Origin of the sequence: Mesorhizobium sp. M0088 (assembly GCF_040322895.1) — a bacterium.
Classification (GTDB): Bacteria; Pseudomonadota; Alphaproteobacteria; order Rhizobiales; family Rhizobiaceae; genus Mesorhizobium.
In genome coordinates this window covers 1-115,343 of sequence record NZ_JAMYUI010000022.1, presented here as the reverse complement: position 1 = coordinate 115,343, position 115,343 = coordinate 1, and the positions used below count along the sequence as shown (strand labels likewise).

Here is a 115,343-nt window from a genome sequence, read left to right as displayed (position 1 = left end):
CCGACGATTGGCTCAATCCCCTCCTGGCGGGCCACTAATCCTTCCCTATCCAAACAGCCAGCGAGCCGCCATGTCGAGCAAGGTTATCAAGTTCAAGCAGCACGACATCACCGATTGTGGAGCTGCCAGTCTTGCTTCTGTCGCAGCCTTCTATGGTCACAAGCTGCCATTGTCGCGCATCCGCCAGTATGCCTCGACCGACCGCTCCGGCACTACCGTACTGGGCCTCACGGAAGCGGCCCGGAAGCTGGGCTTTGTCGCCAAGGGAGTGAAGGGTGGCTTCGACAGCCTGTACAAGATCCCCAAGCCCGCTATCGCGCACGTCGTCGTCAAGGGGGTCCTTCACCACTTCGTCGTCATCCAGGCGATCGACGCGAGGTGGGTCACCGTCATGGACCCAGCCTATGGCGAAATCCGCAAGCTGTCGCACGAGGAATTCAAGACGCAATGGACTGGCGTCCTGGTGCTCCTGGTTCCGGCAGCCACCTTCAAGCGCCGCGACGAGACCATTACGCCGCTTGCCCGGTTCGCGCGTCTGCTTGCGCCACAAAGGGCGGTGATGGCCCAGGCTCTCGCCGGGGCGCTCGTGACGACGGTCCTCGGGCTCTCGACGGCAATCTACGTCCAGAAGATCGTCGATCATGTGATCACAGCGGGCAACCGCAACCTGCTCAACCTGATGAGCCTCGTCATGCTGGTGATCCTGGTGGCGCAGATCCTGATCAATCTCCTCGGGAACCGGCTTATCCTGCAAACGGGGCAGAAGATCGATGTCTACTTGATCCTCGGCTACTACAAGCACATTCTAAACCTGCCCCAGAAGTTCTTCGACAGCATGCGCATGGGCGAAGTCATCGCCCGCATGAACGACGCGGTGAAGATCAGGAGCTTCCTGAACGACGTCTCGATCACCATATTCGTTGACGTGCTAATGATTCTATTTTCGTTCGGGCTGATGTGCATCTACTCGTGGAAGATCGCCTTGGTCGTGGCGGTCTCCATTCCACTGTATCTCTTGGTCTATTGGACCATCAACCGGCTGAATAGGAAGCACCAGCGCGCGATTATGGAGGATGCCGCAAACCTGGAGGCGGAGCTGGTGGAATCCCTCGGAGCTGTCTCCACAATCAAGACCTCCGGCGTGGAGAGTTTCGCCAACTTCAAGATGGAGATCCGTTTCATCAAGATGCTGCACTCCGTCTACAGTTCCGGTCTCATCTCGATCTTCGGGGATAATGCCTCGACTTTCCTCTCGACCCTATTCACCATCGTGCTGATGTGGTTCGGAACGACGCTTGCCCTGGATCAAACCGTCACGCCCGGCGAGTTACTGTCCTGTTATACGTTACTCGGCTATGTCATCCGGCCGGTCGCCAATCTGATCCAGACTAATCGGATCGTTCAGGATGGCTTCATCGCAGCGGATCGCCTGTTTGAGATCTTCGACCTGGAGCAGGAGACAAGCGGCGGCGGCATCGATGCCACAAAGTCCGACCTTGGTGATATTCGCCTGGAGAAAGTCACGTTCCGCCATGGTTCGCAGCCGGAGCTTTTCCACGATCTCAGCGTCACCTTCCGCCGGGGCGAGATGACGGCCTTGGTGGGGGAAAGCGGCTCGGGCAAGAGCACCCTTGCGGCGTTGCTGCAGAATGTCTACCCGCTTGAGGGAGGACGCATCCGGATTGGTCCCTTTTCCCTCCAGGATCTCTCAACAGTGTCCGTGCGCAAGGCTATCGCTGCTGTGCCGCAATCGGTCGATGTGTTCTCGGGCTCGGTGATCGGGAACATCGCCCTTGGCGAGTTCGAGCCGGACATCGAGAAGATCCTGCACATCTGCGATCAAATAGGGCTGCGAGAGCTGATCGAGCGCTGGCCCGGCGGTCTCCAGACCTATTTGGGCGAGAATAGTGTACGCCTCTCCGGCGGCGAGAAGCAGCAGCTTGCGTTGGCTCGGGCTCTGTACCGGGATCCGGAGATCCTGATCCTCGACGAAGCGACCTCCTCTCTCGACTCGATAGCCGAGGGGTTTGTCCTGCGTATCATTGAAGATCTTCGTCGGGCCGGTAAGACCATAATCGTCATCGCTCATCGACTCAGCACCATTCGTAGGGCCGACAAGATCGTGGTCTTCGACAAGGGACAGCTTATTGAGGAGGGGAGGCATGCTGATCTGCTGGCAACTGAAGGTGCTTACGCACGCTTGTGGCGGGCGCAAACCGGATCCAGCTAACCACGACGGTGCCGTAGCGCATCGATCACCGCCAGGTCCGGTCATCGAGACCTAGGAGCGTGGCCTGCAGCATCACGTATGAGCTGACGCGGATCGCATCGTCGCACTCGGTGAATAGCGTCTCGCCTGCCCTGCATAATCGCAACATTCCTCCGCATCGTCTGTAATGCGGCTTGAGCTCGGGGTCATTCTCGTCAGATTGCCAAGTGCCCAAATACTCACCATCCCGAGTGACGACAGAACATTACCGAGCAAGTTAATCTTCCAGCGAAGCATTGAACGACGTGTCCCTTTTTGCATGTAGCGAGCATTGATAGCGTCGAGGCGTTGCGTCGGCGGGTCTCGCTCGAAAAGGTTGTGGCCAAGAAGCTACGCATCGCGATCGAAGAGCGGCGGCCGAACGTGTCCGTGCGCGAGCTCTACATGACAGTTCCTTTCACTAGCCGCCGGGTTCGCTGTTCACCGGCTGGCATCCGATGGCAAGCGTTCCAACGCGGCGGCGATCTGGCGCTTCGCTGCTGAGGGCAGAGGCAGGATTGGACGCGGTCGGCACGGCAAATGTCGAGCAATTCGGCAAGTGCATAGACGACGCGAAGGCTCGAGAACTCCTTGAAGAGGCTCCAGAGCGGCGCAAGCGTGGCATCGATACGTCGCGCTTCGGCCGCATCGCCCTGTTGCGCCGCTGTGACGATCGTCATGCAGACCTCGGGCAGGATGCCCGCGAGGACGCTGTGCCATGTGTCGGCGCCGGCGATCATGGCCGCGGCGGCGTTCCAGTCGCCGCTGTAGCCGATCGAGAACCCTTCCGGCACAGTGCGCCTCTGGTCGGCCAGATGGCTCTTGATCGCATCGCCCTTGTCTGTCGGATTCTTGATAATGACAATCGCACCCACCTTTGCCAGGCGGCTGATGAGTGCTGGGGTTGGAAATGCGTCGTTCCTGGATTGTCGTAGACGACGATCGGCAGGCCGCTCTCGCACGCCACCGTCGAGAAATGTTCGAACACTTCGTCCTCAGTGAGCGGGGTGTAGAAGGCGGCCGCAAGCAGCCCCGCGGCAGCTCCCTTGACGTCCCGCGCGAACCTCACTGCTTCATCGGTGCGCAGCGCGCCCACACCCACCACAACCGGCATTCGCCCGGCGATTTCGTCCATGGTCTCGGCGAGCGTCCGTCGCCGTTGTGGATCGCACAGGTCGACCGCGACGACCTTGATGCCGAAGCGGGGGACCGCCTGTTCGACCATGGCTAGCCCGTCTTATGCACGACGATGTGGCTTTGAGGCTGGCGGATGTAGCTTAAGCGATTGATTGCCTAGGATTCGGTTGCTTAGGCCAACCCTTCCACCGCATCTCGCGAGCCACACCCGCCATGACCGAGGATACGTTGCTGCCGCTGTCTTTTCCAGCCGTCGGACGCAAGAAGGTCACAGCTGCGTTTGACGGCGGACGCATCACCTCGGATGGCGGCGTCATGCTTTTGGCCGCGGCCGAGCGACGCCTGCAACTGGCCGACAGGCTGGCCGCTGCGATCCACGATCCGCGCGATCCAGCGCGCGTGACGCACGCTAGGGCCGACATCCTGCGTGCCCGGATCTTTGCCGTCGCCTGCGGCTACGAGGATGCCAACGATCTCGACCGGCTGCGCACCGATCCGGCCTTCAAGCTCGCCTGCGGGCGGCTGCCCGACAGCGGGATTGATCTGTGCTCGCAGCCGACCTGTTCGCGGCTGGAGAGCCTGCCCGACCTCAGGACCGTCATCCGGCTCGGCTGGGTGCTGGTCGATCTGTGGCTGTCGAGCTATGCCGCGCCGCCGAAAAGCGTCACGCTCGACATCGATGATACGCTGGATGTCGTTCACGGCCGTCAGCAGCTCTCGCTCTTCAACGCCCACTACGACGAGCGTTGCTTCCTGCCGATCCACATCTACGACGCCGCGACAGGACGCCCGGTCGCGATGATCCTGCGTCCTGGCAAGACCCCGACGGGCAAGGAGAGCCGCGGCCATCTGCGCCGTCTCGTGCGCCGCATCCGCGCGCGCTGGCCGGCCACCCGCATCCTGATCCGGCGACAGCCATTACGGCCGGGCGCAAGTCATGGCCTGGTGCGAGAACAATGCGATCGACTACCTCTTCGGCCTACCCGGCAACAAGGTTCTGCAGCGGCTCGTCGACGAGAGCGCCGACGACATCCGAACCCGCCGCGCGCTCGAGCGCAAGTCTGTGCTGCGCGGCGATGCCGAGACCCGCTACAAGGCGAAGTCCTGGAAGGCCGAACGCCGCACCTGCGCTCGCATCGAGGCAACCACCCTCGGCCTCGACATCCGCTTCGTCGTCACCAATCTCGACAAAGGCTCCGCCGAGCACATCTACGACGTGATCTACTGCGCCCGCGGCCAGGCCGAAAACCTGATCAAGATGCACAAGAGCCAACTCGCCTCCGACCGCACCTCCTGCCGCTCACCGATTGCCAATCAGTTCCGTCTTGTCCTGCACACCGCCGCATACTGGTTAATGCTCACCCTGCGCGAGGCGGTGCCCACGACCCATCATCTGCGCAACGCCGAGTTCGCTACGCTGCGGCTCAGGCTGCTCAAGCTCGGCGCCCGCGTCATCGAAACCGTCTCGCGCATCATATCCGCCTGGCCTTCGCCGCCGCCTGTCCCGAGGCAAGTCTGTTCCGGGCGATCGCCAGCAATCTGCTACCGGCAGGACCATGACCGCCGGGGCAGCGGGCCCCGCCGAACCACACAGCTTCCACCCTCCAGCGCGTTCACAAGTCCAGACACAGCCGCGGTGAAAAAGACGCCGAGCCGCCACCTGTCCGCCGCTCAGCGGCAAACGAACCCAGATCCGTCATGAATAAGACGGGCTAGAGGCGCAAAGGCGGGCGACAGTCCGCTTCGAGACGGCGCCCGGTCATCAGATGCAGATCGACTTCGGCGATACCCGTGTTTGGATCGGCGGCGAGCGGGTGCGGATCCATGTGTTTGTCGGGACGCTTGGCTATTCGCGCCGGGTGCATATCCGGGCCTCGCAGAGGCAGCGCCAGGCCGACTGGTTCGAAGGGATGGAGGGCGCATTCCTGCGGTTCGGGGGCGTTCCGGGCCTGATCGATAATGCGGAGGCTCTTGTCGAGCACCATGACGCGGTGACGCGCCAGGTGAGGTTTACGCGCAGCTGCATGCCTCCGCCCGGTACTGGGGCTCCAGCCTGGGGCCTGTGCTCCCTATCAAGCACGTACGAAAGGGAAGGACGAACGCGGAGTGGGCCACGACAAGAAGATCGCGATCGCCGGGCGGCGGTTCGAGAGCTGGGCGGCGTTCGAGGCGCATCTGGACCGATGGACGCGCGAGGTCGCCGATCAGCGCGAACACGGCACGACCGGTGTCGCGCCGGTGGAACGCTTTGCCGATGAAGCTCGCACGCTTCGCCCCCTGGCTGGGCGTGCCCCGTTCGGTCAGTTGCGGGACCTGGTCCGCAAGGTTCAGGCCGACTGCGCGATCGATCTCGACACCAACAGCTACTCGGTCCCTTGGCGCCTGATCGGCGAGAGCGTCCAGGTCGTGGTGCTGGCAGGCCGGGTGATCATCCGTCATGCCGGCCAAGTGGTGGCCGACCAATACAGTAGCAGCTGCCGCTATTGCCGGGACGAAAAGGATTGCAGCTCTCGGCGTCGACATTAAGCCTAATGAACCTCTTCCGGAGAACCTGATCGACTTGATTGCCACCCCTAACGAGCAACGCATGTACGATCTACATTTACTCAAGCGGCGGGACCTCTTTGTTTTGAAGGAGGCTGCGTATAAGGCGTATTTTCCACAGTACAATCAGTTCCTTGAATTCCAGGACGTGGAAATTGATATCTCTGCGCGATTAGGGCACGTGTCGAAAGCAAATTGCACGTTTTCGCTCGAGTTACTTATTCAATGTAATTGGGCTAGCCTATTCGCGGTCGGCATAGTGAGCGACGCTGTCGGGATAATCGAGCCGGTGCACCAGCGTCGCTCGAACGAATGGATGCATCGCGCGGCCGACATTGTTCACCGACTACACCTCTCCAGAATCGAGCGGGCGCCGAAGAGCGGGTTGGGGTGATCTGCCACGGGTAATTTCCCCATCTGAGATTAGAGTCCGGGCCTTCTTGCTCTGATGCGTCCGTCTTTTCCTTTGTGTTCCTCTGCTTCGGTGCGGCGATAAGGCAAGCTTACCGGACACGACTGTGCTGCGACAGGTGCGGCGGATTGCTGCCATTTGGGTTGTAATAAGCGCCGCAATGAATCATTATGCCGACGATGATTCTGCGTCCGAAATAGCCCCTACCTCGTCACGTCACGCAGTCCGGCGCCGCCCCGTCCGCTCCGACTGTCACCGTACCGAGATGGCTGGGCAAGGCGGTCGAGGCGGCGGAAACCGTTGAGGATGCTGCCCCTGGCCACCGGCGCGGCCATCGCCATGCTGGATGCGGTTGTGCGCCGCGACGAAAAATTGGCCGGCGCCTGGCGGCAGCGCCTCGCGCTCGCCGCCGCCGCGGTGACGGCGCGGCAGACGGGGCGCACCGAGAATGAAGCGGCGCTGCGCGATTCCTTGCTCCTCGCCCGCCCCGGCGATTTTTTGTCCGTTGGCCCGGCTACGCGGTGGCAAGGCCGCGACCGTCCAGGCCTCAGACGCAGGTGGCACAGCATCGTCGACGACGATGAATGCCTCGTGCCGATCGGCAAGTTCGACCAGGCTCTCCATCGGCGCGCCAGCGCGTGGTCGCATCCTCGATAGGACTGACGTCGCGACCGGCAAGCTTCGGCTGTGTGAATGATCGCACCATTCATTGCTACTGTTCCTTGGGGCGGGCAGAAATCACAGTTTGCTGAATGGTCTGAATCTCGCGCCTCATCCACCTCAGGAGCTTCGGAATCCGCTCTTGCGGCATCTGTGCAATTGTCGCCTTGATAGCCAAGGCCCCAACGACATCCCTGCCAGGCGGTCGAATGGGCAACGCTAGCGATGAAATTCCAGTTACGAGATGGCCCTGATCTAGAGCATACCCTACCTTACGGATGCCCGGCAGTTGGTGCCGGATCTCCTCTGCACTTCGGCCGTTGAAACCGTGGTAGAGGTGAGCGTCGGCGCTTATGATTCCATTGGCTTCTTCAGGGGGCAGAAAAGCCAGAATTGCAAGGCTTGCCGAACCGACGCCCAGCGGCACCCGACTACACGCGTAACGGGCCACGCTGTCTATGGGGTAGGCTCCCTCTTGCCTGTCTAAGCACACACTATGGAAGCCGCTTCTCGCCACCAGAGAGACAGAATTCCCCGTTTTGGCTGCCAGTCGCAATAGCGCGGGACGGCAGCAACGACGTAGGCTCGTGCTTTCAACGGCCTTGGCTCCGAGCGTGTGCAATAACAAACCCAAGCGGTAGCGCCTCGTTGAGGGATCCCTCTCAAGTAGTAAATGCCGCTCAAGCGCGCTCACGATCCGATGCGTTGTTGACATGGTGAGGCCGAAAGCTTTCGCCATTTCGTGCACACGCGCCCCTTCCTCCCCCACCTCGGCAAGATATTTTAGAAGAGCCACAGAGCGGTCGAGAAGCTGTGCGCCCTTTACTTCCTCGGTTTCACTCTTATCGATTTGCCTTTTCATGACGGCGCCCGCGCCCCCTCAAGGTTGTAAAACCGGTCGACTGCCAGGGCGCTCAGTGGAAAAAACGGTGTTCCAAGTTCTGCCGGAGGCCGGCTGCGTTTTTGTGCAATCAGGCGAGACGCTTGCGGTGGCAGACAACTTATAAGCGCCCGGAGGGCTCAGACCGAACCAAACAGCTGTACATTGGCAGGCCAGACCTCGATTAAGGTAGTCACGCGGCGCGAGTGCCGTCTATGATTGAAGGTGGTTGCAATATTGCGAGTATTTAGCTGCCAACTCATCTGCGCGTTGTTCGCACTCATCCAGCGCCATTGCTTCGCAATCATAGCCGAGCAGCTCACGTAAGATTCCTGCCGATTCTCCCGTGAAGCGCACGGTACCGTCGCTTTCGACCGCCTCGATCCCATCGTACTTCTGGCATTGCGAATTAATCTCCACCGCATCGTCCAAGGACAAGCCTTGAGGCAGTTCGATCGAAATGCCAGTTGGAGCAATCCTAACTGGATAGCCTCCCACGAGACCAAGTGGCCCCGGCGCGTGAACAACGCGTTCCAACTGATCGGCAAACGCGCGTAGAATCGCTATCGCTGACGAAGCGGTGACGGATTGCCCCGCAAGACCTTTCACTCGGCGAAACCGTCCGGCTACGTTCGCGAAAATTTCATTGTGCCCCAGTTCCTGTGGCCTAACTTTCTGGCCGTTCCGATATATGGTCAAGTGATAGGGCGCTCCGTTCGTGGAGCCGGTGCTCGGCATACGATAACTCACATAATGTTGGGCAAAAAACTGCACATCCACCGCTTTCAGTTCGCAACCCAGAAGATGTGCTGCTGCCAACCTGATGCCCGGCACGGCATTTGCGATATTACCGATCCCAATTGTCGGGGAGAGACCCTCGGCCGCAAGCGCGGCATTCGTGACGTCAGGGTAGGATGCGTTGACGACGATGCTCTCCACACCAGCGTCCCTCACAGCCCTCATGAGGCGTCGTACGAGCATTAGATGCATGGGCGTCCATACGCCGCCGCGTGCTCTATCGATCTGCTGATAGGCATCGGCCGGCAATTGCGTTATCCGCCACCAGGAATGCAAAGTCGTGGCATTAAAAATTATATCAGGACGGAGAACCGCTAGGCGCTCTGCTGTAGCCTCTGTATTCATCAAATCCAGCGGAACTACCTCGATGGCCGGAGAGAGCCCGAGGTTTACGGCAGTGTACTTTGCGAGGTTGACCCTCAAGGAGGCCCGCTGCAGATCTCGCGCTCCAACGTGCAGATCGTAGGGTCTGCCGCTTTGGCTGAGAAAATCAAGAACGGCCCCGCCAAGTACGCCGTGCCCAACAATCAGGATCTTTACGCGGCCATTCAATGCAGCTCTCCAGGTTCGTTGCCGAAGAAGTTTGTAACGCGGAGTTAGCAAGGACGGAATGAGAGTTTCGTGAATTTTATGTTAAGCTCCTGACACAATCATAATATACTTGTTACAATCATATAATACTGTCACACTATGCGGGAGGCTATTGCTGTGTTTCTATCTGTCTATACCAAGCCTGCAGCTGATACGTCGCTTACGTGTGGCAGGAGGTATGGAGTGCGGCTGAGCTTTTCGATGAAACGGTTTACATGCCGCCCGGCGAATTTGCGGTGCTTCGAAAGGAGGGCCGAGGACAGGTGGAGAGCAAGACATGTTGACCTCGGTACGACCTGCCGATGTTGTACTCGAAATCGATCTCAGCGCGATTCAGGTGAACTTTCAGACCATATCGGCCCTCGTTGGGCCGCAGGTAAGGGTAGCCGCTGTCGTCAAAAGCGACGCCTACGGGCTTGGCTTGGTTAAGATTGCAGGCGCGCTCATTGACGCCGGATGTGATCTGCTCTTCGTCGGCAATCTGCACGAAGCGCTGCTTCTGAGGTCTTCCCATATTGGCGCGGCAGTTGCGGTTTTTTGCGATGAGTTTGCGAGGTATGGCGGACACTATCGATCGAACGGTCTTATACCAGTTGTGAATAATTGTGTCGAACTGGATGCCATTAGCGGCGCACGGGAGCCGCAAACATACTTTCTCAACGTGGAGACTGGGCTCTCTCGCTTTGGCCTCTCTTTCGATGACGTCCGGCGCAAGTATCTTTGTGGTTTCTTCAAGCGGCATCCGCCTTCGGCCGTACTCAGCCACCTGGCATGCAGCGAACGCGCTAGGGACGCAAGGAATTTGCTCCAAAGGAACCGTTTTCGGGCGACGTCAGATCTGCTTAAACCGACACTTCGCAGCCTCGCTGCTTCTGCCGGTGTGTGGCTAGGGGAACGCTATCACTTCGATATGGTACGGGTGGGCTCGGCACTGTACGGACTTAACAATGCCGGCATCGGGCCAAATCCTTTAAAGCCCGTTGCCAGCCTTATGGCAAAAACACTCGAGGTGCAGAATGTAGCAAGGGGTGAGGTAGTTGGCTACGCTGCGACTTTTCGCACGGCCCGAGCCAGCCGCATCGCGATCGTCGCGATCGGCTACAAGCATGGCCTTCCATGGGCCTGCGCCAACAAGATATCCGTCCGGTTTGCTGGATATTCTGCTCCTTTGATCGGAAGGGTGTCCATGGAATACATAACAATTGACGTAACGGATGTTCCTGAGTCGCTTTGTGGTCCGGGTACGAATGTGGAACTGCTGGGCGACGATTTCACCGTCGATGACCTTGCCGCGACCGCCGGCGTTCATCCACAAGAAGTGCTCACGCGGCTTGGTGCCGGTTGCGCAAGGCGGTATCTGGATGGTTCTTCTGCACCCGCAGGGTTCCCGGGCAATTTGACTAATGCAGGCCATGGCCAAGATCCGCGCGCCAACCTGCCTAGAGCGAAGAGGCCCGACTGCCTTGCTTCAAGATAGTTATAGGAAAGGACTTTTCTTTGTCACGATCTCTGCAGTCGCGTGGAGCACCGCACGGCTGTTCGTTAGGGCTCTACCACTTAACGCCTGGACAATTTTGTTTTGGCGCAGTCTGTTTGCGGCGGCTTTCCTCGCAATTCATCTCTTTGTAGATGGGCCAAGACATAGTCTCCGCCCAACAGGGCGAGGGATGGTTGTTGCAGCCTCGTTGGCAATCGCACTGCTGGCGTTCATCCCCGCGTGTCAGTTAACCTCGATTGCCAACGTAGCAGCCCTCTATGGGACGACACCGGTCTTCACGGCTATCCTGGGGTGGCTTTGGCTGGGCGAGAAAATTCGTCCTGCGACCCTGTTGGCAATAGTAACAATGGCTGCGGGTACCTGCGTGCTCGTCTGGGGAACAGATCTAGACTCCGACTTTGTTGGCAGCGCTCTCGCCGTCGCCATGACCTTCATGACCGCGTTTGTTGCTGTGTGTATCCGCCGGCACCGCGAAGAATCGCTTCTGGGTTCTATCTGCGCGGCTAACGTCTTCGTCTCACTGGTCAGCCTGTGCTTCGCTGCGCCGCTATTACCAAGTCTGAGACAGCTGGTTTATCTTGCGCTTTTTGGCCTGGTGCAAGTGGGATTGGCTTTTGTGTTCTATTCGGCTGGCGCTCGTCGCGTTCCAGCTTCGCAAGCCTCCTTGATTGGGGCGCTAGAAACGCCGTTCGCTCCACTTTGGGTGTGGCTCGCATTCGGCGAAATACCCTCCTTGTCGACCCTCGTTGGGGGTGGGATCATCACCGCATCAACAGTCGGGTACCTTCTAGCGATGGCCGGACTCGCGGCGCGCCCGTAACGCTGACGTTTGACCGTCCCAAGAGTTGCAGGAAGGCGTGAAAAGGAGCTGAGGTCAATGAATAATTTGCAAGCGCCAATCATGATTGAAGGCATTGCGGCGATCATAGAAAGGTATCGTGCTGTCGTTCTGGATCTATGGGGCGTCTTGCACGACGGAGAAGTTGCCTTTCCACACGCGATCACGGCCCTGAATGCTTTGCGAAACAAGCAGCTTGATATCTGCCTCCTATCGAACTCTCCCCGTCGTGCCTACCAAGTTGCTAAACACATAGAGTCGATGGGAATAGGACCGCCTCAATATAACTATATTGTCACATCTGGAGAGCTGGTTTACAAGGCGCTAGAAGATGCCTCAGACGACTGGCATAGAGCACTCGCAGCTCGCTACTTCCACATTGGACCACCTGAGCTGGCGGGCTTGCTCCGGGGGTTAGATCGGTTCGAGGTCTTTTCACCTCGGGACGCCGATTTCATTTTAACCACCGGGGCGAGTACTCAGCCGCCAAAAGAAGTTGCGGCTCTACTGAAGGAATGTGCTTTGCGCAAACTTCCCATGGTCTGCGCGAATCCCGATCTGGTCGTTTTAGTTGGCGATCAACTTGTTGTTTGTGCGGGGGCGCTCGCCGAGCAATACGAAGCGTTGGGAGGGGAGGTTCTCTACCATGGAAAGCCGTATTCATCGGCTTACCGACGCGCACTCGACCTTCTCGGCTACGAAAGACATGAAGTGCTCGCAGTGGGTGATTCGCTACGGACTGACGTTGCGGGTGGTCGGAACGAGGGCATAGACGTGCTCTTCATCACCAGTGGCATTCATAGAGACGCCGCTGGTGACTTCTCAGCAGGCAAATTGCCCAGTGCGCAGTTCTTTGCCGGAGAACCAGTCGTTCCCACTTTCGCTGCTTCCCTCTTTAGGTGGTAGGAGAGGAAGGTGACGAGAACCACCACCCTTGGCAAGGTAACTGATTTCCAGGATGATTTCGATGTGAGAATCTGAGCCGACGGATTTTGACAGCCACGGTGCGCGCGTCGATATAGAGTTTTCACGACGCCGCCCGGATCAGTTCCCCATCGGCTGAATACCTGGGCCACGGTTCTCAAGCGTCTGCGCAGCAGGTTGATGGATGGCTGGCGAGAGCAATTCGAGGGTCGCCGCAGGCGAGCGAAGGGGCCTCCTCGACAGTCCTCATCGATGACCCCGGGTCGCATCCCGAAAGCCACTGGGGCAAGTCTATCGGGGTGGATGCCTATGTGCATGAGGCCCAGAGGTACGGTTCGATGTTTCGTTTTATAAGAACTGCTCCCAGTCCGGGCGCGTTGGATATTTCGAAGTAACCAGAACTGATAGACGGCGGACTCTCGAGAACCTCAACATATCCGTCATCCGCCTTAAAAGCAGGATAATGCTCATGGATCATAAAATTCGTGATATTGGCTTCAATCTGGAGCGTTGCATTTTCGATTAGACTGCTTCCGCACACATGTGGAGCTACACGCATATTGTAGGCTTCTGCCATCGCGCAAATTTTCTTCGTCTCCATCAGGCCTCCCGCTGTCCCGATATCAGGCTGGATAATCCCGCAGGCTTGCAACTCGAAGATCTTACGGAACCCGAACTTCGTATAGACACGTTCTCCAACAGCAATCGGTAAACGAATTTGTTCCGAAATTACTTTCAGCGCCCCGTTATCGAATGGATCGCAGGGCTCTTCGACAAAGCAAATGTCGAGCTCACCGATTTTTCGGCAAAACCGAATCGTCTCATCGGTAGTCAATCCCCCACTGAGATCGATCATGAGTTCAATTTCGGGCCCGGCCGCATCACGGACAGCCTTGACCCGGCGGTATGCAAGCTCAATTGCTTCGGCTGACATCGATCGTCGTGTGACGTGTTGTAGAGCCGAGCCGACCCGCTGTGCCAATGGGTAGAATTTGAGCGCCCCATATCCCTCCTTCAGAGGGCGTTCTACCGCACGGGCAAATTCGTCCGGCGTATCAGCCGCACCGTACCAACCGTTCGCATAGGCCCGCACACGGTCCCGAATTTTTCCGCCGACAAGCTCATAAACAGGGACCCCGAGACATTTGCCTTTGATGTCCCAAAGAGCCTGCTCTATCGCGCTGATGCCGGCAAAGATGATCGGGCCACCATTCTTTGCCCAGAACGAATGATCATACATTGTAGACCACAGCTCTTCGATCCGAGAGGGGTCTTTGCCGATTAAGAATCGTTCCGAGAGATCCTTGATCATCCCTGCCGCTGCGGTCCCACCGACGCCATAGGCTATTCCTGCCTCGCCGGCCCCCGTTATGCCTTCGTCCGTCGAGATTTCAACCAAGACAGGATGCAGGCGGCCAGATCTGAGCAAATAAATATTGACAGCGGTAATTTTCATAGTCGCCTCGCAATCCGATGTTGTTACCTTACAGGCTGATCCGCTGATACTCGGTCGCTGAAGGGATTCCTCGAGCCAGGAACAAGGTCCGGTTCCAGCACTGCATGACGACCGAAAAGGCCGTCTGCGTCGGCTCACGCAACGAGGTCCGCTTGCAGACCGAGTCAGGTGCATTGGTCCGATCCCGCAGAATATCCATAACATCGCAGGCGTCCGTACAGCCCGCTTCTCGTGTCTTCAGAACCTCGAGGCGCTTCTGGCTCGACGGATATTGCTTGGCCAAAAGCTCAGAATCTTCGTCAGCGCGAATTTGGTCATTCAAGGCATGATTGGTGTGGGCAAAGAATGAACCCGATCTGAACACTGACACGCCATGTCTCGCGGAAACCTCTATCGAGGCGATTTGCTTTGACGCATCGCCGAAAAGATATGCCCGACCAGCCATATGCGGCAGCGAATTTGCCGCTTCGATTGCTGTATTCACGTCCGGGCAGCCAAGAAAAACGCGGCGAACGATTTGGCTCGGAATTCCGTCGCAACGTGACTTTAAGACAAGGTCATTGTTGACGAAACCAAAGCCCGCTCGGTTGAACCCTACCCAACCGAGACCACCTACGGCTGCCACGGTGGCGAATTCAAAGCCACTTGGGCCGACATGAATGAAAAGAGCCTGTTCCGCATCGCTCCCTGGCGGCCCGTCCCAGTTCTGTGCAATCAGCGCTCCGTCACGCGTTTGCACCGCCAGACCACTGCAGCCGGTCGCCGCAGGCGACGCAAGAAGTTCAAATGAGCTGCGCAGGACGATACCCAACACCTCGCGGCCAGCACCGTCCGCGATTCCGCGCAACTCGGCTCCAACATGAGGAGCCATCACATCGACCGTCGCCAGAACAGCGCTGGCGCGCTTATGTGCCTGGGCCAAATCCGCGACTGACAAGGATGCTAAACGACGGCCCAAGGCCTGACCGATTAGATCAGCGAACTGACTGCCATGCTGAAAACCACGCTCGTATGGAGATCCCGACAAGACCATAATTGGAATAGGTAGCGCGGACGCCATCGCAATCGCGGCCCTTGTCAAAAGGAAAATTGTGATCCCCTCTTAGACCTACAAATTTTCTTGTCAAGAAAATTCACGCCTCGCCTGCAACTTGGGCTAGTGCGCTGATCTCCTTGACCAGACCACTACGCCAGGCGCCCTCCTTTTCCATTTCTTCAAAAACCTGGCGGGACTTCGCGCGCCACGCCTTTACCCCGACATAACACAAAACCGCTCCGTCCTCCTCCAATAGGGCGGGCAAAAGATCACGCGTGTGGCCAAGCAAATTCGAACAAAATTCCGCAGCCTCGACGGCAGCTTGTTCCAGCCCGGTTTGAATGTGCGGAGCGAGAATTTGATAACGCTGTAGGTTCATTGCAAATGTCAGGTCGAGCGGCCGGTAGTCCAATGCTGTCATGAACCGAGCAAATCGCGTGAAACGCATGCTCACAACATGACTGAGATTGGTAATCATCGCTGCAAATTTGCCGTCCTGGAACGCGTTCACCACCTCATTCCACGGAACAACTACAGGTCGGCCCCCCATAATCTCGAGATAGCGGAACATCGTATCGTTTTCGGGGCACCTTATGGGCAAGTCTCTTAGGTCATCCGGAGACAAGATAGGGGTACGCGATAACAAAACTAGGGAAGGACCCCGCTTCCACTTCAATCTCGGATTTAGAAGTTCGACCGAATTGCTTCGGAGGGCTTGCCTGACTTCTCGATCAAACAAGGCGCTTTCCGAAAACCGCTCCAGATGCTTTTCATCGTCGAAGCAAAACGGAAGTGATGCTAGTTTAACCGGATCTGAATAGTGCTGAAAAAACCCCAGGCTTTCGACGAAAATGTCAATAATTCCATTGACGAGGGCTCGCACTTGAGTTTCAGCGGGACCAAGTTGCCCCCCGGGAAATACCGAAATCGCAAGATCGTATCCTGTTTTTTGGCTGACTAGGGACGAGAACATCTCGATAGCTCTGCCCTCAGGATCCCAGGACGGCACCAGAGTGCCCAAACAACGCGGCATTTCAGAATCCGACTGAAGGAAATATTGCGCTGGCCGATCCAATTCCAGGCCGAAACGCACCAAAGCTGCGATCGACGCCGGGGCCTTTCCCGTTTCAAGCTTCGATAGCTGCGACACAGACATGGCGACCTTTCCAGCGAGGGCTTCGAGACTAAGGCTCTTGGCCTTGCGGGCCTCGCGCAGCCGCTTTCCAACCAAGCCATTGATCTGTTTTTCCACTTCGGATCTCGCGTCCATTACCGCTCCTGCGCGCTTACTTCGATCGCGGCCGCTACACTGCACCTAAAGCTTGTGAGGAAAGCAGGGGAAATCTCTGGGCCGCTTTGCTCACCCTATCACGCCTCTATCGGAAAAAACAGACGGCGGCGTATACGCAAGAATTTTCTTGACAAGAAAATGAAGTCATGTGTCCATAGGAGGCATCAAGGCCCGTGATCGGCATAGCGCCATAATTAGAGAGAAGATAAAGCCGTGGCTGGACGGAATATGGCGTTTTCGCCTCAAGAATATCGAGAAAGGCTGGCAAAGGTCCAAAACGCCATTCAACAGCACGGGATGGTTGGCTTGCTTGTTCATTCGCCGCATAATATCTGCTATCTTACCGGCTATCACACCTCGGGCTTTTTCGCTTACCAGGTCCTCTTGGTCCCCGCCGACGGCGAGCCGCTGTTATTGGTCCGTGAACTGGAACGGACCAATGCTGACGAGTATTCATGGCTGGCTCTCGACCGGCAGGCTGTTTATCTCGACAACGAAGATCCGGCTTCCGTGACGGGTCGGTGGCTGGCTGAACTCGGGTGGACGGCGGCCAGCGACCCAATCGGTGTCGAAAAGACCTGCTTCAATTTGGCAGTAAAAGACTACGAGGAGCTTTGCCATGCTGCGAGGCCGAATAAAGTAGTCGACGGGTCAGGTATCGTCGGTCGCGTGCGGCTCATTAAATCGTCACAGGAGATCGCTTATTCGCGTCGAGCTGCCGAAATAACCGACATTGCGATGCGTACAGGACTTGAGGCTCTCGCCGTCGGAAAAAAAGAACTCGAAATCGCAGCGGCGATCCAGGAACAACAGATCCTAGGCGGTTCCGAGTACACAAGCCTGCCGAATTACCTCTCATCTGGTTATAGAATGAGGATCGGTCATGCCACGCCGACTGAGAAGGTGATCGAGGCCGGCGACGTCCTCAAATTCGAGCTTACCAGTTGTGTGAAGCGTTACAGTGCAGCCATGATGCGCACTGCGGTGATGGGGGCGCCGACTGCCGAAGTCGCTCAGGTCGCCGATCTCCTGATAAACTGCCAAGACCGTGCCTTCAGCATCATGAAGCCAGGCGCAATTGCCGGAGAAGTTGACGCGGCCGTACGCCAACCGGTCTTAGAGGCAGGACTTCGGAAGACCTATTATCCACGAGTTGGCTATTCCTTGGGCATCGGCTTCCCCCCCGTTTCCGGCGAGTGGGAAATCTGCGACTTCATGGCAGGCGATACTTGGCTGCTCCAGGCCGGGATGATCTTTCACATGCTCGTCAATGCCAACGGCATTTCCTTCAGCGAGACTATTCTGGTCACGGCAACGGGTTCGGAACGCCTGACATCCCTACCGCGGGAGCTCTACATTGCCCAATAATCCCACCTCGTCGGCCAGCGCCTTTTCCGGCCCGAATTCGGATCTTGGGAAAGGCGAGGCTGCCGGGCTGCTGATCACGAACATTGCGGAACTAACACCCCTTGATGAATTTGGGCCGCGTCCTCAGAGAGGTGGCCTGAAACACCTAAAGTCGATCAGAAACGCTGCAATCCATGTCGTTCAGGGGCGGATAAGGGATTTTGGGCCTGCGGAACGAGTGACGGCCGGATTGCCGAAGGGAGCAGCGCCTAGAGTTCTTGATGCGTTCGGAGGTGCGGTGATACCTGGCTTCGTCGACTGCCATACCCACCTGCTCTATAGCGGCTCGCGTGCCGACGAGTACCCAATGCGGGTGGCGGGCGCTAGTTATAGTGAAATTAGTTCCAGCGGCGGCGGCGTCACCCGCACAATTCGCGAAAGCAGCGACGCAACCTCAAGCGAACTGAAGCAGGCGTTGACGGCGAGGCTGGAGAAGGCGTTGCTGAATGGGACAACGACTGCGGAAATCAAAACCGGTTACTGGGTCGGTCCAGAAGGAGAATGCGCGGCGCTGGATATCATAGCCGAAGTCTCCGCTTCTCAGCCAGTCGATCTCGTTCAAACGTTTCATGTCGCGTTGGGCACGCCGGCACGATTTGGAGGAGCTGGGGAATATGTCAGATATGTCATAGACCACGTTCTACCGTCAGTTGCCTCCCATGCACGCTTTTGCGACGTCGTTTGCGATGTCGGGGCTTTCTCGCACGATGAGGCGCGGCAAATATTGCAAGCAGCGGGCCGGCGCGGTTTAAACTTCAAGATTCACGCCGATGAATTTTCCACCGCCGGCGGTGCCGAACTCGCAGCTGAGCTTGGCGCTGTTTCAGCCGATCATTTATGCTTCCTGGGAAAAGATACTGTCCTAATCCTGGCCAAGGCACAAACGGTTGCCGTCTTGCTTCCGGCGACGTGCCACTATCTGCTTGCTCCCAGGTTTGCGGACGCCCGCCAACTCATCGACGGCGGAGTACCGATTGCCCTTGGAACAGATCATGGGCCAGGCAGTCCGACGCTTTCTATGCCGTTCGTCATGGGCTTGGCATGTTCCTGGTTGCGAATGGACCCCGCTGAGGCGTTGGTTGCGGCGACTTGGAACGCCGCTTGCGCCATCGGATGCGCCTCAACTGCGGGCCAAATAGCGGTCGGGCGCCCAGCGGACCTGGTGGTCCTTGAGGCGCCGACCTATCGAGATCTGCCATATCTGATCGACCAAAACCTTGTCCGATACACGCTTAAGGACGGCGCTGTCTTCGGCAAGCACATAAATTAACAATTTCAACAAAGGGGAAAGAAGCCATGAAGTACATTCCATGGAAATTGGCTATTCGGTTAGCCGTTGCAGCACTGTCATTGACCCCCGCGTATGCTCAACAGAAGTTGACCATCTCAGCATCTGGCGGCTCCTATGATGCCTGCGTGAAACAGGTCTACTCCGACTCCTTCGAGAAGGAGACCAGCATCAAGGTCGTGGTCGGAAGCCCCGCCTATGATACGGGTGTTTGGCGGGCTCAGCAGGAATCGGGAAAAGTCGAATGGGACGTGGCGACATCGGATCCGGGCCAGTTGCAGCAGTTGGTCGAGAACGGTTGGGTGCTTCCGCTTCATCCAAAACTGTTGGAAAGCAAAGGGGGGCTCGTCGACTTTCCCGGCATGGTGGCCACGAAAGATAACAAAGTTTATGCGCTTCCATCCGAAATTTTCGGCATCGTCGTCACCTATAATTCCGATGCCTTCCCCGGCGAGAAACCTCGCACATGGTCAGACGTGTTCGACGTCAAGAAGTTTCCCGGCAAGCGCCTGTTCTCCAATTCCGTCGTCGATTTTGGCGTGCTCGAGATCGCCCTGCTGGCCGATGGCGTTGAGCCTTCAAAACTTTATCCCCTCGACGTGGAACGCGCGTTGAAGAAGCTCGATACAATCAAGAGTGATATTGCCTGGTACGATTTTGGCACACAGCAGATCGCATTGCTTCAGCAAAAGGAGGCAGTTATCGGCGCGGGCTGGGATGGACGCGTAAAGGCGCTGCAGAAAGACGGGGTCCACGTCGACTTCTCACCTGATCAGGCGATCGTCAAGCCGGATTTGTGGGTGCTGCCAAAAGGCGGGAACGCCGAAGCGGGAACGCGCTTTCTCGCCCATATCCACGACCCCCAACGCCAGTCGGACTTCGCCAAATGTATTGGATATGCGCCTGCGCTGAAGGGTGCCTACTCCCTGTTGGGCACCGGTCAGAAGTTCACGATCGACCCTCAGGATCTAAGCAAAGTCGTACCATGGGGCGCCAATTATTGGGCCGAACATGCGCGTGACGTCACGACCCGTTTCAACGAATGGCTCACCCAATAAGGGTGAGCCAGCGTGGCTCTTGGACCATTCAGGATGGACAACGTTCCCGTCGATGCCGCTATCTCTGTCAGAGGTATTGCTAAGCGTTTTGGAGAGAAGGAGGTCCTCCGCGGGATCGACTTGGAGATTCCAAACGGTGCTTATGTAACGCTTCTCGGCCCGAGCGGGTCCGGCAAGACCACACTACTTAGGATTGTCGCCGGCTTCAGCGTCGCCGATGCCGGGACGATCAAGATTTCCGGAACGGATGTCACTCGACGTCCGGCCCGGGAGCGGGAACTCGGCATGGTATTTCAGAACTATGCCTTGTTCCCCCATCTGACCGCTCGAGAAAACATCGAGTACCCGTTGCGTGTTCGAAAGCTAGCCAAGAAGGAACGCCGGGAGCTGGCTGACCAATATCTGGAGCGCGTCCAGCTGACCGGATGCGCAAACAACTATCCGGGGACACTGTCGGGAGGTCAGCAGCAGCGCGTTGCACTTGCTCGGGGGCTCGTCTGCCGGCCAAAAGTCCTCCTCCTGGATGAGCCGCTAAGTGCGCTGGACAAGCACCTTAGAAGCGACATGCGAGAGTTTCTTAGGCAATTGCAGCGGGACGTCGGGATAACGTTTATTCACGTCACCCACGACCAGAGCGAAGCGCTCGCGCTATCAACGATGGTAGTGATCATGAAGGACGGCCAGTTAGAGCAGGTTGGCAGGCCAGAGGAACTTTACCTCAATCCTAAAACGAGCTTCGTCGCCGGCTTCATCGGGGACAGCAATCTCGTGGCCGCACGAATTCGAGATGCAAACGCCCACTCTACCCTGGTGGAGCTTTCGGACGGTCAACAATGCTTGTTGCCGAAACGTGAACTGGCTGTGCCAAGCGAATGTCATGATGTCCAAATTGTGCTCCGCCCTGAGGACGCTGTCTTCGGTCAAGGGCCCGCGACACCTTCTGTTATGACGAATGGAGTGATCATCAAGACGACTTTTATGGGCACTCATCATGAAGTTGTAATGGAGACAAATCTCGGCAAGTTGACCGCCTATTCAAGGGCGGATTTTCCAGCCGGCGGACAAGCGACTGCAATGTGGCCGCTGGACAGGGTCGCGGTGGTCTCGCCATGACTGCTCAGCCATCCTCATCTTATCGGCTAGCAAATTTCGTGGCTATCGGACCCGGCCTCTTGTGTGTGCTTTGCTTGTTCGCTGTGCCGCTCGGCGTACTGGCGCTCCGCAGCATAACGGATCCTCACTTGGGATTTGGAAACTACGACACTTTGGTAACGTCACCGACTTATCTTCGGGTGGCATGGCGCACAATTTGGATTTCTGTCGCAGCAGCAATGATTTGCGCTATCGCTGGAACCCCAGTCGCATACAGCCTCGCGCACTCGGATCGAAGATCGCTCAATACGCTAATGCTGGCCGTCCTGGTTCTGTCCTTTCTAACCAGCTCGCTGATCCGCACCTTCGCCTGGATGGTGATCTTTGGCGCCCAAGGACCTCTTTCGAGAATACTCGATATCTTCGGCTGGGGAGCATCTGGCCTTTTGGGTTCATCGACCGCCGTAATTGTCGGGATGGTGCATTTTTTGTTGCCGGTTTACATCCTGACGGCGTTTTCTGGCCTCAGAAAGGTCCCCTACCATCTTGTCGCCGCAGCGGAGGGCCTCGGCGCAAGTCGTATTTTCGCTCTAGCGACTGTTTATCTTCCGTTGGCGATGCCCTCGATTATTAACGCCGGTTGCGTTGTCTTCATCATCGGTATCGGCTTTTTTATTACTCCCGCACTGCTTGGGGGGCCGAGGCAGACCATGCTGGCCCAATTGATAGCGCGTAGTGTCACGCAGTTCGGCGACTTTGGTTTTGCCGCGGCGGGCGGCGTCATTCTTCTGGCGATCACATTGGGCTGCTTGTGGATCGTCAGGATACTAGCACGAGGCGGCGCGCCAAAATGATACTTTCATCGACCTCCGAACCTCGCTCACATCGTATCCGTATCGGAATTGCCGGTGCAGGACTTTGGGCCGAGCGGGCGCACGTGCCCTCGTTCTCCCGACTGCCGGAGATGGACATTGTGGCTGTGGCGGACCCCGATCAGAACCGTGCAGCTTCGCTGGCCGACAGGGTGTCAGGCTGCAAGGTGTACCGAGACGCCCATACAATGCTATCAGCCGGACTAGACGCGATTATCATCGCGACGCCCGAGGACACGCATTACGCGGTTGCAAGGGCCGCCATCGAAAGCGGTGTGCATGTTCTGTGCGAGAAACCTCTGGCCAGGACCGTTGATGAGGCGCGCGAACTCTCCGAGTTGGCCGCCAGATCGAACGTCATCACAAGGATAGGGTTCGTCTTAAGGTATAGCCCGGCTATGAGGCAGCTCAAGCGGCTCGTGGACAGCGGCTACACTGGGAAGATCCACAGCTTCGTGTTCTCCAACAACTTCCCTCAGTTCTTTTTTCCTAATGAGCCGTTCCATTGGGTGATGGACGCCGCACGCACGGGCGGCGGCGCCTTCATGGAGTACGGATGCCATGGTTTGGACCTTGCCAGATGGCTTGTCGGAGAGATCGATGAGATATGCGCCAGCGCCGTTACGTTGGTCACGGAGCGAGCCGACCCGGTGAGCGGAGCCATGCGAACCATCACTGTGGACGATGTTTGCTCTTGGCTCGGCCGCTTCGAAAATGGTGCGGAAGGACAATTCCACGTCAGTTGGAGCTCATTGCCTGGCTTCGGCTTTCAAGTTGCCGTCAGCGGCGAAAAGGGCACTCTCGGCTGGCGAATGACCAAATCTTGGCCGTTCGCGGAGCTGCTTGGCTGCCGCGATCCCGACGGAGAATTTCAACCGATCAGCATTGATGAAGCCTTTACGGAAGGTAGCGACGGAGCAGCTACCTGGAGGGACTGTTTCGCCGCGGGGCAGGCGCGCCGTTTCCGCGACGAAATAGCTAGTGGCAGGATCCCCGAAGGCCCGGACTTTGCAGACGGATTGGCAAACCAGTTCGCTCTCGATGCGATCAGCCGCTCGCTGAACGATCGTTGTTGGATATCGGTAGAGCGTCGTTGAGCCATGACCTTTGTTGTTGAAAACGTCGCGGACTACGTCAATCGCTTCTCCATTTCCGACGCTTCCAATTGTACACGAACCAAAATTGCGGAACTCGTCACCGACCTGGTCGCGGCGGCGGCGGCCGGGTTTGCAACCGATCCTGCGAAGGCTGCGCGGACACTCGCGGCCAACGTTTTTCAGAGCGGAGGGGCAGGGGTCTGGTTTTCCCCAGATCGATTGTCATCGTGTGCAGCCGCGTTTTGCAATAGCGCCGCTGCCAGTGCCTTGGACGTCGATGATGGTCATCGGGAAGCGATCGGCCACCCAGGTGCTGCCGTGATCCCCGCGGTTCTCGCCGAGGGAGAAGTGATTGGTGCGAGCGAGAGCGACCTGCTCGGTGCAATCGCAGTTGGATATGAGATGGGTATCCGTATCGCGGCAGCGCAAACCGATCGGATCAAACGGCGCGATTACGCAACAGGCCGCTGGTCGTCCATCGCGGTAGCCGCAAGTGTAGGACATTTAAGGCGTCTTGAGCGCGGCCCTCTTGCACAAGCCTTAGCGATCGCAGCGACGCATCGTGCATGCCAGATCCCCAGTGGGACCAGCAAAAAGCTTGGCCAAATAAAGGAAGGCATCCCTTGGAGCATACTAGGTGGGTATTTCGCCGTGGGTTTGGCGCAACAAGGCGTAACTGCGTCTCTTGACATATTTGACATTGCATCATTGTTCGACGGCGCTCTAATTACCGAGAGCCTCGGGAGCACGTTTAAGATCGATGCGACCTATACGAAACCATATTGTTGCTGCCGGTGGATACATTCTTCGATCGACGCGCTTTTGATGCTCATGCAGAACCATGGCGTCGGTGCCGATGCCATTGAGGCGGTTGTTGTTGACACCATCGGCCCCGCCGCTCGGCTTAACAACAAGACGTCTCCGGCTTCTCATTTCGAAGCGCAGTTCAGCGTACCTTACTGTCTGGCTGTTGCGGCGATTGAGGGTTCACAAGCCTTGCTAACCCCAGACATGGGCGACCTCACCGATACTACTCGGATCGATTTGGCCAGAAAGGTGACGGTTAGGGCCGACCCTGATATGGACGCAAGTTTCCCCGCACAGACCGGGTCGAGAGTCCGTCTCGTAAGCCAGCTTGGATCGTTTGAAGGCCGTGTCGATTTTCCCAAAGGCGACGCGAGCAACCCGATGACCTCCGACGAAATCGGGCAGAAATTCAGGACCTTGGTTCGGTATGGGCTGGAACCGGCCAAAGCGGAGCGGACCATCATCGCTGCTGAGGCAACAGGCTCTAGCAAGATGTCGAACATCTTGGACGCGATCGGCTACAGGAGAGCGGTATGATGGATGCTCCCGAAAAAAGTGGCAAAGGCGGGGTGTTCTCGGTTGTCTGGATGTGCGTCGTCCTACTTTTCCTCATCTTGCCGCTCCCGATCGTTGGCATCATGTCCCTGTCTTCGGGAAAGTTCCTTTCCTTCCCGCCTCAGAGCATGTCACTTTACTGGTACCGAGAGACGCTTGGCGACCCAATCTGGATCGAGGCGGCAATCAATTCCCTGGAAGTGGCTCTGATGGCTATTGCTTTGGCGCTGCCCTGTGCAGTTAGCTTGGCGGTTGCGACCTATCCGCTATCCGGCAAGGTCAAGCGTATCGTCAGCTTTCTTGCGTTGGGGCCGCTGATCATCCCAGTCATCGTATTTGCCATTGCTCTGTTTTTCGTTTTCGCGAAATTGGGCTTGATCGGCACCAAGCTGGGAATCGCGCTAGGCCACGCCATCTTGATCATGCCGTTTACTTATATGACAGTCTCGACGGCTCTCGAATATTTTGACGATGGCCTGATCGAAGCGGCGGAAACACTCGGTGCAACGCGGCTTTATGCATGGCGGACGATTCTCTTGCCCTTCATATTCCCCGCCGTGCTCATGGGCGCGACGTTGTCTTTCATGGCTTCATTCGACGAGGCGGTCGTCGCGATCTTTATCGGACAAGGCTCAACGCTGACGTTGCCGAGCTTGATATGGCGGTCGCTTAACGTTGAGCTGACACCGGCCGTCGCTGCTGTTGCGAGCATGGTCACATTAACCGGCTTCGTACTGCAGGGGCTCGCAGTCCTCTGCCTCCGATCGTATTTCAATAAGCAGGCTCTTAAGTCTCGATAGCTGGGTTCTCGTGCAAGATTGTTAGGTTAGCTGGCAATCGAAATATCATGTGGGTTGATAAGGAGTTCGATTTCAGCGATCTCGCGTCGCAGAACATGAACGAAGTCGGTAATCCTGCTCCTCCGCAGCCTTGCGCTCGTCATGTTAATGGCGAGCGCACCTGCCACATCTCCGCTTTCGAGTACGATTGGTACAGCTATCGCTGAAATTCCCTCGACAAGGTGACCGTCATCGACGGCAAAGCCGCGCCTGCGAATCTCTGGAAGCTCTTGCCTGATCACGTTCGCCGTCAATCCATTGTAGCGCTCGAATTGTGGTGCGTTGGTTTCTAAAATGACCTCGGCTTGTTTTGGGGGCAGCATGGCCAAGATCGCCTGGCTAGCGGGTCCAACCCCAAGGGGTATCTGGCCACCGACCTGTCCCGTGAGGCTGTCGATCCGGTAGCCACCGTCCTGTCGGTCGACGCAGACGGTGTTGAAGCCGTTGCGAGCCATAAGAAAGACTGTATCACCCGTTTCGGCCGCAATACGCATCAAAGCAGGATGACAAACCCGCCGCATACCCGTGGTGTCCGCGGCTTTGGCTCCGAGGGCAAACAAGGCCAGCCCTAGCCTGTACCGCTTTGTTGTCTCGTCGCGCTCGATGTAGCGATGCCGCTCAAGGCCGGTGATGATACGATGTGCCGTCGACATATTTAGGCCGAAGGCTTCGGCGATCTCGGAAACCCGCGCACCGCCACGGCCGAGCTCTCCAAGATGATTCAAGATGGCGATGGACCGATCGAGCAATTGCGTTCCGGTCGCCTTCTCCTCGCTTTCAGTCGTCGTCTTCACGTGCACCTCGATCAACCAGCCGGCGGATCAAAACGATCCACAAAGTCGTCGCCCCATTATCACGACCGCTCTCAACGAGGCTAGCTACTACACGGGACTACCGGCTCTTTGCCTCGAGTGCAGGCTCGTCTATCGACGAAAGGCGCGGAATTGGTCGCTGCAAAGTCTCAATCAGCCTGCCAAGCTCGCCCTGTCGAAGATCCCGGAATGCTGCGAGAAAGATTTCCAGATGCTGTTCTTCCAGCCTGGGCTCTGCCACGTTTCGAAATTTGTTCTCCAAAGTAGCCCAGCCCATCGGGTTTGTGGGCTCACCCATTGGGGCGAGGACCTCCTTAGACAACCGCTCGTTCTTCGTCCTTATTACCACGCGTGCTGGAACAGACTGCGGGAATGCCGCGTCAAAATCGGGATCAACCCGCAACTGAATTCGCCTCGCAAGTGCGATCGTACCGGAATCAGCTAAGTCCCTGTTCGTGATCTGCACGAGCGCTTCCGCTCCTTTTGTGAGCGCCGTGGCCACACAAAATGGCACGCTATATTGTGCTGACTCCGTTGTGCGTGGCGCGACTTCGTTATTGAGACGAAGTGCCCATGAAAACGTTTCTATTTCTATCACCTGTATTTCGGTGTCATCCAGCCCATGTTCGGCCTTAAGAGCCAAGACGGCATCAATCGCAGAATGCGCCCAACGGCAACAACCGTAAGGCTTGAAATAAATGCCGCTGATTGCCCACTCGGTTCCAAGCCCATCGAGGAGGCGACCGCGGTCGAAGACCCTTTCGTTATCCAGCAGGTCGTCCGGCCCGGTAAAGCCCTGGGCCGCGAGTTCGACGGCAACGAGGGCTGTAGCGGTTGCCCATGGGATACCCTCTTTCACGTGGTTGCCCATCACCTTCGAGTATGCGATCGCGGAAAGGTTCGGCGCAGTCGAGCCCGCTATAGCAATGGCTTGCTCGATTGCGCGGGGCTCAAGACCGCGCAACCACGCTGCCGCCGCGGCAGCCCCGTAGCCAACCCATGGGCCTGAAACGAGTGTCGTCAGGGTCGCGAAATCCCGCGAGGCAGCCACGCGGACGGCGATTTCATAGCCGAGCGCGATCGCGGGTAATATCCGGTGCGTCGGACATTTGCATTCCGCTGCTGTAGCCATAACAGCGGGAATGATCGATGCCCCGGGATGTCCAGCCGCCGCTCGATGACCATCATCGAGATCAAGGCTCGACGCACTCGTTGAATTAACAAAGGCCGCGCCGGCCGCACTGGTGCGGTGCTTGGTGAACCAAATTGGGGCATTTCCATGCTGCCATATCATGAAGGCCGCATTTCGTGCTGCGACCGTTGCATCTTCATTGACGCCGGCAAGCGCAGCTGTCGCCAAATCCAGAACTGCCGCCTTCGCTTGTTCCACAGCGGGACCATCGATGTCGCGTACTTCGGCAAGGAAATCTGCAAAGTGTCGGGCAATGGTCATGGAGGGGTTGCCACCTATTAACGGGATTGAAGGCTCTTCAATGATTTTTATCATTATATGAAAAGAAGCGCTTGTAAATCCCATAATATGGGAGTATGGATTATGTCGGATGTCAAGTTGGCGGGCTGAGACCAATGGCAGATCGCACTTTAAGTCAGGCGGAAAGGCTCCTGGCAGCCGTTGCTGTCTCTGGACAGCATCCGGCCGTCATTGATGAAGTTGAGACACCCGGACGGCTAGTTTATCCCAAGTCGTGGAACCGGGATCAGGCCGATTGCTCGTCGGCGACGAGCAGCGGCTCAGGCGGCCTTCACGGATCGCGAGGTCAAGACGGCACCCTCCCGCCGATTGCGCCCCGTTCCGCGAAGGCCGCCACTTTCGACACTCTATTTCGGCACTTTAAATGCACATACATGGGATGAGCACATGACCGGCAGCCGGCAAGCGTTTACAACCGAAGAATTCAAGACGCGCGTGGCGCAGGTGCAGTCAGAAATGTCGGTGCGGGGCATCGATGTTCTTTTGCTGCACGCACCGGAGAATATCTATTACCTCACGGGACACCAGACATCAGGTTATTTCGCCTATCAGACCGTCGTGCTCGCTCGGGCCGGTGACCCGCAACTGCTGTTGCGCTTTCTGGAAAAGGGCAATGTCGACGAATATTCGTGGCTCCCGGACGCCTCCACCTGGAAGGAGGGCGACGACCTCATCCAAAAAACGCTCGCCCTGGTGCGCGGTTTCGGCACCGCCGGCAAACGCATCGGACTGGAGAAAAGGTCCTGGTTTTTGACGTCTGCAATCGCAGATGCGCTGACCAATGGACTTAGCGATGCCACGATTGTGGATGCTAGTTTGCTTGTCGATCGCGTTCGCGTGATCAAATCACCCGCCGAGGTGGGCTACATCCGACGTGCAGCACAGATTGCCGAAATCGAGCAGCAGGTCGCGTTTGCGACGATTTGCGATGGAGCCACGGAGGCCCAGGTTGCTGCAGCGGTTTTCGCGGCCGGCGTCAACGCCGGATGCGAGTATACCGGCCTACCGCATCATATCATGTCCGGATACCGCTATAACGTCTGCCATGCGAACTGGAGCCCGAAGATCATTCAGCGTGGTGAATTGGTGCTTTTCGAGCTCTACGGTTGTCTCGAACGCTATCATGCAACACAGATGCGCACGGTGGCCATCGGTCACGCGTCGGATGAGGTAAGGCGGGCCGCTGACGTTGTTGTATCCGCTCAGGATGCCGGCATTGCTGCTATGAAGCCCGGAGCATCGGCCCGCGAAGTCGATGCGTTGGTGCGGCAACCAATCCGCAAGATCCGGCCGGAATATTACAACCGTAGCGGCTACTCGACCGGCATTGGCTTCCCGCCTAAGACCGCCGAATGGGAAGCACTCGACTTCAACGAACAAGAAGATTGGGAACTGAAGGAGGGCATGGCCTTCCACATGCTCGCGCTGGCCTGTGGGTTCGGCATCAGCGAGACGGTGGTCGTGACCAGCAACGGAGTTGAGCGCCTCACAGGCTCGAACAGGCGCGAACTCCTGATCAAGTGATCAGGAAAGCAGGCGAGCCATAGCAATGGGAGACTGGGACATGTCAAACAATAACATCTTCGACCGGCCACTCCGCCGGCGCACCTTTCTCGCCGGATCGGCGATCGCGGCAGCAGCCACAGCTCTGCAAGCACCATGGATCGGCAAGGCGTCGGCCCAGCAGTTCTCCGGCAAAGAGATCCGCGTACTGACTTGGTCGGACGCGACTGGTCAGGCAGCTGTCAAGAACATCCTTAAGACCTTCGAGGCGAAAACCGGTGCCAAGGTGATTGCCGATCTCACCGGAACAACCTCGGATATGATTGCGAAGATCAAAGCATCGGCATCTAAGCCGCAATATGATGTAGTGATCCTTTCCGGCTTCGGTGCCAGTTCGCTTGCGGATGCCGGCTTGCTTGAGAAGCCGGATACCAGCGCAGTTCCCAACCTGGCACGCGTGCTGCCTGACTACCAGACGGGTGCCAAGGGTTATGGGATTGGATACTTCCTGTGGAGTGACGGCCTCGTCTACAACACAAAGACTTATCCGTCGGCGCCCAAATCCTATGACGTCCTGTGGGACGCGGCGAACGAAGGCAAGATCTTTCTGCCGCCTGCGGACAATCTCTACGCGCTCGAACTGATAATCGTCGCGGCAAAGGCAGCGGGGGGCGACATCCACAACCCGGATGGTGGGTTCGAGATTTTGAAGAAGCTCAAAGGCAAGAGTCTTACCATCACATCGAATGCGAACCAAATCGGTGACCTGTTCCGCTCCCAGGCCCTGAACGCGGGCGGCGTTTATTCACCCCTTGAACTCTCCCCCTTCATCTCCAAGCCCGAATTCAACGTGAGCGGTACCTACAGTCTCGCCGAAGGATTTTTCGTGGACTTGCAGTACATGGTTGTGCCGAAGGGACACCCGGGCGATACGGCGATTATCGCCGCGCTCATCAACCACGCACTTGATGCCGAGGTTCAAGGTAAGATGGCAGAGGCGGTCTGGTACGGCCCGATCAATCAGGATGCCGTGCTGTCGGAAGGTGCAAAAAAGAGCCCCTTCATTCCCTCCCCTGATGTCATCCAGCAGCATGTCAACAAGGTCGATGCCGCCTATCTCGCAAGTGTGCGCGACGACTGGATCCAGCGCTACACCGACGCAGTGATGTAAGATCACGTTCGGTGTTGGGCCGGTCACTCGGCCCAACACCGGCCCGCATCATCTTTCAAAAACGCTACCTTCTGAGGTGACATGGAACAGAATCCTGTCCTTGAGATCCGCAACCTTTCACGCACCTTCGCTCACGGTGCTGTGAGGGCTGTCGACCACATCGATCTGGACGTGCAACCGGGGGAGATCATGTCAATCCTCGGTCCCTCCGGCTGCGGTAAGACGACGATCATGCGCATCATTGCCGGATTGGATTCGCCGACTTCCGGAGAGGTTCGCATTCTCGGCAAAGACGTTGCGGGAAAGCCGCCGCACAAGCGCAATGTCGGTTTGGTTTTCCAGTCGTTGGCTATCTTTCCTCACATGAGCGTCAAACAAAATGTCGCCTTTGGCCTGCGCATGCAGGGTCTGGCCAACAACCTGATCGAAACCAAAGTCGCCAAAGCGTTGGAACTCGTACAGCTTTCACCCGCAAAGTTTGCGGAACGACGACCAAGCGAGCTGAGCGGAGGACAGCTTCAGCGGGTGGCCTTGGCGCGGACATTGGTGACTGAACCAGCGCTGGTCCTTTTCGACGAGCCTATGGCGGCACTCGACCGACGCCTTCGCGACTATATGGCCGTCGAACTTAGGGCGATCCAAAAGCACCTCGGCATTGCCGCCGTCTACGTCACGCATGATCAGGAAACGGCTTCTATGATGTCGGACCGCGTCATCATCATGAATGCTGGCAAGATTTTGCAAGCCGGGGCTCCAGAGGAGATCTACGAGGCACCGAATTCTAGGTTCGTTTCCGATTTTCTCGGCGACACCAACACCCTTCGGACCGCGCGCGTACTCGACCATGCGAACGGGACGTCGTTGGTGCAGACCGATGCCGGGCTCGCAATCCGTGTCGCAAATTGCACCGACATAGGTGAAGGAGCGTTTGTCATTTTTCGGCCCGAGCAGACAATTGTTCATTCCACTGACCCCGGCGGCGCTTTTGAGGTCAAGGTGGTGTCGTCGCAGTTTCGCAGCGGTCTCCACCGCTGGCAGATTGAGCTGCCCGGCGGCAATAAGCTTATCGCGCAGTCGACCGAAAACAGACTTGCCTCATCTGGCGGCGATACCGCTTGGGTTACGATCGACCCGGGCAAAGCGAGAATCGTTAGCCAATGACCGCGATCGAGCACCCCATCGCTCCGCTTCCGTCGGTGGAAAAAGACGCGGCGATCCGCAACCCGCCGACCAGGCTTCTTCTTCTTCCGGCTGGCACGCTGATCGGTCTCCTGTTGGTCTGCGCCCTGGTCATCCTGCGCATGAGCGTCGGAGAACGGAATGCCGAGTGGACAGGGTGGAGCCTCAAGGCCTACACACAATTGGCAAGCGCCAGAAACATCGGCATCATAGTAGACACAATCTGGATGGCACTGCTGAGTGCTCTGATAACGACGCTCGTAGCCTTCCCCATCGCGCTTTTCCTGACACGGACGACATCAGCATTCGCCCGACGACTGGTGCTGGTTGCAATCCTGTTGCCGATGATCATCAGCCTGCTCGTGCAAAGCTTCGGCTGGATGGCTATTCTCGGGCCGAATGGGCTCCTCAACCAAGCAATTTCAGCAGCAACCGGAATCGAACGGCCTTTCTCGCTGCTCTTCAACCGCACGGGTGTTCTTCTCGGACTTGTTCAGACGAGCATCCCGCTTGCCGTATTGCCCGCCGCTGCCGCGCTGCGCTCGATTCCTTTATCGCTCGAAGAAGCAGCAAATGTTCTTGGAGCAAACCGGATCAGAACCTATCGCCACATAATTCTGCCGCTGGCATGGCCGGGCATGGCCGCGGGCGCCATTCTTGTCTTCGGGTTCAATACGGGTGCGTTTGTCGTGCCGTTGCTGCTTGGCGGGCTTAAGGTGACGACGATTGCGGTCGTAGTCCGCGATCAGATGGGCTCGCTTTCCAACTGGCCGCTCGGAGCAGCGCTATCGGTCTTGCTGATCCTGTTGGCGCTCGCCGTGCAGTCGCTCAACCGCCTCATCGTGCGCACCAACGTGGAGATCAAGGGATGAGCATGCCGACCGCAACTGGGCGCTTCGGAATCGAGTGGCAGCTCGTCAAAGGCATCACGTGCATGCTGCTGGCGCTGATGCTTGCACCAATCTGCATGGTCCTGGTGATTTCGTTTACCAGCGGCGAGACGCTGCAGTTTCCGCCGCCGGCGCTTTCACTGCGTTGGTATCAGGAGGTCTGGACAATGCTGGTCGGTCCGGACGCCGGGATCGGGAGATTGCGGGAGTCACTGCTTGTCAGCCTGGAAATCGCGGCCCTAACCTCGTTGGTGTGTGTGCTTGCTGGTGTCCCGGCTTCCTATGCGCTGGTGCGATATCGTTTCGCGGGCAAGACACTTATCGAAGAGTTGATCGGTCTGCCGGTGGTATTTCCAGCAGTGGTGCTCGGAATTGCGTTGCTGGTTCTGGTAAGTGCCTCCGGTCTCGATTTTGGCATCTTTCAGATCGTAGTCGCTCATTCGATCATCGGGCTGCCGTTCCTCATGCGCAACTGCATGGCCGCGATGCGGGGCATCGATCCTATGTTGGAGGAGGCTGCGAGGACGCTTGGTGCTTCCCCGCCTAAGGTCGTTTGGGAGATCGTCTTGCCGCTTGCCAGCGGCGGTATCGCCTCCGGCGCCATCCTCGTCTTCATCTTGTCTTTCAACGAATTCACGCTGAGCTATTTTCTCTACTCCGTCGATGTCTTCCCGCTCTCCATCTGGCTGTTCCAACAGGCAAACACATCGTTTAGCCCGGCGGTGTTTGCCGTGTCGTCGCTCATCGTCGTCGTCAACGTGGCGGCAGTCTTGGTCGTTGACGCGGTGATCGGAAGTCGCGGATCGGCTGCCTAGCAGCACACCAGAGGATTTGTTCAATGACATTTGACCCGTTCTGGTCAATCGAGCAACTGTCGGGTCACTTCGCCCGGCGGGAACTGTCGTCCGTGGAAGCTGTGACCGAGCTCGTCAGGCGCATAGCGGCATTGGATGGCCGGCTGCACGCCTTTTGTCAGGTCGATGAGGACGGCGCGCTGGCACGCGCCCGGGCTACGGACGAAGCACGAGCAAGAGGAACTTCCACGTCCCCTCTGCTTGGAGTGCCGCTAGCCGTAAAGGACATCTTTGATCAGGCCGGCCATGGCACGCACGCCGGTTCAAACGCTCTCAATGACAGGCTGCCAACTCGCTCGGCAAATGCCGTCGAAAAGCTCGAATCCGCAGGCATGGTGGCCATCGGCCGCACCAACATGGTTGAGTTCGCTTATGGCGGATGGGGAACAAACCCAGTTCAGGGCGCGCCCTGCAATCCCTGGGGCTTGGCCAATCACGTCGTTGCCGGGGGGTCAAGCAGCGGCTCGGCAGTAGCGGTCGCTGGTGGATTCGCACCAGCCGCTTTGGGTACCGATACTGGCGGCTCAATCCGCACGCCTGCCGCCTGGTGTGGAATCGTCGGCCTCAAGACTTCCGTCGGGCTAGTCGGGCGCGGCGGCGTCGTGCCGCTATGCCCGACACATGACAGCGTCGGGCCGATGACCCGCACCGTCCGAGACGCCGCGCTTCTGTTGGAAGCTATGGCGGGGTCAGATCCTCGCGATGTCGCCACGTGGCACGTTCCTTCCGTGCGTTCTCTTGCCACGATCGAGGACGGCGTGAAGGGCCTGCGGATCGGAATGCTCCCCGAACAGGATTTGGCAGGCGTCGAGCCCGACATCCGGATGCTGTATGATCGCGCCATCGCCGATCTGACGGCTCTTGGCGCCCAATTCCACAAAATCGCTCTGCCATTGTCCATCAGCGATTATCTCGGCCGTGGCGGCGAAATCATGAGCGTCGAGAGCTATGCCCTTCTCAGCGCTTATGTCGACGATCCGGACAACCCGGTGGATCCGGTCATTGCAGAACGAATCAGCCGCGGCCGCGACATCAGCGGACCAGCTTACTACCGCCTTCTCGAAACCCGCCGCCTGGCGCAGATCGGCTTTCAGGAAGCGGCAGCAGGATTTGACGCGTTCGTCGCGCCTGGCTCGCATCGAAGTCCAGTACCACTTGCCGAGGTAGACGAAAGCCTGCCCCCCAATCATTTTGGAAGACTGGTGAACTACCTCGATCTCGCCAGCCTGGTGGTTCCGGTCGGATCTACATCAAATGGCCTGCCAGCTGGCCTGCAGATTGTTGTCAGAAAATTTGACGATGCCTTGGCACTTCGCATCGGCCGCACGTTGGAACGTGCGCGCGGTAGCCTGTTTGTGCCACCGCCGGGGCTGCAGGCCCAATGAAGTACACGGCTGAGTTCCACAACCCGGCGAACCCTCCGCATTTACCTATGCCAATGCCGAGCCCAACGGATTGCGAGGGCTTTTGAAAACACTGCAGTGGCTTGGGGCCCCACCGGATAAGAACCGAAGCGATAGACTGGCAGAGCGAGAACATGAAGAAGCTGATCAACAGTCCTGAGAAATATGTGGATGAAGCGCTGGCGGGGATGAGCTTGGCGCACCAGGGTGCCTACAGGATTTCGGGCAGCAACGGCCGTGTCGTTGAACGGGCTAAGAAAAAGGCCGGAGGCAAAGTTGGAGTTGTGTCCGGCGGTGGGTTCGGGCACTTGCCGTTGTTTGCCGGATATGTCGGAGAAGGACTGCTGGATGCCTGCGCTGTCGGGCATGTGTTCGCCGGCCCGTCGTACGACGATATATCCGAGTGCCTGAACGCGGCTGACTGCGGCGGGGGCGTACTGTCAGTCATTGCCAATTATGGCGGCGACACCATGGTGTTTGCCATGGTCAATGACATGTTGACCGCTGAGGGCAAGGACTGCGCCACCGTAATTGTGGCCGATGACGTTGCAAGTGCAGACAAGGATCGAGCAGAGACGCGCCGTGGTGTGGCTGGAATCATATTCGCATTCAAAGTTGCTGGAGCCGCGGCGGAAAGGGGACTTAGTCTACCTGAGGTGAAAGCGGTGACTGAAAAGGCCGTGGCTGGTTGCCGGTCCATAGGAGTAGCGCTATCGGCCTGCACAGTACCGCAGGCGGGCCAACCGACATTTGAGCTTGAAGAATATGCCATTGAAATGGGTATGGGCATTCATGGTGAGAAAGGATTGTGGCGCGGGGCGCTTAAACCCGCTGACGAAATTGCCGCAGAGATGGTCGAGCGACTGTTGGACGATCTCAAACCCGTAGCGGGGACCAAAGTAGCGGTACTAGTCAACAGTTTTGGCGCCACACCGCTGGAAGAACTTTATATTGTGTACCGCAAAGTGGCCCAGCTGCTTGAGGCGGCGGGTCTGAGAATCGCCTACTCACTTGCTGGTGAATACGTGACTTCAATGGAAATGGCGGGCGCCTCGGTGAGCGTTATGCAGGTCGACGATGAACTGCTCGGTTTGTTGAATGCTCCTGCCCAATGTCCCTTGTGGAGAGCGTGATGGCGACCATCTTCACGGGATCGGATGTCGGCGCCGCGATGCGGCGCGTCGCACTAGCGCTCGTCGAGAGCAAAGATCGGTTTAACAAGCTTGATGCTGCGGGTGGTGACGGTGACATGGGCACTACCTTGGCGACAGTTTCACAGGCGTTGCTTGCCGATGAGACCATTTATCCGGATGACGTCGGCGAGAGCCTAATGCGGATTGCAAAAACAATTGCGCGGACCTCAGGCTCAAGCCTGAGTGCCGTAGTAATGACGGGACTGATCAAGCTGGGAAAGACTTGGTCGGCAAAAGACGAGGTTGCCTGGATCGAGATGGCGCCCGCGTTGTCAAATGCCGTTGAGACTATGCAGGCCCGGTCAAAGGCCAGACTCGGCGACAAGACGGTGCTGGACGGAATAGCTCGGGTCGCACGGAGCATCGAGGGGATCTCTACTGCAGAAGTGATGAGAGCCACAGCGCAACAAGCGACCGCTGATGCGCTGGCGGAGTTTCGCAGTTGCCCGGCAATCATGGGGAGGCTGCGGCTGGAGCCATCCAAGGGGGTAGGAGCCGACGATCCGGGCATGGTTGCACTGCATGTTGCCGTATCGGCCATGGCAGGGTCGCTATCTGATCGAGCAGTGGGCGGATCCAACAAATGACCGATCCGAGCATCATCTCTCACCAAACAAATCAGACGCCCAAGGCCATACCCGCGAGAGCAGATGTCGTTGTTGTTGGCGCCGGCATCATCGGAACAGCCACCGCGCTGTTTCTTGCACGGCGCGGGCTGTCCGTCGTCGTGTGTGAAAAAGGTCATGTCGCATGCGAACAATCCAGCCGCAATTGGGGGTGGGTGCGCAAGATGGGGCGCGATCCAGCCGAGATACCCATGGCTATCGCCAGCGCAAAGCTATGGGCTGGAATGAACGCGCTTACAGGCATCGAGACAGGATACCGCGAAACCGGCATCTACTATTTGTGCAAAGACCAGAAGGACATCCAAAAGTATGAAGAATGGCTAGCATTCGCCAAGCAGCATGATCTCGATTCCTCCCTACTTAGGCAAAGTGGTTTGAAAGAGCGTTTCCCAACGCTCAAGGGTCATTGGGAAGGTGCGCTGTTTACCAAAAGCGATGGACGCGCCGAACCTTCCATGGCGACGCAAGCCATTGCGGCTTCATTACGCACACGCGGCGGGCAGATCATTGAAGATTGTGCTGTGCGTTGCATTGAAACAGCGGCGGGCTCGGTCCATTCCGTCGTAACGGAGCATGGGGAAATTCGCTGCAAGTCCGTCGTCCTGGCGACCGGCGCATGGACGAGATTATTCTGCAGCAACTTGGGCATCGATTTCCCCCAATTGAAAGTCATCGGATCGGTCATGCGCACGCAGCGGGTAGACGGACCTCCTGAGTGTGCGGTCGCCGGTCGGGACTTCGCTTTTCGCAAGCGCCTTGACGGTGGCTATACGATAGCTCAGAAAAACGCGAACATCGCGCAAATCGTTCCGGATAGCTTCCGTTTGTTCTTCCAGTTCCTTCCTGCCTTTCGGTCGGAAGGAAATGAAATACGGCTTCGCTTCAGCAGTCAGTTCTTTAGGGAAATGAACACCCCGAAGAGGTGGCGATCGGATGAGGTCACCCCCTTCGAAACAACCCGGGTTCTCAACCCAAAGCCTTCGGAGAAAATCCTTAGCGAGGGGCTGAGCAACCTAAGGAAAGTTTTCCCTGAGTTTGCCAACGTCAAACTCGAAGAGAGCTGGGGATGCGCTATCGATGTCACGCCGGATGCGGTGCCCGTCATCGACACGGTCGACGATATTTCGGGCTTGGTAATCGCCAGCGGGTTCTCGGGTCATGGATTTGGGATCGGACCGGGGGCAGCCCATCTAGTTGCTGATATGGTCACGGCCCAAAAGCCGATCGTCCCTTTAGAACCTTTCAAGCTGGCTCGGTTGAGGAAGTTAGCGGTGAGCAGCATGGAGAAAGCCAGAGGGTAAGGATTTCTGCTAGGCTCAGTCCTTTCCATCTCAGATACCGATCTACGATTTTTCCTAGATGCTCGGGGGCAGTGCCGAAGATCATGGTGGTCATACGCGTCACACGTGCCGGATTCAGCCGATGGTAAACAAAGTTTGCCTCGGCAAGGTCGGGTGCGGTCTCGGAGCAAGCGCTTCGCTGCTCATGGAGATTTTCCGCGTCATCGATACCGTGCTGGTCGATCAGCCTCAGCAATGACGGTTGCGGCCGAACTTATTCTGCGGCCCGCGGAACGGAGTGCCTGATGACGTCACCTCCACCCCTTCCCGGGATCGTGATCGAGCCGATCGTGCGTTGCGCTCTACTTGAGGATCTGGGCAAAGCCGGTGACCTTACCAGCGATGCGATTATACCCTTTGACTGCAAGGCCACCTTTGCGTTCAGAGCACGGCAGTCTGGCGTTGTTGCCGGTCTTGATCTGGTAGCCTACGCTTTCATGCTTGTTGATCCGTCGATCGACATAAATTTTGGACGTCTGGACGGCAGCAGGATCGCGGCGGGTGAGACTATTGCAAGGGTGAGTGGACCGGCGCGTGGAATGCTTGCGGCCGAGCGTACAGCGCTCAATTTTCTCTGCCATCTCAGCGGCATTGCGACGGCAACGGCCGAGATCGTCGAGGCGGTGCGCGGTCAGAAAGCACGGATCGTCTGCACGCGAAAGACGACGCTTACGCACAGCGCGCCAATCCTCGACATCGGCATGGACGTGCCTATCGAAGCATGCATCCAGAAGCATCTGAACTGAATAGAGCGCGCTCCATATAGGAGCAATCTGCGGAAGTGGGGACGTACGATGATCGACAAGGGATTGAGATCCGACCGGGCCAAGGCGCTTGCCTTCATCAGCGCAATGCTCAGCGAACTGAATCAGATCGCGGGGTCTCACAGGCTGCAGTTCCTAGGATACCTTCTGGAGATGGCGTATATCGAGTCGTACGACATGGTCCGCAAAGAGCGCTCCCACCATCAAAGCAAGGCCATAGATCAGGGATAGCCCTGCTGAACTGAGCGCTGCGGCAGCTTCAAATCTGACCTCGGCACTTATATTTCCGCAAAAAAGACGCGCAGTGCTCCAGCGCGTTCACGGGCGGTTGGACTGGAATATCTGACAGCGCGGCAGGATCACGATTTGCCCTCCAGTGCGCGAGCAACGGCATGGATTCGATCTCTTGTTTCGAGAAATGGTCGGACTGTTTCGCACAACTGACATCAGTTTCGGTTGAGTGGATTCGAGTGGGTCTAGTGGCCCCTCACTGAGGCCCTATGCGAAACCATAGGCCAGCGGATAATCCAAAAAGTCGTGTGACACGCCAATTGCATCGAGGAGGATTCGCGTTGCCCTTGTACAAGCCAATGCTTCGCCACCTGAAATCGCGCGAGCTGTTCGGAGCCATTGACCGGGTGCCGGCTCTTGGCATGCCAGTAAGCGAGCGGACCTTCGAGGTATCAAACCCTTCGACCGGCGAGGTGCTCGGGGAACTGCCCGACATGGGTGTTGAGGAGACGCGCGCGGCGATCGACAAAGCTCATGTGGCGCAACCTGAATGGGTCGCACTGACCGCGCGCGAGCGCAGCGACATCCTCTGGCGTTGGCACCAACTGATCGTCGACCAACCGACGATCTTGCAGCGATCCTCACTGCGGAGATGGGCAAGCCCCTAGCCGAAGCGAAGTCTGAGGTGGCGCATGCGGCCGCATATCTGCAATGGTACGCCGAAGAGGCTAATCGCATCTATGGTGAGACGATCTCGCCGCCCTCTACAGACCGTCGCATGCTGGTGATCAAACAGCCGATCGGCGTCGTTGGAACGATCACGCCCTGGAACTTCCCCGCCTCAATGGTTGCGCGCAAGATCTCGCCGGCTCTCGCCGCCGGCTGCACCATCGTGCTCAAACCTGCTGAACAGACGCCCCTCGTGGCAGGTGCAATGTTTGCTCTGGCCCATCTTGCCGGCTTTCCCGAAGGCGTCGTCAACCTCATCTACGCCTCCGAAGGCAATACGGTCGGCCGCGAACTCTGCTCCAACCCCAAGGTCCGCAAGATCAGTTTCACCGGTTCGACCGAGGTCGGCCGATTGCTCATGCGCCAGTGCTCGGACCAGATAAAGAAAGTCGGTCTAGAGTTGGGTGGCAATGCGCCTTTCATTGTCTTTGATGATGCCGACGTCGATGCTGCCGTCGACGGTGCGATCCAGGCCAAGTTTCGCAATGCCGGCCAGACCTGCGTTTCCGCCAACCGGCTTTACGTCCAGTCGGGCGTTCATGACGAATTCGTCGCCAAATTCGTGGAGCGTGTCCGTGAGCTTCAGGTCGGCGACGGCTTCGATCCAGGTGTCGCCATCGGTCCGCTGATCGACGGGCATGCACTGGCCAAGATCGAACTTCACATTGCCGATGCCTTGGCCAAAGGTGGCGCGATCCGATGTGGCGGCGGCCGGATCGGCAGCGATGGCAACTTTTTCCAGCCGACGATCCTCAGCAACGTCGCAAGGGAAATGATCGTGGCGCAAGAAGAGACCTTTGGACCCTTGGCGCCGATTATCCGCTTCGAGGATGCTGATCAGGCCGTCCGTGAGGCCAACGATACGATATACGGCCTCGCCGCCTACTTCTATGCTTCCAACCTGAAGCGTGTCTGGCGTGTGGCCGAGGCGCTGGAATATGGCATGGTGGGGATCAACACAGGACGCATGTCCTCAGAAGCCGCGCCTTTTGGTGGGATAAAACAGTCCGGCATCGGGCGGGAAGGTTCCCGCCACGGCCTCGAAGACTATCTTGAAATGAAGTACCTCTGCATGGGCGGCATCTGAGGTGGCGGGCGGCGATTGCCGCGATGAAGGCCAGCGGACGGCCGGACGCCACGAAATGGACCCGCAGTTTTCAGATTCGCGGAACAATCCACACCGAGTCTGCCTCATAAAGGGCCCCGGTTTTCCGCCTATTTTTTGGTGGTCGAACGTGGTCAATTGCCTTCGTCACTGTGGCGGAACGCGGCGCGATAGCCGGTTAGCAACAAGCTTTGGGCGTCATTTCTCTCTGGCGGAATAGACCTGTTCCGACAAAAGCCTGACCTTTGCCGGTCTTCTACGAGCCAGCGTTCGCGCCAAAAGTTCAAAGCCGCGTCCGTAACATTCAACAATGAAAGCTAGCCTTATCAGGTCGAGCAGAAAGTCGTCTATCGCATGCGTGAGCGCAACAGACCATTGTTCGAATCGAAGTAGCAAGGCGCGCGCCTCTTCGATCGCGGCCCGGCAATCGTCTGCGCCTATCAGTGAATCGATCCTGTCGAAGATCTGCAAGCGTCCTCACTCTCCCTAAGCCACACGCAGCGCATCGAACGCCGCTGATGAATAAGTCTTCAACAAAGAACAGGGTCGCGTTTCGCGAAAAGGCATCGCTCCGCAAAGTGCGCGTTGATTAAACCTGGTGCGTTAAGCGACAAGTGAATCCGACCTTGACAAGGCATCTTCGAAGGCGAGTGAGCCGGCCCACGCCCGCGTGCCGCGACCCTCAATGCCGAGGAAACTGTGCTGCACTCGTCGGAGGCAACCAGTTCCTATCTATTCTTCCCGCCGCCACGGTTCAGCCTAGATTACATGCGAAACGACAATAACGGAAAGCAAAGGTTCGCAAAATGAGTAGGGTGGCTGGATCAAACGAAGATTTGGCTGCACCAACGACCTTTGGGCCACTTCTGCAGCCGACCTTTCGTTCGATCTGGCTCGCGACGCAGGTTTCAAGCCTCGGCTGGTTGATGCAGACTGTCGCCATCAGCTGGCTGATGGCAACGATCTCGACTTCCGATCTGATGGTTGCGCTGGTGCAGGCTTCATCGAACCTGCCCGCTTTCGTCCTGTCCGTTTTTGCCGGAGCGCTCGCCGATAATTTCAGCCGGCGCCGGGTCATGTTCGCCGGTCGGTGCCTTATGGTGATTGCGTCCGCGATGCTGACCGCGTCCGTGGCGCTGGGCTTTGTCAGTCCGTGGATGATCCTCGGCTTCAGCTTCTTGATCGCAAGCGGCGGTGCTCTCAATGATCCGGCCTGGCAAGCGTCGGTTGGCGATATCGTGGATCGACGCGATGTTCCCGCTGCCGTCACCCTGCTTTCTGTTGGCTTCAACACCGTCCGGACTGTGGGTCCGGCGCTCGGCGGCATTGTGGTTGCCTCATTTGGCCTTATGGCGGCATTCGCCGTAACCACGCTCACCTATTTCGTACCCTTGGCTACCATTTGGCGCTGCAAGTGGAAGGTTCGTTCCTCCCCTCTTCCCCGCGAGTCGATGAGGACGGCAATTTATGACGGGCTGCGCTTCACGGCGATGTCATCGGAGATTAAGGCAGCGATCGCGCGCGGAACCCTCTTTGGCCTGGCGAGCATTGCCATACTCGCGCTGCTGCCGGTGGTTGTCCGCGACCAGCTGGGAGGAGGCCCGCTTGCCTATGGCGCGCTCATGGCCGGCTTCGGGACCGGTGCCGTTTTCGCCGGCCTCTCCAACAGCCTGTTCAGACGGAGCTTGTCGCAAGAAAGGCTGATGAGGCTCTCCTGCGTCGCCTGCGCGGCGTGTTCTCTCTCCCTGGCACTGACATCTTCGATTGCCGTGGCGGCAATTGCACTCGCCTTGGGCGGCGCGGGCTGGGTGACCGCCTGGTCCGGGGTTGGTGTGAGCGTGCAGCTGGCGAGCCCGCGCTGGGTCGTGGGGCGCACCATCTCGATCTACTATGCTTTGATAGACGGCGGCATCGCGCTCGGCAGCTGGGTGTGGGGCACGGTGGCCGAAAACCATTCGCTGGCTCTGGCGCTGGAGGGTTCCGCTGCCTCCCTGATGTTCGTCGCTGCAGCCGGCGTTCTGTTTCCTCTTCGCGAGCGCCGCGACTCAGAGCCCGATCCTCTGGAGGAATTCGATGCCCCGGCTGTCGCTCTCAATCTGAAGCCGAGAAGCGGCCCGATCGTGGTCAAGGTCGAATATCTGATTGCCGAGAGAAATCTCGAGGCTTTCCTCGACCTCATGCGGCAGCGGCGTCATGTACACAGCCGGGTCGGTGCTCGGAACTGGACGCTCCAGCGGAACTTGCAGAAGCCTATGCATTGGACGGAAACGTTCCGCACGCCGACCTGGACGGACTACCTTCGCCTCAATCATCGTCTGACGGAAGTGGACAAGGAACTGGACGAGCGTGTCTTTCAGCTGCACGCGGCCGAGACCCCACCTCAAATGACCCTTTCCATCGGGCGGCCGACAAGCTCGGCCCGCAAGCCCGAGCACTCAGCTTTTCGCCATCCCCGTCATTGAAGCCCGGCCGGCACAGAAAACGCGATTCTTGTCTATCGCGCTCAAACTGGTGCGGGAGACGGACAATCCACCAAAATTCGATGATGGGTGGCAGGGAAGAACCCCAGGCTGAGAGTGCGACCGATCGGTCCCCACGGTGAAGCGGAGCCTGGGGCTACAGCGGCACGCGACTATTGCCGCGAGTCACCTTTTGAATTTAAAGTCTTCCTCAGTCCGCCTCGCTGATCCGGGCCAACGCTATCTTGAGGTTGGCATTTTGTCCCGCCAGCTCGCTGAGACGATCACGTTCGGCGGCGACCACATCCGGACTGGCGTTGGCAACGATGCACCCGCGCGGAGCGTGCTGTTGCTGGAAGCAGGAAGGCATGATCGGCCAAAGCCGGGAGAGGTGCTGCCGGCAGTAGCGAATGGTCTGCTGCGTCAGCTTGGTGTCTGGACGCCGTTCGCCGAGGCCGGCTTCGTTGAAAACCGTGCGCTTGTTTCGGTGTGGGCCAATGAAGTTCCCAGCGAGCGGCACGGCATGTTTTCCGCTCAAGGTGCCGGCTGGCAGCTCGACCGGACGCGATTCGACCGGCTGATGGTGCAGGCGGCCAAGGCGGCAGGTGTGGACACGCGGTTTGGCTCGGCGGTGGGTTCGGCAGTGCGCGACGATCAAGGCTGGCTGCTCAAGCTGGCCGATGAAGCTATCGTTGCCCGCGCCGTGGTTTGGGCGACCGGTCCAGTTGGAGGCTGGCGCGATGTTTCGGCGCCAAGCTCGCCATGCACGGACATCTTGCCGCCTACACACGCTTTTTCGACCGCGCACCGGGCGATTGCAGCATGGTCGTCGAGGCGCGTCCCGAAGGCTGGTGGTACAGCGCCGACTTGCGCGTGCCTCACCGATCCGGATCTGGGCAGCGAACTGCGCAAAGCCGGACATTGGTACCGCGCTTTAGCCGCAACGCAGTCCGTCGCGCCGCTCGTGCCGCCCAACGCAATCGAGACCGCCAGCATGATCAAGGCGGCGGGAACCGCAACGATCGATCCCGCCGCCGGTGACCGCTGGGTCGCGGCGGGCGACTGCCTGTTCTGTGCCGATCCACTGTCATCACGCGGGATCGTGCATGCACTCCGCTCAGGGATCCTGGCGGCCTACGCGGCATCGGACATGCTGGACGGGCGTGGCGATTCGCCTGCGCCCGCTATGCAAAATCGCCACACGCGGCTTTGCCGATTAGCTCCCGGCGCTGGCTGCCCACTATGCAGCCGCCGCGCGACGGGACACGCCTTTCTCGCAGCGGCGGCGCAGCCATGTCTTCCACGCGTCTAGCATCGAAGGAGGGAGGTCAGAGGTGGTCTCGGGACGGGGTGCTCGGCATTTATGAAGCGACCGAGCGCCAGCGAGTGGTCGTCGGCGGGCTCGATGGCGGCATCAGGTCAGGGAACTCGGCCTCCATGATCATCTCCGATTTAATTCAAGTTTTTCTGTACATATTGACGATTGCACTACCTTCACCTCGTAGACGGCAATGCGGGCGGGTAGAGAGGGTTCTATGATATGACAAGCGATTTTCCGCCGCCCGAGTGCATTTAGATCGAGCGTATGACTACCTTTGTGGGGATGACCCGATGAGTCAAAGGGGCCGCGAAGCCTTGGACCTGCTAATTGAGGCGGTTGCCGTCGAAGAGTTCAAGCAGCCACGCCAAAGCGCTGAGGTGCTAAGGTTTCCGATCGGGCGCCGCTGCTGAGGTAATCTCCACGGCCGCCATGTAGCCTCGCGGGTGAGGCGCTCACGGCAGGGACTCGCCGCCCCGCGAGGGCCGGGAACGAACGCATTGGCAAACGGAAAGCCCACTTGCCAGACCAGCGCCCGGCCGGCGTGGCAAGTAGGCCGGCGGTTCCAAGCGGAGACATTGATGCCGGACTATGTCGTGCTTTGCATCGCATTAAGCTGCTGCGGGATATACGTAACGCCATCCCTAAACACATCGAATGCGGCAGCGACAGCGCGAATCCCAAAGCGATGCTCCCGCCGTACGCGGACAAAGCCGTTTTCGAAGTCCACTATCCCGTCCTTGGCCAGCATGGCCAAGCGCTCAGCCGAATCGCGAAGACGGATCGGATCAGATCCGTGGGCGACACAGATTGCCGGCACGTCAGCCTCGAAATCGCACATTAATCGCTCGATAATTGCGGCTCGCACGCGGTCGTCGTCTGTGAGGCGATGGCCCTTCGATGTAGCCAGTCGGCCAGCTGCGATGTGCTGGATGTAGGAATCCCGTGTAACTTCGTTTTGAACGTATCCCTGGCCGATGCGGCCGATAGCCGACGCGCCGAAACCGATCAGGGTTCTGCAGGTATCGGCCGAGTAGCCCAACGAGTTACGTCGCAGGCGACCTGTTTCCTGTGCCAGCGCGAGCTCGTCGTCCGGCAAGGCGAAATGGTCGAGCCCGATCTGTCGGTAGCCGGCGGCAATCAGCGTCACGGCGACAGCCGCATACTGTTCAGCGCGGGCAGCGCTGTCGGGAAGAAATTCCGCCTCGATGAGGCGCTGATTCTTTACTTGGGATGGGATGTGCGAGTAGCCGAACAAGGCAAGCCGGTCGGGGCGCATGGCGACCGCCGCCCTCACCGTTTCGACGCACGACTCCACCGTTTGACGCGGCAGGCCGTAGATGAGGTCGAAGTTGATGCGGCTTACTCTATGCCGGCGCAGCACTTCCACGGCAGCCGACGTCTGGGCCTCGCTCTGGATTCGGTTGATCGCTTTTTGAACAATGGGATCGAAGCTCTGTACGCCCAGGCTCGCGCGGTTCACGCCGGCCGCTCCCAAGCCTTCCGCCATCTCGGGCGTGAGCGTGCGTGGATCGATCTCGATGGCGACCGTAGCTGTTTTCGAGATGGCGAAGCGGCATCGCAGGAACTCCATCAGAGCGAGGAACTCGGCTGGTCCGATGAGAGACGGCGTTCCGCCGCCGAAATGTATGTCGCTCACGGGCAACGTCTTCGGCACTCGCTCCGAAACCAGACGGATCTCGTCACGCAGCGCCGCCAGATAGTTGAGGATGGGCGCATCACGGCGGGTGATGTTGGTTGGGAAGCCGCAATACCAGCAGGCTGATCGGCAGAACGGAACGTGCAGATAGAGTGACACCGGATCATCAGCCGGCAGGTTCCTGAGCCATTCCTCATAAGCCTCGGCGCCGACCGCCCCAGAGAACTCCGACACAGCCGGATAGATAGTGTACCAAGGCAGCCGGGCCTCTCGAAATTTCGTGGTCTGCAACGGTTACCGTCCCATGCTGATAACATCCAACCTTACCGCTGCGCTCGCCTGCGTCTTTGCGCTATGTCAGTCCGTTCCGCTTTGGGCTCGAAATTTTTAGCAATGGGCGCCGTTCAGTCTTGGCTGGACAGTGATGGTCTGAGCGCACTCGGTCAGCGACTGACGATGGTGTCCCCGCCGAAACCCTCACGCGCACCGTTTTGTTCGACGTCCCTTCCCTTCATCTGCGCGTGGGAGACTCTTCTGAGCGCAGATGCCGCATCCGATGAGACAATACGGTGTTGGGTCCAGACTTTGCACGCCAGCTAGCGCCGCCCATAATGATCTCTGCCGTCTCGATGAGCTCGTTGTGTGAATTGCTGGCAAGAAGCATTAGCTGTGCCGCGCCGCTTTCAGCACGAAAACCTGCTCGACGTGACCGTCAGGTCCGCCGCAATGCCAAGGCTGGCGCCTACCGACTCAGTGGTGCAAGGCTGCGGCGCGTGGTTATCGACCATCAGCTCGCCAAAGTGACGGCGTCGTACCGAGCGGTGGCCGCCGCATGATGCCTCAACGGCGGGGGTCACAGCAAACAATGCCGTCGCCATTAAGCCAAACTGTCGCCAAGCGAACAGACGAACCGTTTGCCGCTCGTGCTTGGGTGGATCCGCAAGGCAAAAAGAACAGAAGCGAACCAAGGTCCGCCCGCACATTTGAGCTTCAAGCCGCAGCTGGGTCGTCAGGGTGGCACGTCATTTGCAGTAGCACCCTTTGTGAGGCCCGCCGCGGAGTGAAAAGGGTGATTGTACAAAAATGTTGTATGATCGTCTGGAGTGATAACTACTCAATAAATGTGACAGCAAGTCTCAACCACATTCTAAATTCTCCTAAGGCGGCAGATGCAGCAACATTCCTAGGTTAAGATTGACTCGCTATCAATCGTTTGCTTAGCAAAAATCATTTATCGGTCTCGATTCCTTTTACTATTTAGACGGAGATCAACAATGACCATTGGGAGCCTCCTCCTCGGCTCAACTGCGGCACTGATCGCCGCTTCCGACGCTCGCGCCGTGATCATCGTCCCCGAGCCTGATCCCACTGAGTACCTCAAGATCTGCGACGTCTACGGCTCCAGCTACGTCTATATTTCAGGCACCGAGACCTGCCTGCGCATCGGCGGCTATTTTAGCTACTACGTGGGCTTGGGCGATGTCGGATTGTTTTACCACGCAAGAACCTCAGATGTGAGGACTGGTGAGGATCAGGGTACATGGCAAAACAACACGCGCTTCACACTGAAAGCTTGGACCGGCCAGGAGACCGAACTCGGCACGTTGAAGACCTACACCGAAACCCGCGTGAATTTCGGTAACCGCCACACTTCGGTTTCGGACAGTTCTCGGTCCTATGCCTTCAACGGAGACAGCATCTTGACTTCCGCCTGGATTCAGCTTGGTGGCCTCCGAGTTGGTAAGGACTGGTCGGCCTTCGACATGTTTATTGGCGGCGCGGGTGACGTACTCAACCAGACGCCGGTTCCGTACGGCGCTTTGGATACCAATGTGGTCCAGTACTACTTCGACGCCGCGAACGGCTTTTCCGCCGTGGTTTCGCTCGAAGAAGGCTCAGGCGTGGTCGGCACAATCGACAACTACGCTCCGCACATAGTCGGCGGCTTGAAATACACACATGGCTGGGGAGCGATCACCGGCGTTGCTGGTTATGATAGCAACTACGAATCGGTAGCCGCCAAGGTCCGTGTCGACATCAATGTCACCAACGAACTGTTGCTGTTCGGAATGTTCGGCTACGGTTCCAATGGCAAGCTCAACGACGAGTCCATGAACGCGATCGACGCTCATGGTCGCGGCTTCTATAAGATTTGGGGCGGGAACTGGGCTTTTTGGGCTGGCGCCGCTTACGACGTCAACGAGACAACTTCGTTCAACCTTCAGCTCTCGGGTGATCAGCTCAAGAACTATGGTGTCGCTGCGAACGTCGCCTACGCGCTTCTTCCAGATTTCACAGTTACGGCTGAACTCGACTACGACCGCTACGGAGGCTCCGCCGTCGGAAAGGTGAAAGCTTCCGAAGTGAACTGGGCCAATGCCAACAAGAAGAGCAGTGTCGGCGGTATCCTGCGTTTCGAACGCTCATTCTAATGCGATGAAGCGTTGAGCTCCGAGGTCCAGTTGATGCGCGGACATTTCCTCTACATTCCGTTGATTGTGGATGCCCGGCTCGGACGGCCGTCGTACGCGGCGACCGTCATGGAGCTCAGGTTTGACGCCGTGCTCCTGAACATGGCGGTCCCGAGGGCGGCCGATCCGGTCGGCATGGCGCGTGCGTTCGGCAAAGCGGTCGATGCCGGTCGTGAAGCTTTCAACTCGGGAATGCTCGAACCGCGCTACCCACCGACATCGGCAGGGCTGTCTTCTCATGAAGTCGTCGACGTGCCGGCTGGATTGACCGGCTGGTGCCGCTCGGCGTGAGTCTGGTGCAGCTCCGGATAAAGGATATGGACGAGAAAGGACTGCAGACGGAAATCCGCCGCGCGAACGACGCCTGCGCGGTCCATGGTTGCCAAGTGAGCGTCAACGACTATTGGCGCACGGCAATCGAGGAAGGCTGCGACTCGCCCATCTTGGTCAAAAGGATTTGGCTGCCGCCGATGCTGACGATGAAATACGCCGGATTGAAGCTCGGCCTTTCGATCTTACGATCACACCGAACTGCGCCAGTGGCCGAGCCGGAGTATGTGGCGCTCGGCCCAGTCTATCCAACTAGCCTCAAGAAGATGAATGGGCATCGCAAGGGCTCGAGCGGATCAGCGAGTGGAAGCACCAGGTCGCGCCGATCCCATTGGTCTCCATCGGCGGCCTCAACCTGACCGGCTCGAAGGCGTTTTTCGAGGCTGGCGCCGAAAGCGCAGCCGTGGTCACCGACCTTGCGCTGAACGACGCCCCAGAAGCGCGCACGCGAGAATGGATCGAAAGACAGAACAATAGCGCTGGGGAGAGAACCGCATCTGCTCGTTGTTGTAGGGTCTGATTCCCGCGGTGGGGCTGGAATTGCCCGCGAGATCGAGACGATCGCTTGCCTTGACGTGCGCACCTGCCTTGCTGTCAGCGCGCTGACGGTGCAAACCCAGGAAGACGCCTTGGAAATCCAAGTTACGCAACCCGGTCTGGTGACGGGTCAAATGCGCGTTGCGCTTCAAGCTAACAGAGTGGCCGGCACCAAGGTTGGCATGCTCGCAACGGCTGAGATCATCGTCGCTGCGGTTGCCGCTGTGCTGCGCGAATATCGGGCGCATATCGACAGTCCAGATCCGGTGCTGGCTTCCACGTCAGGCCGAGCGCTTCTTGAAGCAAGCGCCATTCCGCATCATGAAGTAGCATCTGATGCCGCTTTGCCGTGTCGACACCCAATGTCATTGAACTGGCGCTTCTTGCCGGCTCAGAGCTAGCGGCCAATGAGGTCGGCGCCCTTCAAGAAGGACCACAAGCTACCCCGTCTGCTGGACTACTCCTCCACCATTCGAGACACGGATGGTTCCTATCCAGACAATTGATTTTATCAATCTGCGACAATACCGCATAGCGGCGCCGGCGGAATGATCATCCGTAGCAAGACGAGCTGCTTTCGGCGGCCTGCCGGACGCGCACCGCGACCGAGTACAAGCCGGCTCGTCTGCAGCCATGTTCGGATCGGCCGCATCGGTGCGCCGAATGAGATTGCCGGCGGAACGCTCTATTCGTGCAGCTGTGACGGCAGTCATCTCACCGGGGCCATCCTGCCGATGGATGGCCGGCAGTCGGTGCAGCATGGGCTGACACTGTTCACGGAATGAAGCCGCTCGCGCTTCGGACGGTTGAAATGGAGGACATTAGCTTGGAACCGATCAGTCTCGACGAGCTTCTGGCCAGCGTCGGCAAGGAAGTCGGCGTGTCGCCGTGGCGGGTGGTCTCGCAGCGGATGATCGACCAGTTCGCCGAGTCCACCGATGACCACCAGTTCATCCACTGCGATCCGGAGCGCGCCAAGCGCGAGACGCCGTTCGGCGGCACCATCGCACATGGCTTCCTGTCGCTTTCGCTTTTGTCGGCGATGACTTTCGAGACCATGCGGCCGCTCGAAAACTGCAAGATGGGTGTCAACTATGGCTTCGAATCGCTGCGCTTCCTGGCGCCGGTGAAAACCGGATCGCGCATCCGCACCCGTTTCGTACTGGCCGACATCAAGGTCAGGCCGTCGGGCTGGGTGCAGACGGCGCTGGGCGTGACGATTGAGATCGAGGGCTCGAAAAAGCCGGCGCTGACCGCGCGCTGGTTGACGCTGACGCTGATCAAACGCCAGCCGGAGGCGGCCTGAATTGCTCAACGAGCGTCAGCAGAGACGATCTTCACGTGCCGGGGCGATGTAGGCGACCAGTGCGCACCGATCGGCAACGCGGCCACGGGGGTCGGCTAGATAGAGTGGCAGGAATGCCTAATCGGGGCTCCGTCTCGGAAGGGGCGTCGATGTATCGGAAGCGCTTCGGCTTTCGGCGCTGCATTCCTTGTTCACGAAGTCCATGGAGAATTCCCGACCACGGGGTCGAAAGATCGGCTTGTGATCGGAGTGGGCAGATCCTCCCCGACTGAATCTGCCAATAGGGTGTTATCGAGTTAACCGGGTCGAACTTGAGGTCGCGGGTGTCGCTGATCGGCTGCTCGTCGAGCTCGAGAGCTGCCAGCTAAAGGCAGAACACGCCGATGCCAAGAGCTCCGCAGTTGATGTGGACGCCCAGAGCTGGGAGTACAGACCGACGAGTTCCCGGCGGGCGAACTTGCCATTGGTAGCGCGCCAGACCAGTCGCGAGAAAGCCTCGATGAGAAGGCCCCGAGCCGCGCGCGGCATCGACTATAGTGGCGTTTGGCGAGAGGCCTTCGAAGACGAGATCGAGTGTAAGATGGACGAGCTCGACACGCATATCGCGCAGTCCCTGCGATCGCGCCTTGTCCGCGGCGCTCGTGCGTGCGAACTGTTGGTAGATCGAGCTGACTAGATGAACCGGGATGGCATTAAAGCGGAACTGGAAGAGACGCCCCTGGCCGAACTAAGCAAGATCAATCCAGCCATCGCTAAAGGTAGGCGAACACGAGACGTTCGGACTCCGTGCCGCTGAAATCCTCAAACTGAATCGGCCGGACCGTTGGAGCTATCATCACCCGCTTGGCTTCCAGAGCTACGGAGCGGGTTGATTATCTGAACGTCCTCGAAGTCCTTTTCATTGTCGGTCACTACGACACACTCGTTGGCTTCAGCTATAGCGGCAATGATTGTGTCTAGGGCGCTCCGCGAACGGCCTCTGGCTTTGCCGTTGGCCATCAGCCGCGCCCACACGAGGCCGGCTTTCTCGTCGAACGATAGCACGCGGCCAGCGAACAGCGCTTGCGGGCCTTCGGAGCCCTCGAACCAAGTTTCAAGGCTGCTGCGCTTTTTCCCCTTCGGCTTCTCTAGGATGCCTCGGCGAATTTCGGCGACAGTAAGCGAAGCAATGAAGAGGTCTTCGTCCTTCTGCGCGCCCATCCAGGCCAGCAACGAGCCCGAAGGCTCCGGCTTTATGACGTTGCTGATGATATTGGTATGAAGAAGGTAGCGCGTCACAGGTCGATCTTGCGCCCCTCTTCGCGCGGCCGGCTGAGGTCGAGACTGGAGCCAACCAGAGGCGAGCGACGCAACGCGGCGAGAATGCTGCCCGCTTTCGGTGGCTCACCCGCCACAGCTTGCTGTATGGTCCGACGAAGCTGTCGGGCATCCGGCCCGCTCTCCGTTAATTTTCGGGCGAGAGTTCGCAGTAGATCGCGGTCTGCGTCGAACGCCAGGATCTCGAACCGCGCGATGCCGCGCTCAGCCAGGCGAGAGCGATAATTCTCGATGGCTCTCTTCTGTGCAGTGTTGCCCATCGCGTGCCTCCGTTCTCTATCCGGATATATAGCCATGGCTTCTTCGGAGCACAAGGTGCCCCGTCATCGGCCAGCACTGGCTCCTGCGCGACGCGCGTTATTGATCACAAAGAATTTCCATCTTGTCGAAGCACTGTGACTTCGCATCATTGTCGCGAAATGGAGTATTTCGCGTCAGGACAGGAACGCGATCAAAGCGCGACCGAAACGTGCAACAGCCGAAAAGCTTCGTGTGGTCGCCGGCGCGGCCCGCGAATCGGCTGTGCCTGCGTTGCCGAAGCCCGATCGACGCTTCGTCAATCTGGTCCTTGCTGGCGCGACAGGCCGCACGGGATTTCGTTCAAGCCGAAACGGATAGCCAAACGCGAGACCGCGTCCCGGAGTAAGGGGCCGCCTCATGAAGGTCGCGCTTGGCGCTCGCTAGTCAACTGGCAAACACCGAGACGCCTCGATCGAGGATCAGTTGCGGCTCTGCTGCTTGCGTGCTGAAAAGCAAGGCTGGACAGTCGTCGACAGCAATACCCACCGCGCGATCTGGGGCGCGTCGCTGTTGCGTCCCGGCCTTCAGGAGCTGATCAGCGATGCGATGGAGGGCAAACTCCTGATCGTGCTCGCAGAGGCGATGGATCGCCTGACGATGACCGCTGCAAACCGGGAGCAGGCCAGGCTGGGCAAACGTTGCAACAGATCCTTCAAGGAAAATCATAGACTCTTAGCAACTCCGGCTTGCTGTGAATGGTAGGCTTATTGCAACGTCCAAACCGTGGCCCCGCTTGTCTTCGACTCGCCGAACTGCCTGCAATTTCGGCTAAAGGCAAGAAGAGCGCCCATTTGTTTGTTCGACACAGGATATCGACGGTCGTCACGGCCACCGAGATTTGTCCGGTCGTTGGACAACCTTCGAAATCTGCAGCTTCTGTGGAGAACGCGAAATGAGAAATTCGGCAGGACTTGGTCCTGAGCCATGATGACACTGGTTAGTCGCCTACGCATGGCAGCGCATCCAGACCGCCTTCGAATCCTGGGCCTTTGTGCGCATGCGGACCTAACTGTCTGCGAGCTAGCGGAGATTCTGGGCGTGTGTCGAGAGCGGGTTGCGCGACACGTCCGGCTGCTCGCCAGAGCCGACTTTCTTTGCTGCAACGAACAGCCTCCGTGGCGCTCGTACCATCTCAACGCAGGATCCAACGACGGCGGGCTGGTTCAATTATTGGTCGATCTCCTGCCCCATCGCGACGGCTATCATAAACAGGACCTGCAGCGGCTCGAAGCGGTACGAGACACGCGGCCGAAGGGGACCGCGTGCTTGATCGTGAAATAGGTCAATCCAATTGGAGCGCGAAGCTACCATGGACAACTCCGCAGACGGTGCGATCGCACAGCCCGACACCCACGGGCGGTCTTCCTTGGCCGCGGTTGATTGCCGCGTTCACGAGCTGCTTCTGAGACAGGAGCGGCAGGAGCGGACGACCCTCAAGCTCATCGCCTCAGAGAACTTTGCGTCCTCGGCCGTGCTGGAAGCGAACGGCTCGATTTTCACGAACAAGTACGCCGAGGGGTACCCCGGTGCGCGCTACTACGCTGGAAACGAGATCGTTGATGAGCTTGAGAATCTAGCCATTGAGCGCCTGAAATCACTATTTGGCAGCGAGCATGCCAACGTCCAGCCTTATTCCGGCTCGCCGGCCAACCAGGCTGTCTATCGTGCGCTTTTGAGTCCCGGTGACAAAGTCATGGGCTTGCCCCTTCCGGAAGGGGGCCATCTGACTCATGGTTGGGCCATCAACTTTTCCGGTACTGACTATCAACGCGTGCCCTATGGGTTGGATGAAACGACACAGCAGATTGACTATGACCGCTTGCGCGAGACAGCCAAGCGGGAACGGCCGCGGCTCATTTGGGTCGGCGGAACTGCTTACCCGCGTGTCTTTGACTACGCGGCAATGGCAGAAATTGCCCTGGAAGCGAACTCCTATCTCGTAGCCGACATTGCGCACATCAGCGGCCTGATTGCCGCGGGAGCGCACCCGAATCCCGTGGGCCATTGCGACGTGGTCAGCAGCACGTCCCACAAGTCGATCCGCGGTCCCCGCGGTGGCTTCATTTTGTCAAGGAACGAAGATCGCTATCAGGCCCTGTATCATACAAAGAGCAAATACAATCTCGCCAGACGAATAGACCGGGCGGTCTTCCCTCACCTGCAAGGCGGGCCTCACATGAATGCCATCGCTGCGCTAGCGGTTGCCTTGCACGAAGCCGCGAACCCGTCCTTCCGAAGCTACGGCCAACAGACGGTCAAGAACGCCAAGGCTCTGGCACATGCACTGCTTGAGCGAGGTCATGACCTGGTGACCGGGGGGACGGACAATCACATGCTGATCCTTGATCTTCGCAATCGGCCACTATCGGGCAAGGCCTATGCCGAGCGACTAGCAAAGGCAGGAATCATCACAAACTTTAATATGGTGCCTGGCGACCCGCGGGATCCGGCGGTCACAAGCGGAATTCGCCTGGGGGCACCAGCAGTGACGTCAATGGGCATGCGCGATGTGGAAATGGAGCAAATTGCTGGCTTCATTGACTCCGTCCTCCAGCGGCCAGACGACGAAGATCTCCATGCCTGCGTGCGAAGAGACGTTGCCGACTTGTGCGCTGCGTTCGAGGTCCCGGGCATCTCCGACAAGTAAGGTGGGCCAAGCAAAATGCCCATACCACATCCAACACCCGAAGCGAGGTATTCATGGCTAGGCAGTTCGTGTTCTCTTCCGAATCGGTTGGCGCGGGGCACCCGGATAAGTTGGCCGACAACATCTCGGATGCCATCCTCGACGCCATCCTCCGCACAGATCCCAAGGCGCGCGTCGCCTGTGAAGCGTTGGTAAAATCAGGGATAGTCGTTCTGGCTGGCGAGATTACCAGCGATGTCCAGGTGGATTACAGCCAAGTTGCGCGCGATACGATTCTCGACATTGGGTACGACGACGAGGCCGTCGGCTTCGACGGCCGGCGTTGCTCCGTCGTCCATGCCCTCACCGAGCAGTCGCCCGACATCAGCCAAGGCGTTGACGAGGGAAGAGGGCAAGACCTCCAGCAGGGAGCGGGAGATCAGGGCCTCATGTTCGGCTACGCATGCCGCGAAACCGATACCCTGATGCCTTTGCCGATCCAGCTCGCTCATCGCTTGACGAAACGGCAGGCGTATGTCCGGAAGGCACAGCTTGGCTGGTTGCGTCCTGACATGAAATCCCAAGTCTCAGTGCGCTATGAGGGGTTGCGCCCGGTCGCCCTGGATACCATCGTCGTGTCGACGCAACATGACGAGCAGGTCTCGCAAGAGACTGTCCGCGAGGGCGTCATTGAGGAAATCATAAAGCCTGTCCTGCCGACCCACCTGGAGACGGAAGGCATCAGAATTCTGGTCAACCCGACGGGGCGGTTCGTAGTCGGCGGGCCGCGCGGCGACTGCGGTCTCACTGGACGCAAGATCATCGTCGATTCCTATGGCGGGATGGGTCGTCATGGCGGCGGCGCCTTCTCGGGCAAGGACCCGTCCAAGGTTGACCGCTCGGCTGCCTATGCGGCCCGCTATGTCGCAAAGAACATCGTCGCCAGCGGACTTGCGGACGTGTGCGAGGTGCAGCTTGCTTACGCAATCGGCGTGGCCAGTCCGGTTTCCGTCATGGTCAACACGTTCGGGACAGCCAGGGTTGAGGAAAGCAGGATCGAGCGCCTCATTCTTGAGTTGTTCGATCTCAGACCGAAAGGCATTATCAAGATGCTTGATCTCTTGCGCCCTATATACCGCAATACAGCCACCTATGGCCATTTCGGCCGTGAAGAGCCTGATTTCACCTGGGAGAAGACAGACAGGGCGGACGAATTGCGTCGCGAGGCAGGACTAGCCGCCCCGTGAAGCCGCCGGCGAGCGAATTGGCAAGCGGAAAGCCCAAGCGGAGACATTGATGCCGGATTATGACGTGCTTTGCATCGGCAATGCCATTGTCGACATTATCGCCCAGTGCGACGACGCTTTTCTGGTGACCAACGGCATCATCAAGGGTGCCATGAACCTCATCGATACCAAGCGCGCCGAGCTGCTCTACAGCCACATGGGGCCGGCGATCGAGGCCTCCGGTGGCAGCGCCGGCAACACGGCGGCCGGCGTCGCCAGCTTCGGCGGCCGCGCCGCCTTCTTCGGCAAGGTGTCCAACGATGCGCTGGGCGAAATCTATGCGCACGACATCCATGCGCAGGGCGTTGCCTTCGACACCAGGCCGCTCGAGGGCGAGCCGCCGACGGCGCGCTCGATGATCTTCGTCACCCCGGACGGCGAGCGCTCGATGAACACCTATCTCGGCGCCTGCGTCGAGCTTGGGCCGGAGGATGTCGAGGCCGACAAGGCGTCTGGCGCCAAGGTCACCTATTTCGAGGGCTATCTGTGGGACCCGCCGCGCGCCAAGGAGGCGATCCGGCAGACGGCGAAGCTCGCGGACGAGGCCGGGCGCGAAGTCTCGATGACACTGTCGGATTCGTTTTGCGTTGACCGCTACCGCGACGAGTTCCTCGATCTGATGCGCTCGGGCACGGTCGACATCGTCTTTGCCAACAGCGACGAGATCAAGTCGCTCTACCAGACCTCGTCCTTCGACGAAGCGGTGGCGCAGATCCGCAAGGACTGCAAGATCGCCGCCGTCACACGCTCGGAAAAAGGCTCGGTTATCGTGCGCGGCGACGAGACCGTGGTCATCCATGCGACCGCCATCAAGGAGCTGGTCGACACGACGGGCGCGGGCGATCTCTATGCCGCCGGTTTCCTGCATGGCTACACGCAGGGCCGCGACCTCAAGACCTGCGGCGACCTTGGCTCGCTGGCGGCCGGCCTGGTGATCCAGCAGATCGGCCCAAGGCCAAGGCAGAATTTGCGCCGCGAGGCGGAACGGGCTGGGTTGCTGTAGATGCGCGGGCAACTAACCAGCCGCCCTACTGACGCGATCATCGCAGTGGCGGAACTGTGTCAAAGCTCGCTGATAGCGACAGCCATTCGCTTCGGAGAACTGACCGATTCTGCTGCCGTGAAGCTCGCTGGAAGAGCGGTGCAAGGCGGGCTTGCCTTGACGGCATTCACCGTCATCGAGATCGCCACCGGCATTCTCCAGAAGCTCAGCTTGGGGAAGGCCAGTAAGGTTCCTGAGGTAACGGAGAACTCGCGGCGTCCGTCGGAGCACTTGACTTGCGACGTCCCACGATGCCGAATGCGGGCTGACTGGTTCGCCATTGGTATGGGACCAGCGGAATTGCCAGCAGGGCTTCATCTTCGTCAATCTCGACGAGGCGCCGGATGTGGAGCCCGGCATTCGCGGATGTCAGGAAGTGCTCGCCTGGCTGGTATTCACATCGCGGTCTGGGTTCCACGATTTTGGGATCGTCGAGGGCAACGAGGAAGGGATTCAAAAACGGGCCCTGACGAGCGGAAAGGGACTATCCCGCCCTCTCCGATCTCCGTGTCAAAACTCTTCGGCAGACGCAGGATCGCATCACAGGGCCCGGCAGCCTTGGCGGCAGCGACATAGTTTCAGTTCATTTCAACAGGTGCTGGCATCTACTGGGTGTATCTCTTATCCGAACAATCCAACAATTACCGCAAGCACGGTCCGCTCGATCGGGTCGACAGCTATTTTCGCGATAAGCCGGTTCTTGAGGGCGCCGAAGCCGAAACGCGACAATCGGTCGCCATTTGCTCTGACGCTCGTCAGATTCTCGTCAGCAGGGGGTGTGCCAATCTGGGAATGCCAGTTGCTCCATCATGGGGAATATTCAACGGAGGCATGAAATGGACGCATTGAACAACGCCAACTCGCCGCGCCGGAACCTCACATGGCAAACTGGGGCTGTTCACGAACTAATCGCTTTTGAACAACCCCTGAGAGACTTGCCACAGGAGCGAGAACAACAAGCCGAAGTTGGCCCGTCCCGTCCTGTTGTCTCAGCCGCAGACCAGCGCTTCAACACGGCGGCCCAGCAGCCACATAGGAGTCTTATCGCAATTTCCAACCGCGGTGCGACTGTCAATTCTGATCAGCCCAAGACAGGCGGGCTTTCGGCGGCCCTGGAGTGCGTCGTGGAGCGTTCCGGCGCGGTCTGGGTAGGTTTTTCCGAGCATCTGGGCGACGGGGATAAGCAACAGGTGCCCCTCGTGCAGCGTGGCAAAGGTCAAATCGGGTGGCTCGATGGGCCGGCAGCGGACTATTCTCGGTACCATCAAGGTTTTGCAAATTCAATATTGTGGCCGGCGCTCCACTCGCTGCCGGACCGGATCTCAGGCTCGGAAGAGGATTATAAAAGTTATCGCGACGTCAATGCCTTCATGGCGCGCGCGGTGTCCGAATTGGGAGATAACGCAGTCTACTGGGTTCATGACTACCATTTCCTGCCGCTCGGCGCTGATTTGCACAGACTCGGCATTGACCGGCCGATCGGCCATTTCCTGCATACGCCATGGCCCGAGTCTGACATGATGGAGCGCGTGCCCAATTCTGGCGAGCTAATGAAATGTATGCTCGAGTATGATCTGCTCGGTTTCCAGACCGACCGTGATGTGAGCAATTTCCTCGCCTGTGTCCAATCTCATTTGGGGCTGGAGAGCAAGAACGGGGTCGTTTTCTCGGACCATGGCCAGACGCAATGCCAAAATTTTCCTATAGGTATCGATCCGAAGCAATTCGAACAGTGTGCCGCAGATTCGCTTGAGGCGCAGAAAGCCTACATTTCGCAGTTGAAACTTGGCGGAGCAAAGCTAGTTATCGGCGTCGATCGGCTCGACTACACCAAGGGCATCGACAATCGGATTAAAGCTTTCGATCTGCTGGCAGTCGAGCCGCAACGTGTCTCGCTCTTGCAAATCGCAACTCCCTCACGTGGCGACATCCAAGCGTACAGCGAATATCGGCGCGACGTCGAAAGACTCGTCAATCAAGTCAACAACCGGCATGGCACGGACGAGTGGATGCCGATTATCTATGAGAACAGGTCGTTCACCCAAGCTGAGATAGCGGGTCTTTACAGAGCCGCGCGTGTTTGCGTTGTGACGCCGTTGCGCGATGGCATGAATCTTGTGGCGAAAGAATACATTGCTGCACAAGATCCGAGCGACCCTGGCGTTCTGGTGTTATCGAAGTTTGCCGGCGCGGCCGAAGACTTCGGCGAGGACGCCCTGCTGGTAAATCCGAGGCTCTCCGACGAGATAGCTACCGCGATCTCAAGAGCGGCCAGCATGCCGCGCGAAGAACGCATCCAACGCTGGCGGAGGATGATGGACAAACTTGAAGCGTATACGATCCACCATTGGTCAGCGGACTTCGTTCGGCAACTGGACAGCAGCCGGGTTACGGTCCCTGCGGATCACTTCCACTATGTTGGCTTGGGCTGGATCAGCGAGGCCCAAATGCCTTCGTATCGGACCGAGCCAGAATTGCACACCGCGCTGACGCGTGCACTGGATAAAAACTGGGTCCTGCCGATCGTATGATGCAGAATATGAAGCACGCGAGCTTTGCCTGCATTTGCGCATCCCTCAATGCCGAGCGCTTGGAGAGAGAGATACTTATCCTGACCGCCTGAATGCGGCTTAAGCGGCTTATCGGGACCACAGTCGGGCTTTGCATCAGACCCTTGAGCCAGGCTCCGTCAGTGTGGTCTCTTGCCGCCGAGCGGAGTCATCACGATTGCCTAGTCACCCGTGATGACGACTGGCGTGCCAATTCCCCTCGGACCACGGTTTGGCTCTCTCCGAGAAAACCGCTTCTACCACGCACGCACGGCTTGCGGCCGCATCGTTAAACATCGCCACCAATGCGATCTTCTGCATTCTAATGACGTTGTCACGCGCTTGAAGTCTTGTCCGAAATCCTTCATCGGCGACCTGCGAGGGATGTCGCAGCCCGACAGGGATCCATTAGTTGGACAATGGTGGCAGCGGAGCAGCGCCGCCAATGGGCGACTGAATATTTCAGAATGTTAGACAAGTGTAAAAGCGAAATCACATAACGACATAAACATTTCGTTATGCGTCATTGACAAAAGAGCGGACTGCTGTGATTGTCTGCGTGTCGTGGTTCTCGCGTGCGGCGCTGCCGCAGCGGAGCTAAGAGGGAAGCCGGTGCAATGCCGGCGCTGCCCCCGCAACTGTTAGCGGCGAGCCAACCCCACTCATGTCACTGAGGCGAATACCCTCAGGAAGACGGGTAGAGGCTATGACCCCGCGAGCCAGGAGACCTGCCACGGCGATTTACGTCCACGGGCGGGGTGTCTCGGTGGCCGCTGCAAGCCGGCGTTCGTGCCGGTCTGCTAGCGCCTTCCTTGTCATCGGCGCCCCAACCATCGGGGTATGACATGACTGACTCTCAGGAAATTCCTGTAGCAACGCTCGGCGTGCCGCGCTTCGGTCGTCGGCGAGAACTGAAATTCGCGCTTGAAAGCTACTGGTCCGGAACATCGTCCGCTGGCGACCTTCTCACGACGTCGAAGGCGCTCCGTGCCGCTAGCTGGGAAGAGCAGCGCGATCGCGGCGTGTCGAAAATCCCGTCGAACGACTTCTCGCTTTACGACCATGTGCTCGACACCGCAGCCATGGTCGGGGCCGTTCCATCCCGTTACGGCTGGAATAGCGGCGAGGTCCCACTTGACATCTACTTCGCAATGGCGCGCGGCAACCAGGGTCAGACGGAGGATTGTGGACACGCTGGTCACCAGGAGGAGGCTCATGGACCTGGTGTAACCGCGATGGAAATGACCAAGTGGTTTGACACCAACTACCACTACATTGTGCCGGAACTCGATGATGATCAGACGTTCGCCCTCTCGTCATCGAAGCCGGTCGATTACTTCCTCGAGGCTAAAGCTCTCGGCATTCACACACGCCCAGTCATCCTTGGACCCATCACCTTCCTCAAGCTGGCGAAATCGCCTGCCGAGGGGTTCGGTCCCATCGCGCTCCTACCGCGGCTGCTGCCCGTTTACGAGCAAGTCCTGCAGAAGCTGAAGCTGTCGGGAGCCGACTGGGTGCAGATCGATGAGCCAGCGCTTGTCCTCGATCTGAACCCGAACGAACGAGCTGCGTTCGAATTCGCCTATGGCCAGCTGTCGAAAGCCGCGCCCGAGCTGAAGATCATGCTGGCTACGTATTTCGGGTCGCTGGGGGACAATCTCGAAACCGCGGTTTCTCTGCCCCTGGCCGGGCTGCATATTGATCTCGTGCGCGCTCCCGAGCAGCTGGAAACGGTGGGTCGGCTCGCTCCGAAGGATCTGGTGCTCTCGCTTGGCTTGATCGATGGCCGCAACGTCTGGCGTGCGAACCTGCCCGCCATTCTCGACCGCATCAAACCGATCGTCGCCGGCTGGCCCTTGGACCGCGTCGAGATCGCGCCTTCTTGCTCGATGCTGCATGTGCCGATTGATCTGCGCATGGAGACGGAACTCGACGCCGACATCAGGTCGTGGCTCGCCTTCGCGGCCCAGAAGACCGACGAGCTGGTCTTGCTGGCCCGGGCCCTGTCCCAAGGCAGGGATGCGGTGGCAGGCGCGTTGAAAGCGTCTGCCGAGGCTGCCGCCACGCGCGTGACATCCACGAGGATCCATGACCCGCTTGTTCAGGGGCGGATCGCTAGCATTGAGGACAGCGCGAAGCGACGAGAGAGCGCTTTTGGCGAGCGCTCCAGAGTCCAAGCCGGCTCACTCGGGCTGCCGCCGTTCCCGACGACGACCATCGGGTCCTTCCCGCAGACGCCGCAGGTACGCAAGGCGCGGGCCGCTCATGCGAAGGGCCAGCTGAGCTATGTCGACTATGAGACGTTCCTGAAGAAGGAGATCGAGGCTGCAATTCGCTGGCAGGAAGAGATCGGGCTGGACGTGCTGGTGCACGGTGAGTTCGAGCGAAACGACATGGTACAGCATTTCGGCGAGCAGTTGTCCGGCTTCGCGCTCACCCAGCATGCCTGGGTACAAAGCTATGGGTCGCGCTACGTGCGTCCCCCCATCATTTTCGGCGACGTATCGAGGCGCAATCCGATGACAGTGCGCTGGTGGCAATTCGCCCAGTCGCTTACGGAAAAGCCCGTGAAGGGAATGCTCACAGGCCCAGTCACCATTCTCAACTGGTCTTTTGTTCGCGACGACGTACCCCGCTCCGAAGCCTGCCGCCAGATCGCGCTCGCCATCCGCGACGAAGTGACGGATCTCGAAAGGTCCGGCGCAAGGATGGTCCAGATCGATGAGGCCGCGTTTCGCGAAGGATTGCCACTGCGCCAATCTGACTGGAAAGTCTATCTCGACTGGGCTGTCGAATGCTTCCGGATCGCTTCAACGGGTGTAAAGGACGCGACTCAAATTCATACCCACATGTGCTATTCGGAGTTCAACGAGATCATTCCCGCGATCGCTGAAATGGATGCGGATGTCATTTCGATTGAGACGTCGCGCTCGAAGATGGAGCTGTTGGACGCCTTCACGAGCTCCAAATATCCGAACGAAATCGGTCCCGGCGTTTATGATATTCACTCACCACGCGTCCCGGAAGTCGGCGAGATTTCGGACTTAGTCATGCTTGCCCGCGAGCGACTGTCCGACGGACAACTGTGGATAAACCCGGACTGTGGCCTCAAAACACGCAAATGGGAGGAGGTCCGCCCTGCCCTCATGAACATGGTCGCTGCAGCGCGCGCGCTCCGGCAGAAAGTGCAGGCGTGAGGCTTCTCTTCCTCACCGTGTGGGGAGTTGCCGGCCGGCGGATGTCGGCCGGGAATATGCCAACCCGATCACACTCTTGAAAATAAGCCACACGGCGAAAATGTGCAATTTTCCTTCGGCACGTGTCCTCATCCCGCAGAAATATAAATGTGACACCACGCTATAGTATTGGTCCTTGGGAACATACAGGCCCCGCGCCTCGAACAAATCGTACACACGTCGTTTCTCAAAGTAGACTGCTTGGCATGTTCGCTCAGGCGGCGACAATATATGATGCTGCGCGTCTGTCCGCTTCCCCAGTTGATTTGCGCAGACTACGGGCGAGGTTGCAGGTTTCGGGTATTGCTAGCGTGTCCCGCCAATTCGGAGATGGACGTGGCAATTCGTGTGGCCCAAGTAAAAGCCGCAATCATTTTCGATTGCGACGTCCGCAGCCAGTTGGCCCTTATTTTCCTAAGATCTGCGTTACAGGCCGGGGCGTTGTCGCCGTTTCGGAGGGTAAGATGGGATAGGTGACCTCGGGTGCCTCTCCGGTCAGCGAGTTGAGGAAGGCAACAAGCAGATCAACTTCTTCGTCCGCCAGTACTACGCCAAGCTGGGTGGTCCCCATAATAGCGACGGCCTGTTTCAGATCCCAAACCTTGCCCGAATGAAAGTATGGCGCGGTGAGTGCAACGTTGCGCAGCGGCGCCACGCGGAAAACATAGTAGTCATCGGCTGCATTGGTGACCGCGAATCGGCCCTTGTCTTTGTCCGGCAGGACCTCGGCGCTGGGCTGTTCCACGAGGCCAAAGGGGAAATAGGCTTGCCCACCAACGTTGATGCCGGCATGGCAGGACGAGCAGCCTTTGTCCATGAAAAGCGCCAGGCCCTGTTTCTGTTCGGAAGTCATGGCAAGCTCATCACCATTCAGGAAGCTGTCGAACGGGGCCGGTGTGACCAATGTCGCCTCGAAGGCTTCGATCGCCTTGGCGAAGTTGTCGAAGGTGACCCGATCGGCTTCAGCCGGAAAAGCTGCATCGAACCACTCGACATATTGCGGCATGGACTTGAGCGTGGCGATGACTTGGTCCGGTGTATTGGCCATTTCGATGCCAGCTTGGACCGGTCCCTTCGCCTGAGCCTTCAGGTCTGCGGCACGACCATCCCAGAACTGAGCGATGTTGAAGACAGCGTTCAGTACAGTCGGCGCGTTGCGCTGTCCCTTCTGCCAACCATGGCCGATCGAGGTTTCGTGATTGTCGTCGCCGCCCGTGGCCAGGTTGTGGCACGAGTTGCACGACAAAACGCCTGACGCCGAGACGCGTGGATCGAAGAACAGTGCCTTGCCGAGAGCGATCTTTTCCGGGGTGTTCGGGTTGTTGGCTACTGTCGGCGTGGTGGATGGCAAAGCCCTGAAGGTGGCCAATGCCGTATCTCTGAGGTCGGTGGGGATCGAATCCGCAGCAAAGGCGGTGGGTGCCAGCAAGGTGACAGCCATCGTTCTGAATAGGATTTTCATAAATGGTCTTCCTGCGTCGTGCACGCAGCCACTATGCGATCTGCGGCTCATGAACGCCCTGAGCTAGATCAGTTGAGGGAGAGGATCGGGGTCTGGCACCTGTTTTCGCGGCTGAGCTGGGACCCTCTTGGAAGTGATCGCTCTTCTCGATTGGACTTCAGGGAGGAGGAGTATCCCTGCTCGACAACCGTTTGTATGCATCAAAGCACGCCCTGGCGGCGGCTTCGTAGATTCGGTCACTGCGATCTTCCCGCCATCGTTGAGAAAGTCGAGAGCACCCGCAAGACTGGCAATCTCTTGCACGATGTGCGCTGCACGCCTTGCGAAAAGTGAGCTTTTGAAACCTCAGGGTTCATTCGTTCCTCCGGACCTGCTGATTGCGTGAATCGACCTTATCGACACCCGCCGACTGCACATTGTGATGTCACCAGCGATGGCGGTTTCAATACCTAAGCAGCGACGGTCTATGCGACAGTATGGATGTCCTATCGGAATAGCCGGTCCGCCTTGTCGATCGTCACACCGGCATATAGTTCCGCTTCTACGAACATCCCGCGAGGAAAGACATGGCCAATACGCGCAGTATCGCCAATCTAGCCCTTGTGCCGGCGCGGCGCTTGAGCAGGTCCACCGGCTGTAACTGCCTCACACCTCGATCCACAGATCCTAGGCGATGACCACCTTGTCGTCATCATTTGACGGGCGCAGGGCATTGGCCCATAAGCGAGCCACCGCAAACTGTGCGGTTGCCAATGCGTAATGATGTGAATTGGAATGATCTTCGGTTCGCGAAACACGCACGTCCGACGCAGCTTGCGTTGACAGAGGCGGTTTTACGCGCAATAGCACTTCCGCCGGCCTATTTTTGTGGAGTTCAATTGTGGTTCGGCCAAGGGCGCTGGGCGCCGGACCGGCCCCGTGTAAACCTTATCAAAGAGAGAGAGACCCTGCATGGAAGAATTCTTACCGCGCATCGCCACTGGTGCCGGCATCGGCCCGGCTCTCGCAGAGAAGGGCGTTGGGTTAATGCTGGGTTTCCTGCAAAGCCACGCGGCCGACGGTCCCGTTGCGCGCATGATCGAGGCCATTCCGGGAGCTTCGGAATTAGTAGCGAAGTATCATGGCGACGACCCAGAGGGTGGCGGCCTTATGGGGCTCGGCCAGCAATTGATGAGTGAGGGTCTCAGCATGGCAAAGATCGCCGGCCTCGCCAACGAGACGATCGCCTGCGCCAAGGAACATGCCGGCGACGAACTCGTGGACGAGGTCCTCAATTCCGTTCCTGGCCTTCCCCAGTTCGTCTGATCAGCGGCAGCCGGGGGCGCATGACCTCGTGCGCCCGTGCCGGCCCGTCTGCGCAGCAGGCATTCTCCGCCGAGCGTTCCGTACCGATCTCGCCAGACCACCGACCGCCGGGCACGCGAAGCGAGCGTTGGAGTACTTCATTCGTCTATTCCAAAATCGACCTCAGGCGAATCGATGTGTATAATTTCCGGCGGTAAGGGTTTATCCTGAACGCTTTCGATGAAGCTCGCGAGATAAGCAAACGTATTGTATTTCTCAAGGACCAACCGCTTCGCCTCTCTTATTGCGCCGCGACGTTCCTTCCAGAGGTCCGAGTCGATGATTTCTTGAATTTTTGGGATTACGTTCTTGTCCTCTGGGTCAATCAGAACCATAGAGTCCGAAGGGAAGAACCTCGTGATTGCCGGGCTGCCGTAATAGATCGGCATTGTTTCAGCAACGAAGCAGTCCATAAGCTTCTCTGTAAAATAGTAATCAGCACGAGTATTCTCGAACGCTATACTGTAACGGTAAGGTGCGAGTGCGTTCCATTTATCTCCAATCAGCCGAAAACCTCGGCCGAACAGGTCAAAATCGAGCTCCTTTCTCAGCCGTTCCAGAAACGCCAGCCGATATCGATGTCCTTTAAGCAGGGCGATGTCACTGGTAATCCATGAGAGCCGAAGCGGCTTATCCACGACTTCGCTGACCAGAAGTTGGTCATATGTCTTGTTTACAGACCAAGACCGAGTGATAGGTGGAGACAAAACGAATCGGCGCGCTGCATTCTGCCGAGCAGCCAGCTCTGCGTCACACGTCAGGACGATAGTATTTTTCCCCTGCCCTTCATGAAACGCGCGATGAGCTTTCGTCGGCGGTTCGCCGATTGCAAAAATTGTCCTGTTTGGGCTCGCCTCGATATCAACAGGGAGCCCAAAAAGAGAAGCAGAGTTAAAGACGATATGCCAATCGGGCACGAAGGATGTCGTGCGAACAAAAGCGACATTGTTCCAGATTCCACTGCCCTTTGGAGTGAGATGGTGGATTGCATCATCCAAAACGCCCCAAGAATCTAGACATGTAGCAACAATGGGCGCCGGGCGTTCCGTCAACAATTTGGCCGACAAAGAAGTTTCACTCCCTTCACTCGTGAAGGTATTCAATCGCCATTCCGGATTGCGGTAACATTGGCCAGCATAAACCTTCCGGGACCCGCTGTCGAGGCGATTGTCGCTTTGCACTTGACTAGGTTCTTCCTCGCTTTGTGTGGTGATCAGGCCGGCTGAGTGGCAGCATGCGTGCCCTAATGAGTTCGCAGCCCGCTCTGCCCAATGGTACGTTTAATCGTCTTCAGGCGGTTGATCAGCCCTTCCGCCTGGCCGTTGCTCCACGGTAGTTCAATGGCATCGCGAACGGCGTCAGCGTCACGGCGTAGGACCCGACCGAAACGCGTGATGGCGACGGACCCGGAGTTGACGCCACATCGATCGAAGTGTCGAGCTTGCCCAATTCACAGGCCCCGCAAAATGCCGCGGAAGCGCATGGCAAGCCTGCGCATAGTGGCAAACTCATGTGATCCCTGCTTCAGGACATCGACCTTTGTGGCCTGGTTGATCATCGGCACATCCCGAGGCTTCGTGCAGAGGGCCGGGGCGACTACCGGCGAGATCACACGGCCAGTCGCGGGATTCCGTATCGGGACAGCGTCGCTGGCTGGTTGATGCGCATGATTGAAGCAGGCGACGCACTGTCCTTGCCGGCCTCTCGGTGCGGCGCCAACTTGCGAGAAGCCGCTCCAGATTCGAGAAGCTGCCTGTGTCGCCGCGCTGTTCGATATCGTGGAACAGGTGTCGTCCGCAGCGATTGCCGTCTCTCGAGTACCGGCTAAGAAACGCCCCGAAATACATTGATGTCCTTTGTTACCAGCGGCGGTTCCCAGCCCCTCGGAAGAGTGGCTCACCGGGCGATGAACTTACATTTGGCCATGGCCAATGAACGTCCATCGTCCCTGACGCCACCAGCAAGCGATCACGATCCCTGATTTCACAGTCAAAAGAAGTAATACCGAGACAAAAAAACCGCGCTTAGGCTCAAGACTACTAGCAAGTTCGACGCAAAGTTACAGCCGGGACGCGCCACGCACCTCGGCAGGGTCGCAACAACGAGTGGCTCAGCGTCACGACGGGAAATATGGCGCATCGATGTCGCTTCTGGACGAGCATTGGCAATAACGCTGTCGAGCATTGTTGCTTTCAGCGGCAACCGGCCCTATGAAGCGACGCTTCGCTGACTATGTTTCACCGCCTGGAGAGTTTCATGACAGAAGAAGCCGGAAAAAACGTCGACACCCTCATTGAGCTTGCCGCCGATGTCGTGTCGGCCTATGTCTCCAACAATCCGATCCCGGTGGGGGATCTCCCTGCCCTCATCGGCCAAGTGCATGCGGCTCTGAGAGCGACGGCCGGAGGTGTCTCTGCGCAAGAGCCGGTTGCCCTTACGCCTGCAGTCCCGATCAGGAAATCGGTGACACCGGACTACATCATCTCCCTTGAGGACGGGAAGAAATTCAAATCGCTAAAGCGCCATCTGTCGACCCACTATGGGCTGACGCCGGATGGATATCGGGCCAAATGGGGCCTGCCGGCGGATTATCCCATGGTCGCGCCGAACTACGCCGCGGCGCGCTCGACATTGGCCAAGACGATGGGGCTCGGCCGCAAACCGAAGGCGCCGGAAGCGCCGGAGCCTGCGCCGACGAAGCGAACCCGCAAGAAGGTCGCGGCTTGATTTCGGCAATCGAGATTCGTTCTGGAGCGTTTCAGCCATCGGCTTAATCTGCGCGGTCATATAAAAAGGCGGGGCCAACCCCGCCTTCCTTTCAAACAACTTTGTTTCATGAGGAATTCGCGACGCCTGCAGCAATCTGCTGCCCTCAGTTTTTGCTCGGTCCCATCGAGCGGCCGTGAGGACCTACGTGCCTACTCTTGCCAGGACGCAGGAGAAAATTTCAACCAGCTTTGCTGAGGCTGCCAGCGGAGGACTTGCCAGTGCGGCGATCCTGCTCGATCTCATAGTTGATCTTCTGGCCGTCAGCGAGGGTCGAGAGGCCCGCGCGTTCGACAGCGGAAATGTGGACGAAAACATCCGGACCGCCATTGTCGGGCTGGATAAATCCAAACCCCTTGGTGCTGTTGAACCACTTTACCGTTCCAGTCGGCATATACTTGTTCCTTCTTTTACAATGCAACGTGGGCAGGCCATTAGGCCTGTCCGAGTCATAGCCGAGAGTTGGGCGCAGCAAAAAGCGAAAAATTGTTAAGCCCCGATCAGCTGGCGCACTCCATTGTGGGCGTAGCCGCCAGCAAGCACTGTCCTACACTACCGCTCGAGCGTAGCCGGAAGCGCCCAATTTCTTCCAACGCTCCTCAGCGCCACGTCGATGGCTCGGGTTTGCAGGCGCGGGACGTAAGGCCGACCGCTGCTCGTGCCGCCAGGTCAAAGGCCGGGTAGTCCACGGAGCTGCCTTCGTGCATAACACCTTGGGAGCGCCTTAAGGAGTTTCGAGTTGGATTGTTTCAAGTGGGTCGAGGGGTTGATCGATGCGACCAGCGTGGAAGCGATCGATAGCGCGCGCGTTTTGCTGGACCAGTTCAAGGGCAAGTCAGAAACAATTTCCCAGGCGATTGACGACTTCCTGCTTGATTTCATGACCTTGCTGTTTGTGGTAGAAGCCACCCGCGAGCAGTTCCACAATCCGGCGAGGCGGTTAGCGCACATCAGATTGAGCAAGGTCAGGCTGTTACTCACCCGATGCCCTTGACCTAAGCGACCACTCCGCCAGGCATGCATTTGCAGCCGAGCGCACCAGACGGTATTTTACGCACATGAAATCAATCGCGACCGCTAAATTCTGCTGTTTGGTGCCCAGGGACGACGGCAAGCGCGGACAGCTTCCGTGCTGCTGTCCTGCAGCGGCAAATGTGCTGCATGCCCCCATCCAAGGCGAGCTCGACGTTTGTTTCTTACGTTGACCAAGGTCCCGCGAAAACACTCCCCTTCCCGCAGCAACTCATTACGTTCAACGGCCTCGCGGCAGGCCATCACGCCAGAAGAGAGCAACGGCATCGTTTTTCCCGCCCAGTCCTACGACCTCGTTTTTCAGCGCCTCGCGAATGTCGCCACCCGCCGTTTTTTTCAGGTCCGTCTTCGCGCGAGCGTCTGATCTTCAAAGCGACCACCAACCGCGCCGACAGCGAGTTCACCGAGCCGTCTAAGTGAGTGGCGGCTACAATAACGCCCTCACCGCCTATGACTCGTTTTGGGCGAGATGATGGGGCTTCGAGGCCGATCGCATGTTCAACCTCATCCTCAACGAGGATGATATCAAGACCGAGCGAAATGTGATCCTGGAGGAGCGCCGTTGGCGCAGAGAGACGAACCCGCAGGTCTGCTGGACGAGGAGGTCAACACGACATAGGAGATGGAAAAGCTGAACGGCACCGACGCATTCACGATCTACAACAAATATTGCCGACCGAACGACGCGGTGGCCGGCACTTAGAACCAGGCGCTGGCCGCGAAGACCTTTGGCAGGGTTGTGCGCGGGCCGGACCCGCCCGCGCGCAACCGCCGGTCGAGCCCGGCTAGTAGAACCGCGACTCATCTTCTAGCGAATTCAGGTATTCTCCCTTTCCAGTTGGCAACCGTGGTCTGCTAGCTGTCTGGCCGAGGTCCTATGAGGAGCTTGGACGTCCGGACTACACACCGAACCTGCTTTATACGCCTGGCGTTGAGGAGGAAACCGATTGCCCCTGTGCCCGCCCATGATCCGTCACCTGAGATCCCCTGACCTGTTTGGACCCATAGATCGCCTGCCGGCACTTGGCACGCGGATTAGAGAGCGGACATTCGAGGTCCTCAACCCGTCGACCGGCGAAGTGCTGGCAGAACTACCTGACATGGGAGTCGAAGAGACATGCGCTGGAATCGAGAAGGCCTATGTCGCGCAGCCTGGATGGGCAGGGTTTACCGCACGTGAGCGCAGCGATGTTCTATGGCGATGGCATGAGTTGATCATCGACCACACCGACGATCTCGCTGCAATTCTCACCGCGGAGATGGGCAAGCCGCTTGCCGAGGCCAAATCGGAGATATCGCATGCTGCGGCGTATCTGCAATGGTACGCCGAGGAGGCAAATCGCGTCTATGGCGAGACGATCTCCGCACCATCGACGGACCGCCGAATGCTGGTGATCAAGCAGCCCATCGGGGTGGTCGGCACGATAACCCCATGGAATTTCCCGGCCTCGATGGTGGCGCGCAAAATCTCGCCAGCCTTGGCGGCGGGCTGCACGATTGTCCTCAAGCCCGCTGAACAGACGCCGCTCGTGGCTGGAGCAATGTTCGCCCTCGCCCATCAGGCAGGCTTCCCCGAAGGCGTCGTCAACCTGATCTATGCGTCCGAAGGTGACGCGGTCGGCCGCGAACTTTGCACAAATCCCAAGGTCCGCAAGATCAGCTTCACCGGGTCTACTGAGATCGGGCGCTTACTTATGCGCCAGTGCTCGGACCAGATCAAAAAAGTCAGCCTAGAGCTCGGCGGCAATGCACCCTTCATCGTCTTCGATGATGCCGATATCGATGCCGCGGTTGACGGTGCGATCCAGGCGAAGTACCGCAATGCCGGCCAGACCTGCGTTTCAGCGAACCGCCTTTACGTCCAGTCGCGCGTTCACGACGAGTTCGTCGAGAAATTCGTGGAACGGGCTCGCCAACTTCAAGTTGGTGACGGTTTCGCTCCCGGAGTGGACATCGGGCCTCTCATCGACAAGCAGGCTTTGGCCAAGATTGAATCCCATATTGCCGATGCCGTAGCTAAAGGCGGCGCAATTCGATGCGGGGGCAAACGCGTCGGCACGAATGGCACGTTTTTCCAACCAACGGTCCTGACCGGTGTCACCAGCGAGATGACCGTGGCGCAAGAAGAGACATTCGGGCCGCTCGCACCGATTATTCGCTTCAACGATGCGGATCAGGTCGTGCGTGATGCCAATGAAACGATCTACGGCCTCGCGGCGTATTTTTATGCCTCTAACCTGAAGCGTGTCTGGCGTGTCGCCGAGGCCTTGGAATATGGAATGGTCGGGGTAAATACCGGCCGGATGTCTTCGGAAGCGGCGCCGTTCGGTGGGATAAAACAGTCCGGCATCGGGCGGGAGGGATCCCGCCATGGCCTCGAGGACTACCTCGAAATGAAATACCTCTGCATGGGCGGCATCTGAAGCATCGGCTTGCAGGGTTCACAGACGGGTTACCTAGCGAGCGATCTCCAAACATGTGAATTGTAGAATCGCTCCTCGATTGGGAAACTGAGGGGCGGTCCGCACCCGAGCAAACACGCAATCCTGAGGAGCCCCCTAAAATAGCTGGATGTATCTCTCGACGAGACAAGCGTCTGCATTTTCGGCGAAGACGGCGCGCATGCGACGGAGGATACGCTTGCGATATGGCGGCCCTCGCCGACTATCCTCAGGCGACGGGCTGTCGTTGCGCGGTCTGGTTGGAAGCTTGTGCACCAAGCCATCGTCAACGCTGATTGAGCAATATCCGGCTTCAGGGGCAGAATTTCGACTGCTACATTCCGATATCAGTAGCTCAGCTGTTCTTCGGCTGACTGCCGCGCCGGTATACGCTCGGACAGAATCGAAATACCACCACGCGGCATTCGCATCCACATTGGTGATCGGCGCACGGTCCAGGGCGCGCCAGGTTGACCAAGCGGGTCGAACCGAATGACAGCCTTGACCGGCTGGAGGACGGAAATCCCGATGCCGAAGAGGTTGGTCAGCCCAGTCGAGCCCACACGCGTTTTCGGCACGAACAGCAAGGGCTGGGAAGCGATCGGCCGAGCGGTCCTTGAAGGGGCGGGCCAGGGTTGTTTTGACGACGCGTTGGTTCAGGTCAGCTAATCTAGTCTCTACCGTTCAGAGCGGCTTCACTCGCCAGTGACAGCGAGTCAAGATATTTGACATCGTCGGCTTTGATTGCCGCGCAGATCTGGTCGAGATGGGGACAGCTCACTGGTGCACCTTTTGGCTCATAGTGTTTCCTCGTCATCGAGATGAGGATTGCCGGATTTGGCGTAGAACACCAACACGGGTCCGAGATCAAAGCGCGTCCCGGGCGCAAGGCGCTGGACGGACCGGGGCCATGTTTCGGTTGAGGCGCCATCGATGCCTCGCGCCAGCGTTTTGGCGAAGCGGGGCATCAGCGGAGCGAGTGTCGGTGCCAGGATCGCAGCGGCCGTCGTCTGAAGGGCTAGCGAAGTCCGATTGCGGGCAGGATAGAAACGTCGCGCCGCCGCAAAGTCTCGCGCCCCGCGGTAGATCACGCAATCGCGCACGAATTCGCAGACCTGAGTGGCCGCGCGCCGAACCGAGAAGCCTTCGTCCGAATAGGCGCGCTCCATCGCAGCACGATAGATCTCTATGCGAGCAAAGAAGGCGCGGTCGGCCGGGCTCCAGTCGCCTGCATCGGGTACACGGCCGGCAAAATCCTGCTTGATTTCCTGGTTCAACGCCTCAAGCCAGTTCAGCCAGATGCTTTGGAACACCTCTTTCTCGGTGCGGCGCAGCGCGTCCAGCGTGAAATCCGTCCGCTCACCTTCCGGGCGTGTCAGGCCCAAATGAAGGCGCACGACGTCGACTGTCTTTGGGCTCAGAACCTCCTTGCCCCAGACCGCATGGCGGCAGCTGGTTGAGAACTTCTTGCCGTTGAGCAGGTAGAACTCGTTGACGTGATAGCGGATGCGTGGCGTCCAGTGGGAGAAGACCTCGGCGTAAAGAGCGGGGTAGAGTAGCGCGTGGTAGAACGAATTGTCGAAGCCGAAGAAATGGACAATCTGCCAGTCGTTGCCGGGCATCTCCGCCTTCCAGTCGCGACCCATCGAGCGGCCGAGCGCCTGGATGTTGTACAGAAAACCGAATGCCATCTCCGGCCACACCCAGATCACTTGCCCCGGGAACCCCTCCGCCGGCAGGCCCCAGTCCGAGGGGTGGGTAATGGGCACTGAAAAGTCGCCGCGTTGGCGTAGGCGCGCGAAGAGATCCAAGATCCGTAGCGGGACGCCCGACGCCCTTAGATGCCGGTCGATATTGTCGTAGCATTGGTCCATGGCAAGTTCTGGACGGCGGAGGGAGCCGACCACCGGCGCCTCGGCAGACTGCCGTGACCGCGCTGCACCTAAGTCGTGGCAAAGGTTTGGGGCACCGCATTCCTCGCAGATGTTGCCAGCGGCGGAGCCGCCGCAATCGGGGCAGAGGCCGCCAACATCCGGCTCGTAAAGATAGTGGCCTGTCACAGCATCAAAAAGCGCAGGGCTCTGGCGCAAATCTACCGCCGCGCTGCTCAGAAGACTCCGGAAACACGCGGTTTGGAACTCGCCGTAACCGTCATCGTCCATTGTGGCTTGGAAGCTGTGGATCTCACAATCGAGATGTGCAAGCGTGGCGCGAATCTCGTCGGCGTAGTAGCGCGCCACATTTGCAGGCGTCGATTGATCGGCATCGGCGCGTGTCGCGACGTAGCTCTGGTAATCGTCGCTTCCGGTCAGGTGATAGGCCTCCACTCCTTTCATGCGCAGGAAACGAGTATAGACGTCAGCGCCGAAATAAGGGCCAGAAAGATGCCCCAGATGCAGATCGCCATTTGGCGTTGGCGGCGTGGAGAAGACGAAGATTGGGCCGCGTGGAGTCGTGGTCTTTGCAGCGGCATCAAGGGCGGCCTCGCCGTCTCGCCAGTAGACAGCGACGAAATCTAGGTCTTTGTTTCCGTCATTGCGCAGCACATGCGCTTCAAAAGGATGGAACAGAACGACATCGCCCGCCTCGACCGAGATTTCCCCCCGGTCGGTGGTGACATTGCCCGATCCTGACAGGATCACGAACGCCTCGATTTCGTCGTGCCGATGGGGCTCGGATGTGACGCCGGGTCCAACCTTTCCGAATGAAAACCCCGTGCGAGCGCTGCCCGTTCCAAGCGTGGCCGTGTCGATACCGAACGCCCGCGACAGCTCCGTTCGAGAAAACGTGTATTTGCGCATGACAACCAACCTAAGCTGTTGAAGCAGTGGGACCTTTGGCTGCCAACGCAACAGCCTCCCGTGCAATTCGTGGAAAGAAACGGCAGTCCGAACATTGGCGGCCCGGCCAGGGATAGTGCAGCTCTGGGCCGGCAAGCGGGCAACCAAGGGGGGGGCACTAGTCGGGCTGTAGGCGCACAGAAGACCGCCTGCGACCACCTCCACAATCCACGTGCCAAAGCGTCGTAACGGGCTGCGGTCGATGCTCCGCGAGCCCGCAAATCAGACGGCGATACCGTCCGCGCATTTTTGAGCGGTCGATCAGTCGTGTGCATGCCTCCGCCTGGCCTGCGTGAGCTCAATCGCGATAGAAGATGCCATTTGGGGGCTTGAGATTGTCGAGATCGGCCACTTTGCCCTCGGGTGGGTTAAGGGCGCGCTTAAGCACGTTATATTCAGCGCGGGTCGGCCCGCCGGTTGAAGCACGCTGGAACACCAAGTAGAGCGTCCGCCGAGAACGATTGCTTTTGTTCGGTCGTGAGTAGTGCGGTGCGTAATCGTCGAAGATGAAGATGTCGCCAGCCTTCCATACTACGGGTTCCCAGGAGAACTTTTCGGCAACTTGAGGGTCGATCACCCCACCGGCATCCATGGGAAACACCCCCTTCTTGTGGTTGCCGGGGCTGAAGAAAAGCCCGCCGTTTTCCTCGTCGGAGTCGTCGATGCCTATGGCAACCACCGCATGGACCATCCGATCCGGGAGTTTGTGTGGAATGTGATAAATGTCCTGATGCGGGAGATAGCCGCCGCTGTCGGGGTAGTGGAAAATCAGCAACTCCTTGAGCCTGCGCGAATCTTCGCCAAGCAACTCCTCGACCGCTGACTTTATGCGCTGATCTTCTAAGAGCAAACGACGCAATGGATCATGGAAGTCGAGAAAATTCTCCATCTTGGAGGTGATCTTTCGATTGTCCGTCGTCTTCTCGAACCACATGAGCCATTTATCATCGCTGACGGCCCAGCGTGACATATCTTCGACAAAGGTAGAGATATCTTCCTGAGCCGCTGGATCGAAGAACCTTTCGAGCCTGACGTATCCGTCCTTCTGCCACTTTTCTCTTTGTGCATCAGTCAACATGCGAAAAGCCTCCTCTTGGAAACACTGGTTTGGTTGGACATGCCAATTAGGGCGGTCGGGCGCTGATCAAGTTGCGGGTCCACAGAGACGGACTCACGTGATGAGGGAGGCGATGCTAAGTGCGTTCCGCTCCGGCGGATATTGTCCGCAGAAGCTCGGCGCGAGACTGCCTATGTCAGGCTCAGCCGGGTCTAGGGGTTCCGCAAACTGGGCCGGATCAATCGCTTCACCCGGTTCAACCACGACACGCATCGCCAAAGGCCGGCACCATCCGCTACCTGCCGACCCAGCCATGGCCGCCAAGACCACGGCGGTCTTTCGAGTGAGCGACTTGGTACGGCCTTGGCAACCGTAGGGGAAATGCACGCCCCCAGAGTGATGCGATGCGCCGCTTGGTCGAAGGGCTTGGTCGGTCACGATGATATCGGAGAAGCCTCCGGGGTTCGCCGCAGCGCAGGCGGGCATCATTCCTAGGATGCCACCGCCGATGATCAAAAGCATACGAGTCATATTCCACTGCCCATTTCTTCGGCTGCGTGGTCGGGCCAGCTCTCGATCGACGTATGAGTGATGAAGCCAGGATGCTCGGGGTTCGCGCATGGCGCGCGCCCAAGTAGGCTATCGAGGATGCGACGCGCGCGCCAGGCCAGCAAGCTTAGGTTCGGATCGGCCAGGCCGCGCTGCCCGAGGCTCGCATTTTGTACGAAGATGCGTCTGTCACACGGTCCGTCCCAGCTCACCGAAAAATCCTCGCGAATAGCTAATTCATTGTCGATCTGCTCCAAGCGGCCCATGATCGGTTCCAACAAGCTTGGGACCGCGTTCTCGTAACCGGTGGCCAGGATGACGATGTCAGCCGTGACTTCTTCGACATGGTCCATGCCATGCTGCAGGGTCAGCCTGTGACCCGGTCCGGCGTTGATGCAGTGCGAGACGGTGCAGCCCGGCCGCAGTGTGATGTCGCATCGGTTTGGCTCGAAAAATGCGTGGCGGTAGAGCGCCTGATAGATTGCGCGCAACGTGCTTTCCGAAATGCCGTCCGAAGCAAGCACGAAACGCCGCAGGAGCAGCTTACGCTGCGACTCGCTCATCGCCGCGAAGCGATCCGAAGAGCAGGGCATGAACAACTCGTTTGTGAACGGGCTGTTGTCCAGAGGCAGATAGTTTTCGCGCTGCGAGACCCAAGTGATCGAGGCAGGCCGCCGTTCGTTCGGCAGGCCGACAAGGTGCAACATCACCTCGGCTCCCGACTGGCCTCCGCCGACAACGCAGACATGCTTTCTCCGCACCTCAGGGTGGATGTGCAGTAAAACCGATGAGTGGAACAGGTTGCGTCCAATCCAGCCCTGAAATTGAGGCGGAATTTGCGCCTGCTTGCCAATGCCGACCACAACGTTTCTGGCGCCGAGAACCGCCTTATCCGTCCGCACCCGAAACTCGCCGTCAAAGCGGATTTCGCGCACTGTCTCGCCGCCACGCACAAGTGGGTTCCTGTGGAAGACCCAGTTCAGGTATTGTTCGAACTCCACTCTGAGCACGGCTTCGAACTGTGCGTTCAGGAAGTGATACAGACGCCCGTTCTCGTGCAGGAAGTTTACGAAAGTGTAGGCTGATCGCGGATTCACCAGAGTGACCAGGTCCTTGAAGTGGCTGACCTGGAGCTCCGAGGAATCGAATCCGATGCCTGGATGCCAGCGGAAGTCGACCTGCCGATCCAGGAACACTGCCCCTTTCCCAACTTGCTCGTGTATCTGACACGCAAGGCTCAAATTGGACGGGCCAGCACCGATCCCAACGCAAGATGACTCCACCTGCTTCCTCCTATAGCGTCTTCCCACTAGGCGCCTTGTTCGCGGCGAATATCGGCCATAGCCATTAGCCTCCGCTCACGGACTTCGAGCCCCAGTCCCGACCGGGCTTGCGAGAATTTGTCCTGCGCGTTCGGGTCTTCGCATGTGGACCCGCGCATTCCAGCGCGGTGACAATCGACGGGTCATGCCGGCGACGTGGGGCAACGACGTTTGTCCTTTCCGCCCGTCTGGATGCGCCCTTGCCGTCACGCGAGGAGCTTTCCAGGCCCACTAAGGTGTTTGAAGCCGGCGCAATCGCCTGCCTCGACCATGACGCGCCGGCCTTTCGGCGGTTTGATGGCAGGCGAGAGCGCGGTTTTCACTGCGGCGACGGCATTTTCGGTGCGCATGATCATGGACGACGTCTCGCTGATGCGTTCGCAGAGTCCCATGCATGGGCCGTGCCAAAGAAGGAAATTTTATTAAACAATGGGTTGGCGGATTTACGATCCTGTCGGAAGTCCGACATTGGGGGGGGCGCCTCACTGCGCGCCCGATTTGCACGTCGATGTCGCCTTTTTCCGATAGCTAATCGGGCACCTTCTGCACCAGAATACTTCTCTTGTGGAGACCAGCACGACGTCTTCATGAACGGACAGTGCAGAACCTTGCGTCTCTGCCGGACAGAGTACCCGCACGATCGGCATCTGTTCCCCGCCGACCAGCCGACCGCGTGGCAAAGATTGAGAGCGGCGAAGCTTGCGCTAACGGCCACATTTGTCCGGTATTTCAGCGATGCATTCCTCGAGACGCTTCAGGCGGCACTTCGCATTGCGAAGTTCATGTCCGGCTTCGAAACGCCGATGGCGCCCCTGAGGTGTAATCGCCACGAGATCGCGCTCCAGTTCGGCAATGCGCGCACGCAACCTGCCGAGCCTCTTCCTGGCGCAATGCATTTATCCATCCACGCCCGCGAATCGGTCTTCCTGGCAACACCCTAGAAGCTATGCGGGTTGTGCCACCGAGACGTAATTTCCGGCAAGCCCGCGCTCTAAACATCCGCTAATGTAATCTAGAGAAAGCGTTCTTCGGGAAGAAGGCTGACGCTGCTTTGGGGGAAAGCACTAGGAACCCTCGGATTTGACGCGTCGCGTCGGCCGATTGCGGCAGCTCCAAAGCGCAGGGACAGGCCGTCAAGCGCCGGGCAGCGTGCCCTTCATCGACATTGCGAAGACATCGAGCAGGATGGCCAGCCCGACGCCGCACGCGGTCAGGATGAGGCCGGCCATGAAGATGCGGTTGGCGCGTTCGTAGATGGGTCGGCGCAACGAACTCATGTCGAGTAGCAGGGACAGCGCCCGCAACTGCAACGTGATGCCGACCAGGATCGGCACAATGGCAAACAGGTCGTAGAGCCGCCATGGCATGGGGTTCGCCGCCCAATGCGTGACGAAGCCGAGCGAAAAGGCAAGCAGAATGCCGACGACGGTGATTGTGCCGTTGCGAAAAATCGTCTCGATCAGCTCTTCCTTCGGATCGTGTTCGTCCAAGCGTCCCTCCTCTCACTCAGCAGTTGCAGGCCTTTGCACGGTCGACGTAGGCTCTCGGGAAATCCCTGTACATCGCCGCCAACTAGTCAAGGGCCGAGGACCGAAGCCGCGAGGTAAACGTTTTTGGTTGCGCGGCCCTCATCACTTCCTCAGGCGCCATCGGCCTTTGCCGCGAAGTGAACGATGGAAGCGCCGCCTGCCACGGGTGCTGCGCTCAGAGCGGCAGGGTCAAGGGCGTCATTTCAGCTGGAGTGTCTACAATGAAATAAAAAAGCTGAATGGCACTCTAGGTGTTTGGTCCCGAGCTTCGATGGTGCATTATTTTCTTCCGAATGGAAGGAGGCACTATGGGCCAGGTTCTACACGGCAGCGCCACGACGACAGAGGCAGTCCGTCGAGCAATACAAAATAGTCATGTCTGGACGGCGCCCGCTGATCAAGGTGACGGCGTGCCATTTCATCAGTCTTGGCGAGGGCCAGAATAGCCTGATCGCTCTGCCTGATCTCGGCATCAAGTCCGCTCAGTTGGCGCACCAACGGCAACAGTGCCGAACGCACGGTCGCCGGGAGCATGTCGTTGCCCTCAATGACGAGGGTTAAGGCACACCCCAGACCCGTCCCACAAAATGATCTTTACCCTGTCAGCTCTTTTGGCGCGGTAGACGTAAAGCGCGCCGTTGAACGGGTCCGAGCTGGCATCGCGCACCAGTGCCAGAAGGCCGTCGGGACCTTTTCTAAAATCGACCGGATGGCTGGCGACCAACACCTTCACGCCGGACGGGATCATGCCTGGCGGACCGCGCGAATAATCCTGGCCAAATGATCCTGGCCGACATCGGCGCCAGCCCGAATGACCACATCGCCCAAACAGATCTCCACCGTTGAAGACGCCGCTTGGGTGACCTCGACAAAGCCAATTCGATCCGCATCCCGCTGCGGCGTCACCGCACCGCTCTTGATCGCCTTGCGCCGCCAGCCGAACAGCTGCGAGGTCGCCACTCCAGCCTTTCGCGCGATCGCCGACACATTCGCGCCCGGCTTCAGCGTCGCCTCGATCAGAGCCGTGCCTTCGCTTGCGCCGACCAGCGCCGCAGACGCTGCGGGCGTGCCTCCGGTTCGGAACCGCCTCAAGAACATGGAAACTTCTATCATCAGACATAGGCGCAGAAATAGAAATTGACACCGCAAGCTCCTCGCTCCTTCAGTGTCATCATCTCTCACCCATCATCTGATGCCGCGCCAGATGGGATTGGCTCCGCGCTTACAGTAGATCGATCAGGCGCCTACCGTCTCAGTCATTGTCGGAACTACGACGATGTCGGACATAAGACACAGCGCTATCAAAGTGATCGTATTGTTCTGAAAAGATTTTCCTGGTTGGCACGACACATGCAAGTCCTATGCGCAAACGCACTGCCGCGCCGCACCAACTGAGAAGACCTCATCCCATGATCACGCTCGCCGAGCATGCGGTCGCCGCCGCAAACACTGAGCTGTCCCGAGCGGAAGGAAGTCTTTGCGCTGTCATTCTTCATGTTGTACGGACATGACCGCGTTCGATTTCCGTCCAACTCTGAATGCTCCCGACGATGATCCCTATCTTTGGCTTGAAGATATAGAAGGCGAACGGGCACTTGACTGGACCGCCAGCCAGTCGGCCAGGACACTGGGGCTCTTCGGTGGAACGAAATTCCAGCGCGACCGCGCGGCCCTCACAGCGATTTTCGACCGTCCGGACAAAACTCCCCAGATCAAGCGCCACGGTCATTACCTCTACAATTTCTGGCAAGATGCCCGCAACCGGCGCGGACTGTGGCGCCGGAGCACCCTTGCCTCCTACATGAAGGCGGAGCCCCAATGGGAGGCACTGCTCGATCTGGACGCCGTCGCCGTTAGCGACGGAGAGGACTGAATCTGGGCCGGCACGTCGATCGAGCCGGAGAGACGGGAAAGAGCCGTTCTGCGCCTGTCGCGCGGCGGAAGCGATGCGGTCGTGCATCGCGAATTCGATCTAAAGTCTCTTAGCTTCGTCGCCGACGGTTTCAACCTCGCGGATGCCAAGGGATAGATGACCGGTGCCAACACGAGCAACATTTCAATAGTGAGTACAGATTGCTGATCACGAGCACGGTGCAAATATGTGTGCACAGTCACGCAGATGCTCCGTTAATCTCTCTCAAGCAATTCCAACAGCGTTTTTCATAGTGCAATCGATCATTTCTGAAGAGCAAGGAGAGATATCATGGCTAGAAAGCAAACGGGCGTGGCGCGGGGAGCAACAGCGGCCGTCGTCCTCATGGTGGTGGGACAGCAAGCCGTTGCGGCCGACCTTGTGCAAGCCCCGAGCGTCCCGCAGGCAGGAGCCTCGGTCCCGGAACGGCCAAGCCCTTGGCAGATCCGCCTGCGTGCGTTGGGGGTCGTCACTGAGGATTCAGGCTACGTCAATGCAGTGCCCGGCTCCGGTCTCTCCTATTCGGACACTGTGACGCCGGAACTCGATATCTCCTATTTCTTCACGGGCAACATCGCCGCCGAGCTTATCCTCGGCACCACCTACGCCAACATCGAGGGCCAAGGAGCAATCGGCGCGCTGGGCAATATTGGCAAGGTTTGGCTGCTGCCGCCCACGCTCACATTGCAGTATCATTTTACCGATTTCGGCGCGTTCAAGCCCTATGTAGGCGCCGGCGTGAACTACACGATCTTCTATAACCAGGGTGCCGGCAGCGCCGATGCTCTCAAGGTTAAGAATACGTTCGGCACGGCGCTGCAGGTCGGATTCGACTACATGGTGGATCAGCACTGGGGTGTTAACTTCGACGTGAAGAAGCTGTTCCTCAAGCCAGACTTCGACGTAACGGTCGACGGCGCGAAGCTGACTGGAAAGGCGGAGCTCGATCCCTGGTTGATAGGCGCAGGTGTCACCTACCGCTTCTGATGCGCAACGCGAAGGCGGGCTGCTGACAGCCTATCTAAAATGAAGGGCGCCTCGGGCGCCCTTTTCCACGCCGGCGCTGCACGGGCCAGTCGACCGGATCATTAGGGGGTGGGCATTGTAACTAGGGGGACGTGTCCGAATCGGAGGAACGTTCTGATGAACTTTATGCAATGGCCATCCCGGATAGCAGCCGATTGTCGGGTTACTTGAAGAAGCCGTTGTTGAGTGGGCGTTCCGGCTGCACCCGACAGGTACTTGCCAGTAGCAGCCGACAGGCTGCCCCGCGCCAGCGGCGCGATGCCGAACGGGGTGAGATCACTTAAGCCTCTCGAAGAAGGCGGGGCGCGGTTGACGAACGTCCCCGCGCGCCGTCAGGCGCGCGAGGCCGTAGCAATTACTTGTAAGTCGGGTGCGTCAGGCCTGTTTGTCGGGCCTAACCAGATCCGTGTGGCTGACGCCGAGGGCCAATGCCAGTTCATAGATCGTTATGATCGTCGGATTTCTTCGGCCTTTCTCCAAGCCGCTGATGTACTGCTGGCTGAACCCGGAAATCTCGGCAAGCTGCTCCTGCGTCAGACGCTTCCTTAGCCTGATCCTCTGCACATTACGTCCGACCAACCTGCGCATATCCATGCACGACAGCCAGCGGATTACGCAGCTTGAGTTTATCAACTATAATATGTAATCCACATCGAGTTTCTAAATCCGCTGGCGGAGGGCTTCGCGGAGGCCGTTTTCCGGAGGTATAACCAGCGATGTTACAGCCTAAGTCGAACACGCCAATTGCTGACGAAGTGCACTGGTCGGACAGCCTCACGGCCTACGATACAGCGCATTTCACGACTTATATGCGGCTCCTAGACGCCTCCGCCGATGATGCGAGCGAAGAAGAGATGGCCCACGTCATCCTCGGCATCGATCCAGCACGCGAACCGGAGCGCGCCAGGAAGGCTCTTCGTAGTCATCTCGACCGTGCGAACTGGATGGTCACTACTGGCTACAAGAAATTGTTCGCCGGCTGAACAATTACACCTGCGCTCCATTTCGCCTCAGCAACGAAATCCCTGTACTCGTCTCTCTGAGCGCGTACCGTCCTGGACGGCGCGGCGAACGCCTCCACGCAGATGATCGGCAGGATTTAGGGTTTCGGCATTTCCCGTTCACCCCCGGCAGGCGAACCGCCGAGCGCCTGGAGGGCCCGTCATCACAGCGCCGGCTCATGAACCCGCCATTTAGCCGAACGGCATCCACCGTCTCCTTGGAGCCGTTGATATGCGGCCACGCCGCGGGTTTTTGTGTGGGTTCTCCGATCGGCGCGGCCGGCGCGGCGAAGCATGCGCTCCATGCACAGATGGGCGACGGTGACAATTCGGCCGGCACAGCGCGACGGGCCGAACTCGATCATAGCTGTGAAGAGCTCGTAACACCAACAGAACGCCACCGGCCCGCTTCGGGGGTGGATGACGTAAAATCGAGCGCACGGCGGTGCTTTCCCAGACGCTCGGTTCCTTGGGCGCCGTCTTTCCGTCCAACAGCACAAACAGTATCGCGAAACATGGTCGGCCCGCCTGACATTCGTCCGCACATCCGTAGGGCCTCCCCATTAAAACGCGGTATCGTAGAGGGTGCATGTAATTCGTTGCCAAGTCACCGTACCAACCAGCCGTAATAAGTTGCATCATGATGCGTCTAGAGGAAGGAATGACCTTGCATTGGAGGCGAATGGCCAGCCGAAAACAGCCTGTGCTCATGCTCAACAGAACCAAAGACGAATTCAGCTTCTCAGAGAATTGATGATCGTGAGGAGGCCAGCAGGGCTACGGCCTGATCCTTGGTGTGCACGCCGAGCTTCTTCTTCGCATTGTCGAGGTGGAAATCGACGGTACGCGGCTTGATGCCCAAGATGCAGCCGACAGCCCAAGAGGACTTGCCGCGCGCGGCCCATTGAAGGCATTCATATTCACGAGGTGTCAACGAAACGCCGTCCACTGTTCGATTGCCGGACAGCTTTCGACGAGCATAAATGTGAAAACATGTCGCCATGAGTTGGAGCGCCTGTTCGTATCGCCCAGCAACGCGCAGGGAGGCGGAATTGGGCTTATCAGCGGCAAAGGTCATAGCTGCAACACAGCCTCTGCGATCGATAATCGGGATCGTCAAACCGCACCGGATGCTGAACTGGGCCGCCTCATCGAATAGCTTCTTTTGAGCCGGCGACATCTCAACGCAACGCAAATCCGACCCCGGCCATTGAAACGGGGAGCCGCCACACCGCGCACGCATAATGACGGGATCGACTTTCTGATACTGGTTTTGCAGATAGTGCGCGGTCCAGGGAGGTGGATAATTTGAGATCAGCTTGGGCTCGCCACAAGACTGCAATGGCAAAGACAGATAGGCAAAGGTGAGTAGATCAAGTGCTGCGGCCGCCCCAGCCATGGCATCCCGGAAATCTGTTTCATCGACACTCTCCGACAACTTTTCCAGAAATGTCTCGAAGAGAGGCGGCATGTTCTTCGTCATTGTCCTAGCTCAATCGCTTTGTCCGTCTGCTGCGCGCCGTTCTGACCTGGAGACTCCGCCATAAGCCGGGGCCGCATAACTGCGGCCGGTCTTAGCAAGCAGAGCTGACCGCTTTAGAATGCCACAAGGCGCTGCGTGATCTTCGCATAGTCGTCACCAACCGCAGCTGCGCTGGACTGTTCGAACGGCCATCACGCAATCGGAGAGATCTTCTTGTGAAATGAAATCATCGCCGCCCCGCATCATGCAGTCGTGAGAAGTCATCCTGCGCCACCACGGTCGGGGCGGCATCAAAGCCGTCCTCAATCCAATGGTTGGCGCTGTCGACACGGAAGAGAACATCGGATAAGCCGCCGCTTTGAGCGCTATGATCCGGACGTATCGTTGCGCCGCTTTCCGACTGTTGGTGGGCAGATCGACTCCAAACATCGGCATGGATAGGGGCGCCGCTATTCTCCGCTAAATTCAATACCAAGCTCTCATCTTAAGCCGGACCCAACCCAGGCCGGCACTATCGCTCGACACTGCTGCGGCGACATCCCATTGAAGGCTCTGAAGCACTTCGCGAAATGCGAAGCAGACGTAAACCCGCAGGCCATGGCAATGTCGATGATGGGCATCCGCGTGCCTTCGATCAGGCGCTTCGCATGGTCTGTGCGGATCCGGAGATAGTGGCGCACCGGCGGAAGTCGGACATGGGAAGCGAACAAGCGTTCCAGCTGGCGCCGCGATACTCCGGCCCGTTGCGCAACCTCTTCCATTTTCAGCGGGAACTCCACATTTTCTTCCATGATCCGCATTGCCATCAAGAGCTTATCGCTCACACCGGCAAAGGCCAGACCTGATGGCCCAGTCTGGCGGTTTGATCCTGAGCGCTGACCTTGGACAGTCGCGTGGCGGCAGACCTCCTGTGCAATATACCCGCCGGCATGGCTGCCGATCAGATCCACCGCCAGGTCGAAGGCTGCCAGTTCTCCTGCGCAGGTTGAATACTGGCCGTCCTTAACAAACAAAGAATCGCTTATGCGGGGTTGGTTGAACACTTCGGCAAAAGCAGCGAGCCGCGACCAGTGTATCGTGCAGCGTGTACCTGCCAGAAGGCCCGTCCGAGCGAGCAGCCATGTCGCTGTCCCAACCGCAGATATCGGCACCGCGCGACGCGCCATCGTGCGCAGAAATCCGTTGAGCTCAGGCGTCAGTTGCTGTTCTACCGGCTCGCCCGTCACGATTGCGAGCTGGTTCGGTCTGCGATCGTCCGAGCCGAAAGCCAGCTCGTCTATCCCGACATCGACAGCAACCGAAAGGCCGTTGGCGCCCTCGATTGGCCGAGCGTCAAGCCCCGCGATTCGCCACCGGAACAGCGGCAGCCTCGATACCGTGTTGGCGATGCGAAAGGGTTCGATATATGCGTGAAGCGCCAGGTGCGAGAACCCAGGTAACAAAAGAACCACCAGGTCAAACGGTCGATCGGCCGCCGCCGAAATTTTCGGCGTGGCCAACGACGTAATTGCGCTGATGTTGGCGGGTGCGTTCACTAGGATGCGTACGAGGCTACTGGCTGACCGAACATGCCGGGTTCCGGTTTGACGCCGAGGCCAGGCAGCTGCGGCACCGCGATGTGACCATTTTCGATGACAATCGGATTCTTCGCGTCAAAATGTCCTTCGATATATTCCTGCGCGATCCAGGCGCCCTCAAAACGGCGCGGCTCCACAGTGGAAGCTAAGTGTACGCAAGCCGCCGCGATTATGTCGCCACCCCATGCGTCATCACAGCTGTGCGGTAGCGAGCGGATGGCGCAAACGTCGCGGATTGTCGCCATTTTGGTGAGGCCGCCGAGACGCGTGACCTTGAAGCCAAAGCCATCCGCGATGCCGAGGGAGATCGCCCTGAGTACCGCGTTCTGATCTTCGGTGTTCTCGTCCAAATATACCGGATGCGTGACCCTGCCCTTCAGGGTGGCGATCTCATCCATAGTGTTGCAGGGTTGCTCGAAAACGAAGGGGATCGCGTGGCAAAGCCGGTCAAGATGAATGGCGGCAGCGACAGTGAGGCCCCTGTTGCCATCCACTGCGAGACGCGCTTTGTAGCCGACCGCCTCCCAAACCTTGTGAACGATGGCCACATCCTCTTCGAGATTTCGCCCCGAGATTTTGACCTGCAGGCGTGGATAACCTGACTTCACCTTGTCGGCGGCTATCCTGGCCGTTTCGTCCGGTGAGCTAACAATTAGCGAATAGTAGGACGGGACGCGATCCGCCAGGGCGCCGCCCAAAAGCGTTGAAACCGGCACTCCCAGCCGTTGGCCGAGAAGGTCAAGGAAGGCTATGTCGAGCGCTGCCTTGGCATAGCCATGCCCGTTCAGGCGCTCGTCCATGCGTTTGGCGAGAAGCCTGATCGAGGCAATCTCCGCGCCCATAAGACCTGGCGCGATTTCGGCAATCGCCGCGCGCGCGCCGAGTGCATGATGCGGCTGATAAACCGGTCCGATCGGGCAGGTTTCGCCCCAGCCCGTCAGCCCGTCATCGGTCACGACCTCGACAAGGGTGCTGTCAAGCGCGTCAACGTCGTCGCTTGCCATTCGATAGGCGCCACCTTTAACAGGCAGCTGGACCTTATAAACGTTGATCCGTTCAATGCGCATGAGGGTGCTCAGTATTCCTCGTTGAGTGCGTCGACAGCGGGGATTTCCCGCGAGCGACGGTCGATGTAGGCGCGCAATTCCTCATCCTTCGCAACGTCGAGTTTAGGTTCTTCATATTCGGCCAGAAGGAGGCGCGCATGCTCGAGGGCACGTTGCTTGATGTCCTTAGAGCCATCAGCGTACCACTGTTCGACCGAGTTATTGTCGAAGAGTTTCGGAATAAAGAAGGCCTTCTCGAAGTTCGCCTGTGTATGCGGATGGCCAAAGTAATGGCCGCCCGGTCCGACATCGCGGATCGCAGCCAGGGCTTCATCGAAATCATCCCACTGGATGCCTTGCGTCATGCGATAGCCCATGGCGCAGACTTCGGCGTCGACGACGAATTTTGCGATCGAGCAGTGCATGCCGGCTTCATTCCAGCCAGCAGAATGCCAAATGTAGTTTGCGCCTGACAGCAGCACGGCCATCATCGTCATCGCACTTTCATAGCCTGCTTGCGCATCGAAGATCTTGGCGCCGCCAAGCAAGTTCGAAGTGCGCCAGGGCACGTTATAGCGGCGAGCCATCTGGCCGATCATGAAATTCATGAGCGAAATCTCTGGCGTTCCCGCCATCGGCGCTCCCGATTGCATCGACACGGTCGATAGGTAATGCCCATAAATCGCAGGGCAGCCCTCGCGCACCACCTGCGTGTAGGCAAGTGCGGAAAGCGCTTCCGCATTGAGCTGCGCCACTGCCGCCGCGGTGGAGGCTGGCGTGTTCGCGCCGCCGAGAACGAAGGGCGAGCACAAGACGGGCTGGTTGCGCCGGCAGAAAGCACGCATGCCGCCCAGCATGACCTGGTCCCACACCAGCGGCGAATTGCCATTGCAGTTTCCGGTGGTGACTGCATGATTCTCGAGGAAGCCTTCACCGAAAAGAATCTCGCACATGTCGAGCACGTCCTCGGCATTCTTGGGCGAGGTGGTCATGCCCATGAAAATCTTGTCGGAATGCTTTATTGACGAATAGGTGATGTGCAGGTGCCGATGCGCGACAACAACGTCCATCGGCTCGACGATATGGTGAGCCGACGAATGTAGTGCCGGCATCATGTGGGCAAGCTTGTGGAAGGTCCCAAGGTCCGCGATCGTCGGGCCACGCCTCACATCATCGAGATCGCGCATGTACGGCGCGCCTGTCATCGGCACGAAGATTGATTTGTCGCCTCCGAGTTCGACATTCTTGGCCGGATCGCGCGCGAAATATTCGACGTTGGCGGGAATGGTCTTGATGAGCTCCATGACCAGGCCGCGGTCGAGATGAACGCGGTCATCGGCGCGCACGTCCGCTCCGACTCTCTTCCAGTCCTCAATCGCGATCGGATCGCGAAACACCACGCCTACTTCTTCCAGGATCGAGAGAGAAGCCTCGTGAATGCGTTCGACCTGCTCGGCATCCATCGGCTCTACCACCGGCAGGCCGCGCTTCAGCGTCGGCAACATATCGACCTTTGGCGCGGTGCGGATCGTCCGCCTCGCTTCCCGCCCGCCTCTACGAGAGAGCTGTAGTTGAGCAGTCATGCCGGCCTCCAGACAAATATGTCGCGACCAAAACCGGACCGCACTCAACTATTGCCGCAGCTTTGAGCCTTCACCTACTGCAAAAGTCTCACGCGAGTGTTGACTAAAGGGCAGGCTGCGCCGCCGGCTCGCTCACCCGGACTCGAGTGATGGTCGGGTCGAGCAGCGGCGGAGCTTTCCACGTCGCAGCTCAGCCTTACGGATACCGCGGAAACTTGGACGTAATCGGCCATGACCGTAGGCATCCCGACAGGCAGAGACGATGATGCATTGCCGCAAGCGAGCGAAATAAAGTCAATCGGGAGGCGACTTTTTTGCGTCGACTGGCTCCCGCGGTTCCGTGGTAGCACGTTTCTTGCTTGGTGCGGGGCAAGAACAGAACAGCCCATTCCCGGATCCAGGCGAGGTGAACAAAAACGACAATCTCGGACTCATATAGGCATCAGATGGGTAGCGACAGGAGGATTTGAATGCCAAGGCCAAATCTCGTCAATAATGTACTCAGCGCGAGCACGTCGCGCAGAACCTTGCTGAAGGCCGGCGGCGCCGCCGCGCTTGTCATGAGCGGCCTGACGACGGGCGCCAGGGCCGACGCGTCCCGGCCGCTGGTCTATGCCTTCGCGGCATGATCCGACGCGCTGGCAATCACCTATGTCGGCGCGAAGCTCATCGAGGACGATTTCGGCTACAAGGTCCAGCCGCTGCAGGCGGAGCCGGGCGTGATCTATGCGTCGCTTCAAACCGGAAAGGCCGACCTCTATTCGAACTCCTATGTGCAGGGGATGGGCCGCTAAAAGGCGACTACCACGGCGGTCAGGCGGACTATGTAAAGAAAGTCGCCGATTCCATCAAAGTCGTCGGGGTTTCGGAAGGCCCGATGACGCAAGGCCTTGCGGTTCCGGAATATGTCGACATCAAGAGCATCGCCGAGCTCAACGATCATACCGACAAGTTTCCAGGCGGCATCATCGGCATCGACGCTGGTTCCGGCCTGATGCAGGCCGCGGACGCAACGGTGAAGGCTTACGGTCTCAAGCTCAACCTGGTCCCCGGCAGCGAGGCGGCGATGGAAGCGGCCTTCCAGCGCGCTTACTCGAAGAACGAACCGATCGTGGTCACCACTTGGGAGCCGCTCCCGATGTGGAGTGGTTCCAAGATTCCCGAAGGCCCAGGCATTTCTGACGAGGTTCCACATCCCGAATGAGGAGGAAGCCAAGATCATGGGCTGGATCGACGGCGGGACGAAGCCTGAAGACGCCGCTGCAAAGTGGATCGGCGAAGGGAAAGGCAAGGGCTCATCGAGCCGTGGCTCGCCTGACCCCGTAGCACGCATCCTCCCAAGGAGTGCGGGGGTCCGCGCCGACCCCTGCATTACCACCTGTATTATGCGCGGGAGCCTTGCATGAGCACGCGAAAGCCGGCCATGCGCCGGCGCGTCGGCTTGGCGCGTGCCCTGGTGATGGACACGCCGGTGCTGCTGATGGACGAGCCGTTCAGCGCGCTCGACCCGCTCATTCGCGAGGAGATGCAACCTTCGCCATGCCGCTGCCGATCAGGCTTACTGCCCATCGTCTCAAGATGGTCGATCCGGAAATGGTTGAGGCGGGCGAGGCCTTTGGCGCAAGTCGCCTGGCCGTGCTGTTCCTAATCAAACTGCCGCTGGCATTCCGGTCGATTATGGCGGGCGTCAATCAGTGCGTGATGATGTCGTTGTGGATGGTCATCATCGCGTCCATGATAGGCGCCGGTGGCCTGGGCGATGAGATCATCCGATCGATCTCTCGCTTCCAAGTTGGGGAAGCTGGCCTTGCGGTAGTTGTCTTGGCAATCCTGATCGATCGCATCACCAGGGCGGATTAGCGAGAAAGTTGATCCGACCGCCTGACAAACATGAAGCCCGATCAATGGCCGGGCTCCTCCTCTTCACGGAATCGGCAGCGGCAGTTTCTTGGTGCGTCCGCCATCGATGACGTAGACCTGCCCGGTCACGAAGGAGCTCTCTTCCGAGGCAAGCCAAACGGCAAGGTTTCCGACATCAGTCGGCTCACCAAGACGTCCAACCGGATGCATGGCGAGCAGTTCCCTGCGGACACGCGAACTGTCAGCCATGCTGTCGATGTAGATCTCACTGAGGTCAGAATTGATCCAGCCCGGCGCAATGGCATTGCACCGGATACCCTCGTGCCCATGGTCCACGGCGACGGCTGCTGTAAAGCCGTGAATGCCAGCTTTCGAAGCGGAATATGCAGGGTGACCCGGATTAGACGCCAAGCCTTCAATCGAGCCAATGTTGACGATGCTTGCACTACCTCGCTGGCGAAGATGCGGCATTGCCGCCTTCGTTAACAAAAATGGGGCCCTGAGGTTGATGTTCATCATCTGGTCCCAGTCCGTCTCGGTCATTTCCTCGACGGTCTTCTCGAACATGATCCCGGCGTTGTTGACGAGGATGTCAAGGCCGCCAAGTCGCTCGACGACGGCCTGAACGGCCGAAGCGATGTGCTCGGAGTTCGCAAGGTCCGCCTTCACGTAAATGGTGCGATCGTTGAGGATCTCGTCGGGTGGCGGGTTCCTCTGCACAATGGCAACCTTGGCTCCCTCCTCCACGAAACGTCGCGTGATGCCGGCGCCGATGCCACGGCCGCCGCCAGTGATGATAGCGATTCTTCCTGCAAGTCTGTCAGCCATAGGGTGTCCTCAATAGACCGGCTTGGCGCCGTTCACCTCAACCGTCGTGCCGGCGATGTAGCGGGCGGCATTGGAACTCAAGAAATACACCGCATCGGCGATGTCTTCCGGCTCGGCAATGCGCCCGAGCGGAACCGTATTGTTGAGCTCCGCTATGGCAGTGTCGGGATTGAAGCCGCGCTTGGCAAAGCCGGTGCGCAGCATCGGCGTGTTGACCTCATTCGGACACACCGCGTTGACTCGTATCCCGTCACCGGCATGGTCGCGGCCAAGGCACTTCGACAACGTCGCGACGGCCGCCTTGCTGGTGCAGTAGGCGGCATGCCCGGGTCCGGGATAAAGTCCCCAGCACGATGCGATGTTCACGATCGCGCCGCCGCCGTGCCCCTTCATATGGCCGATCGCCCTCCGGCACGTGTAGAATATCGATGTCAGGTTGATGTCGAACGTCCGCTCCCAATCCTCATCGGTCGTCTCGAGGATATTGCCCCTCGTGATGATCCCGGCATTGTTGACGAGCACGTCCAACCTGCCTGTGATCTGGATGGAATAGTCGATCAACTCTTCGCAATAAGCCTTGTTCCTGAGGTCGCCGGCCTTGCTCCAGACATTCTGCCCGATTCGATTGAGTTCGGCCTCGAGCTGGTCCATGCCAGTCTGGTCGGCGTCGCCGGCAATCACATGAAAGCCGTTGGCGACGAACTGCTTGGAGATCGCTTGCCCGATACTTCCCGCCGCGCCTGTTATCACCGCAGTTTTCTTTTCAAGGCCAGTCATATCAAGCCATCTCTGAGAGGGAAAGTTCGGCTCATAATCTCTCAACGGCGTACGAAGACTAGTGGGGCAGCCCTGCAAAAGTCTCACCCCCTTGTTGAGTAGTTGAGCCCAGACATCGCCCAGAGACATGCTAGGGTTTAGCAGCGTCGGACATGGGATTGGGCAGCGTCGCAGATCGCGCAGCATGATGCGTACAATTTTCCTACGTTCTGGAGGTGGGTTGGGGATCGCGGCCATAGTTCAGTCGCAACGCGGGCCATCGCGTCGTATTATAAATGATTTCCCAATATCTTGGGCTTCGCTTGCCCAATCTGTCGCGTCGGGCGAATATCGAAGTGTTTGGAGCTTGAGATGGTTCGCCGCTACTACGACCTGCCGTCCCTGACTGCTTTGGCTGTTTTCGAGGCGTCTGCGCGGCACTTGTCATTCAAATTGGCTGCTGCGGAACTGAACGTCACTCCCGGCGCCGTGAGCCGGCAGATCAAGGCGATCGAGGACGAACTCGGGGTTCCGTTGTTTACCCGATTAGGAACCGGTGTGGCGCTGACAAGCGCCGGCGAAGACCTTTACGGCGTGTTGGCTACCGGTTTTTCGCGGGCCGCAGACATCGTCCGAAATGTGAAACGCGGCGACCGTTCCAAGAACGTCACCCTGGCGTGCACGGACGCCTTCGCGTCGACGTGGCTGATCCCGCGGATGCCGGACTTTTGGACGAGGTACCAGGATATCGCGGTTGACCACCTTATCTCGGACAATCCTCGCGATTACCGCCGCGCCGAGGTCGAATTGCGCATCCGCTACGGGTTCGGATCGTGGTCGAATGAAGATGCTGAGCTCCTTTTCAATGAAACAATCTACCCGGTATGCGGGCCTGGGTTTGCAAGCAAGCACCGCGATGCAACGGCGGAATCGTTGGCCGACCTTCCCCTGCTGCATGTCGATTGGGTAGACCCCGACTGGGCTGGCTGGGACGAGGTCCTTCGGCGCGCGGGGGTCTCGCATGGTCCGACCCGCGGTCGGCGCTTCGGCAAGTTCTTCGTGGCTCTTCAGGCAGCTCAGGCCGATCAAGGGGTGGCTGTTGGGTGGCATCGCCTAGTCAAGGCGCAAATTGACGAGGGGAAACTCGTCAGACTGACGGATCTCGAGCTCCCAGCCCCTGGCAGCTACTATCTCACATGGTATCAAAATCGTACGCTTTCCCCTGCCGCCCAGAGCCTCCGTAGCTGGATCCGGGAAGTGGCAGCGCAAGAACGAGAAAGCTAGAGCTCTCTGCCGGCGCGCTTCTGCATCGCCCACAACTTCAGCGGCGCTCCGATCGACATCAGCGGTTCTGGATAAAGCTGAATCGGGGCTGGCTCTTTCAGGGCGTCTGCAACCATTGGCTCGCTGCTGCCAACGGCAAGATCGGCCGCCAGCATCCCGTAGAGGGTGCCCTGCACCGTTCCCAGGCCATTGCAGCATCCGGCTACGAAGACTCTGTCTTCAATTTCGCCGAATGCAGGCGCGGAATTGAGGGAGAGACACAAGTGGCCTCCCCAGCGAAATTGCATCGGTGTTTGACCCAGCATCGGGAAGCGCGCCCGGAATGATCGATCGTGCACGGCGCCAATCCGACGAATCTGCTTCTCGCTGGTGGACATGTCCGGATTATAGGTGAAGGTGTTGCGGACGACGATCCGATCGCCGATCCTCCGGATGGTTGATCCCATCGGGTCGGCCGGGATCAAGCCCCAATGCGGCTCCCCTCTCACCGCTGTCTGTTCGCTCTTGGAAAGCGGCCTCGTCATGCTGGCGTAGGTGAACACGTGCAGCAGGCGATTCTTGAAGTAACCAAAACTTTCGAGATGACCGTTGACTGTCAGTATCAGCCGGGGCGCGGTGATCTCGCCCTCAGCCGTCTTGGCAGTGTGCAGTTTGCCGGTCTGCAAAGATATGACCGGGGAATTCTCGAATAGCTGCACACGCCTCGACAAGCCTTCGGCGAGTCCACGGATGAAGCCGGCCGGCTGTGCCATTACCGTTCCTGGCGTGAAGGTACCGCCGACGAAGAAATCGGTTCCAGTGATTTCCTTCAACTGCAGCGCGTCGAGCCGCTCGAATGGCTCGCCTAAACCCGTCAGGTGCTTTTCGAATTCGCGCAGAACCGCAACACCGTGATTGGTTGCAGCTCCATGGTATTTGCCGGCCCGAAGGAAGAATTTCTGTAACCCGTATTCGTCCGCCGCCGAAGCAGAGAATTCGATCGCGGTCCGGTTCATGCGGATGCGTTTGCGATCGTGATCCTGGCTTCCGCCGTAATGCTCCCCACCGAGCTCGTGCGGAAGGTCGATCATGAAGCCGGAGTTGCGCCCGGCAGCACCCCAGCCGACGCGCTGAGCGTCGACGACCACTATGCGCTCGTTCGGCACCAGTTGTGAGAGGCGCCGCGCGGCCGCCAATCCAGCAAACCCAGCTCCTACAATGAGCCAGTCCGCTTTGTGACGGCCGCGCAGCACCTCAGGTGCCTTGGGAGGCGGCAGAATACCGTACCAACCGGGCATGGATGTGTCCGCAGGCGTGCGGACAGCCTCATAATCGCTCATCGGTGCGACCAGGCTAGTCTACCGAACGCGAGACTTTAGGATCGGAGATGTCCGCCCAGATGGTCTTGAGTTCAGTATATTGGTCGTGGGCATGCAATGACTTGTCTCGTCCCCCGAAGCCCGAAAGCTTGAAGCCGCCGAAGGGAGTCGAGACATCCCCTTCGCCGTAGCAGTTGATGGTCACCGTCCCGGCGCGAATGTCCCTTGCGATGCGATGCGCCTTGCCGAGATTGGCGGTAAAGATTGAAGCTGTAAGCCCGTATTGCGTATCGTTGGCGACCCGGAGCGCCTCGTCAGCGTTGGCCACTTTGATTACCGACAGCACTGGGCCGAAAATCTCCTCTCGCGCAATCGTCATTTCGGGCGTGACATCGTCGAATACGGTCGGCTCGATGAAATAGCCTTTGCCATGCTTGTGGGCGTTGCCGCCCGTGACGATCCTGGCGCCTTCCTCCCGCCCCTTCTTGATGTAGCCCATGATGCGGTCGAACTGCTCCTTCGACACAATGGCGCCGAGCCGATTGCCCGGATCCAGCGGCTCGCCCAAAGGCCATTCCTTTAGCTTGTGGAGGACGGTTTCCACCAAGCGATCCTTGATCTTCTCGTGCACGATCAGGCGGGAATTGGACGAGCAGTTCTCGCCCATGTTCCAGAAAACAGCTTGGGTGACATGCTGTGCAACAACGTCGAGGTTCCCGGCGTCTTCCAGCACGATGCATGGGTTCTTTCCGCCGCATTCGAGCGCGATGCGCTTGAGATTGGACTTGGCGGAATATTCCAAGAATTTCCGGCCGACGTCAGTTGACCCGGTGAAGGCGACCATGTCGATACCGGGATGCACGCCGAGTGCCTTGCCGGTCACTTCGCCCGGACCGGTGACGATTTGCAGGACGCCTGACGGCAGCCCAGCCTCATGCGCCAGTTCGGCGATGCGCAACGTCGACATGTTGGTCTGCTCGGCCGGCTTGACAATGACGGAGTTGCCCGTCGCAAGTGCCGGACCGATCTTCCAGGCAAGCATGAGGATCGGGAAATTCCAGGGCAGAACGCAGGCGACCACGCCCAGCGGCTGGCGCACGATCATCGACACGACATCGTCGCCCGAAGGTGACGTCTGGCCGTAGAGCTTATCGGTGGCTTCCGCATGCCATTCCAGGCAATGCAGAGCCTCGGGGATGTCTATGGTTTCGACGTCGTAGATCGGCTTGCCGCTTTCGAGCGTCTCAAGCACTGCAAGCTCATGGGCGTTTCGCTTCATCAGTTTAACGAGCCGCCGCAGAACGCGCTTGCGCTCGCTCGGATGCGCACGCGACCAGGCGCCCGATTCAAACGCCAGTCCCGCCTTCTCGACAGCGAGATCGACATCGGCCTGGCCGCAGGAAGCGATCTTGGCGATGACCTGCCCTGTCGCGGGATTGATGGTCTCGAAAGTATCCCCAGATTGTGCAGCCCGCGCCTTGCCGTCAATTACTGCGCTGGTCGGCAGTGGCAGGCTGTCGGCCAGGTTCTGGTACTCATCACGCGTTAATAGCGATGACATTCTCGGAGGCCCTCTTCTGGGATTTTGCAGTGATTGACGCGATAACTGCCTTAAGGGTGCGGATTGTCGACTCGAGTTCCCGCTTCTGTTCGTCGCCGAGTGCCCGCATCGGCAGGCGCACGGGCCCAGCCGGCAATCCAGCCAATTCGCACCCGAACTTGATGCTCTGGACGAATTTGCCGCCCTGTTCGAGAAGCCTCATCAGAGGCAGAAGCGCCGACATGATCTGCCGGCCCTTGGTGAAGTCCTTCTCGATCACGCAGGCTTCGTACAGCGCGAGGTGCTCTGCCGGTAGGCAGTTGCCGGCGCCGCAGACCCACCCTTTTGCGCCCCAGGCGAAGAATTCGAGCGCCTGATCATCCATGCCGCAGAACAGGTCGATATGCGGATAGTCGCGAGCCAAGGTGTGCAGCTGGTTCATGCTGCCGCTGGATTCCTTGATGGCACAGAAATTGGAGCTGCGACCGACGCGGTCCAGGAACTCTAGATCCATCATCGTGCCGGTGCGCCCGGGATAGTTGTAGAGCATCACCGGTAGATTGGCGGCCTTGTCGATCGCCAGAGCATGGTTGGCAAGTTCGAGCTGCGTGGGAACGGCGTAGTACGGCGAGCCGATTAGAATGCCGTCATACTTGAGGTCCTTTGCAATTAGCGCGTATTCAATGCATTCGTCGGTGCGAATGGAGCCGACGCCGGCGATGAGAGGCATCCTCCCCTTCACCACGCTCCTGGCAAGCTTAAGCAGGCTGACACGTTCATCGCGTGACTGGGCGTAGTACTCGCCTGTCGTGCCACCGACAATGATACCGTGGACGCCAGTCGAGACCAGGTGCTCGACCATGACGCAGAAGCCGTCACGGTCGATCGATCCGTCCGCATGAAAGGGCGTTGTGACGGGCGGAATAACGCCTTTGAACGACATCTGCCTGGCTCCAATTCGGGCTACAGGTCAGTGTTATATGCAAGCTGAGGAGCGGGAGCAGTCGAAATAAATTCACACGACAGGCTACTATTTTGCACGACATCGCTTCGAAAGTCCGTGGTAACCTTACATTGGGCCGGCTCCGATGGGGAACGATGATGAGTGATTGTAGCCTTTGGGATCCGTTTGCCTGTGGGAAATTGCCACTCGCGCAAGCGGTTAGCAATGCTTTGCGCTGGCTGGTCGATAACTACCGCCCTTTCTTTCAGATTGTGAAAGCGCCGTTCGACACGGTTTTGCAGTCGCTGACTGCCTTCATGAATTCGGCACCGCCGACTCTCGTCATCGCGGTTATCGTACTGCTGGCCTGGCAGCTTTCGAGCTGGCGGCTGGCAACAGCACTGGCCGCCATTTTGTTCTTCATCGGCTTTATCGGTGTATGGTCGGAAACGATGACTACCCTGTCAATCGTGCTTACCGCGCTGGTATTCTCACTGGTTATCGGCATTCCACTTGGGATTCTATCGACGAGGTCGATATGGCTCAACGCGATTCTGCGGCCGATCCTCGATGGTATGCAAACGATTCCCGCCTTCGTATACTTGGTGCCGATCGTCATGCTTTTCGGCATAGGCAACGTACCGGGAGTGATCGTTACAGTGATCTTCGCAGTAGCACCGGTGATCCGCTTGACCTATTTAGGCATCCGCCAAGTTCCGGAAGAAGTCAACGAAGCCATGCGCGCATTTGGCGCGACCGATCGTCAGCTGCTATGGAAGGCCCAACTCCCTCTGGCGCTGCCGACCATCATGGCAGGGGTTAACCAGACGCTGATGATGTCGCTCTCTATGGTAGTCATTGCCTCAATGATCGCGGTCGGCGGACTCGGCCAGATGGTGCTTCGTGGCATCGGCCGCCTCGATGTTGGACTGGCCAGCATCGGCGGTCTTGGCATTGTGGCGCTTGCGATCATTCTCGATCGACTTACACAGGCTCTCGCCCAACCTCGAAAGCCAGGTGAAATCTGGGCTCATGGCCCGGTCGCTGTCGTTGGGCATACGCTTCGCCTATTCCGAGCGGTTCCACGTCAGACGGAGGTAACTAGTCCGATTGTCCGTCGCTTAGATCGGCCGACCGAAAAGGGATCCTGAAATTGCGTGCCATAATTCTCTGCTGAGCCTTTAGACGTTGTGATACCAACTCATTTAAGACCAATTGGCCTTGGGCGGCATCCGGCGTAAATCATTTCGGCCTGAAGGTAGTCCGTCAGCGAAGGTCGATGAACACAGTAGAACAACAAACGGTCGCTCAGGTGAAAAACGGTATGTGGATGCGTAACCCCGGTCACAACTGATAGCTGAATGTGCCTATCCGAAAACAAAGGTTATTGATGGACAAGCCCGTCATTAAGTGTTCAGGGGTCTGGAAAATCTTCGGCAGCGATGCGAAGAACGCCCTCAGGGCTATTCGCGAACAGGGCCTTTCCAAGTCCGACATGCTAAAACAGTATGGGTGTGTCACCGCCGTTGCCGACGTATCGTTCTCAGTCAGTGAAGGCGAGATTTTCTGTATCATGGGCCTTTCCGGATCAGGGAAGTCAACACTAATCAGGCACATCAACCGACTGGTGGAGCCCACCGATGGCGAGATCATCGTAGCTGGCCGCAATGTCAATGGGTTGAGCAACTCCGAGCTGCGCGCGCTACGCTCAAGAAGTGTTGGCATGGTGTTTCAGAACATGGCGTTGTTGCCTCACCGCAACGTTCAAGACAACGTCGCTCTGAGCCTCGAATTACGTGGTGTCGGCAAAGCGCAACGTATGCATACGGCAAAGGAAAAGCTCAAGCTCGTAGGCTTAGAAGAGTGGGCTTCGCGCTTTCCGGATGAGTTGTCAGGCGGAATGAAACAGCGTGTCGGGTTGGCTCGGGCCATGGCGGCAGATCCAGAGATACTGTTGATGGACGAGCCATTTTCTGCTCTCGATCCATTGATCCGCCGGCAACTTCAGCACCAGTTCATGGAACTCTCCAAGGTCGTCAGGAAGACGACCATCTTCATCACTCACGACCTCGACGAGGCGATCAGACTTGGCACTCGTATCGCAATCATGAAGGACGGTAGGTTCGTCCAGGTTGGGACGCCGGAGGAAATTGTCACAGAACCCGCGGACGAGTACGTGGCAGACTTTGTGAAGGGCATTTCCAGGCTTGAGCTTGTGACCGCCCGAAAAATCATGAAACCGATGCCGAATACTCCGAGTACGACGCCTCACAACGGAGCCACGGTGGCAGCTACTGAGAAGATCGGTGCCATCATCGAGCTGGCAACCCATCATAATGGGGACATAACCGTGATGGACGACAATCGCCCGGTAGGCATGATTTCGCGTCGTGACCTTCTTCTTGGAATCCGGGGCTAAGCAGACAGGTCCAGGTCCTCAAGAAAACCCTAGGCGATGCTCGGTGGCCCTCGGGTCCCCAGTCTGGTTCAGGCGTAGAGGTTTGCTTAGTCGTTGCCGTTCATGTCAACGTTAAAAGATCACTCATCTCGGCCGACGAATTCGATGCCCAGCGCAGATTGAATAGGTCAAGGGCGCATCCCTCAAGGATAGCTTTTTATTTGCGCCGAGAAGGAAACGGGATGACTTTATTCTTCGGCTGTGAAGCGTAATTCTTCTATCATATCAATGCCATCATCAGGCCATAACACGCGTCAGGAGACTAGCAATGCCACTTATGGAACGCCCATCTTTCCATAACAAGTTCGATTTATCCGGGAAAACTGCGTTAATAACCGGCGGAGGACGCGGCATCGGTTTGCAGATCGCCCTTACCTTGCAACAAGCCGGTGCCGACATAATTCTTACTGACACCGACGGAATCCGCGTGATGGAGGCTGCAGATCAGTTCCCCGTCAAACCACAGGTTTATCAGCTCGATGTCACGGATTCGAAGGCGGTGCGCGATCTCGCCGGTAGAATCGCCCTTTGCCCGGACATCCTTGTCAACAATGCCGGCGTGTCGCGTGCAGCGCCGACCAATCATACCACCGATGAGGATTGGCGGATGGTCCTCTCGGTTAATTTGGACGGCGTCTTCTACTGCAGCCGCACGTTCGGCTCCCTGATGGCGGGTCGCGGTTCTGGGACGATTGTAAACATAAGTTCGATGTGCGGGGAGATCGTTACCCGACAACAATCCGTCGTCACGGCCTACAATGCGAGCAAGGCCGGAGTGAACATGGTGACCAAGACCCTTGCGTGCGAGTGGGCAAGATCCGGTGTCCGCGTGAATGCAGTCGCTCCTGGGTTCGTACAGTCTGAGATGACCGGCAAGTATCCCGACGAAGTCATAAATGCATGGTCGGACCAGACACCGATGGGCCGCCTGGGCCAGCCTGATGAGGTCGCATCTGCGGTCCATTTTCTAGCGAGCGATGCGTCAAGCTATATTACGGGAACGGTGCTGTTGGTGGATGGCGGCTATACCTGCTGGTAGCAGGTTCCGCTGTTCGTTGAGGCCGGACTCGACGGCAGCCGATCGCCTTGGAGGAATGCAATCCCGATATCGTCGGCCGTGAAGAATACGGAAGCCGCTGATATCGCGTAGGAATAGTCTACTTTTCAGGCTTCCGAATTGCAGGTAACGGCCAGTTTGTGGATAGTTTTGTTGCAATTCCAGTTTGCGATTTCGCCGCCTGGCGAAGCGTGATTCACTGCTTTCATCGCAGTGAATCGGAGCCAGGCGATGGGCAGGCCACGCGAGAAGCGCGAGACGGGAGAGCAGGATCTTTTCCGCTCCAGGCTCGATCAGATCATCAACATGAAGCACGAGCTGGTGCGCCTGGCGCAGGCGATCGACTGGCCGGTGCTGGAGGCGCGCTTCGGTGCGGTCTATTCGGACGGTCCCGGCATGCCGCCGCTGCCGACCCGGCTGATGGCGGGGCTGGCCATCCTCAAACACACTTTCAACCTGTCAGATGAGGTGCTGTGCGAGCGCTGGGTGGAGAACCCCTACTTCCAGTATCTTTGCGGCGAGACGTTCTTCTGCCACGAACTGCTGTTCGATCGCTCGTCGATGACGCGCTGGCGCGGCCGCATGGGCGAGGAGCGGATCGTGGCGCTGTTGCAGGAAAGCCTCAGCATCGCGGTCAAGGCCGGGGCGATGAAGCCGTCCGACACGCGCCAGGTTGTCGTGGACACCACCGTGCAGCCGAAGAACGTGATGTTCCCGACCGACGCCAAGCTCATCCACCGGGCCCGCGAACGGCTGGTGCGGCTGGCCAAACGGGCGGGCTGGATTTGCGCCAGACCTATGTGCGGGTCGGCAAGCTGGCGCTGATCAAGCACCGGCGCCTACGCCCACGCCAAGCAGTTCAAGCGGGCCAACAAGGCGCTGCGCAGGCTCAAGACCTATCTCGGCCGGACCATTCGCGACATCTCCCGCCAGATCGCCGGCGATGCGGAGCTGGACGCGCTCTTCAAATGGTCGCTCTACTGGGCCTCCACCGTTCTCGAGCAGCGTGAGCGCCAGCGCGGCCGCAAAATCTACAGCCTGCATGCGCACGAGGTGGAATGCATCGGTAAGGGCAAGGCGCATGTCCCTGCGAGTTCGGGGTAAAGGTGTCGGTGGCCACCACGCTGAAGCGCTCAAAAGGTGGCCAGTTCGCCCTGCATGCAAAAGCGCTGCCCGGCAATCCCTATGACGGCCACACGCGCGCAGCGATCATCCCTGACATGGAAAAGACCATCGGCAACGAGATCAGCCGCGTTCTCGCCGACGCCGGCTATCGCGGCCACAACGCGCCGCAAAGCCATACGTTCAGGGTCTTCACCGCTGGTCAGAAGCGCCGCGTGACACCGGCCATCAAGCGCCAGATGGCGGCGATCGGCCGTCGAGCCGGTGATCGCCATACCAAGAACGAACACAGAATGGGCCGCAATTACCTCTCACACCCAAGGCGATGCGATCAACGCCATCCTGGCCGCAGCCGGCTATAACTCTCCCTCCTGCTCAGGTGGCTGAAGCAATTTTTGTGGCTCCTGATCGCCGCGTTCCTGAACCGGCCGAGGCAGCTTGCCGCTTAGCGGTCAAGATTGTTCACGGTCGACGATAACGCCAAACTCGGGTGCCTAGCCTCCCATATATGATCCACCGTTCACGTGAATGGTCTGACCCATGATATAGCTCGAGGCGTTGCTGCAAAGGAACGCCACGGCATCACCGACTTCTTCACCGGTGCCGAAGCGGCCTGCTGGCGTGATGGACAGCCATTTGTCTCCATTCTGCCGCAGGAGTTCCGCCACCATCGGAGTGTCTATGGTCCCGGGAGATACTGTGTTTACGCGTATGTTCGGTGACACCTCCCGCGCGAGAGATTTGGTGAAAGCCAACACTCCGCCTTTTGAAGCCCCATAGTGAGCGTGCTCGGGCGAGCAGCCTTCATGGGCTGCAGACGAGGCGATGGTCACGATTGTTCCACCCGGCTTGATATGAGGAATTGCCCGCCTGCAGATGTAGAACACTCCGTCCAAGTTTATCGACATCGTTCGTCGCCACTGCTCGTCTGTCATAGAGGCGAATGGTTGATCTTCGAAGATTGCTGCTGCCGGAACGACATGATCGATGTGACCGAAACGAGCGATGCATGTCGATACGAGGGCGTCCGCGTCTGATGGTTTGCTCGCATCATAGGCGACTGCTATCACCCGCTCGCCGGTGGGATCTAACGAAGACGCCAATTTCGATACGCCGTTCTCATCGTAATCAGCTAGCAACATGCGAGCGCCTAAGCGACGAAAGGTTCGGGCGATAGCGCTGCCGATCCCACCGGCAGCGCCCGTCACGATGACAACCTGATCTACGAGACTGTTATCAATCAATTGAAGTCTCCTGCGGCAAAGCTAGTGTGCAGCCTTCGCTTGCGCGATCCATTCGTCCCACTTCGTCTTGTTCGTGGAAATCCACTCCAAGGCGCGCTGCTGGATCTGGTCATTGGAGTTCTCGCCTTTGTAGATCCGGAGGTCTTCCGCATTCAGGTCGTCGAGAGGGATTGCAACGAGCTCAAAGAACTTTTTTGCCGACGGATTGTCTTTGACGAAGGACGTAGCCGCAACAATCCTTTGCTGGATCATCGGGAATCCAAGATTTCCTAGACCGGGGATTGTCGTGCTGGCCGTCTGTCCCGCGGGCAGCTCCGTCTTCTTGACGTTAAGAAAAACAACGTCTTTCCCGGGCTGGAGTATGCTGGATACCCATAGGGGGGTCCACGTGTAATAAAGGGTGGGCTTTCCTTCTTTGATGCGTTCGATTGCGTCTGGAATGATCGCGAAATAACCGCCCTGCTTTTCTTCAAGGGTATCGCGCAATCCATACGCGTCCAGATGATGCTCAATGATTACCTCACATCCCCATCCTGGCTCGCACCCATAAAGATCGGCTTTGCCATTGCCGTCGATATCGAAAAGCTTCGCCTTCTCTGGATCCTTGAAGTCCTCTATATACTTGATGCCGGTCGCATCCGCTGTCTTCTTGTCGATCAGGTAGCCTTGGATATTATCGGCTGAAATATGCCCGAGCCGGGTTAAGACGGCGTCTCCGCCATTTTCCTTCAGGTATTGGTCATGGATTGGCTCCGCATAGGCAGCAAAGAACGTGGCGTCGCCTCTTGCCATCGCAACGTAAGCCAATTGAATCTGAAGTTGGACGGGATCTGCTACGTCGTATCCAAGTTGCCGTAAGCCCTCGTCCACGATGTAGGTCTGCATGAGGTTCTCTGTGATTGCGTCCCACGCCGGGATCACTTTCTCGCCCGCAAATGCGCTAGGACAGCACAGAACGGAACCAAGCAGAATAGAACGAAACAGCGACTTCATAACGTGAACTCCCACTTGTTATATCGATTAACATTGCCGTTGACCCAGGAAGCGCTCGACGGCTTCTGTGCTATGCTTGCGACTGATAACCCGACGCGCGGAAGCGTGCGCTTGGAATCCCGGTAGAGACGACACGCGGGAGGCGCGTTTCAGCCGGCATGGATTGATCGCGTCTGAAAAGACTCTTCCCTGACTGCCGTTTTAGCACCCGATGTCGAAAGTCGGTTCGGAAAAAAACGGATCGGGCGGTTGAGTTTTTGGCGAGTGCGTATGCCTGCTTTTTTTGGCAACGTAACTGTCAGGCTATTCAGCGAAAAATTTCCAAAGGAAGCAGCTCGTGCAGCATAACGATGTTTTGGAAGGCTGCGCTGGTGGAGAGGCCGTCGAGTCCTGCGATGTGCTCATCGTTGGCGCTGGGTTTGCCGGCATGTACATGCTGCACCTCGCCCGCCGCCTGGGCCTCTCCGCGGTGGTGGTTGAAACGGCCTCGGGGGTCGGCGGAACGTGGTTTTGGAACCGCTATCCGGGAGCGCGCTGCGACGTTGAAAGCATGCAGTACTCCTACTCGTTCTCGGAGGAACTTCAGCAAGAGTGGCACTGGAGCGAGCGCTACGCCTCGCAGCCGGAGATCCTGGCCTATGCCAACTACGTGGCGATAAAGTTCGACCTTCTTCGTGACGTAAAATTCAACACACGCGTCATGAGGGCCGACTTTCAGGAGGAAGAGTCCCGATGGCTGGTGTCGACAGATCAAGGAACGCAATATCGGGCCAAGTGGTGCGTCATGGCGACCGGGTGTTTGTCGGCCGCGCAAACCCCTAACATTCTTGGACTCGAGACCTTCAAGGGTGGAATCTATCACACCGGCAACTGGCCTCATGAAGGCGTCGCTCTGTCTGGTCAAAATGTCGGCGTGATCGGCACAGGATCGTCGGGTATACAGGTGATACCAGAGCTCGCGAAGCAGGCTAACCATCTGTACGTGTTCCAGCGTACGCCGAATTTCAGCATTCCGGCACGAAATAGGGCCATGGATGCCGACTACGAAAACTCCTGGAAGAAAAATTATGCCGAGCGGCGCGCGCTAGCGCGTTCGATGCCGGCAGGGATCCTGTCCCAGTTCGGGGACAAATCGGCGTTGGCCGTATCTGCTGAAGAGCGGCGCCAAGAATACGAAAGGCGATGGGCTGCTGGCGGGACCTCTTTTATGGCAGCTTATCCAGATTTGCTCCGGAATGCCGAAGCAAACGATACGGCTGCTGAATTCGTCCGGGAAAAGATCCGCCAGGCCGTCCAAGACCCTATGGTAGCCGAGCCACTGGTGCCGGTCGATCATCCTATTGGTGCCAAGCGCATATGCGCTGACACAAACTATTTCGAAACCTTCAATCGCGAGAACGTCACGCTTGTAGACATCCGTGCCAATCCCATCCGCGACATATCTCCGGGAGGGGTAACGGCAGGCTCTGATTTTTACGAGCTAGACAGTTTGGTGCTGGCGACGGGGTTCGATGCGATTACTGGCGCGCTTAACAAAATCGAGATTGTCGGGCGGCAGGGGCTTGCCCTTACGGAAAAATGGCGGGATGGGCCGAAGACTTTTCTTGGCCTGATGAGCACCGGTTTTCCGAACTTATTTATTGTCACCGGACCAGGAAGCCCATCGGTTCTGACCAACGTCATAGTTGCTATTGAAGACAACGTTAAATGGATAGCTGAGTGCATTGCATATCTGATCGACGTGGACGCCGAGTATATAGAGGCAACCGCTTCAGCTGAAGAAACTTGGATGGAGGAAGTCAGGAAGACCGCCGAGGGAACGTTGTACATTCAGGCGAAATCTTGGTACCTCGGTGTCAACGTTCCAGGAAAACCGGCTGTTTTCATGCCGTATGTCGGGGGTCTGCCCACCTATCAAAAAATTTGCGATGATGTGGCCAACGAGGGGTATAGGGGCTTCAGCATTGGCAAACGGCCGAATTGAACCATTTGTAACAAGCTGAAATTCGGCTAATGGCGTACATGCATGGAAGTTCTTAAACCCTCAGGTCTCGACGACAGCCAGAGGGCTGCTACCAGCAGGTATAGCCGCCATCCACCAACAGCACCGTTCCCGATAGCTTGACGCATCGCTCGCTAGAAAATGGACCGCAGATGCGACCTCATCAGGCTGGCCCAGGCGGCCCATCGGTGTCTGGTCCGACCATGCATTTATGACTTCGTCGGGATACTTGCCGGTCATCTCAGACTGTACGAACCCAGGAGCGACTGCATTCACGCGGACACCGGATCTTGCCCACTACAGTTGTGTGCGTCAAGTTCTGCAAAATGGCGTGGCATTGCGGTGACGTCGGCGTGTCCGCCGCGCAGCTCAAGCGCCGCTGAAAACAGCCGCTTCGCATGCCATCCTTCAGGCGATAGAACGTTCCAGTTGACCACCGGATCGCAGAACGGAAAGTATTCTTACTTCGGCACCATCAGCCAGTTCCGCAGATCCAGTTCGGCCGCCACGTCATAATCGGGAACGGCGGTGCGCACGGCCGCCTTTTCCTCCTCGCCAATCACCTCAACTATGAGGACAGGCTTTAGCCGCTCCAATGTATTGCGGGCACCGGCAAGCACCATCGGCTCGCCGCGCTCCACATCGATCTTGATCGCGGTGCATTGATCCAACCCGAGACTGTCGATCGTCATCGAATGGACGTTAAGCGGTTTGCTTTCATTCCCCGCCCCGCAGGTCGAACCGATTAAGCTGGCGCCATATGTCAGATACGGCGCATTTGGGTTGAACTTGATCACCGCTTCGCCAACAGCATCCGAAACGCAAGCGTTGTAAAGTTCGACCTCGACATTGTTCAGGCGGAAATTATCCCAACACCGCGCTACGTGGGCCGGCATCGGTTCAAAGGCAATGACGCAGCATCCCTGCTTAGCTGCGATTATGGAAAACAGCCCGGTATAGGCGCCGATATCAATCGCCGTCCCGCCCACGGAGCATATTTCCGCCCATTTTACAAGGCTTTCAACCTCATAGGGCACGCTTGGCCTATTGCTTAAGCAGATCCAATCATCCTGTTCGATGAGATTGGCCGATACAGGGCCTGCTTTGATTTCCAACGTCATCCCGCAAATCCTCTTCAAGCGTCATTTTTCGATAGTTCTGCAACAAAGAGAACGGCGAGCGATACTCTCATGACAGCGGTAGTCAGCGAAATCATAAGAACATTCTCCACCGTCTAGGACATTGCATGTAGCGTGCCAACGGAGAAAACCATTTCTAAACTATACGGAGTTGCTGATGTTCTATGTTGCTCGTCCGACATTTGTCGGACATCTGACACGCGGAATGTGAATTGACCTTCCCCCTTCGCGCATGCGCACAGGAATATCCTGCACGGTTTCGCCAACCGACCGCCAGCGATTGATGGCGCTCATCAAAGATCGCAATGCGCCGCAGAAGCTCGTCTGGTGCGCCGAGATCATTCCTGTTGAGCGCAGACGACGTTGGCACCGTCGAGATCATGCGGCAGACCGGCAAGTCCAAGACGTGCGTGTGGCGCTGGCAGGAGCGTTTCGCTGAGGAAGGCTTCGATTGGCTGTCGCGCGACAAGGCGCGGCCGTCGCGCATTCCGCCGCTCGGACCCGAAGTGGCCGAGCGCGTGGTGGCGCTGACGCTGCAAGACTTGCGACGCACTGGACCGCCGACATGATGGTGCAAGCGGCGGACATCAGCGCCAGCGCGATGCGCCGCATTTGGAAGGTACACGGACTGCAGCCGAACCGCTGGCGGCAATTCAAGCTCTCCAATGATCCGCAGTTCGTCCACAAGCTCCGCGACGTGGTCGGCCTCTACCTCGATCCGCCGGCCCACGCGATCGTGCTGTCTGTCGACGAGAAGAGATCCCATGGGGAGTGGATAGCGACCGACGCTCTGGCAGAGTGAGTTTGCTAACCCACCCACTCTGGAGGCGACCATGCAAATTATCACTGACCGACCCCAAGCGCCGACCGCTCTCCGCACCGATCTTGGCGCAATTTTTCGTCTCGCTGGAACTTAGTCGATCGACCTGGCTGATTACATCGCTGTCGCCGGGCGGTGAAAAGATGTCGAAGTATATCGTTCGCAGCGGTGACGTCGCTGGACTATGGGCACGGTTCTCTCAGCTCAAAAACAAGGTGCAGGCCCGCACGGGGCAGGTCGTTCCAATCATCGTGATTCAAGAGGCGGGCCTCGACGGCTTTTGGATCCACCGCTTGCTGCAGGACGGACGGGTCGAAAGCCACGTCGTTGACCCCGCATCAATCGCGACGTCGCGCCGGCGTCGACGGGCGAAGACTGACAAGATCGACGGGGAAGCTCTGGTGCGCGCGTTGCTGGCTTACAAGCGAGGCGAGCCGCGGTGTGCGCCATGGTTCGAGCACCGACCTCACAAGAGGAGGATCGCCGCCGAATCTGCCGCGAGCGCAAGACGCTGACAGCGGAGCGGGTCGAGCACGTGAATCGGATCAAGGGGCTGCTCTTCGCCCAAGGCATCTCTGACTATGAGCCTTTATTGCGCAAAAGACGCGAGCGGCTTGAGGAACTCAGGACCGGTGATGGTCGTCCGCTACCTGAGCATTTGAAGGCACAGATTGGACGCGAACTTGATCGACTCGAACTTACGCTTCAGCAGATCAAGTCCGTGGAGACCGAGCGGGATGCTATGCTCAGCCCGTCGGACGAAGGCGCGCCAGCGCCGGGAGCAATGTTAAAGAAATTGAAGGGGATTGGCCCGGAATTCGCCGGGTCCTGTGGTCGGAGGGATTATTCCGAAGCTTTTCCAACCGACGGCAGGTTGCCGCTTATCCCGGATTGGCGCCGACGCCCTGGCGGAGCGGATCCGTCGCGCACGAACAAGGTGTCTCCAAAGCCGGAAACCCCCGGCTGCGAACGACCATGATCCAGCTCGCCTGGTTGTGGGTAAGGCATCAGCCTCGTTCGATGCTGACCCTGTGGTTTCATCAGCGTGTACAGCTCAATGGTGGCCGAGGTCGGAAAGTGCTGATCGTTGCCTTGGCGCGAAAGCTGCTGATCGCCTTCTGGAAATATGTGACCACCGGGGTTGTGCTGGAAGGAGCCGAGACAACGGCCGCCTGAAAACAAACGCTTCCCCCTTTTCAATCTCCCGGGGCCTGATCAGCTCCGGTGGATCCAGGTGAGCGGACCGAAATTTGGCTTGGCTTAAAAAGCCGAAGAAGAGGAAGAAGAGAATGGTCCCGCCCTCCTGAGCCTTCCCCGACGCAAGGGGGATATTGGTGCGGCCGATGTGAGCGGCGACCGGATGTGAGTTTGAAGCGGCATCGGAAACGGGCCGGGTCATGCAAACGGGCTCAGACCTTGGATACCGAGCAACGAGCGGAGATTTACCATGGAATCCTGATCCGAACATCTTCACCCCAGATGGTGCGTAATGGCTACCGGGTGTTTGTCCGCTGCCCAAACCCCGAACCTTCCTGGGCTCGAGACCTTCAAGGGTGGAATCTATCACACTGGCAACTGACCTCATGAGGGCGTCAATTTGTCTGCGCAGAATGTTGGCGTCATCGGCACAGGGTCGTCGGGAATACAGGTGGTTCCAGAGCTCGCGAAACAGGCTAAACACCTGTACGTGTTCCAGCGTACGCCGAATTTCAGTCTTCCGGCACGAAACAGACCGATGGATGCCGAGTACGAAAATTCCTGGAAAGGGAATTATGCTGAGCGGCGCGCGTTAGCGCGTTCGATGCCGGCGGGGATTCTTTCCCAGTTCGGGGACAAGTGAGCGTCGGCTGTATCTTCGAAGAATGACGCCAAGAATACGAAAGACGATGGGCTGCTAGGGGAACCTCTTTTATGGCAGCTTATCCAGATTTGCTTCGGAATGCCGAAGCAAACGAAACCGCTGCTGAATTCGTCAGGGAAAAAATCCGCCAGGCCGTCGAAAACCCGACAGTAGCCGAGCAATTGGTGCCAGTCGATCACCCCATCGGTGCCAAGCGCATATGCGCAGATACCAAGTACTTCCAGACCTTCAGATGCGCTGGATCGGCGACAATCATGAGCAACTCAAGTTGCCATTCCGCGTGGTCAACTTGCATCCACCATCGCGCCAGAGCGTGCGTGGGCATAATACGGCGGGAGCGTAGCGTCTGACCTTGCCCCCAGTTTCTATCCAGTTTTGAGTTCGTTTCCGGCGTGGGTTGTGCCCTGCTGGGCGGGTGAAGCGACGGGCGCTGTCGCGGAGCCTTTGGCATAGCGCAGCGCGAGCGACCGTCGCGGATTGAAAGTGCTGGCGAACTCGGCCGGTGTCTGCCAGGCGATTTGGGAGTGCGGCCTTGCGGTGTTGTAGTCGGCGCGCCACAGGGCGATGGCTACGCGCGCCTGAGCCAGCGAGGTAAACAGCGTCTCGTTGAGCAGTTCATCGCGCAGTCGGCCGTTGAAGCTCTCGATGAAGCCATTCTGCATCGGCTTGCCGGGCGCAATGTAATGCCATTCGACGCGGTTCTGATCCGCCCAGGAGAGGATGGCGTTCGAGGTGAATTCGCTGCCATTGTCGCTGACGATCATCCTCGGCCGGCCGCGCTCGGTAATGAGCCGGTCCAATTCGCGGGCAACCCGCATGCCCGAGAGAGACGTATCAACGATGAGTGCCAGGCACTCTCTCGTGCAGTCGTCGACGACGGCCATGATCCGGAAGCGGCGCCCGTCGGTGAGTTGGTCCGATACGAAGTCGAGCGACCAGCGCTCGTCGGGCCTCAGCGGCACCAGCATCGGCGCCCTGGTCCCGATCGCCCGTTTGCGGCCGCCACGGCGGCGAACGGCGAGCTTCTCCTCCCGATAGAGCCGGAACAGCTTCTTGTGGTTCACGACCAGGCCCTCCCGCCTCAGCATCACGAGAAGACGCCGGTAGCCGAACCGGCGACGCTCCTGCGCGATCGCCTTCATCCGCTCGCGAACCTCGCGGTCGTCCGGCCTGCTGGTCTCGTAGCGAACCGTCATGCGGCAACAGCCGATGGCTTTACACGCCCGCCGTTCGCTCATCCCGAAGCCTTCCTTCAGGCGAGCGACAGCTTTCCGCTTGGCCGCGGGCGTCACCATTTCTTTCCCACAAGATCCTTCAACGCGGCATTGTCGAGCATGGCGTCGGCCAGAAGCCGCTTTAGCCGCGTGTTCTCGTCCTCCAGCGCCTTCAGTCGCCGAGCCTCGGAGATATCCATGCCGCCGAAGCGGGCCTTCCAGTTGTAGATCGAGGCGTCGCTGACCCCGTGCTTGCGGCACAGATCGGCAACCGATACCCCGGCCTCGTGTTCCTTCAAAATTCCGATGATCTGCTCTTCAGAGAAGCGGCTTCGTTTCATCTCCTGGTCCTCTCGATGGGCCAGAACGAACTTCAAACCGGATTAGATCAGAGGGGCAAGGTCACGTCCAATGTGGAATTCGCTCCAGTCTGGACTGACGACCTCCATCCTCTGTTTTCTCTGACTCCGAATCCCGAGCCCTGACCGTCAGGCATCACTTGACTTCGATGGGTTCCACTCCCAGAAATCTCGCCCCGATGCAGCCCTCCGATTGACACATAATGACACTCGATATCCGCGGAAGTTTGAAAAACACGAAGATCAGCTCAAATCGCTATGTGTTCTCGAAGAGCTAATCTCGAACTCGATCGATGCGTTCCTAATCCGACGTGATAGGACCCGATCACGCGAAATTTCGAGGCGATCCGGTCTGCTTGCAAACGAATCGGATATCGCGATCTCATGCTCTGACAATGGTTGTGGCCTGGGAGATGCTCAGACCGAAGCATTCCTTACAAAAGACACGTCCTACAAGGATGATCTATCAATCGCAGGAATTGGCAAGTGTAAGGGCGCAGGGCGCATCCAGTTTTTCCACCATTTTGACCGGGTGGGAATTCGGAGCGCTTATCGTAGCGACGGAAAGATCCTGACGCGCACCCTTCCGCCTTCCGCATCGAGAAAAAGATCGGCGCGATTGACTTCGTCGTTACGGAAGGGAAGAGCGGGATATCGGCTCACGGTTGCACTTGATTGGTTGAAGGCCGGTCCGCGAGAGCGCCTATATAGCTCGGAGGCGTTAAGCGAGGTCTTCTCTGCAGCCAACATGCGGCGCTACATGCCCATCGCTTTCTTGCAGCGGTTAGTAGCCTAAATCGGAACTAGGCAATTTTAGCATCGAGTTCGCAACGAGATATCCAAATGGACGAGTGGAGGAAAACAGCCTAGGCGCGGCCGACCTTCCTAAAGTGACCCAGGTCAAGAAGACTCTCGTTGACGAGCGTGATGCTCGGGCCGTCCGCTAGGTAGGCGGACCGAGTTCACCTTGTCCGCACTAGCTATAAGCTAGATGCGCAGACATTCGACCTGCCGAGAAATACCATCTCGTTTTGCGCGAGATCTTCACCGGTCCGCGACATAACACGGCGCTATCTGCGGACCGTTACCGAGCAGAACAGGCCGGTAGGTGGCTTTCATCACATCGTGCTGATCGAGGGGGATCTTTTTGATAGGCGCGTGAATGAGCAGCGGGACGGCTTTGACGGTATCCCGGAGGAAATCCCGACGGACGAGGTGTTCGCCGACGAAACGGTATCCTATGCGGATATCACGACCATATCGATCCGGTCATTGACGAGATGGTTTCGCCATCCGGCTGGAGCAAGGACGAGGTGGTTAAAGACGTCACAGAGAATTTCGGTGTCATTCCGCAGATGCTGGCCGACACTGACACCAGAGTTGTCTATGGCGACAGTGTGAAGTCGGTTGCAGAACGCGTACTTAAAAAGTATCAAGACAGAATTATAGCCGATACTGCTGAGAAATTCGATCTCAGGGGAGATTGAGAAAGCGGAGCCGTACGCTCTGGACTTCAGGCGCTTGTGAATGCTCTGCGTTCGGTGCTGTATGAATATGGCCATGTCGTTCCGAAAGGAATCGCGCATGTGAAGCGGATTGAGAGCATCCTGGGCGATCCTAACAGTGATCTGCCCCCGCTGGTACTCGAGGAATACCAAGATCTGATTGTGCAGATTGCCGAGCAGACAGCGCGGATCGAATCCAAACGAAGAAGGCCAGAGCCCTGTCTATGGCGACCGATACAGCGCGGCGACTGCCGACAATGCCTGGTGTCGGACCGCAAACCGCATTGGCGATCAGCGGCTTTGCTCCTCCGATGGAGAGCTTCAAACGCGGACGGGACTTTACGGCTTGGCTTGGTCTCGAGCCACGTCAATACACCTCCGGTGGCAAGGAGCGACTTGGACGCGTGTCGAAGGCCGGGCAGACCGATATCCGATCTTTGTTGATCAGCGCGCCATGTCCCGCCTCACCCTGCTAGCCCGTAAATCGATCGTCGAAGGATCATGGCTGGCGCGAATGCTGCGCCGCAAGCCGCTCATGTTGGTCGCGATCGCGCTTGCGAACAAGATGGCGCGGGCGATTTGGGCGATAATGGCAAAGAAAGAAGATTATCGAGATCCGGCGCGAGTGGCGGCTGCATGATGGATAATATGCACCACCGCAAAAGCTGGCGTCGGTGAAGGAGGTGTAGGAAGTCGACGACCTGAATGAGCACAATGATCGAAAAGATTTGGATCGGGAAAACCCAGTGTGGTTCCTTCGAGCTGAGAGCTCGCCTACAAGATTTGGACCGGGTCCGCAGATCACCATACCGGCCAGCGGCTTCTCGAAATGCCGTGATGAAAAGGCCTGAGAGAAGAACGCACTCGATCACCAGCCACAGCAGGTTGAAAAGCTTCTTGCATCAAGGGCGGCAACCAGAGAAGAACGATGCCGGCATCGATCGCCGGCACGGCTTCATCCGCGGCTGGAACGTCACCAGTGCCTCGGCCTATGACGGGGCGCAGCTTTCCAACGTGCTGGACAAGAACAACACCGGCTCGAAAGTGTGGGCCGACACGGCCTATCGCTCCAAGAAGAACGAGGCTGGCTGGAGAACAACGGCTACGTCTCCGACATCCACCACAAGAAGCCGAAAGGCCGACCGATGAGCGAGGCGACGTCGCGGGCCAACGGCCGGCGCTCCAGGATCCGGGCCTTCGTCGAGCACGTCTTCGCAGCAGAAATCCCGCATGGGCCTGTTCGTCCGAACGATCGGCATGGCGCGGGCCAAGACCAAGATCGGCATGGCCAATCTCGCCTACAATCTCACCCGCTTTGTCTGGCACCAGGGGCGCACTGCGCCCGCATGATGCCAGGCCGGGTCAATGCCGCCGCAGCGGCGCCACGATCGGCCCCGAGCATCAAAATCATCGACCAAAAGACCAAGCGCTCGGGGGCATCAGGTTGTGCCCGACCTCATCGCGGACCTAAACCCTCCGAAATGATGACGGTAGTTCAAGGTGTGCACCTCTAGACCGCGCTAGAAGCGCTGCAAGCTTCGCTGGGTGATTGGCCGGCACGACGCCCGTCGCCCACCAGATGCATGCACCTGGAGCTTCGGATATTCACGGTGAAACAGCTTCAGCCGGGGCAGCAACCAGTAGTTTGCGTTAGCCAGATTGCAGGAGATCGTCAGCGCGTAGCGCGTTTTTGATCGGCGCAGCGGGCCGCCCTCGGTGGCCAGTTGATTCAGGCAATTGCTCAGCGTGGCCATGTAGATCTTGCCCTCGCTTGTCTGGCTGATCGGGCGCGTCATGCGATCTATGAGCTGCACACCAAGAAAGGCCTCAGCCGCAGTAACGGCATGGCTGATCGGGGACTCGCTGACATTCAGCTCCTCAGCAGCAGCCGAGAAGCTGGCATGGCGCGAAGTGGCCTCTACCGGCAGCAAAAAGCGGTCGGTTGAATTAGGGCTAAGACTCATAACCAGTAGCTGACGGTTGCAGCGATGCAGACGGCGGCGAGGAAGTTGCGGGCGAGCCGATCGTAGCGA

93 protein-coding genes, 16 pseudogenes and 1 riboswitch (1 of these 110 running past the window's edge) are annotated in these 115,343 nt (G+C 58.3%); of the genes and pseudogenes, 69 read left to right on the top strand and 40 right to left on the bottom strand.

The features are described from left to right. Positions 1-38, top strand: the final stretch of a protein-coding gene (locus NKJ67_RS24930; RefSeq protein ID WP_352583721.1) for an HlyD family secretion protein. The gene continues 1,048 nt to the left of window position 1, outside the view; the window shows 38 of its 1,086 coding nt (coding positions 1,049-1,086); its start codon lies off the left edge, out of view; its stop codon occupies positions 36-38. 32 nt (positions 39-70) lie between these two features. Then, a complete protein-coding gene (locus NKJ67_RS24925) occupies positions 71-2,230 on the top strand; it encodes a peptidase domain-containing ABC transporter (RefSeq protein ID WP_352583719.1) in 2,160 nt (719 codons plus the stop codon). A gap of 419 nt (positions 2,231-2,649) precedes the next feature. Here NKJ67_RS24925 and NKJ67_RS24920 read toward each other — a convergent pair whose 3' ends face one another. Then, on the bottom strand, positions 2,650-3,123 hold the full coding sequence (locus NKJ67_RS24920) for a dihydrodipicolinate synthase family protein (RefSeq protein ID WP_352583717.1): 474 nt from the start codon (positions 3,121-3,123) through the stop codon (positions 2,650-2,652). 98 nt (positions 3,124-3,221) lie between these two features. After that, a pseudogene (locus NKJ67_RS24915) lies at positions 3,222-3,362 on the bottom strand (dihydrodipicolinate synthase family protein); the annotation flags it as partial. Positions 3,363-3,598: 236 nt separating this feature from the next. Here NKJ67_RS24915 and NKJ67_RS24910 point away from each other — a divergent pair. The 4 genes and pseudogenes from NKJ67_RS24910 to NKJ67_RS35175 all read left to right on the top strand — a co-directional run bounded on the left by NKJ67_RS24910 (position 3,599) and on the right by NKJ67_RS35175 (position 6,998). Beyond that, positions 3,599-4,945 (top strand): annotated as a pseudogene (locus NKJ67_RS24910) (IS1380 family transposase). Positions 4,946-5,097: 152 nt separating this feature from the next. Continuing rightward, positions 5,098-5,845, top strand: a pseudogene (gene istA / locus NKJ67_RS24905) (IS21 family transposase); the annotation flags it as partial. Then, positions 5,823-6,035, top strand: a pseudogene (locus NKJ67_RS24900) (hypothetical protein); the annotation flags it as partial. The pseudogenes istA and NKJ67_RS24900, both read left to right, overlap by 23 nt. Positions 6,036-6,647: 612 nt before the next feature. Continuing rightward, complete coding sequence (locus NKJ67_RS35175; RefSeq protein WP_502905237.1) at positions 6,648-6,998, top strand: DUF1403 family protein; 351 nt, start codon at positions 6,648-6,650, stop codon at positions 6,996-6,998. A gap of 55 nt (positions 6,999-7,053) precedes the next feature. On the opposite strand, the gene NKJ67_RS24890 is transcribed toward NKJ67_RS35175, so the two are convergent. Both NKJ67_RS24890 and NKJ67_RS24885 read right to left on the bottom strand, forming a co-directional pair. Then, positions 7,054-7,863 carry an IclR family transcriptional regulator gene (locus NKJ67_RS24890; RefSeq protein ID WP_352583715.1) on the bottom strand — a complete coding sequence of 270 codons (810 nt, stop codon included), beginning with the start codon at positions 7,861-7,863 and terminating at the stop codon, positions 7,054-7,056. A 231-nt stretch (positions 7,864-8,094) separates the two neighbouring features. Then, positions 8,095-9,231 (bottom strand): hypothetical protein, encoded by a 1,137-nt coding sequence (locus NKJ67_RS24885; RefSeq protein ID WP_352583713.1) that lies wholly within the window; start codon positions 9,229-9,231, stop codon positions 8,095-8,097. A 316-nt stretch (positions 9,232-9,547) separates the two neighbouring features. On the opposite strand from NKJ67_RS24885, the gene alr reads away from it, so the two are divergent. Genes alr through NKJ67_RS24870 form a run of 3 tightly spaced genes read left to right on the top strand, consistent with a single transcriptional unit; the run spans position 9,548 to position 12,512 of the window. After that, on the top strand, positions 9,548-10,747 hold the full coding sequence (gene alr / locus NKJ67_RS24880; RefSeq protein ID WP_352583711.1) for an alanine racemase: 1,200 nt from the start codon (positions 9,548-9,550) through the stop codon (positions 10,745-10,747). Further along, positions 10,674-11,588, top strand: a complete 915-nt coding sequence (locus NKJ67_RS24875; protein ID WP_352583709.1) for a DMT family transporter — start codon at positions 10,674-10,676, stop codon at positions 11,586-11,588. Before alr ends, NKJ67_RS24875 begins: the two co-directional genes overlap by 74 nt. Before the next feature lie 57 nt (positions 11,589-11,645). Continuing rightward, positions 11,646-12,512 carry a TIGR01459 family HAD-type hydrolase gene (locus tag NKJ67_RS24870; protein WP_352583707.1) on the top strand — a complete coding sequence of 289 codons (867 nt, stop codon included), beginning with the start codon at positions 11,646-11,648 and terminating at the stop codon, positions 12,510-12,512. A 325-nt stretch (positions 12,513-12,837) separates the two neighbouring features. Here the strand turns inward: NKJ67_RS24870 and NKJ67_RS24865 are convergent, their stop codons facing one another. From NKJ67_RS24865 to dctP, 3 genes are all read right to left on the bottom strand, one after another. Then, on the bottom strand, positions 12,838-13,986 hold the full coding sequence (locus NKJ67_RS24865; RefSeq protein ID WP_352583705.1) for a mandelate racemase/muconate lactonizing enzyme family protein: 1,149 nt from the start codon (positions 13,984-13,986) through the stop codon (positions 12,838-12,840). Positions 13,987-14,014: 28 nt separating this feature from the next. Then, on the bottom strand, positions 14,015-15,046 hold the full coding sequence (locus NKJ67_RS24860; RefSeq protein ID WP_352583703.1) for a C45 family autoproteolytic acyltransferase/hydrolase: 1,032 nt from the start codon (positions 15,044-15,046) through the stop codon (positions 14,015-14,017). Between the two features lie 73 nt (positions 15,047-15,119). Continuing rightward, the gene (gene dctP, locus NKJ67_RS24855; protein ID WP_352583701.1) at positions 15,120-16,292 is read right to left on the bottom strand and encodes a TRAP transporter substrate-binding protein DctP; all 1,173 of its coding nucleotides are present in this window, start codon (positions 16,290-16,292) and stop codon (positions 15,120-15,122) included. A 234-nt stretch (positions 16,293-16,526) separates the two neighbouring features. On the opposite strand from dctP, the gene NKJ67_RS24850 reads away from it, so the two are divergent. Genes NKJ67_RS24850 through NKJ67_RS24815 form a run of 8 tightly spaced genes read left to right on the top strand, consistent with a single transcriptional unit; the run spans position 16,527 to position 25,289 of the window. Further along, positions 16,527-17,681: a M24 family metallopeptidase gene (locus tag NKJ67_RS24850; RefSeq protein WP_352583699.1), complete on the top strand. Its 1,155-nt coding sequence runs from the start codon at positions 16,527-16,529 to the stop codon at positions 17,679-17,681. Beyond that, complete coding sequence (gene hutI / locus NKJ67_RS24845) at positions 17,671-18,990, top strand: imidazolonepropionase (RefSeq protein ID WP_352583697.1); 1,320 nt, start codon at positions 17,671-17,673, stop codon at positions 18,988-18,990. The genes NKJ67_RS24850 and hutI overlap by 11 nt, the downstream gene beginning before the upstream one ends. A gap of 26 nt (positions 18,991-19,016) precedes the next feature. Then, the gene (locus NKJ67_RS24840) at positions 19,017-20,066 is read left to right on the top strand and encodes an extracellular solute-binding protein (RefSeq protein WP_352583695.1); all 1,050 of its coding nucleotides are present in this window, start codon (positions 19,017-19,019) and stop codon (positions 20,064-20,066) included. Between the two features lie 33 nt (positions 20,067-20,099). Next, positions 20,100-21,179, top strand: coding sequence for an ABC transporter ATP-binding protein (locus NKJ67_RS24835; protein ID WP_352583693.1), 1,080 nt, complete (start codon positions 20,100-20,102; stop codon positions 21,177-21,179). Beyond that, positions 21,176-22,012, top strand: coding sequence for an ABC transporter permease (locus tag NKJ67_RS24830; RefSeq protein WP_352583691.1), 837 nt, complete (start codon positions 21,176-21,178; stop codon positions 22,010-22,012). The genes NKJ67_RS24835 and NKJ67_RS24830 overlap by 4 nt, the downstream gene beginning before the upstream one ends. Further along, a complete protein-coding gene (locus NKJ67_RS24825; RefSeq protein ID WP_352583689.1) occupies positions 22,009-23,127 on the top strand; it encodes a Gfo/Idh/MocA family protein in 1,119 nt (372 codons plus the stop codon). Before NKJ67_RS24830 ends, NKJ67_RS24825 begins: the two co-directional genes overlap by 4 nt. Before the next feature lie 3 nt (positions 23,128-23,130). Next, a complete protein-coding gene (locus tag NKJ67_RS24820; RefSeq protein WP_352583687.1) occupies positions 23,131-24,471 on the top strand; it encodes an MmgE/PrpD family protein in 1,341 nt (446 codons plus the stop codon). Further along, a complete protein-coding gene (locus NKJ67_RS24815) occupies positions 24,468-25,289 on the top strand; it encodes an ABC transporter permease (RefSeq protein ID WP_352583685.1) in 822 nt (273 codons plus the stop codon). The genes NKJ67_RS24820 and NKJ67_RS24815 overlap by 4 nt, the downstream gene beginning before the upstream one ends. Positions 25,290-25,315: 26 nt before the next feature. On the opposite strand, the gene NKJ67_RS24810 is transcribed toward NKJ67_RS24815, so the two are convergent. Together NKJ67_RS24810 and NKJ67_RS24805 are read right to left on the bottom strand one after the other, a co-directional pair. Further along, positions 25,316-26,122 carry an IclR family transcriptional regulator gene (locus NKJ67_RS24810; RefSeq protein WP_352583683.1) on the bottom strand — a complete coding sequence of 269 codons (807 nt, stop codon included), beginning with the start codon at positions 26,120-26,122 and terminating at the stop codon, positions 25,316-25,318. Positions 26,123-26,219: 97 nt separating this feature from the next. Continuing rightward, positions 26,220-27,593, bottom strand: a complete 1,374-nt coding sequence (locus NKJ67_RS24805) for an MmgE/PrpD family protein (protein WP_352583681.1) — start codon at positions 27,591-27,593, stop codon at positions 26,220-26,222. Between the two features lie 426 nt (positions 27,594-28,019). On the opposite strand from NKJ67_RS24805, the gene NKJ67_RS24800 reads away from it, so the two are divergent. From NKJ67_RS24800 to NKJ67_RS24745, 12 genes and pseudogenes are all read left to right on the top strand, one after another. Beyond that, positions 28,020-29,156, top strand: coding sequence for a M24 family metallopeptidase (locus NKJ67_RS24800; protein ID WP_352583679.1), 1,137 nt, complete (start codon positions 28,020-28,022; stop codon positions 29,154-29,156). Between the two features lie 40 nt (positions 29,157-29,196). After that, a complete protein-coding gene (locus NKJ67_RS24795) occupies positions 29,197-30,306 on the top strand; it encodes an extracellular solute-binding protein (protein WP_352583677.1) in 1,110 nt (369 codons plus the stop codon). A gap of 81 nt (positions 30,307-30,387) precedes the next feature. Beyond that, entirely contained in the window at positions 30,388-31,467 is a 1,080-nt protein-coding gene (locus tag NKJ67_RS24790; protein WP_352583675.1) for an ABC transporter ATP-binding protein, read from the top strand. Beyond that, positions 31,464-32,357, top strand: coding sequence for an ABC transporter permease (locus NKJ67_RS24785; RefSeq protein WP_352583673.1), 894 nt, complete (start codon positions 31,464-31,466; stop codon positions 32,355-32,357). Before NKJ67_RS24790 ends, NKJ67_RS24785 begins: the two co-directional genes overlap by 4 nt. Further along, on the top strand, positions 32,354-33,190 hold the full coding sequence (locus NKJ67_RS24780) for an ABC transporter permease (RefSeq protein ID WP_352583671.1): 837 nt from the start codon (positions 32,354-32,356) through the stop codon (positions 33,188-33,190). The genes NKJ67_RS24785 and NKJ67_RS24780 overlap by 4 nt, the downstream gene beginning before the upstream one ends. Before the next feature lie 23 nt (positions 33,191-33,213). Next, positions 33,214-34,614 carry an amidase gene (locus tag NKJ67_RS24775; RefSeq protein ID WP_352583669.1) on the top strand — a complete coding sequence of 467 codons (1,401 nt, stop codon included), beginning with the start codon at positions 33,214-33,216 and terminating at the stop codon, positions 34,612-34,614. Positions 34,615-34,766: 152 nt separating this feature from the next. After that, positions 34,767-35,765, top strand: coding sequence for a dihydroxyacetone kinase subunit DhaK (locus NKJ67_RS24770; RefSeq protein ID WP_352583667.1), 999 nt, complete (start codon positions 34,767-34,769; stop codon positions 35,763-35,765). Further along, entirely contained in the window at positions 35,765-36,412 is a 648-nt protein-coding gene (locus tag NKJ67_RS24765) for a DAK2 domain-containing protein (RefSeq protein WP_352583665.1), read from the top strand. Before NKJ67_RS24770 ends, NKJ67_RS24765 begins: the two co-directional genes overlap by 1 nt. Beyond that, the gene (locus tag NKJ67_RS24760; protein ID WP_352583663.1) at positions 36,409-37,752 is read left to right on the top strand and encodes an NAD(P)/FAD-dependent oxidoreductase; all 1,344 of its coding nucleotides are present in this window, start codon (positions 36,409-36,411) and stop codon (positions 37,750-37,752) included. Before NKJ67_RS24765 ends, NKJ67_RS24760 begins: the two co-directional genes overlap by 4 nt. A 284-nt stretch (positions 37,753-38,036) precedes the next feature. Then, positions 38,037-38,459: pseudogene (locus NKJ67_RS24755) on the top strand (nicotinate-nucleotide diphosphorylase); the annotation flags it as partial. 126 nt (positions 38,460-38,585) lie between these two features. Continuing rightward, positions 38,586-38,786, top strand: coding sequence for a hypothetical protein (locus NKJ67_RS24750; RefSeq protein ID WP_023693535.1), 201 nt, complete (start codon positions 38,586-38,588; stop codon positions 38,784-38,786). A 359-nt stretch (positions 38,787-39,145) separates the two neighbouring features. Then, positions 39,146-40,602 (top strand): annotated as a pseudogene (locus NKJ67_RS24745) (NAD-dependent succinate-semialdehyde dehydrogenase). 216 nt (positions 40,603-40,818) lie between these two features. On the opposite strand, the gene NKJ67_RS24740 reads toward NKJ67_RS24745, so the two are convergent. Continuing rightward, a complete protein-coding gene (locus NKJ67_RS24740; protein WP_352583661.1) occupies positions 40,819-41,091 on the bottom strand; it encodes a hypothetical protein in 273 nt (90 codons plus the stop codon). 335 nt (positions 41,092-41,426) lie between these two features. Between NKJ67_RS24740 and NKJ67_RS24735 the strand changes: the two genes are divergently transcribed. Both NKJ67_RS24735 and NKJ67_RS24730 read left to right on the top strand, forming a co-directional pair. Continuing rightward, positions 41,427-43,082, top strand: coding sequence for an MFS transporter (locus tag NKJ67_RS24735; protein WP_352583659.1), 1,656 nt, complete (start codon positions 41,427-41,429; stop codon positions 43,080-43,082). 256 nt (positions 43,083-43,338) lie between these two features. Further along, positions 43,339-44,391: an NAD(P)/FAD-dependent oxidoreductase gene (locus NKJ67_RS24730; protein ID WP_352583657.1), complete on the top strand. Its 1,053-nt coding sequence runs from the start codon at positions 43,339-43,341 to the stop codon at positions 44,389-44,391. A 595-nt stretch (positions 44,392-44,986) separates the two neighbouring features. Here the strand turns inward: NKJ67_RS24730 and hemN are convergent. Further along, the gene (gene hemN / locus NKJ67_RS24725; protein ID WP_352583655.1) at positions 44,987-46,348 is read right to left on the bottom strand and encodes an oxygen-independent coproporphyrinogen III oxidase; all 1,362 of its coding nucleotides are present in this window, start codon (positions 46,346-46,348) and stop codon (positions 44,987-44,989) included. A 983-nt stretch (positions 46,349-47,331) separates the two neighbouring features. Between hemN and NKJ67_RS24720 the strand changes: the two genes are divergently transcribed. The 5 genes and pseudogenes from NKJ67_RS24720 to NKJ67_RS24700 all read left to right on the top strand — a co-directional run bounded on the left by NKJ67_RS24720 (position 47,332) and on the right by NKJ67_RS24700 (position 50,701). Further along, the gene (locus tag NKJ67_RS24720; RefSeq protein ID WP_352583653.1) at positions 47,332-48,489 is read left to right on the top strand and encodes a porin; all 1,158 of its coding nucleotides are present in this window, start codon (positions 47,332-47,334) and stop codon (positions 48,487-48,489) included. A gap of 33 nt (positions 48,490-48,522) precedes the next feature. Beyond that, positions 48,523-48,819: pseudogene (locus tag NKJ67_RS24715) on the top strand (hypothetical protein); the annotation flags it as partial. Continuing rightward, positions 48,816-49,378: pseudogene (locus NKJ67_RS24710) on the top strand (thiamine phosphate synthase). The pseudogenes NKJ67_RS24715 and NKJ67_RS24710, both read left to right, overlap by 4 nt. Before the next feature lie 55 nt (positions 49,379-49,433). Further along, positions 49,434-49,796, top strand: coding sequence for a bifunctional hydroxymethylpyrimidine kinase/phosphomethylpyrimidine kinase (locus tag NKJ67_RS24705; RefSeq protein WP_352583651.1), 363 nt, complete (start codon positions 49,434-49,436; stop codon positions 49,794-49,796). A gap of 410 nt (positions 49,797-50,206) precedes the next feature. After that, positions 50,207-50,701, top strand: coding sequence for a MaoC family dehydratase (locus tag NKJ67_RS24700; protein WP_031246656.1), 495 nt, complete (start codon positions 50,207-50,209; stop codon positions 50,699-50,701). Between the two features lie 801 nt (positions 50,702-51,502). Here NKJ67_RS24700 and NKJ67_RS24695 read toward each other — a convergent pair. Both NKJ67_RS24695 and NKJ67_RS24690 read right to left on the bottom strand, forming a co-directional pair. Then, a complete protein-coding gene (locus NKJ67_RS24695; protein WP_352583649.1) occupies positions 51,503-51,979 on the bottom strand; it encodes a type II toxin-antitoxin system VapC family toxin in 477 nt (158 codons plus the stop codon). After that, positions 51,976-52,278, bottom strand: coding sequence for a hypothetical protein (locus NKJ67_RS24690; RefSeq protein WP_352583647.1), 303 nt, complete (start codon positions 52,276-52,278; stop codon positions 51,976-51,978). Before NKJ67_RS24690 ends, NKJ67_RS24695 begins: the two co-directional genes overlap by 4 nt. A 436-nt stretch (positions 52,279-52,714) precedes the next feature. Between NKJ67_RS24690 and NKJ67_RS24685 the strand changes: the two are divergent. The 7 genes and pseudogenes from NKJ67_RS24685 to metE all read left to right on the top strand — a co-directional run. Continuing rightward, positions 52,715-53,020 (top strand): annotated as a pseudogene (locus NKJ67_RS24685) (recombinase family protein); the annotation flags it as partial. A gap of 222 nt (positions 53,021-53,242) precedes the next feature. Beyond that, complete coding sequence (locus tag NKJ67_RS24680) at positions 53,243-53,599, top strand: ArsR/SmtB family transcription factor (RefSeq protein ID WP_084026290.1); 357 nt, start codon at positions 53,243-53,245, stop codon at positions 53,597-53,599. Between the two features lie 28 nt (positions 53,600-53,627). After that, complete coding sequence (gene glyA / locus NKJ67_RS24675; RefSeq protein ID WP_352583645.1) at positions 53,628-54,965, top strand: serine hydroxymethyltransferase; 1,338 nt, start codon at positions 53,628-53,630, stop codon at positions 54,963-54,965. A gap of 53 nt (positions 54,966-55,018) precedes the next feature. After that, the gene (gene metK, locus NKJ67_RS24670; protein WP_352583643.1) at positions 55,019-56,191 is read left to right on the top strand and encodes a methionine adenosyltransferase; all 1,173 of its coding nucleotides are present in this window, start codon (positions 55,019-55,021) and stop codon (positions 56,189-56,191) included. A 49-nt stretch (positions 56,192-56,240) separates the two neighbouring features. Further along, positions 56,241-57,233: an adenosine kinase gene (locus tag NKJ67_RS24665; RefSeq protein ID WP_352583641.1), complete on the top strand. Its 993-nt coding sequence runs from the start codon at positions 56,241-56,243 to the stop codon at positions 57,231-57,233. A gap of 875 nt (positions 57,234-58,108) precedes the next feature. Then, complete coding sequence (locus tag NKJ67_RS24660; protein ID WP_352583639.1) at positions 58,109-59,803, top strand: alpha,alpha-trehalose-phosphate synthase (UDP-forming); 1,695 nt, start codon at positions 58,109-58,111, stop codon at positions 59,801-59,803. A 566-nt stretch (positions 59,804-60,369) separates the two neighbouring features. After that, a riboswitch (cobalamin riboswitch) is annotated at positions 60,370-60,571 on the top strand. 95 nt (positions 60,572-60,666) lie between these two features. Next, positions 60,667-63,018 carry a 5-methyltetrahydropteroyltriglutamate--homocysteine S-methyltransferase gene (gene metE / locus NKJ67_RS24655; protein ID WP_352583637.1) on the top strand — a complete coding sequence of 784 codons (2,352 nt, stop codon included), beginning with the start codon at positions 60,667-60,669 and terminating at the stop codon, positions 63,016-63,018. A gap of 445 nt (positions 63,019-63,463) precedes the next feature. Here metE and NKJ67_RS24650 read toward each other — a convergent pair whose 3' ends face one another. Continuing rightward, positions 63,464-64,519 (bottom strand): cytochrome-c peroxidase, encoded by a 1,056-nt coding sequence (locus tag NKJ67_RS24650; protein WP_023812678.1) that lies wholly within the window; start codon positions 64,517-64,519, stop codon positions 63,464-63,466. A gap of 951 nt (positions 64,520-65,470) precedes the next feature. Between NKJ67_RS24650 and NKJ67_RS24645 the strand changes: the two genes are divergently transcribed. Beyond that, the gene (locus NKJ67_RS24645; RefSeq protein ID WP_023737108.1) at positions 65,471-65,824 is read left to right on the top strand and encodes a hypothetical protein; all 354 of its coding nucleotides are present in this window, start codon (positions 65,471-65,473) and stop codon (positions 65,822-65,824) included. A gap of 137 nt (positions 65,825-65,961) precedes the next feature. Here the strand turns inward: NKJ67_RS24645 and NKJ67_RS24640 are convergent, their stop codons facing one another. Then, the gene (locus tag NKJ67_RS24640; protein WP_352583635.1) at positions 65,962-66,966 is read right to left on the bottom strand and encodes a glycosyltransferase family 10 domain-containing protein; all 1,005 of its coding nucleotides are present in this window, start codon (positions 66,964-66,966) and stop codon (positions 65,962-65,964) included. An 82-nt stretch (positions 66,967-67,048) separates the two neighbouring features. Continuing rightward, positions 67,049-67,707: pseudogene (locus NKJ67_RS24635) on the bottom strand (transposase); the annotation flags it as partial. Positions 67,708-68,119: 412 nt separating this feature from the next. Here NKJ67_RS24635 and NKJ67_RS24630 point away from each other — a divergent pair. After that, positions 68,120-68,590 carry a Ros/MucR family transcriptional regulator gene (locus NKJ67_RS24630; protein WP_023783325.1) on the top strand — a complete coding sequence of 157 codons (471 nt, stop codon included), beginning with the start codon at positions 68,120-68,122 and terminating at the stop codon, positions 68,588-68,590. Positions 68,591-68,810: 220 nt separating this feature from the next. On the opposite strand, the gene NKJ67_RS24625 is transcribed toward NKJ67_RS24630, so the two are convergent. Further along, entirely contained in the window at positions 68,811-69,023 is a 213-nt protein-coding gene (locus tag NKJ67_RS24625; RefSeq protein WP_023679670.1) for a cold-shock protein, read from the bottom strand. Between the two features lie 345 nt (positions 69,024-69,368). Between NKJ67_RS24625 and NKJ67_RS24620 the strand changes: the two genes are divergently transcribed. After that, positions 69,369-69,623 carry a hypothetical protein gene (locus NKJ67_RS24620; RefSeq protein WP_352583633.1) on the top strand — a complete coding sequence of 85 codons (255 nt, stop codon included), beginning with the start codon at positions 69,369-69,371 and terminating at the stop codon, positions 69,621-69,623. A 1,003-nt stretch (positions 69,624-70,626) separates the two neighbouring features. Next, positions 70,627-72,084, top strand: coding sequence for an NAD-dependent succinate-semialdehyde dehydrogenase (locus NKJ67_RS24615; protein WP_352583631.1), 1,458 nt, complete (start codon positions 70,627-70,629; stop codon positions 72,082-72,084). Between the two features lie 815 nt (positions 72,085-72,899). On the opposite strand, the gene NKJ67_RS24610 is transcribed toward NKJ67_RS24615, so the two are convergent. The 4 genes from NKJ67_RS24610 to NKJ67_RS24595 form a co-directional block, all read right to left on the bottom strand. Then, positions 72,900-74,903: a class I tRNA ligase family protein gene (locus NKJ67_RS24610; RefSeq protein ID WP_352583629.1), complete on the bottom strand. Its 2,004-nt coding sequence runs from the start codon at positions 74,901-74,903 to the stop codon at positions 72,900-72,902. A gap of 337 nt (positions 74,904-75,240) precedes the next feature. Beyond that, positions 75,241-76,020, bottom strand: a complete 780-nt coding sequence (locus NKJ67_RS24605; RefSeq protein WP_352583627.1) for a phytanoyl-CoA dioxygenase family protein — start codon at positions 76,018-76,020, stop codon at positions 75,241-75,243. Positions 76,021-76,526: 506 nt separating this feature from the next. Then, positions 76,527-77,831: a lysine N(6)-hydroxylase/L-ornithine N(5)-oxygenase family protein gene (locus tag NKJ67_RS24600; RefSeq protein ID WP_352583625.1), complete on the bottom strand. Its 1,305-nt coding sequence runs from the start codon at positions 77,829-77,831 to the stop codon at positions 76,527-76,529. A 245-nt stretch (positions 77,832-78,076) separates the two neighbouring features. Further along, a complete protein-coding gene (locus NKJ67_RS24595) occupies positions 78,077-78,226 on the bottom strand; it encodes an iron-sulfur cluster assembly accessory protein (protein ID WP_352552306.1) in 150 nt (49 codons plus the stop codon). Positions 78,227-78,457: 231 nt separating this feature from the next. Between NKJ67_RS24595 and NKJ67_RS24590 the strand changes: the two genes are divergently transcribed. Further along, positions 78,458-78,811: a hypothetical protein gene (locus NKJ67_RS24590; protein WP_352583623.1), complete on the top strand. Its 354-nt coding sequence runs from the start codon at positions 78,458-78,460 to the stop codon at positions 78,809-78,811. A gap of 192 nt (positions 78,812-79,003) precedes the next feature. On the opposite strand, the gene NKJ67_RS24585 is transcribed toward NKJ67_RS24590, so the two are convergent. The 3 genes from NKJ67_RS24585 to NKJ67_RS24575 form a co-directional block, all read right to left on the bottom strand. Continuing rightward, on the bottom strand, positions 79,004-79,360 hold the full coding sequence (locus NKJ67_RS24585) for a hypothetical protein (protein WP_352583621.1): 357 nt from the start codon (positions 79,358-79,360) through the stop codon (positions 79,004-79,006). A 583-nt stretch (positions 79,361-79,943) separates the two neighbouring features. Then, positions 79,944-80,147 carry an IS66 family insertion sequence element accessory protein TnpB gene (gene tnpB / locus NKJ67_RS24580; RefSeq protein WP_352583619.1) on the bottom strand — a complete coding sequence of 68 codons (204 nt, stop codon included), beginning with the start codon at positions 80,145-80,147 and terminating at the stop codon, positions 79,944-79,946. After that, entirely contained in the window at positions 80,144-80,497 is a 354-nt protein-coding gene (locus NKJ67_RS24575; protein ID WP_352583617.1) for a transposase, read from the bottom strand. Before NKJ67_RS24575 ends, tnpB begins: the two co-directional genes overlap by 4 nt. 409 nt (positions 80,498-80,906) lie before the next feature. Between NKJ67_RS24575 and NKJ67_RS24570 the strand changes: the two genes are divergently transcribed. Together NKJ67_RS24570 and NKJ67_RS24565 are read left to right on the top strand one after the other, a co-directional pair. After that, the gene (locus NKJ67_RS24570; RefSeq protein ID WP_352583615.1) at positions 80,907-81,272 is read left to right on the top strand and encodes a hypothetical protein; all 366 of its coding nucleotides are present in this window, start codon (positions 80,907-80,909) and stop codon (positions 81,270-81,272) included. 330 nt (positions 81,273-81,602) lie between these two features. Further along, positions 81,603-82,298 carry an OmpW/AlkL family protein gene (locus NKJ67_RS24565; protein ID WP_352504772.1) on the top strand — a complete coding sequence of 232 codons (696 nt, stop codon included), beginning with the start codon at positions 81,603-81,605 and terminating at the stop codon, positions 82,296-82,298. A gap of 414 nt (positions 82,299-82,712) precedes the next feature. Here NKJ67_RS24565 and NKJ67_RS24560 read toward each other — a convergent pair whose 3' ends face one another. Continuing rightward, a complete protein-coding gene (locus NKJ67_RS24560; protein ID WP_023730016.1) occupies positions 82,713-82,931 on the bottom strand; it encodes a helix-turn-helix transcriptional regulator in 219 nt (72 codons plus the stop codon). 122 nt (positions 82,932-83,053) lie between these two features. Between NKJ67_RS24560 and NKJ67_RS24555 the strand changes: the two genes are divergently transcribed. Next, positions 83,054-83,320, top strand: a complete 267-nt coding sequence (locus NKJ67_RS24555; RefSeq protein WP_023730015.1) for a DNA -binding domain-containing protein — start codon at positions 83,054-83,056, stop codon at positions 83,318-83,320. A gap of 760 nt (positions 83,321-84,080) precedes the next feature. On the opposite strand, the gene NKJ67_RS24550 is transcribed toward NKJ67_RS24555, so the two are convergent. From NKJ67_RS24550 to NKJ67_RS24535, 4 genes are all read right to left on the bottom strand, one after another. Beyond that, positions 84,081-84,809 carry an autoinducer binding domain-containing protein gene (locus NKJ67_RS24550; protein ID WP_502905238.1) on the bottom strand — a complete coding sequence of 243 codons (729 nt, stop codon included), beginning with the start codon at positions 84,807-84,809 and terminating at the stop codon, positions 84,081-84,083. 491 nt (positions 84,810-85,300) lie between these two features. After that, positions 85,301-86,356 (bottom strand): GlxA family transcriptional regulator, encoded by a 1,056-nt coding sequence (locus tag NKJ67_RS24545; RefSeq protein ID WP_352583611.1) that lies wholly within the window; start codon positions 86,354-86,356, stop codon positions 85,301-85,303. Beyond that, a complete protein-coding gene (locus NKJ67_RS24540) occupies positions 86,356-87,465 on the bottom strand; it encodes a mandelate racemase/muconate lactonizing enzyme family protein (protein WP_352583609.1) in 1,110 nt (369 codons plus the stop codon). The genes NKJ67_RS24545 and NKJ67_RS24540 overlap by 1 nt, the downstream gene beginning before the upstream one ends. Positions 87,466-87,473: 8 nt before the next feature. Continuing rightward, on the bottom strand, positions 87,474-89,027 hold the full coding sequence (locus tag NKJ67_RS24535) for a trimethylamine methyltransferase family protein (RefSeq protein WP_352583607.1): 1,554 nt from the start codon (positions 89,025-89,027) through the stop codon (positions 87,474-87,476). A gap of 470 nt (positions 89,028-89,497) precedes the next feature. Between NKJ67_RS24535 and NKJ67_RS24530 the strand changes: the two genes are divergently transcribed. The 6 genes and pseudogenes from NKJ67_RS24530 (at position 89,498) to NKJ67_RS24505 (ending at position 90,887) form a co-directional block, all read left to right on the top strand. Next, a complete protein-coding gene (locus NKJ67_RS24530; protein WP_352583605.1) occupies positions 89,498-89,656 on the top strand; it encodes a hypothetical protein in 159 nt (52 codons plus the stop codon). A 9-nt stretch (positions 89,657-89,665) separates the two neighbouring features. Beyond that, on the top strand, positions 89,666-89,821 hold the full coding sequence (locus tag NKJ67_RS24525; protein ID WP_352583730.1) for a glycine betaine ABC transporter substrate-binding protein: 156 nt from the start codon (positions 89,666-89,668) through the stop codon (positions 89,819-89,821). Between the two features lie 29 nt (positions 89,822-89,850). Then, positions 89,851-90,231, top strand: a pseudogene (locus NKJ67_RS24520) (glycine betaine ABC transporter substrate-binding protein); the annotation flags it as partial. Continuing rightward, positions 90,173-90,433: a glycine betaine ABC transporter substrate-binding protein gene (locus tag NKJ67_RS24515; RefSeq protein ID WP_352583603.1), complete on the top strand. Its 261-nt coding sequence runs from the start codon at positions 90,173-90,175 to the stop codon at positions 90,431-90,433. The pseudogene NKJ67_RS24520 and the gene NKJ67_RS24515, both read left to right, overlap by 59 nt. 17 nt (positions 90,434-90,450) lie before the next feature. Continuing rightward, a pseudogene (locus tag NKJ67_RS24510) lies at positions 90,451-90,558 on the top strand (choline ABC transporter ATP-binding protein); the annotation flags it as partial. Positions 90,559-90,566: 8 nt separating this feature from the next. Further along, positions 90,567-90,887, top strand: coding sequence for an ABC transporter permease subunit (locus tag NKJ67_RS24505; protein ID WP_352583601.1), 321 nt, complete (start codon positions 90,567-90,569; stop codon positions 90,885-90,887). A 63-nt stretch (positions 90,888-90,950) separates the two neighbouring features. Here the strand turns inward: NKJ67_RS24505 and NKJ67_RS24500 are convergent, their stop codons facing one another. Together NKJ67_RS24500 and NKJ67_RS24495 are read right to left on the bottom strand one after the other, a co-directional pair. Continuing rightward, entirely contained in the window at positions 90,951-91,715 is a 765-nt protein-coding gene (locus tag NKJ67_RS24500; protein ID WP_352583599.1) for an SDR family NAD(P)-dependent oxidoreductase, read from the bottom strand. 9 nt (positions 91,716-91,724) lie between these two features. Continuing rightward, positions 91,725-92,678, bottom strand: coding sequence for an SDR family NAD(P)-dependent oxidoreductase (locus tag NKJ67_RS24495; protein WP_352583597.1), 954 nt, complete (start codon positions 92,676-92,678; stop codon positions 91,725-91,727). A gap of 165 nt (positions 92,679-92,843) precedes the next feature. On the opposite strand from NKJ67_RS24495, the gene NKJ67_RS24490 reads away from it, so the two are divergent. After that, a complete protein-coding gene (locus NKJ67_RS24490) occupies positions 92,844-93,755 on the top strand; it encodes a LysR substrate-binding domain-containing protein (RefSeq protein ID WP_352583595.1) in 912 nt (303 codons plus the stop codon). Here the strand turns inward: NKJ67_RS24490 and NKJ67_RS24485 are convergent. The 3 genes from NKJ67_RS24485 to NKJ67_RS24475 are packed head-to-tail and all read right to left on the bottom strand — an operon-like array spanning position 93,752 to position 97,536. Then, positions 93,752-95,074 carry an NAD(P)/FAD-dependent oxidoreductase gene (locus NKJ67_RS24485; RefSeq protein ID WP_352583593.1) on the bottom strand — a complete coding sequence of 441 codons (1,323 nt, stop codon included), beginning with the start codon at positions 95,072-95,074 and terminating at the stop codon, positions 93,752-93,754. The genes NKJ67_RS24490 and NKJ67_RS24485 overlap by 4 nt on opposite strands. 13 nt (positions 95,075-95,087) lie before the next feature. Then, the gene (locus NKJ67_RS24480) at positions 95,088-96,614 is read right to left on the bottom strand and encodes an aldehyde dehydrogenase (protein WP_352583591.1); all 1,527 of its coding nucleotides are present in this window, start codon (positions 96,612-96,614) and stop codon (positions 95,088-95,090) included. Continuing rightward, positions 96,592-97,536, bottom strand: a complete 945-nt coding sequence (locus NKJ67_RS24475; RefSeq protein ID WP_352583589.1) for a dihydrodipicolinate synthase family protein — start codon at positions 97,534-97,536, stop codon at positions 96,592-96,594. The genes NKJ67_RS24480 and NKJ67_RS24475 overlap by 23 nt, the downstream gene beginning before the upstream one ends. Before the next feature lie 158 nt (positions 97,537-97,694). Between NKJ67_RS24475 and NKJ67_RS24470 the strand changes: the two genes are divergently transcribed. From NKJ67_RS24470 to NKJ67_RS24455, 4 genes and pseudogenes are all read left to right on the top strand, one after another. Further along, positions 97,695-98,687: an ABC transporter permease gene (locus NKJ67_RS24470; RefSeq protein ID WP_352583587.1), complete on the top strand. Its 993-nt coding sequence runs from the start codon at positions 97,695-97,697 to the stop codon at positions 98,685-98,687. 239 nt (positions 98,688-98,926) lie between these two features. Beyond that, positions 98,927-99,955, top strand: a complete 1,029-nt coding sequence (locus tag NKJ67_RS24465) for a quaternary amine ABC transporter ATP-binding protein (RefSeq protein ID WP_352583585.1) — start codon at positions 98,927-98,929, stop codon at positions 99,953-99,955. 307 nt (positions 99,956-100,262) lie between these two features. Beyond that, positions 100,263-101,033, top strand: coding sequence for an SDR family NAD(P)-dependent oxidoreductase (locus NKJ67_RS24460; protein ID WP_352583583.1), 771 nt, complete (start codon positions 100,263-100,265; stop codon positions 101,031-101,033). 249 nt (positions 101,034-101,282) lie between these two features. Then, positions 101,283-102,622 (top strand): annotated as a pseudogene (locus NKJ67_RS24455) (IS5 family transposase). Between the two features lie 45 nt (positions 102,623-102,667). Here NKJ67_RS24455 and NKJ67_RS24450 read toward each other — a convergent pair. Beyond that, positions 102,668-103,417 (bottom strand): SDR family NAD(P)-dependent oxidoreductase, encoded by a 750-nt coding sequence (locus tag NKJ67_RS24450; RefSeq protein WP_352583581.1) that lies wholly within the window; start codon positions 103,415-103,417, stop codon positions 102,668-102,670. A 21-nt stretch (positions 103,418-103,438) separates the two neighbouring features. Then, on the bottom strand, positions 103,439-104,410 hold the full coding sequence (proX, locus tag NKJ67_RS24445) for a glycine betaine/L-proline ABC transporter substrate-binding protein ProX (RefSeq protein WP_352583579.1): 972 nt from the start codon (positions 104,408-104,410) through the stop codon (positions 103,439-103,441). Positions 104,411-104,747: 337 nt separating this feature from the next. Between proX and NKJ67_RS24440 the strand changes: the two genes are divergently transcribed. Continuing rightward, on the top strand, positions 104,748-106,394 hold the full coding sequence (locus NKJ67_RS24440) for a flavin-containing monooxygenase (protein WP_352583577.1): 1,647 nt from the start codon (positions 104,748-104,750) through the stop codon (positions 106,392-106,394). Between the two features lie 60 nt (positions 106,395-106,454). On the opposite strand, the gene NKJ67_RS24435 is transcribed toward NKJ67_RS24440, so the two are convergent. Together NKJ67_RS24435 and NKJ67_RS24430 are read right to left on the bottom strand one after the other, a co-directional pair. Further along, entirely contained in the window at positions 106,455-106,652 is a 198-nt protein-coding gene (locus tag NKJ67_RS24435) for an SDR family oxidoreductase (protein WP_352583575.1), read from the bottom strand. 221 nt (positions 106,653-106,873) lie between these two features. Then, positions 106,874-107,533, bottom strand: a complete 660-nt coding sequence (locus tag NKJ67_RS24430; protein WP_352583573.1) for an FkbM family methyltransferase — start codon at positions 107,531-107,533, stop codon at positions 106,874-106,876. 250 nt (positions 107,534-107,783) lie between these two features. On the opposite strand from NKJ67_RS24430, the pseudogene NKJ67_RS24425 reads away from it, so the two are divergent. Both NKJ67_RS24425 and NKJ67_RS24420 read left to right on the top strand, forming a co-directional pair. After that, a pseudogene (locus tag NKJ67_RS24425) lies at positions 107,784-108,308 on the top strand (helix-turn-helix domain-containing protein); the annotation flags it as partial. A 76-nt stretch (positions 108,309-108,384) separates the two neighbouring features. After that, a pseudogene (locus NKJ67_RS24420) lies at positions 108,385-109,547 on the top strand (IS110 family RNA-guided transposase). 1,050 nt (positions 109,548-110,597) lie between these two features. Here the strand turns inward: NKJ67_RS24420 and NKJ67_RS24415 are convergent. After that, positions 110,598-111,787 (bottom strand): IS3 family transposase gene (locus NKJ67_RS24415; protein ID WP_352583571.1). Its coding sequence is split into 2 segments (ribosomal slippage): positions 110,598-111,538 and positions 111,538-111,787, totalling 1,191 coding nucleotides; the frame shifts between segments, so codons are not numbered across the junction. Between the two features lie 1,298 nt (positions 111,788-113,085). Here NKJ67_RS24415 and NKJ67_RS24410 point away from each other — a divergent pair. The 4 genes and pseudogenes from NKJ67_RS24410 to NKJ67_RS24395 form a co-directional block, all read left to right on the top strand. Then, the gene (locus NKJ67_RS24410) at positions 113,086-113,292 is read left to right on the top strand and encodes a hypothetical protein (protein WP_352583569.1); all 207 of its coding nucleotides are present in this window, start codon (positions 113,086-113,088) and stop codon (positions 113,290-113,292) included. A 242-nt stretch (positions 113,293-113,534) separates the two neighbouring features. Continuing rightward, positions 113,535-113,786, top strand: a complete 252-nt coding sequence (locus NKJ67_RS24405; RefSeq protein WP_352583567.1) for a transposase — start codon at positions 113,535-113,537, stop codon at positions 113,784-113,786. After that, the gene (locus NKJ67_RS24400) at positions 113,765-113,950 is read left to right on the top strand and encodes a hypothetical protein (protein ID WP_352583565.1); all 186 of its coding nucleotides are present in this window, start codon (positions 113,765-113,767) and stop codon (positions 113,948-113,950) included. Before NKJ67_RS24405 ends, NKJ67_RS24400 begins: the two co-directional genes overlap by 22 nt. 281 nt (positions 113,951-114,231) lie before the next feature. Further along, positions 114,232-114,660: pseudogene (locus NKJ67_RS24395) on the top strand (transposase); the annotation flags it as partial. A gap of 170 nt (positions 114,661-114,830) precedes the next feature. On the opposite strand, the gene NKJ67_RS24390 reads toward NKJ67_RS24395, so the two are convergent. Then, entirely contained in the window at positions 114,831-115,274 is a 444-nt protein-coding gene (locus NKJ67_RS24390; RefSeq protein WP_352583728.1) for a LysR family transcriptional regulator, read from the bottom strand. Positions 115,275-115,343 lie beyond the last annotated feature (69 nt).

What these genes read in the sequence shown, in the direction of transcription:
- NKJ67_RS24925 (WP_352583719.1), top strand. Translation starts at nt 71, where the DNA reads ATGTCGAGCAAGGTTATCAAGTTCAAGCAGCACGACATCACCGATTGT.
- NKJ67_RS35175 (WP_502905237.1), top strand. Translation starts at nt 6,648, where the DNA reads ATGCTGCCCCTGGCCACCGGCGCGGCCATCGCCATGCTGGATGCGGTT.
- NKJ67_RS24890 (WP_352583715.1), bottom strand. Translation starts at nt 7,863, where the DNA reads ATGAAAAGGCAAATCGATAAGAGTGAAACCGAGGAAGTAAAGGGCGCA.
- alr (WP_352583711.1), top strand. Translation starts at nt 9,548, where the DNA reads ATGTTGACCTCGGTACGACCTGCCGATGTTGTACTCGAAATCGATCTC.
- NKJ67_RS24875 (WP_352583709.1), top strand. Translation starts at nt 10,674, where the DNA reads ATGCAGGCCATGGCCAAGATCCGCGCGCCAACCTGCCTAGAGCGAAGA.
- NKJ67_RS24870 (WP_352583707.1), top strand. Translation starts at nt 11,646, where the DNA reads ATGAATAATTTGCAAGCGCCAATCATGATTGAAGGCATTGCGGCGATC.
- NKJ67_RS24865 (WP_352583705.1), bottom strand. Translation starts at nt 13,986, where the DNA reads ATGAAAATTACCGCTGTCAATATTTATTTGCTCAGATCTGGCCGCCTG.
- NKJ67_RS24860 (WP_352583703.1), bottom strand. Translation starts at nt 15,046, where the DNA reads ATGGCGTCCGCGCTACCTATTCCAATTATGGTCTTGTCGGGATCTCCA.
- dctP (WP_352583701.1), bottom strand. Translation starts at nt 16,292, where the DNA reads ATGGACGCGAGATCCGAAGTGGAAAAACAGATCAATGGCTTGGTTGGA.
- NKJ67_RS24840 (WP_352583695.1), top strand. Translation starts at nt 19,017, where the DNA reads ATGAAGTACATTCCATGGAAATTGGCTATTCGGTTAGCCGTTGCAGCA.
- NKJ67_RS24835 (WP_352583693.1), top strand. Translation starts at nt 20,100, where the DNA reads ATGGACAACGTTCCCGTCGATGCCGCTATCTCTGTCAGAGGTATTGCT.
- NKJ67_RS24830 (WP_352583691.1), top strand. Translation starts at nt 21,176, where the DNA reads ATGACTGCTCAGCCATCCTCATCTTATCGGCTAGCAAATTTCGTGGCT.
- NKJ67_RS24825 (WP_352583689.1), top strand. Translation starts at nt 22,009, where the DNA reads ATGATACTTTCATCGACCTCCGAACCTCGCTCACATCGTATCCGTATC.
- NKJ67_RS24820 (WP_352583687.1), top strand. Translation starts at nt 23,131, where the DNA reads ATGACCTTTGTTGTTGAAAACGTCGCGGACTACGTCAATCGCTTCTCC.
- NKJ67_RS24815 (WP_352583685.1), top strand. Translation starts at nt 24,468, where the DNA reads ATGATGGATGCTCCCGAAAAAAGTGGCAAAGGCGGGGTGTTCTCGGTT.
- NKJ67_RS24805 (WP_352583681.1), bottom strand. Translation starts at nt 27,593, where the DNA reads ATGACCATTGCCCGACACTTTGCAGATTTCCTTGCCGAAGTACGCGAC.
- NKJ67_RS24800 (WP_352583679.1), top strand. Translation starts at nt 28,020, where the DNA reads ATGACCGGCAGCCGGCAAGCGTTTACAACCGAAGAATTCAAGACGCGC.
- NKJ67_RS24795 (WP_352583677.1), top strand. Translation starts at nt 29,197, where the DNA reads ATGTCAAACAATAACATCTTCGACCGGCCACTCCGCCGGCGCACCTTT.
- NKJ67_RS24790 (WP_352583675.1), top strand. Translation starts at nt 30,388, where the DNA reads ATGGAACAGAATCCTGTCCTTGAGATCCGCAACCTTTCACGCACCTTC.
- NKJ67_RS24785 (WP_352583673.1), top strand. Translation starts at nt 31,464, where the DNA reads ATGACCGCGATCGAGCACCCCATCGCTCCGCTTCCGTCGGTGGAAAAA.
- NKJ67_RS24780 (WP_352583671.1), top strand. Translation starts at nt 32,354, where the DNA reads ATGAGCATGCCGACCGCAACTGGGCGCTTCGGAATCGAGTGGCAGCTC.
- NKJ67_RS24775 (WP_352583669.1), top strand. Translation starts at nt 33,214, where the DNA reads ATGACATTTGACCCGTTCTGGTCAATCGAGCAACTGTCGGGTCACTTC.
- NKJ67_RS24770 (WP_352583667.1), top strand. Translation starts at nt 34,767, where the DNA reads ATGAAGAAGCTGATCAACAGTCCTGAGAAATATGTGGATGAAGCGCTG.
- NKJ67_RS24765 (WP_352583665.1), top strand. Translation starts at nt 35,765, where the DNA reads ATGGCGACCATCTTCACGGGATCGGATGTCGGCGCCGCGATGCGGCGC.
- NKJ67_RS24760 (WP_352583663.1), top strand. Translation starts at nt 36,409, where the DNA reads ATGACCGATCCGAGCATCATCTCTCACCAAACAAATCAGACGCCCAAG.
- NKJ67_RS24750 (WP_023693535.1), top strand. Translation starts at nt 38,586, where the DNA reads ATGATCGACAAGGGATTGAGATCCGACCGGGCCAAGGCGCTTGCCTTC.
- NKJ67_RS24735 (WP_352583659.1), top strand. Translation starts at nt 41,427, where the DNA reads ATGAGTAGGGTGGCTGGATCAAACGAAGATTTGGCTGCACCAACGACC.
- NKJ67_RS24720 (WP_352583653.1), top strand. Translation starts at nt 47,332, where the DNA reads ATGACCATTGGGAGCCTCCTCCTCGGCTCAACTGCGGCACTGATCGCC.
- NKJ67_RS24700 (WP_031246656.1), top strand. Translation starts at nt 50,207, where the DNA reads ATGGAGGACATTAGCTTGGAACCGATCAGTCTCGACGAGCTTCTGGCC.
- NKJ67_RS24690 (WP_352583647.1), bottom strand. Translation starts at nt 52,278, where the DNA reads ATGGGCAACACTGCACAGAAGAGAGCCATCGAGAATTATCGCTCTCGC.
- NKJ67_RS24680 (WP_084026290.1), top strand. Translation starts at nt 53,243, where the DNA reads ATGATGACACTGGTTAGTCGCCTACGCATGGCAGCGCATCCAGACCGC.
- glyA (WP_352583645.1), top strand. Translation starts at nt 53,628, where the DNA reads ATGGACAACTCCGCAGACGGTGCGATCGCACAGCCCGACACCCACGGG.
- metK (WP_352583643.1), top strand. Translation starts at nt 55,019, where the DNA reads ATGGCTAGGCAGTTCGTGTTCTCTTCCGAATCGGTTGGCGCGGGGCAC.
- NKJ67_RS24665 (WP_352583641.1), top strand. Translation starts at nt 56,241, where the DNA reads ATGCCGGATTATGACGTGCTTTGCATCGGCAATGCCATTGTCGACATT.
- NKJ67_RS24660 (WP_352583639.1), top strand. Translation starts at nt 58,109, where the DNA reads ATGGACGCATTGAACAACGCCAACTCGCCGCGCCGGAACCTCACATGG.
- metE (WP_352583637.1), top strand. Translation starts at nt 60,667, where the DNA reads ATGACTGACTCTCAGGAAATTCCTGTAGCAACGCTCGGCGTGCCGCGC.
- NKJ67_RS24650 (WP_023812678.1), bottom strand. Translation starts at nt 64,519, where the DNA reads ATGAAAATCCTATTCAGAACGATGGCTGTCACCTTGCTGGCACCCACC.
- NKJ67_RS24645 (WP_023737108.1), top strand. Translation starts at nt 65,471, where the DNA reads ATGGAAGAATTCTTACCGCGCATCGCCACTGGTGCCGGCATCGGCCCG.
- NKJ67_RS24630 (WP_023783325.1), top strand. Translation starts at nt 68,120, where the DNA reads ATGACAGAAGAAGCCGGAAAAAACGTCGACACCCTCATTGAGCTTGCC.
- NKJ67_RS24625 (WP_023679670.1), bottom strand. Translation starts at nt 69,023, where the DNA reads ATGCCGACTGGAACGGTAAAGTGGTTCAACAGCACCAAGGGGTTTGGA.
- NKJ67_RS24615 (WP_352583631.1), top strand. Translation starts at nt 70,627, where the DNA reads ATGATCCGTCACCTGAGATCCCCTGACCTGTTTGGACCCATAGATCGC.
- NKJ67_RS24610 (WP_352583629.1), bottom strand. Translation starts at nt 74,903, where the DNA reads ATGCGCAAATACACGTTTTCTCGAACGGAGCTGTCGCGGGCGTTCGGT.
- NKJ67_RS24605 (WP_352583627.1), bottom strand. Translation starts at nt 76,020, where the DNA reads ATGTTGACTGATGCACAAAGAGAAAAGTGGCAGAAGGACGGATACGTC.
- NKJ67_RS24595 (WP_352552306.1), bottom strand. Translation starts at nt 78,226, where the DNA reads ATGATCATGCGCACCGAAAATGCCGTCGCCGCAGTGAAAACCGCGCTC.
- NKJ67_RS24590 (WP_352583623.1), top strand. Translation starts at nt 78,458, where the DNA reads ATGAACGGACAGTGCAGAACCTTGCGTCTCTGCCGGACAGAGTACCCG.
- tnpB (WP_352583619.1), bottom strand. Translation starts at nt 80,147, where the DNA reads ATGATCCCGTCCGGCGTGAAGGTGTTGGTCGCCAGCCATCCGGTCGAT.
- NKJ67_RS24575 (WP_352583617.1), bottom strand. Translation starts at nt 80,497, where the DNA reads ATGTTCTTGAGGCGGTTCCGAACCGGAGGCACGCCCGCAGCGTCTGCG.
- NKJ67_RS24570 (WP_352583615.1), top strand. Translation starts at nt 80,907, where the DNA reads ATGACCGCGTTCGATTTCCGTCCAACTCTGAATGCTCCCGACGATGAT.
- NKJ67_RS24565 (WP_352504772.1), top strand. Translation starts at nt 81,603, where the DNA reads ATGGCTAGAAAGCAAACGGGCGTGGCGCGGGGAGCAACAGCGGCCGTC.
- NKJ67_RS24560 (WP_023730016.1), bottom strand. Translation starts at nt 82,931, where the DNA reads ATGGATATGCGCAGGTTGGTCGGACGTAATGTGCAGAGGATCAGGCTA.
- NKJ67_RS24555 (WP_023730015.1), top strand. Translation starts at nt 83,054, where the DNA reads ATGTTACAGCCTAAGTCGAACACGCCAATTGCTGACGAAGTGCACTGG.
- NKJ67_RS24550 (WP_502905238.1), bottom strand. Translation starts at nt 84,809, where the DNA reads ATGCCGCCTCTCTTCGAGACATTTCTGGAAAAGTTGTCGGAGAGTGTC.
- NKJ67_RS24540 (WP_352583609.1), bottom strand. Translation starts at nt 87,465, where the DNA reads ATGCGCATTGAACGGATCAACGTTTATAAGGTCCAGCTGCCTGTTAAA.
- NKJ67_RS24535 (WP_352583607.1), bottom strand. Translation starts at nt 89,027, where the DNA reads ATGACTGCTCAACTACAGCTCTCTCGTAGAGGCGGGCGGGAAGCGAGG.
- NKJ67_RS24530 (WP_352583605.1), top strand. Translation starts at nt 89,498, where the DNA reads ATGCCAAGGCCAAATCTCGTCAATAATGTACTCAGCGCGAGCACGTCG.
- NKJ67_RS24505 (WP_352583601.1), top strand. Translation starts at nt 90,567, where the DNA reads ATGCCGCTGCCGATCAGGCTTACTGCCCATCGTCTCAAGATGGTCGAT.
- NKJ67_RS24500 (WP_352583599.1), bottom strand. Translation starts at nt 91,715, where the DNA reads ATGGCTGACAGACTTGCAGGAAGAATCGCTATCATCACTGGCGGCGGC.
- NKJ67_RS24495 (WP_352583597.1), bottom strand. Translation starts at nt 92,678, where the DNA reads ATGCTGCGCGATCTGCGACGCTGCCCAATCCCATGTCCGACGCTGCTA.
- NKJ67_RS24490 (WP_352583595.1), top strand. Translation starts at nt 92,844, where the DNA reads ATGGTTCGCCGCTACTACGACCTGCCGTCCCTGACTGCTTTGGCTGTT.
- NKJ67_RS24485 (WP_352583593.1), bottom strand. Translation starts at nt 95,074, where the DNA reads ATGAGCGATTATGAGGCTGTCCGCACGCCTGCGGACACATCCATGCCC.
- NKJ67_RS24480 (WP_352583591.1), bottom strand. Translation starts at nt 96,614, where the DNA reads ATGTCATCGCTATTAACGCGTGATGAGTACCAGAACCTGGCCGACAGC.
- NKJ67_RS24475 (WP_352583589.1), bottom strand. Translation starts at nt 97,536, where the DNA reads ATGTCGTTCAAAGGCGTTATTCCGCCCGTCACAACGCCCTTTCATGCG.
- NKJ67_RS24470 (WP_352583587.1), top strand. Translation starts at nt 97,695, where the DNA reads ATGAGTGATTGTAGCCTTTGGGATCCGTTTGCCTGTGGGAAATTGCCA.
- NKJ67_RS24465 (WP_352583585.1), top strand. Translation starts at nt 98,927, where the DNA reads ATGGACAAGCCCGTCATTAAGTGTTCAGGGGTCTGGAAAATCTTCGGC.
- NKJ67_RS24460 (WP_352583583.1), top strand. Translation starts at nt 100,263, where the DNA reads ATGCCACTTATGGAACGCCCATCTTTCCATAACAAGTTCGATTTATCC.
- proX (WP_352583579.1), bottom strand. Translation starts at nt 104,410, where the DNA reads ATGAAGTCGCTGTTTCGTTCTATTCTGCTTGGTTCCGTTCTGTGCTGT.
- NKJ67_RS24435 (WP_352583575.1), bottom strand. Translation starts at nt 106,652, where the DNA reads ATGACCGGCAAGTATCCCGACGAAGTCATAAATGCATGGTCGGACCAG.
- NKJ67_RS24430 (WP_352583573.1), bottom strand. Translation starts at nt 107,533, where the DNA reads ATGACGTTGGAAATCAAAGCAGGCCCTGTATCGGCCAATCTCATCGAA.
- NKJ67_RS24410 (WP_352583569.1), top strand. Translation starts at nt 113,086, where the DNA reads ATGGTTTCGCCATCCGGCTGGAGCAAGGACGAGGTGGTTAAAGACGTC.
- NKJ67_RS24405 (WP_352583567.1), top strand. Translation starts at nt 113,535, where the DNA reads ATGGCGACCGATACAGCGCGGCGACTGCCGACAATGCCTGGTGTCGGA.
- NKJ67_RS24400 (WP_352583565.1), top strand. Translation starts at nt 113,765, where the DNA reads ATGTCCCGCCTCACCCTGCTAGCCCGTAAATCGATCGTCGAAGGATCA.
- NKJ67_RS24390 (WP_352583728.1), bottom strand. Translation starts at nt 115,274, where the DNA reads ATGAGTCTTAGCCCTAATTCAACCGACCGCTTTTTGCTGCCGGTAGAG.